Annotated in this window: 96 protein-coding genes (1 of these 96 running past the window's edge); 43 read left to right on the plus strand and 53 right to left on the minus strand. The window is 34.2% G+C overall.

Annotation, left to right across the window (positions count from 1 at the left end; translation table 11 throughout):
• Positions 1-113: 113 nt before the first annotated feature.
• Entirely contained in the window at positions 114-1,127 is a 1,014-nt protein-coding gene (locus HNP25_RS04680) for a dipeptide epimerase (protein ID WP_184131056.1), read from the minus strand.
• A gap of 384 nt (positions 1,128-1,511) precedes the next feature.
• Here HNP25_RS04680 and HNP25_RS04685 point away from each other — a divergent pair, with 384 nt between their 5' ends.
• Positions 1,512-2,180 (plus strand): peptidoglycan DD-metalloendopeptidase family protein, encoded by a 669-nt coding sequence (locus HNP25_RS04685; RefSeq protein ID WP_184131059.1) that lies wholly within the window; start codon positions 1,512-1,514, stop codon positions 2,178-2,180.
• 58 nt (positions 2,181-2,238) lie between these two features.
• A complete protein-coding gene (cdaA, locus tag HNP25_RS04690) occupies positions 2,239-3,024 on the plus strand; it encodes a diadenylate cyclase CdaA (RefSeq protein WP_221432403.1) in 786 nt (261 codons plus the stop codon).
• Between the two features lie 261 nt (positions 3,025-3,285).
• On the opposite strand, the gene HNP25_RS04695 is transcribed toward cdaA, so the two are convergent.
• Positions 3,286-4,593 (minus strand): cryptochrome/photolyase family protein, encoded by a 1,308-nt coding sequence (locus HNP25_RS04695; protein WP_184131062.1) that lies wholly within the window; start codon positions 4,591-4,593, stop codon positions 3,286-3,288.
• A gap of 506 nt (positions 4,594-5,099) precedes the next feature.
• Between HNP25_RS04695 and queA the strand changes: the two genes are divergently transcribed.
• The 6 genes from queA to HNP25_RS04725 all read left to right on the plus strand — a co-directional run bounded on the left by queA (position 5,100) and on the right by HNP25_RS04725 (position 13,574).
• Positions 5,100-6,152 carry a tRNA preQ1(34) S-adenosylmethionine ribosyltransferase-isomerase QueA gene (gene queA / locus HNP25_RS04700; RefSeq protein WP_184131542.1) on the plus strand — a complete coding sequence of 351 codons (1,053 nt, stop codon included), beginning with the start codon at positions 5,100-5,102 and terminating at the stop codon, positions 6,150-6,152.
• A 105-nt stretch (positions 6,153-6,257) separates the two neighbouring features.
• Positions 6,258-6,917, plus strand: a complete 660-nt coding sequence (locus HNP25_RS04705; protein WP_184131065.1) for a 2-C-methyl-D-erythritol 4-phosphate cytidylyltransferase — start codon at positions 6,258-6,260, stop codon at positions 6,915-6,917.
• Positions 6,910-7,896, plus strand: a complete 987-nt coding sequence (gene meaB / locus HNP25_RS04710) for a methylmalonyl Co-A mutase-associated GTPase MeaB (protein WP_184131068.1) — start codon at positions 6,910-6,912, stop codon at positions 7,894-7,896. The genes HNP25_RS04705 and meaB overlap by 8 nt, the downstream gene beginning before the upstream one ends.
• 3 nt (positions 7,897-7,899) lie before the next feature.
• Complete coding sequence (locus HNP25_RS04715; protein ID WP_184131071.1) at positions 7,900-10,263, plus strand: efflux RND transporter permease subunit; 2,364 nt, start codon at positions 7,900-7,902, stop codon at positions 10,261-10,263.
• Positions 10,264-10,349: 86 nt separating this feature from the next.
• Positions 10,350-11,534 carry an MFS transporter gene (locus HNP25_RS04720; RefSeq protein WP_184131074.1) on the plus strand — a complete coding sequence of 395 codons (1,185 nt, stop codon included), beginning with the start codon at positions 10,350-10,352 and terminating at the stop codon, positions 11,532-11,534.
• A gap of 414 nt (positions 11,535-11,948) precedes the next feature.
• A complete protein-coding gene (locus HNP25_RS04725; RefSeq protein WP_184131076.1) occupies positions 11,949-13,574 on the plus strand; it encodes an NADP-dependent glyceraldehyde-3-phosphate dehydrogenase in 1,626 nt (541 codons plus the stop codon).
• 214 nt (positions 13,575-13,788) lie between these two features.
• On the opposite strand, the gene HNP25_RS04730 is transcribed toward HNP25_RS04725, so the two are convergent.
• From HNP25_RS04730 to HNP25_RS04740, 3 genes are all read right to left on the minus strand, one after another.
• The gene (locus HNP25_RS04730; protein WP_184131079.1) at positions 13,789-14,115 is read right to left on the minus strand and encodes a HesB/IscA family protein; all 327 of its coding nucleotides are present in this window, start codon (positions 14,113-14,115) and stop codon (positions 13,789-13,791) included.
• A gap of 95 nt (positions 14,116-14,210) precedes the next feature.
• Positions 14,211-15,140 (minus strand): citrulline utilization hydrolase CtlX, encoded by a 930-nt coding sequence (gene ctlX, locus HNP25_RS04735; RefSeq protein ID WP_184131082.1) that lies wholly within the window; start codon positions 15,138-15,140, stop codon positions 14,211-14,213.
• A gap of 34 nt (positions 15,141-15,174) precedes the next feature.
• Complete coding sequence (locus HNP25_RS04740; RefSeq protein ID WP_184131084.1) at positions 15,175-16,614, minus strand: arginine deiminase family protein; 1,440 nt, start codon at positions 16,612-16,614, stop codon at positions 15,175-15,177.
• A 395-nt stretch (positions 16,615-17,009) separates the two neighbouring features.
• Between HNP25_RS04740 and sufC the strand changes: the two genes are divergently transcribed.
• The 6 genes from sufC (at position 17,010) to HNP25_RS04770 (ending at position 21,807) form a co-directional block, all read left to right on the plus strand.
• The gene (sufC, locus tag HNP25_RS04745; protein ID WP_184131087.1) at positions 17,010-17,786 is read left to right on the plus strand and encodes a Fe-S cluster assembly ATPase SufC; all 777 of its coding nucleotides are present in this window, start codon (positions 17,010-17,012) and stop codon (positions 17,784-17,786) included.
• Between the two features lie 62 nt (positions 17,787-17,848).
• A complete protein-coding gene (gene sufD, locus HNP25_RS04750; RefSeq protein ID WP_184131090.1) occupies positions 17,849-19,165 on the plus strand; it encodes a Fe-S cluster assembly protein SufD in 1,317 nt (438 codons plus the stop codon).
• Positions 19,166-19,195: 30 nt separating this feature from the next.
• Entirely contained in the window at positions 19,196-20,428 is a 1,233-nt protein-coding gene (locus HNP25_RS04755) for a cysteine desulfurase (RefSeq protein WP_184131093.1), read from the plus strand.
• Positions 20,429-20,474: 46 nt separating this feature from the next.
• Positions 20,475-20,894 (plus strand): SufE family protein, encoded by a 420-nt coding sequence (locus tag HNP25_RS04760; protein ID WP_184131096.1) that lies wholly within the window; start codon positions 20,475-20,477, stop codon positions 20,892-20,894.
• 48 nt (positions 20,895-20,942) lie between these two features.
• Complete coding sequence (locus tag HNP25_RS04765; RefSeq protein WP_184131099.1) at positions 20,943-21,254, plus strand: SUF system Fe-S cluster assembly protein; 312 nt, start codon at positions 20,943-20,945, stop codon at positions 21,252-21,254.
• Positions 21,255-21,390: 136 nt separating this feature from the next.
• A complete protein-coding gene (locus tag HNP25_RS04770; protein WP_184131102.1) occupies positions 21,391-21,807 on the plus strand; it encodes a BrxA/BrxB family bacilliredoxin in 417 nt (138 codons plus the stop codon).
• A gap of 54 nt (positions 21,808-21,861) precedes the next feature.
• Here HNP25_RS04770 and HNP25_RS04775 read toward each other — a convergent pair whose 3' ends face one another.
• The 22 genes from HNP25_RS04775 to ygiD all read right to left on the minus strand — a co-directional run bounded on the left by HNP25_RS04775 (position 21,862) and on the right by ygiD (position 43,301).
• On the minus strand, positions 21,862-22,524 hold the full coding sequence (locus HNP25_RS04775; RefSeq protein WP_221432404.1) for a CPBP family glutamic-type intramembrane protease: 663 nt from the start codon (positions 22,522-22,524) through the stop codon (positions 21,862-21,864).
• Positions 22,525-22,955: 431 nt separating this feature from the next.
• Entirely contained in the window at positions 22,956-24,479 is a 1,524-nt protein-coding gene (locus HNP25_RS04780; protein ID WP_184131108.1) for an alpha/beta hydrolase, read from the minus strand.
• A 162-nt stretch (positions 24,480-24,641) separates the two neighbouring features.
• Positions 24,642-24,860, minus strand: a complete 219-nt coding sequence (locus HNP25_RS04785) for a tyrosine-type recombinase/integrase (RefSeq protein ID WP_310587159.1) — start codon at positions 24,858-24,860, stop codon at positions 24,642-24,644.
• A gap of 235 nt (positions 24,861-25,095) precedes the next feature.
• A complete protein-coding gene (locus HNP25_RS04790) occupies positions 25,096-26,154 on the minus strand; it encodes a ligand-binding sensor domain-containing protein (protein ID WP_184131111.1) in 1,059 nt (352 codons plus the stop codon).
• A 245-nt stretch (positions 26,155-26,399) separates the two neighbouring features.
• A complete protein-coding gene (locus HNP25_RS04795) occupies positions 26,400-26,894 on the minus strand; it encodes a phosphoribosylaminoimidazolesuccinocarboxamide synthase (protein WP_184131114.1) in 495 nt (164 codons plus the stop codon).
• Between the two features lie 193 nt (positions 26,895-27,087).
• Positions 27,088-27,432: a hypothetical protein gene (locus HNP25_RS04800; RefSeq protein ID WP_184131116.1), complete on the minus strand. Its 345-nt coding sequence runs from the start codon at positions 27,430-27,432 to the stop codon at positions 27,088-27,090.
• Between the two features lie 124 nt (positions 27,433-27,556).
• Positions 27,557-28,576, minus strand: coding sequence for a PDDEXK nuclease domain-containing protein (locus HNP25_RS04805; protein WP_184131119.1), 1,020 nt, complete (start codon positions 28,574-28,576; stop codon positions 27,557-27,559).
• Between the two features lie 312 nt (positions 28,577-28,888).
• Positions 28,889-29,836: a hypothetical protein gene (locus HNP25_RS04810; RefSeq protein ID WP_184131122.1), complete on the minus strand. Its 948-nt coding sequence runs from the start codon at positions 29,834-29,836 to the stop codon at positions 28,889-28,891.
• A 179-nt stretch (positions 29,837-30,015) separates the two neighbouring features.
• The gene (locus HNP25_RS04815; protein ID WP_184131125.1) at positions 30,016-30,843 is read right to left on the minus strand and encodes a hypothetical protein; all 828 of its coding nucleotides are present in this window, start codon (positions 30,841-30,843) and stop codon (positions 30,016-30,018) included.
• Between the two features lie 859 nt (positions 30,844-31,702).
• On the minus strand, positions 31,703-31,897 hold the full coding sequence (locus tag HNP25_RS04820; RefSeq protein WP_184131128.1) for a hypothetical protein: 195 nt from the start codon (positions 31,895-31,897) through the stop codon (positions 31,703-31,705).
• Between the two features lie 199 nt (positions 31,898-32,096).
• Complete coding sequence (locus tag HNP25_RS04825) at positions 32,097-33,542, minus strand: hypothetical protein (RefSeq protein WP_184131131.1); 1,446 nt, start codon at positions 33,540-33,542, stop codon at positions 32,097-32,099.
• A 113-nt stretch (positions 33,543-33,655) separates the two neighbouring features.
• The gene (locus tag HNP25_RS04830; protein ID WP_184131132.1) at positions 33,656-34,036 is read right to left on the minus strand and encodes a hypothetical protein; all 381 of its coding nucleotides are present in this window, start codon (positions 34,034-34,036) and stop codon (positions 33,656-33,658) included.
• Between the two features lie 70 nt (positions 34,037-34,106).
• Positions 34,107-34,466, minus strand: coding sequence for a helix-turn-helix domain-containing protein (locus HNP25_RS04835; RefSeq protein WP_184131134.1), 360 nt, complete (start codon positions 34,464-34,466; stop codon positions 34,107-34,109).
• A gap of 116 nt (positions 34,467-34,582) precedes the next feature.
• Positions 34,583-35,164 (minus strand): hypothetical protein, encoded by a 582-nt coding sequence (locus HNP25_RS04840; RefSeq protein WP_184131135.1) that lies wholly within the window; start codon positions 35,162-35,164, stop codon positions 34,583-34,585.
• A gap of 76 nt (positions 35,165-35,240) precedes the next feature.
• Positions 35,241-36,458 (minus strand): tyrosine-type recombinase/integrase, encoded by a 1,218-nt coding sequence (locus HNP25_RS04845; protein ID WP_184131137.1) that lies wholly within the window; start codon positions 36,456-36,458, stop codon positions 35,241-35,243.
• A 41-nt stretch (positions 36,459-36,499) separates the two neighbouring features.
• Positions 36,500-37,765, minus strand: a complete 1,266-nt coding sequence (locus tag HNP25_RS04850) for a site-specific integrase (protein ID WP_184131139.1) — start codon at positions 37,763-37,765, stop codon at positions 36,500-36,502.
• 21 nt (positions 37,766-37,786) lie between these two features.
• Complete coding sequence (locus HNP25_RS04855; RefSeq protein WP_184131141.1) at positions 37,787-38,137, minus strand: helix-turn-helix domain-containing protein; 351 nt, start codon at positions 38,135-38,137, stop codon at positions 37,787-37,789.
• 259 nt (positions 38,138-38,396) lie between these two features.
• Complete coding sequence (gene mnmE / locus HNP25_RS04860) at positions 38,397-39,755, minus strand: tRNA uridine-5-carboxymethylaminomethyl(34) synthesis GTPase MnmE (RefSeq protein ID WP_184131143.1); 1,359 nt, start codon at positions 39,753-39,755, stop codon at positions 38,397-38,399.
• A 104-nt stretch (positions 39,756-39,859) separates the two neighbouring features.
• Entirely contained in the window at positions 39,860-40,144 is a 285-nt protein-coding gene (locus HNP25_RS04865) for an SCP2 sterol-binding domain-containing protein (RefSeq protein WP_184131145.1), read from the minus strand.
• Positions 40,145-40,421: 277 nt separating this feature from the next.
• Positions 40,422-41,282, minus strand: a complete 861-nt coding sequence (locus tag HNP25_RS04870) for a dienelactone hydrolase family protein (protein ID WP_184131148.1) — start codon at positions 41,280-41,282, stop codon at positions 40,422-40,424.
• 156 nt (positions 41,283-41,438) lie between these two features.
• Positions 41,439-42,365: a tRNA epoxyqueuosine(34) reductase QueG gene (gene queG / locus HNP25_RS04875; protein ID WP_184131151.1), complete on the minus strand. Its 927-nt coding sequence runs from the start codon at positions 42,363-42,365 to the stop codon at positions 41,439-41,441.
• Between the two features lie 105 nt (positions 42,366-42,470).
• Positions 42,471-43,301, minus strand: a complete 831-nt coding sequence (gene ygiD, locus HNP25_RS04880; protein ID WP_221432408.1) for a 4,5-DOPA-extradiol-dioxygenase — start codon at positions 43,299-43,301, stop codon at positions 42,471-42,473.
• A 256-nt stretch (positions 43,302-43,557) separates the two neighbouring features.
• On the opposite strand from ygiD, the gene HNP25_RS04885 reads away from it, so the two are divergent.
• The 3 genes from HNP25_RS04885 (at position 43,558) to HNP25_RS04895 (ending at position 47,787) form a co-directional block, all read left to right on the plus strand.
• Complete coding sequence (locus tag HNP25_RS04885) at positions 43,558-44,988, plus strand: circularly permuted type 2 ATP-grasp protein (protein WP_184131156.1); 1,431 nt, start codon at positions 43,558-43,560, stop codon at positions 44,986-44,988.
• A gap of 232 nt (positions 44,989-45,220) precedes the next feature.
• Entirely contained in the window at positions 45,221-46,225 is a 1,005-nt protein-coding gene (locus HNP25_RS04890; RefSeq protein WP_184131159.1) for a beta-ketoacyl-ACP synthase III, read from the plus strand.
• A 233-nt stretch (positions 46,226-46,458) separates the two neighbouring features.
• Positions 46,459-47,787 (plus strand): rhamnogalacturonidase, encoded by a 1,329-nt coding sequence (locus HNP25_RS04895; RefSeq protein WP_184131162.1) that lies wholly within the window; start codon positions 46,459-46,461, stop codon positions 47,785-47,787.
• Between the two features lie 90 nt (positions 47,788-47,877).
• Here the strand turns inward: HNP25_RS04895 and HNP25_RS04900 are convergent, their stop codons facing one another.
• Positions 47,878-48,309: a VOC family protein gene (locus HNP25_RS04900; protein WP_184131165.1), complete on the minus strand. Its 432-nt coding sequence runs from the start codon at positions 48,307-48,309 to the stop codon at positions 47,878-47,880.
• Between the two features lie 342 nt (positions 48,310-48,651).
• Between HNP25_RS04900 and HNP25_RS04905 the strand changes: the two genes are divergently transcribed.
• Complete coding sequence (locus tag HNP25_RS04905) at positions 48,652-49,905, plus strand: MFS transporter (protein WP_184131168.1); 1,254 nt, start codon at positions 48,652-48,654, stop codon at positions 49,903-49,905.
• Between the two features lie 54 nt (positions 49,906-49,959).
• Here HNP25_RS04905 and HNP25_RS04910 read toward each other — a convergent pair whose 3' ends face one another.
• Entirely contained in the window at positions 49,960-50,733 is a 774-nt protein-coding gene (locus HNP25_RS04910) for an AMP nucleosidase (RefSeq protein ID WP_184131171.1), read from the minus strand.
• A gap of 101 nt (positions 50,734-50,834) precedes the next feature.
• On the opposite strand from HNP25_RS04910, the gene HNP25_RS04915 reads away from it, so the two are divergent.
• From HNP25_RS04915 to HNP25_RS04930, 4 genes are all read left to right on the plus strand, one after another.
• Positions 50,835-51,278: a type I restriction enzyme HsdR N-terminal domain-containing protein gene (locus HNP25_RS04915; protein ID WP_184131174.1), complete on the plus strand. Its 444-nt coding sequence runs from the start codon at positions 50,835-50,837 to the stop codon at positions 51,276-51,278.
• Between the two features lie 65 nt (positions 51,279-51,343).
• Entirely contained in the window at positions 51,344-52,996 is a 1,653-nt protein-coding gene (gene pafA, locus HNP25_RS04920; protein WP_184131177.1) for an alkaline phosphatase PafA, read from the plus strand.
• Between the two features lie 115 nt (positions 52,997-53,111).
• Entirely contained in the window at positions 53,112-54,425 is a 1,314-nt protein-coding gene (locus tag HNP25_RS04925; protein ID WP_184131180.1) for a UDP-glucose dehydrogenase family protein, read from the plus strand.
• A 100-nt stretch (positions 54,426-54,525) separates the two neighbouring features.
• Positions 54,526-55,506 carry a UDP-glucuronic acid decarboxylase family protein gene (locus HNP25_RS04930; protein WP_184131183.1) on the plus strand — a complete coding sequence of 327 codons (981 nt, stop codon included), beginning with the start codon at positions 54,526-54,528 and terminating at the stop codon, positions 55,504-55,506.
• Positions 55,507-55,596: 90 nt separating this feature from the next.
• On the opposite strand, the gene HNP25_RS04935 is transcribed toward HNP25_RS04930, so the two are convergent.
• Both HNP25_RS04935 and HNP25_RS04940 read right to left on the minus strand, forming a co-directional pair.
• Positions 55,597-57,000, minus strand: coding sequence for a tetratricopeptide repeat protein (locus HNP25_RS04935; RefSeq protein ID WP_229202793.1), 1,404 nt, complete (start codon positions 56,998-57,000; stop codon positions 55,597-55,599).
• 178 nt (positions 57,001-57,178) lie between these two features.
• Positions 57,179-58,204: an SDR family NAD(P)-dependent oxidoreductase gene (locus HNP25_RS04940; protein ID WP_310587156.1), complete on the minus strand. Its 1,026-nt coding sequence runs from the start codon at positions 58,202-58,204 to the stop codon at positions 57,179-57,181.
• A 77-nt stretch (positions 58,205-58,281) separates the two neighbouring features.
• Between HNP25_RS04940 and HNP25_RS04945 the strand changes: the two genes are divergently transcribed.
• From HNP25_RS04945 to HNP25_RS04965, 5 genes are all read left to right on the plus strand, one after another.
• Complete coding sequence (locus HNP25_RS04945) at positions 58,282-59,217, plus strand: Ppx/GppA phosphatase family protein (RefSeq protein ID WP_310587157.1); 936 nt, start codon at positions 58,282-58,284, stop codon at positions 59,215-59,217.
• Positions 59,218-59,478: 261 nt separating this feature from the next.
• Positions 59,479-60,174 carry a MotA/TolQ/ExbB proton channel family protein gene (locus HNP25_RS04950; protein ID WP_184131185.1) on the plus strand — a complete coding sequence of 232 codons (696 nt, stop codon included), beginning with the start codon at positions 59,479-59,481 and terminating at the stop codon, positions 60,172-60,174.
• 54 nt (positions 60,175-60,228) lie between these two features.
• Positions 60,229-60,627 carry an ExbD/TolR family protein gene (locus HNP25_RS04955; protein WP_184131188.1) on the plus strand — a complete coding sequence of 133 codons (399 nt, stop codon included), beginning with the start codon at positions 60,229-60,231 and terminating at the stop codon, positions 60,625-60,627.
• 39 nt (positions 60,628-60,666) lie between these two features.
• Positions 60,667-61,170: a DUF421 domain-containing protein gene (locus HNP25_RS04960; RefSeq protein ID WP_184131191.1), complete on the plus strand. Its 504-nt coding sequence runs from the start codon at positions 60,667-60,669 to the stop codon at positions 61,168-61,170.
• Positions 61,167-61,829, plus strand: coding sequence for an MgtC/SapB family protein (locus tag HNP25_RS04965; protein WP_184131194.1), 663 nt, complete (start codon positions 61,167-61,169; stop codon positions 61,827-61,829). The genes HNP25_RS04960 and HNP25_RS04965 overlap by 4 nt, the downstream gene beginning before the upstream one ends.
• 78 nt (positions 61,830-61,907) lie before the next feature.
• On the opposite strand, the gene HNP25_RS04970 is transcribed toward HNP25_RS04965, so the two are convergent.
• Positions 61,908-63,221, minus strand: a complete 1,314-nt coding sequence (locus HNP25_RS04970; RefSeq protein ID WP_184131197.1) for a gluconate:H+ symporter — start codon at positions 63,219-63,221, stop codon at positions 61,908-61,910.
• Positions 63,222-63,585: 364 nt separating this feature from the next.
• Here HNP25_RS04970 and rpsU point away from each other — a divergent pair, with 364 nt between their 5' ends.
• The gene (gene rpsU, locus HNP25_RS04975) at positions 63,586-63,780 is read left to right on the plus strand and encodes a 30S ribosomal protein S21 (protein ID WP_184131554.1); all 195 of its coding nucleotides are present in this window, start codon (positions 63,586-63,588) and stop codon (positions 63,778-63,780) included.
• Between the two features lie 190 nt (positions 63,781-63,970).
• Complete coding sequence (locus HNP25_RS04980) at positions 63,971-64,855, plus strand: tyrosine-type recombinase/integrase (protein WP_184131200.1); 885 nt, start codon at positions 63,971-63,973, stop codon at positions 64,853-64,855.
• Between the two features lie 49 nt (positions 64,856-64,904).
• Here HNP25_RS04980 and HNP25_RS04985 read toward each other — a convergent pair whose 3' ends face one another.
• The 4 genes from HNP25_RS04985 to HNP25_RS05000 all read right to left on the minus strand — a co-directional run bounded on the left by HNP25_RS04985 (position 64,905) and on the right by HNP25_RS05000 (position 69,747).
• Positions 64,905-66,440 (minus strand): P-loop NTPase family protein, encoded by a 1,536-nt coding sequence (locus HNP25_RS04985; RefSeq protein WP_184131203.1) that lies wholly within the window; start codon positions 66,438-66,440, stop codon positions 64,905-64,907.
• A gap of 30 nt (positions 66,441-66,470) precedes the next feature.
• A complete protein-coding gene (locus tag HNP25_RS04990) occupies positions 66,471-66,776 on the minus strand; it encodes a hypothetical protein (RefSeq protein WP_184131206.1) in 306 nt (101 codons plus the stop codon).
• Positions 66,777-66,937: 161 nt separating this feature from the next.
• Positions 66,938-68,056: a vWA domain-containing protein gene (locus HNP25_RS04995; protein WP_184131209.1), complete on the minus strand. Its 1,119-nt coding sequence runs from the start codon at positions 68,054-68,056 to the stop codon at positions 66,938-66,940.
• A 185-nt stretch (positions 68,057-68,241) separates the two neighbouring features.
• Positions 68,242-69,747: a choice-of-anchor I family protein gene (locus HNP25_RS05000; protein WP_184131212.1), complete on the minus strand. Its 1,506-nt coding sequence runs from the start codon at positions 69,745-69,747 to the stop codon at positions 68,242-68,244.
• A gap of 418 nt (positions 69,748-70,165) precedes the next feature.
• Here HNP25_RS05000 and HNP25_RS05005 point away from each other — a divergent pair, with 418 nt between their 5' ends.
• From HNP25_RS05005 to HNP25_RS05030, 6 genes are all read left to right on the plus strand, one after another.
• Positions 70,166-72,505 (plus strand): TonB-dependent receptor, encoded by a 2,340-nt coding sequence (locus HNP25_RS05005; protein ID WP_221432406.1) that lies wholly within the window; start codon positions 70,166-70,168, stop codon positions 72,503-72,505.
• 155 nt (positions 72,506-72,660) lie between these two features.
• Positions 72,661-73,227 carry a DUF4348 domain-containing protein gene (locus HNP25_RS05010; RefSeq protein WP_221432407.1) on the plus strand — a complete coding sequence of 189 codons (567 nt, stop codon included), beginning with the start codon at positions 72,661-72,663 and terminating at the stop codon, positions 73,225-73,227.
• A gap of 111 nt (positions 73,228-73,338) precedes the next feature.
• Positions 73,339-75,795, plus strand: coding sequence for a bifunctional aspartate kinase/homoserine dehydrogenase I (thrA, locus tag HNP25_RS05015; RefSeq protein WP_184131220.1), 2,457 nt, complete (start codon positions 73,339-73,341; stop codon positions 75,793-75,795).
• Between the two features lie 21 nt (positions 75,796-75,816).
• Positions 75,817-77,721: an AlbA family DNA-binding domain-containing protein gene (locus HNP25_RS05020; RefSeq protein WP_184131223.1), complete on the plus strand. Its 1,905-nt coding sequence runs from the start codon at positions 75,817-75,819 to the stop codon at positions 77,719-77,721.
• A gap of 27 nt (positions 77,722-77,748) precedes the next feature.
• Positions 77,749-78,684, plus strand: a complete 936-nt coding sequence (locus tag HNP25_RS05025) for a homoserine kinase (RefSeq protein ID WP_184131226.1) — start codon at positions 77,749-77,751, stop codon at positions 78,682-78,684.
• 123 nt (positions 78,685-78,807) lie between these two features.
• Entirely contained in the window at positions 78,808-79,392 is a 585-nt protein-coding gene (locus HNP25_RS05030; RefSeq protein ID WP_184131229.1) for a Uma2 family endonuclease, read from the plus strand.
• A 68-nt stretch (positions 79,393-79,460) separates the two neighbouring features.
• Here HNP25_RS05030 and HNP25_RS05035 read toward each other — a convergent pair whose 3' ends face one another.
• The 9 genes from HNP25_RS05035 to HNP25_RS05075 form a co-directional block, all read right to left on the minus strand.
• A complete protein-coding gene (locus HNP25_RS05035; RefSeq protein WP_184131232.1) occupies positions 79,461-81,206 on the minus strand; it encodes an OmpL47-type beta-barrel domain-containing protein in 1,746 nt (581 codons plus the stop codon).
• Positions 81,196-82,968 (minus strand): tetratricopeptide repeat-containing sensor histidine kinase, encoded by a 1,773-nt coding sequence (locus tag HNP25_RS05040; RefSeq protein WP_184131235.1) that lies wholly within the window; start codon positions 82,966-82,968, stop codon positions 81,196-81,198. The genes HNP25_RS05035 and HNP25_RS05040 overlap by 11 nt, the downstream gene beginning before the upstream one ends.
• A gap of 396 nt (positions 82,969-83,364) precedes the next feature.
• Complete coding sequence (locus HNP25_RS05045) at positions 83,365-85,227, minus strand: glycoside hydrolase family 13 protein (RefSeq protein ID WP_184131239.1); 1,863 nt, start codon at positions 85,225-85,227, stop codon at positions 83,365-83,367.
• A gap of 78 nt (positions 85,228-85,305) precedes the next feature.
• On the minus strand, positions 85,306-86,625 hold the full coding sequence (locus tag HNP25_RS05050; protein WP_184131242.1) for a SusE domain-containing protein: 1,320 nt from the start codon (positions 86,623-86,625) through the stop codon (positions 85,306-85,308).
• Between the two features lie 154 nt (positions 86,626-86,779).
• The gene (locus HNP25_RS05055; RefSeq protein WP_184131245.1) at positions 86,780-88,324 is read right to left on the minus strand and encodes a RagB/SusD family nutrient uptake outer membrane protein; all 1,545 of its coding nucleotides are present in this window, start codon (positions 88,322-88,324) and stop codon (positions 86,780-86,782) included.
• 13 nt (positions 88,325-88,337) lie between these two features.
• Positions 88,338-91,682 carry a SusC/RagA family TonB-linked outer membrane protein gene (locus HNP25_RS05060; protein WP_229202794.1) on the minus strand — a complete coding sequence of 1,115 codons (3,345 nt, stop codon included), beginning with the start codon at positions 91,680-91,682 and terminating at the stop codon, positions 88,338-88,340.
• Positions 91,683-92,020: 338 nt separating this feature from the next.
• Complete coding sequence (locus tag HNP25_RS05065) at positions 92,021-93,040, minus strand: FecR family protein (protein WP_184131249.1); 1,020 nt, start codon at positions 93,038-93,040, stop codon at positions 92,021-92,023.
• 36 nt (positions 93,041-93,076) lie between these two features.
• On the minus strand, positions 93,077-93,733 hold the full coding sequence (locus HNP25_RS05070; protein ID WP_184131252.1) for an RNA polymerase sigma-70 factor: 657 nt from the start codon (positions 93,731-93,733) through the stop codon (positions 93,077-93,079).
• Between the two features lie 150 nt (positions 93,734-93,883).
• Positions 93,884-94,246, minus strand: a complete 363-nt coding sequence (locus HNP25_RS05075) for a VanZ family protein (RefSeq protein WP_184131255.1) — start codon at positions 94,244-94,246, stop codon at positions 93,884-93,886.
• A 213-nt stretch (positions 94,247-94,459) separates the two neighbouring features.
• On the opposite strand from HNP25_RS05075, the gene HNP25_RS05080 reads away from it, so the two are divergent.
• Positions 94,460-96,070, plus strand: coding sequence for a beta-N-acetylhexosaminidase (locus tag HNP25_RS05080; RefSeq protein WP_184131258.1), 1,611 nt, complete (start codon positions 94,460-94,462; stop codon positions 96,068-96,070).
• A 327-nt stretch (positions 96,071-96,397) separates the two neighbouring features.
• Positions 96,398-98,431 (plus strand): methionine--tRNA ligase, encoded by a 2,034-nt coding sequence (gene metG, locus HNP25_RS05085; RefSeq protein ID WP_184131274.1) that lies wholly within the window; start codon positions 96,398-96,400, stop codon positions 98,429-98,431.
• A 388-nt stretch (positions 98,432-98,819) separates the two neighbouring features.
• Here the strand turns inward: metG and HNP25_RS05090 are convergent, their stop codons facing one another.
• The 3 genes from HNP25_RS05090 to HNP25_RS05100 all read right to left on the minus strand — a co-directional run bounded on the left by HNP25_RS05090 (position 98,820) and on the right by HNP25_RS05100 (position 102,497).
• The gene (locus HNP25_RS05090; protein ID WP_184131277.1) at positions 98,820-99,575 is read right to left on the minus strand and encodes an SDR family NAD(P)-dependent oxidoreductase; all 756 of its coding nucleotides are present in this window, start codon (positions 99,573-99,575) and stop codon (positions 98,820-98,822) included.
• Positions 99,576-99,607: 32 nt separating this feature from the next.
• The gene (locus HNP25_RS05095) at positions 99,608-100,366 is read right to left on the minus strand and encodes an NIPSNAP family protein (RefSeq protein ID WP_184131280.1); all 759 of its coding nucleotides are present in this window, start codon (positions 100,364-100,366) and stop codon (positions 99,608-99,610) included.
• Between the two features lie 61 nt (positions 100,367-100,427).
• A complete protein-coding gene (locus HNP25_RS05100) occupies positions 100,428-102,497 on the minus strand; it encodes an OmpA family protein (protein WP_184131283.1) in 2,070 nt (689 codons plus the stop codon).
• A gap of 91 nt (positions 102,498-102,588) precedes the next feature.
• Here HNP25_RS05100 and pth point away from each other — a divergent pair, with 91 nt between their 5' ends.
• Positions 102,589-103,149: an aminoacyl-tRNA hydrolase gene (pth, locus tag HNP25_RS05105; protein WP_184131287.1), complete on the plus strand. Its 561-nt coding sequence runs from the start codon at positions 102,589-102,591 to the stop codon at positions 103,147-103,149.
• A gap of 868 nt (positions 103,150-104,017) precedes the next feature.
• Here the strand turns inward: pth and rlmB are convergent.
• Entirely contained in the window at positions 104,018-104,803 is a 786-nt protein-coding gene (rlmB, locus tag HNP25_RS05110) for a 23S rRNA (guanosine(2251)-2'-O)-methyltransferase RlmB (protein ID WP_184131289.1), read from the minus strand.
• A gap of 536 nt (positions 104,804-105,339) precedes the next feature.
• On the opposite strand from rlmB, the gene HNP25_RS05115 reads away from it, so the two are divergent.
• Positions 105,340-105,927 carry a lipocalin family protein gene (locus HNP25_RS05115; RefSeq protein ID WP_184131292.1) on the plus strand — a complete coding sequence of 196 codons (588 nt, stop codon included), beginning with the start codon at positions 105,340-105,342 and terminating at the stop codon, positions 105,925-105,927.
• A gap of 141 nt (positions 105,928-106,068) precedes the next feature.
• Here the strand turns inward: HNP25_RS05115 and HNP25_RS05120 are convergent, their stop codons facing one another.
• Positions 106,069-106,389 carry an MGMT family protein gene (locus tag HNP25_RS05120; RefSeq protein ID WP_184131295.1) on the minus strand — a complete coding sequence of 107 codons (321 nt, stop codon included), beginning with the start codon at positions 106,387-106,389 and terminating at the stop codon, positions 106,069-106,071.
• 1 nt (position 106,390) lies between these two features.
• The gene (locus tag HNP25_RS05125; RefSeq protein ID WP_184131298.1) at positions 106,391-106,963 is read right to left on the minus strand and encodes a DUF3109 family protein; all 573 of its coding nucleotides are present in this window, start codon (positions 106,961-106,963) and stop codon (positions 106,391-106,393) included.
• Positions 106,964-107,233: 270 nt separating this feature from the next.
• Here HNP25_RS05125 and HNP25_RS05130 point away from each other — a divergent pair, with 270 nt between their 5' ends.
• Entirely contained in the window at positions 107,234-109,630 is a 2,397-nt protein-coding gene (locus HNP25_RS05130) for a LysM peptidoglycan-binding domain-containing protein (RefSeq protein ID WP_184131301.1), read from the plus strand.
• 183 nt (positions 109,631-109,813) lie between these two features.
• On the opposite strand, the gene HNP25_RS05135 is transcribed toward HNP25_RS05130, so the two are convergent.
• Together HNP25_RS05135 and HNP25_RS05140 are read right to left on the minus strand one after the other, a co-directional pair.
• A complete protein-coding gene (locus HNP25_RS05135) occupies positions 109,814-110,461 on the minus strand; it encodes an O-methyltransferase (protein ID WP_184131304.1) in 648 nt (215 codons plus the stop codon).
• Between the two features lie 25 nt (positions 110,462-110,486).
• Complete coding sequence (locus tag HNP25_RS05140) at positions 110,487-111,614, minus strand: glycosyltransferase family 4 protein (RefSeq protein ID WP_184131307.1); 1,128 nt, start codon at positions 111,612-111,614, stop codon at positions 110,487-110,489.
• Positions 111,615-111,905: 291 nt separating this feature from the next.
• Here HNP25_RS05140 and HNP25_RS05145 point away from each other — a divergent pair, with 291 nt between their 5' ends.
• From HNP25_RS05145 to mtgA, 3 genes are all read left to right on the plus strand, one after another.
• A complete protein-coding gene (locus tag HNP25_RS05145; RefSeq protein WP_184131311.1) occupies positions 111,906-113,138 on the plus strand; it encodes a M16 family metallopeptidase in 1,233 nt (410 codons plus the stop codon).
• Positions 113,139-113,246: 108 nt separating this feature from the next.
• On the plus strand, positions 113,247-114,368 hold the full coding sequence (gene hemW / locus HNP25_RS05150; RefSeq protein WP_184131314.1) for a radical SAM family heme chaperone HemW: 1,122 nt from the start codon (positions 113,247-113,249) through the stop codon (positions 114,366-114,368).
• Positions 114,369-114,563: 195 nt separating this feature from the next.
• Positions 114,564-115,343, plus strand: partial view of a monofunctional biosynthetic peptidoglycan transglycosylase gene (gene mtgA / locus HNP25_RS05155; protein WP_184131318.1) — the 5' portion only. Its footprint extends 27 nt past the window's final position; only the first 780 of its 807 coding nucleotides appear in the window; the start codon lies at positions 114,564-114,566; its stop codon lies off the right edge, out of view.

Consider the following 115,343-nt stretch of genomic DNA (forward strand, 5'->3'; position numbering starts at 1 on the left):
GGATGAAGTTGCAAAGCAACCTCTCCTTCAAGAATAGCAAATATAAAAATAATTATAATCAAATAATAGGATTTTAAGACAGTACCTCAAAGCTCAATGCTGAGAGCTGAAGACTAAATCAACTTCGCTCCAGTTCCGTTTTCGTTGGCGTATATTACTTTTCCGTAGTCGATAGTTACACCTGTTGAGATGTTATCATCTACTAATAAAATTCCATCCATGTCCACATAATCCAAGAGTGGTAAAAGCTGTGCGATGGCTGAACAACCAACGTTTGATTCTGTCATACAACCTACCATTACTTTCAACCCAAGTGAATGAGCTTGAGCAATCATTCTTCGTGCAGGCGTAAGCCCTCCGCATTTCATCAGTTTTACATTTACTCCATGAAAAAAGCCAAAACAACGTGCTACATCTTCTTCCACAATACAACTTTCATCGGCAATAATGGGCAAAGCTGATTCAGCAAATACTTTTTTCATGCCTTCCCAATTATCAGCTTTCATTGGTTGTTCGATAAACTCAACGCCCAGTTCTTTTAAAGCAAAAGAGTTTTTAATTGTTTCTTCTACATCCCAAGCCGTATTGGCATCTACTCTGAAAACGGCATCCGTATGTTTTCTAAGTTCTTGTACAATTTTAATGTCATCTTTCGTTCCTAATTTGATTTTATACAAAGGAAAAGGTACTTCTTGCATTTTTTCGACCATTTTTTCAATGGTATCAATGCCAATCGTATAATCAGTAATAGGATTTTTAGCAGTATCCAAACCCCAAAGTTTGTACAAGGGCTGTCCTTTTTTCTTTGCCCAAAGGTCGTTTGCGGCAATGTCTAAAGCACATAAAGCGAAAGGATGTTCGTCTTTGAGATAAGGATATAAATCATTCCAGAATTGTTCTGGACTTTGTAAATCGTAGTTTTCAATCAGCGAGCGAACTCCTTCTAACTGTGCAGTCATTTTCGCCATTGTTACACCATAATAAGGCGTTTCGGTGGCTTCGCCAAAACCGCTGAACTCGACATCTCGAAGTTCAACAATCAAAGTGGGTTGTACATCACGTGATTCATGCGTAATCGTAAAAGTGTGACGTAATTGTAATTCAAAGGAGTGAAGGATTAGTTGCATTAATGATTGATTGGTTTTTTGAAATATCAAGTTACTAAAAAAGGGGCAAATTTTCTAAGCCAATTTTTGAATGGAAATGAACAATGATGGATTTCTAAAATACCTATTGATTCATTTTTGTTTTACTTTGCTAGAAAAGCAAATTCTCAAAAACACTTCATAAAACTGATTTTTTTGATGTAATTAATTAAAAATAGGTCATTTTATGCTCAAAAAACTGTAATTTTGGGAAAATAGCAATTTTTTTGAAAAAATTAATTTTCATCTCGAACACACTTTTACAAGAGATTTAGGTTGAAAAATGCCGACAATTTTTGTAAAAGTGTTTTTGTTTTGAAACGATGGAATAACTTTAAAACAGTGTAGTAAATCAACAGATTTGAGATGTTAGAAACCTTAAAAAAATATAAATTTCAACCAGTTGTTCCTTTTGATTTTCAACATGAAACCGTTTACGAAATTGATTTAACTGAAAATAATTCTGAATTGGCGGAATTAAATTTGTCGGATACTGCTTTATTTAATGAGTACGTTACTCAAAAAATTAAGCAAGCTAATGCCGTTTGTGCGATTGGAGGTTACCTCGAAAATCGTTATATTTATCGTAGAAGTGAACATTTTCAACAAAATGATGAAGCTCGTTCCATTCATTTGGGTATCGATATTTGGGCTGCGGCGGGAACACCAGTATTTGCTCCTCTTACTGGAAAAGTACATAGTTTTCAAAATAACAAAGGTTTTGGTGACTATGGACCAACCATAATTCTTGAACATCAATTAGAAGAAAAGACTTTTTATACCTTGTACGGGCATTTGAATGAAGAATGTCTTGTAAATCTTTTTGAAGGAAAAGTATTTGAAGCAGGAGAGCAAATTGCGGAGTTTGGTGATTTTCCGATTAATGGTGACTGGCCACCACATTTACATTTTCAAGTAATTACTGATATGTTGGGACGTAAGGGCGATTTTGCAGGTGTTTGCGAACCATCAAAAGCAGAGGAGTATGCAACGATATGTTTGGACGGAGCAACAATATTGGGTATTGCAAGATAGTTAATGAAATGTGCTGTTGATAAAATTTAAAACCTCTTTTTAAAATAAAATATACACTATGCGAATAGGCTTTTTAACAATTGATTGGATTGATATTTTAGATATTTTATTGGTAGCATATATGTTGTATCAGATTTATAAACTGATACAAGGAAGTATTGCCAATAAGATTTTCTTTGGGTATATACTTATCTATGGCGTTTACTTGGTGTCAAAAGCATTAGGAATGGAATTTATGTCCACTATCTTAGGACAATTCATGAACATGGGTGTTTTGGCTTTATTGATTATTTTTCAACAAGAAATTCGCCGTTTTTTAATGGTACTTGGTCGTTCTACTTCTTTTCGTGAAAGTGCTTTGCTCAAAAGATTTTATTCACCTAAAGTATCTAATGAAAATCTTTCTACTTTACAATCCATTGTAGAAGCCGTAAAAGTAATGTCAACCACTTACACTGGTGCTTTGATTGTGATTGAAAAAGAAGATGATTTAAAGAAATTTATTGAGTCGGGCGATGTGTTGGATGCGGAAGTATCAAAAAGATTATTGCTGACAATCTTTCATAAAAATAGTCCTTTGCATGATGGTGCTGTTATTATCAAAGGCGGAAGACTCGCTGCGGCTCGTTGTATGCTTCCCGTTTCAGAAAGTGGTACAATTTCACCAGCTTTAGGATTTAGACACCGTGCGGCCTTTGGTATGAGCGAACAAACTGACGCTGCCATCATCGTAGTGTCAGAAGAGAAAGCTGAAATCTCATTCGTAAACCACGGAGGAATTTTCAGAAATATGTCTGTTCAAGATTTAGAAGTAAAATTGAAGGATTATATTTTGAAGGATTAAAATAAAGACTTTAGGATTTTGGACTCAAGGACTTGAAGATGATTTATTGCTAAATCAAATTTCCTGTTGTCTTAAAGTCCAGATAAGGACTTTAGGATTTTGGACTTAAGGACTTGAAGATGATTTATTGCTAAATCAAATTTCCTGTTGTCTTAAAGTCCAGATAAGGACTTTCGGATTTTGGACTCAAGGACTTGAAGATGATTTGTTGCTAAATCAAATTTCCTGTAGTCTTAAAGTCCTAAATCCTAAAGTCTCAAACTACAAACCTTTCAACGCTTCCTGATAAACTGGTAAAACCCTTTTTCTAGCCATATCATGATTAACGATAGGTTGAGGATAATCAAAACTATTCAATTCTGGAACCCATTTTTTAATGTATTCAAGGTTTTTATCAAACTTCTGAGTTTGTAATGTTGGATTGAATACCCTAAAGTACGGAGCCGCATCGCAACCACTTCCTGATGCCCATTGCCAGCCACCATTGTTAGCTGCAAAATCAAAATCTAATAATTTTTGCGCAAAATAAGCTTCACCCCAACGCCAGTCAATCAGTAAATGTTTTGTCAGAAAACTCGCAACAATCATTCTAACACGATTGTGCATAAAACCTGTAGCATTCAATTCTCGCATTCCTGCATCTACAATCGGGTAACCTGTTTTTCCTTTGCACCAAGCTTTGAATTCTGTTTCATTATTTCTCCAAACGATTTTGTCATAGTCTTTTCTAAAAGCATGACCTTGAGAAATGTGTGGAAAATTGTATAAAATATTGAAGTAAAAATCTCGCCAGATTAATTCATTGAGCCAAGTTTCAGAAAGTAAATTTGCCTTTCGGGCTAATTCACGAATACTTAGTGTACCAAAACGAAGGTGAACGGATAGCCTTGAAGTGCCGACAATCGCAGGGAAATCTCGTTTTTCAGCATAATTTTTTACGATAGCGTCTCGCACTACTTTACTCGGAAAATTCGTTCCAACTGCCTCAAAACCCATTGAAGCTAAAGTCGGAATTTCAAAAGGCTTTGTCTGTAAAAAATGATTAAAATACTTTTCTGTAGGATATGATTTTAAATAAAAGTCATTGAGTTTTTCTTTCCACTTTTTGCTGTAAGGCGTAAAAACTGTGTATGGAGTACCAGTGCCTGAGAGTATCTCTTTCTTTTCAAAAATTACTTGGTCTTTAAAAGTATTGAATTCAATATTTTCGCTGTTTACGAATTCTCGAACGCTTTCATCTCTTTCATTGGCATACAATTCGTAATCATGATTGGTAAAAATACTTTCTACTTCAAATTGATTCAGTAATTCAGGAAATACTTCTTCGGGTGTACCATATTTTACCAATAAAGATGAGCCTAATTCTTTCAAAGATGCTTGAATTTCAGTTAAAGCTTGGTGAATAAATTCAACTCTACGGTCACGTTTATCTGCTAATTTATCTAAAATATTTTTGTCGAAAATAAAGATTGGTAATACTGGCATACCTTTTTTGAGTGCATGATATAAACCAGCATTATCATGCAAACGGAGGTCACGACGAAACCAGAAAATTGAAATTTTAGACATTCTACGATTGTTAAAAATAATAATATACTCAGATACTTTCAAATAACGATTTACGACTCTTTTTGTTCGATTTAAGGTTTTGCTTCCTAAAAATATTTTAGTGAAAATGATTTACGAAACTTAAAACCATCTGAAAATCAGGAATTTTAAAGTTATCCGATAAAATATTTTTTTTATTTTAAATTTTTGAGATAAATATAATTGCCTAGTAATGAGCTTGTTCGCTTTTTGGTTGTGAGTATAATCGCTAAATAATTTCGAATAATCAACTAAAAGACTAATTTATTATCATTTTGTATTGACAAGCCCTATCTCGAAATTGTATATTTGCAAGAATCGTATTGAAGTCATTTAGCTATAGGGCGTGAGACTTTGGTATAAAATCAGGATGTAAGTTTTGGTTTTATACGATAAAAACCCATAGAATAATCATTTTATCAAACAAAATCCAAGTTAAAAAACCATAAGAAATGACTCCAGGCGAAAAAACCGCAAACATTATTAGAATGAAATTATCTGAGTTCAGATTCGACCTCCCTAATAACCTCATTGCCTTGTACCCACCAGAGAACAGAGGAGAATCTCGATTAATGGTCGTAAATAGAAAAACCAAAACAATTGAACACCGTATGTTCTCGGACATATTAGAATATTTTGACGATGGCGATGTAATGGTTACCAATGATACTAAAGTTTTTCCTGCCCGTTTGTTCGGACAAAAAGAAAAAACTGGTGCAAAAATTGAAGTATTTTTATTGCGTGAATTAAACAGAGAACACCGCCTTTGGGATGTGTTAGTAGATCCTGCTCGTAAAATTAGAGTAGGTAATAAATTATATTTTGGTGATAGTGATTTAGTAGCAGAAGTAATTGATAATACCACTTCACGTGGACGTACCATTCGTTTCTTGTACGATGGCGACCACAAAGCGTTGATGAAAGCTATTCACCAATTAGGAGAAACGCCACTACCAGACGAAATCCGTTTCAAACGTAAAGTTGAGCCTGCTGATGAGGAACGTTATCAAACAATTTATGCCGAACACGTAGGTGCTGTGGCTGCTCCAACGGCTGGTTTACACTTCTCGAAAATCATCATGAAGCGTTTAGAGTTGAAAGGTATCAACTTTACTCCATTAACATTACACGTAGGTTTAGGAACTTTCCGTCAGGTAGATGTTGAAGATTTGACAAAACATAAAACGGATTCTGAAAATTTCAATATCACAGAAAGAACTTGCGATGTTGTAAACGAAGGAATTGATAGCAAAAAGAAAATCTGTGCCATCGGAACTACTGTTTTGAAAGCTTTGGAATCTTCAGTTTCAGCAGATGGACACTTAAAACCAATTGAAGGTTGGACGGATAAATTTATTTTCCCTCCTTACGATTTCAGAATTCCAAACGCATTATTAACTAATATGCACTTGCCAGAATCTATTTTATTGATGATGACTTCTGCTTTTGGTGGTTATGATTTGATTAAGGAAGCATATCAAATCGCTATCAAAGAAAAATATAAATTCTTTAGTTATGGCGATGCCATGTTGATTATTTAAGATGAATAATCTCTAAGAATCAGGCGAAAGACATTAAGCATAAACATGGCTTAGGTCTTTCGCCTAATTGTTTTATAGGATTTTACAGATTCTTTCTAAGTATTCATGAAAAAATATGCCATCATCGTAGCGGGCGGAAGTGGAAGCCGAATGAGAAGTAATTTGCCCAAGCAATTTATTGAAATTGGCGGATTACCCGTTTTAATGCACACTTTAATTCGTTTTAAAGAAGCTTTTGCCGACATTAATTTAATTTTAGTATTGCCCGATAATCAATTTGATTTTTGGGAAGAATTATGCCAAAAGCATCATTTTACTGTAGCACATCAATTAGTAAAAGGTGGAAATTCAAGATTTCAATCTGGTAAAAATGGATTGTCTGTGATAGAAACTGATGGAATTGTAGCTGTTCACGATGGCGTCCGCCCATTTGTAAGTACAGATATTATTCGTGAAAGTTTTGAAGTAGCACAAGAGAAAGGTACAGCAGTAGTAAGTGTGGCATCTAAAGATTCTGTACGAGTAAACGGACAAGCAATTGACCGCCAAACAGTTCGTTTGATACAAACCCCACAAACTTTTCAGGTTTCAATCATAAAAAAGGCATTTGAAACGGAAGAATTAAGTACTTTTACCGACGATGCTAGTGTGGTAGAATTTGCAGGTTTTGAGATTAATCTGATTGAAGGTTCTTATGAAAATATCAAAATTACCACACCAGAAGATTTAGAATGGGCAGAAATTATCTTAAAGCGAAATGCTTAAACGCTTAACAACCAAAGAATATATCGACGGCATTTTGGCAGCGAACAGAATGATTCTCAGCAGAGCAATCACGCTGATAGAAAGCAATTTGCCAGCTGATAAAATATTGGCCCGTGAAGTGCTGAATGCTGTTTTGCCCAAAACTGGAAATTCAATCAGAATCGGTATTACTGGTGTACCTGGTGTTGGCAAAAGTACTTTTATCGAAGCTTTTGGTCAATTTTTAACCAAACAAGGGAAAAAAGTGGCCGTTTTAGCCATCGACCCAAGTTCACAAATTAGTAAAGGAAGTATTCTTGGTGATAAAACCAGAATGGAGAAATTGGTCAACGAGCCACTGGCATATATTCGCCCTTCGCCAACGAGTGGAGGTTTGGGCGGAGTAGCCAATAAAACTCGAGAAACCATGTTACTTTGTGAAGCCGCAGGTTTTGAAGTAATTATCGTAGAAACCGTTGGTGTTGGTCAGTCAGAAACGCTAGTTCATGGCATGGTAGATTTCTTTTTATTATTAATGTTGGCTGGTGCGGGAGATGAATTACAAGGTATCAAAAAAGGAATTATGGAAATGGCTGATTTAATAGCCATCACCAAAACAGATTCAGGGAATGAATTACAAGCTGATTTAGCTAAAGTAGCCTATCAAAATGCTTTACATTTATTTCCGCCCAATCAAACAGGTTGGTATCCAGAAGTACTTACTTGCTCTGCCATTACGGAAAAAGGCATTCGTGAAATTTGGCAGTCAATAGAAAAACATAGTTTACTTTTTACTGAAAATGGATTTTTTCAACAGAAACGTAGCGAGCAAAACCTTGCTTGGATGGATGATTTTATCAAACAATCCTTAGAAGAAAAATTTTATCAACACCCCAGTGTTAGCCATCATCTCAAAAATATTCAACAAGAAGTAAGTGAAGGGAAAAAGTTGCCCATCAATGCGGCTATTGAAATGTTGAATCTATTTTATCAATCATAAAAAATGAAAAACTTTTGGCATAATTTAGCCCTCTCCATTCTAAAATACCGACTTTCTTATTTATCTGCGGTGATTGCTCTTGCGATTTTCATGACGATAATGGCGTCAAAAACACAAGTATCTAGCGAATTACCAAAGATTCTTCCTCAATCAGACGAACGTTTTCAACTGTATGAATCATTCAAAAAGAGATTCGGTGAAGATGGTTCTGTGATGGTGATTGGTGTTGAAACGAATAAAATGTTTCAATTAGGTTTTTTCCAACAATGGCAAGATTTAGCAACGGAAATCAAAACAGTAAAAGGAATCAAAACGGTAGTGTATGCTGGCAATATTCCCAGAGTAGAAAAAGATGATTCTTTAAAACGTTTTATCACGAAAAATCTTATTGGCCAAAGAGCGACCTCGCAGATTGAAGTAGATTCTGTGAAAGCAAAATTGGACAAACTACCATTTTACAAAGGATTTATCATCAACGAAGAAGGAAATGTGCATTTGATGATGATTACTTTTGACCAAAGTGCCATCAATGATAAAAGTAGAGTAGAAGCTGTAAAAAAGATAAAAGTAATCGCTCAAAACTTTGAAGAAAAAGCGAAAACAGAGCTTCACCTTTCAGGAATGCCTTTTATTCGTACGGAAATGACGGCTCAGATTACAAATGAATTAGGTATTTTTCTGGTTTTAGCCATTGTTGTTACTTCGTTGATTTTGTTGGTGTTTTTCAAAAATATCAAAGTGATGTTGGTGGCTTTGGTAGTTGTGTTGATTGGTATTGTATCGGCTTTAGGAATTATCGTGTTATTTGGCTTTAAAATTTCTATTATTTCAGGACTAATTCCGCCTTTGGTAGTAGTAATTGGAGTACCCAATGCCATTTTTATTGTCAATAAATACCACGAAGAATATGCAAACCACGGCGACCAATGGTTGGCTTTGAAAGTAAGTATCGAAAAAATTGGACAAACATTAGTACTTTCTAATCTTACAACAGCGATTGGTTTTGGGGTTTTTGCTTTTACAGGAAGTATTTTTTTAATGGAATTTGGGATAGTTGCCGCCATTAATGTGATGTTGACTTATGCTATTTCATTGATTTTGATTCCGATTATGTTTAGTTATTTAGCACCACCTTCTACTAAACATACTTCACGTTTAGAATCTGGTAGAATTGCTAAAATCTTGTTAGGCATAGACCGTTGGGTTAATCACCGTCGAACAGTTATTTACTTGATTATTCTTACAATCATTGGAGTTTCGCTATATGGAACAACCAAAATAAAATCAATTGGTTACATTGTAGATGACTTGACGAAAGACAATCCGATTTATACAGATTTAAAATTTATTGAGAAAAATTTCAAAGGAATTATGCCTTTTGAAGTAGCTATTGATACTTATGAAGCTGGAAGAGTAATGAATTCCCCAGAACTTTTTACGAAAATAAAAAGAATGGAAAAAGAATTTGCTAAGTATCCAGAATTTACAAAACCTGTTTCATTGGTTACTGCCGCTAAATTTATTTATCAGGCTTATCGTGGTGGTGACCCGAAATACTTTATTTTGCCGGGTATCGACGAACTCGCAAAACTAAAAGAGTATAACTCAAGTCTTTCTGGGAAGCAAAATTTAGCGAAAGGATTTATTGATTCAACCAAGCGTTATACTCGTGTTAGTTTTCAAATTGCTGACTGTGGAACGGTTCGTACCAATGAACTTATTAGAGAATTGCAGCCGAAAATTGATACAATTTTCAATTATAATGCTGAAACGAATGAGTTTTATAAGAAAGGCGATAAACGTGGTTATGATGCAGAAATCACGGGAAACAGTGTAATTTATGCTTGGCAAAATGATTATTTACAAGGCAATTTAGTAGAAAGTACACTACAAGCCATTTTCTTGATTTGTATCATTATGGCATTGCTTTTCCGTTCTTGGAAAATGGTTTTTATCTCTACTTTACCAAGTTTAATTCCACTTTTGATTACAGCGGGTTTGATGGGTTTCTTTGATATTCATTTAAAATACTCTACTATTTTGATTTTTTCAATCGCTTTCGGGATTTCGTCAGACGGTACTATTTATTTCTTGACTCGTTATAAAGATGAATTATTGAATAAAAACAGAACAGTAAAAGAAGCCATCTCAGAAACTATTTTGAATACAGGTGTTTCGATGTTTTATACAGCAATTGTCTTGTTTACAGGCTTTTTCATTTTTACAGCCTCAACTTTCAAAGGAACTCAATCCTTAGGAATACTAATTTCTATCACATTACTGATGGCGATGATTTGCAATTTGGTATTACTTCCAGCTTTCTTGATGACACTCAATAAACGTGAAAGTAAAAAGCTTTTGAAATAATGAAGAGTTATTAAATATGAATTAAGAGATTTTAATTTGGTTAGTGGCTGAAGCTTAGAGTTTACAGCTACTAACTTTCTTTGCGAATGGAAAAACAACCATCAATATATACTACTCAGTTTTGGTTACTTTGTCTCAGTAATTTTCTTTTTTCTGCTAGTTTTCAAATGATGATTCCAGAATTGCCCGATTATTTGGGTTCGATGGGAGGAAAAGAATACATTGGTTATATCATTGCTTTATTTACGCTTACCGCAGGTTTTGCTCGTCCTTTTTCTGGTAAATTGACGGACACCATCGGTAGAGTACCTGTGATGGCTTTTGGTTCAATCGTTTGTTTTGTTTGCGGAGGTTTGTATCCTTTTGTTCATACAATTGCAGGTTTTTTATTACTTCGATTTTTACATGGATTTTCCACAGGGACCAAACCAACAGCAACTTCGGCCTACGTTGCAGATATTATTCCAGAGGATAGAAGAGGAGAAGCACAAGGAATGCTAGGTATTTTTACAGCAACTGGTATGTCAATCGGACCAAGTATTGGAAGTTATTTAACCGATTGGACGTCTATCAATGTGATGTTTTTTACTTCATCGGCTTTCGCACTATTATCTATTTTGATATTGCTCAATATGCGAGAAACCCTTCCTGTAACTCAGAAAGAGGCTTTTTCGCTTAAATTATTTAAAATTGGTTGGAAAGATGTTTTTGAACCTAGAGTAATTCCTGCTTTTACGGTAATGCTTTTGGTGTCTTTTTCTTCTGGAGTATTATTGACACTTGTGCCAGACCAGACCAAACTGTTAGGTATTACCAACAAAGGACTTTTCTTTACCATTTATACGATTTCTTCGCTGACGGTCAGATTGTTTTTTTCAAAATCATCAGATAAGTATGGACGAATTCCAATCCTAATGATTTCATCAGCCATTTTAGTTTTTTCAATGATACTTTGTGCTTTGACGAGTTCTTTTTGGGTATTCATATTAGCGTCTATTTTGTTTGGTTTCTCGTGGGGATTCAATACGCCCACTTTAATGGCTTGGACGGTTGACTTATCTGATGAACATTATCGAGGAAGAGCAGTAGCTACAACGTATATAGCTTTAGAAGCTGGAATCGGTTTAGGAGCATTATTTGCAGGACAAATTTATCAAGGCAAAGTAGAAAACATCATTATCCCATATTTTCTTGCTGCTTTTTTTGCATTCGCTTCTTTGGTATATTTATTTTTCAAACAAAAAAGAGGCGTTTTTTTACTTGAATCTTAGTCTTCGATGAATCAATTTTTACATAAATATTCAATTAAATATCATGGTTTTTGAACAGTATCTCGAACAAAAAAATATAGATTCCGAAAAATTTCTTTGGGGTAATCCAGAAGAATTTCAAGACCTAAAAGTGATTTTTAACCAAGTAAATCCAGAGAGTTTTACGGCTCAAAAGAAGTTTTTGATCAATAAACTTCGTCGAAAATATCAGTTGAAAACCTTTTGAGTAAACAGTTTCTTTATCTTAAAGAAGTAACAAGCACTTTTAACTGCAAAACAATAATTGTAATTATTTATAGTATATTTATAATTATTAAAATAAAACGGTATTATTCTACTTGTTGAAATTCCTTTCTTTTAAACTTTGCCAAGACGAATATCTAAATCATTGTACTTTTTTAAGAATAAAAATTCATGTCATCTGTAAAAAACTTAGAAGCACTATTTCCGACCGAAGCTCAGATTCCTGCGGAATATAACCTCACTGAGCCGATTGAGCAAAGGGAGTATTTAGTAAACGGTGAGATGCGCCAATGGGCTGGTAAAACCCAAGACGTTTGGTCTCCGATTTATGTTCAAACGGCAAATGGTTTAGAACAAAAAAGAATCGGTTCGTACCCAATCACGAATCCAGAAGATGCAATGGAGATTTTGGATGCTGCTGTTAAAGCTTTTGACCACGGTCGTGGCGAGTGGCCTTCAATGTCTGTAGCCCATCGTATTGAATGCGTTGAGAAATTCACGCAGCAAATGATTACGAAACGTGATGAAGTAGTGAAATTATTGATGTGGGAAATCGGTAAATCTTTAGGAGATTCACAAAAAGAATTCGACCGTACCGTTCAATATATTTATGATACAATTGGTGCTTTGAAAGACATCGACCGTAATTCTTCAAGATTTATGATTGAAGAAGGAATTATCGGACAGGTTCGTCGTTCGCCACTTGGTATTGTTTTGTGTATGGGACCATTCAATTATCCATTGAATGAAACATTTACGACTTTAATCCCAGCGTTGATTATGGGAAATATCGTGATGTTCAAGCCACCAAAACATGGGACTTTATTGCATTATCCATTGCTAGAAGCTTTCCGTACTTCATTCCCTGCTGGTGTAATCAACACTATTTATGGTCGTGGAAATTCGGTAGTTCCGCAATTGATGGAATCTGGTAGAATTGATGCTTTGACTTTGATTGGTTCGTCGAAAGTAGCGGATAAATTGAAAAAAATGCACCCCAAAGTAAACCGTTTGAGAGCAATTTTAGGACTAGATGCTAAAAATGCTGCCATTGTTACTGAAAGTGCAGATTTAGAATTAGCCGTGAAAGAATGTATGTTAGGTTCATTGTCGTTCAACGGTCAGCGTTGTACAGCTTTGAAAATGATGTGGGTTCACGAATCGTTGGTTGATGCTTTCAACAAACGTATGTCAGAAGAAATTGGCAAGTTGAAATTGGGTATGATGTGGGAAAAAGGAGTAAACATTACGCCACTTCCTGAACCAAACAAACCAGCATATTTAAAAGAATTGATTGAAGATGCCATAGCACATGGTGCAAAAGTAATCAACGAAGGTGGTGGAGAATCGTTCAAATCAATTGTTTACCCAGCATTGGTATATCCTGTGACTAGAGAAATGAAAGTATGGCATGAAGAGCAATTTGGCCCATTAGTTCCAGTTGTAGCATTCAGCGATATTCAAGAGCCAATCAATTATTTAATTGAATCATCTCATGGACAACAAGTATCTATTTTCAGTAAAGATGTACACCAAATTTCTGAATTAATGGATGTTGCCGTTCACCAAGTTTCTCGTGTAAATATTAACTCACAATGTCAGCGTGGACCAGATGGTTTCCCATTCACTGGTCGTAAAGATTCAGCAGAAGGAACACTCTCAGTAACAGCGGCTTTACGTTCGTTCTCAATTAGAACGGTAGTAGCAACAAAAGAAACAACAGAGAACAAAGCAATCATTAACCAAATTGTAGAAAACCAAGAATCAACATTCCTTTCTACTCGTTTTATTTGGTAGTTGACAGCTTTAAGTCTTGAGCGATGAGCTTTGAGATTTTATAAAGAAAAACCTGCAAAGAAATAAATCTTTGCAGGTTTTTTATTTTTGAATAAGATTTTGATACTTTGTTTTCTTGAATTAAATGGAATTTTAGTAGCTTGAAATTGGAGCAAAAAAAAATTGTCATCTAAGCTTTACTTGAATGACAATTTTTACAAATATTAATGATTTTTTAAACAGAGAAACTTTCGCCACATCCGCAAGTACGAGTTGCATTTGGATTTTTGAATTGAAAGCCTTTACCATTTAAACCGTCTGAAAAATCAAGTTCCGTACCTGCTAAATAAAGAATTGATTTTTTGTCAACCATAATTTTTACGCCTTTATCTTCAAAAACCATATCGGTTGTTTGTGGTTGAGATGCAAAATCAAGATTATACATCAAGCCCGAACATCCTCCTCCTTCCACGGCAACTCTAACATTAAAGTCGCTAGTAAGTCCTTCTTTTTGACGTAGTTCTATGATTTTATTGGCTGCTATTTCTGTGATCGTTACCATATCGTTATTAAAATTTATATCATGTTGTTGTTTTTCAAACGACAAAGTTAATCTGAAAGTTCATTGAAAACATTGTTGTGGAATTCAATTTAAAATTATTTCAGTGGTAAATGTACTTCTGCCATCATACAACGAGCAGAACCGCCACCATTTCCTTCTATCATCGAAAGGTCGAAATGATGAATGGTACAGTAATCTTCGAGAATTTTTATTTGTGAAGAAGTTAATGAATAATACGCTGCATTAGACATCACTAACATTTTATCTCCTTTTTCGCTTCTTACTTCAAGCATGTTGCCAGCGAATTGATTCATTTGTTCCAGCGTAATTTCAACTATTCTTTTACCATTTGATTCTAGTGAATTTCTCAATTGCAAACGCTCATCTAAGTCTGGAACAGCTTCCAAACAAACTACTGAAAACATATCGCCAACACACATCAAAACATTGGTGTGGTAAATTTGCTTGCCATTTCCATCTACTGCTTCAAAAGCTACAATTTGATAATTCGTTTTCAAAGCAAATTCAGCCAATACTTCTTGATGGGTTCTTGGTGAAATACAGGCGTAAGCAATTTTATTTTTACGGTCAAAAACCATTGAACCTGTTCCTTCCAAGAATTTCTCTTCTTGTTCAAAAGACGACAAATCAATGATTTTATTGACATAAAATTTCTCTTGAAGGCTATTTACAATTTCTTCTCTACGCTCTAATCGTCTATTTTCTGCCTGCATCGGGTAAAGCATTACTGTACCGTCGTTATGAAACGAAATCCAATTGTTCGGAAAAATAGAATCAGGAGTATGCGGATCTGGTGTATCTTCAATAACGATAATATCAACGCCCGCTTTACGGAGTTGAGCCACCATTTCATCGAATTCTTTTAAAGCAATTTCTTGTGAACTAGCTTGCGTTTCTTTACCAAAAGCTTGATTTTGAAAAGCATTCGAAGTAGCAGTTTGTTCATTGAAACCAAAACGAACTGGACGAATCATTAAAATATGAGCAGTAGTTTGATTTTGCATGGCTTTTGAAATTGTTAATTAGTGCTTGTTTTGATTATAGTTCACTTCTTAAAATGGGCATCGACATACAGTGCGAGCCACCTCTTGCTCTTGAAAGCTCTGCTGAAGGAAGCATAATGAAAGTGTTTTGAATGGTTTCAGGAGAACGTTTTCCTGATTCAAAATCATTTAATAAATCCTCCATTTTAATGGTTTCAAATCCCATTTCTTTGAAAGCCTCAAGTGTTTTATCGTTTCTATCATAACCGATAACCACACCTTCTTTCACGGCTAACAAATTACAGGAATCCGTCCATTGTTCTCTGGCTCCATAAGGAAATTCATTATTTCCTGAATAAATAAACTTCACATCCAATGGTTGACAACCAAGGTCGTAAATAGAAATTTCGGTTAATAATTCTTCCAAACTTGCAATTTCACGAGGTTCATCAGCTTGTCCACGACGAAACTGAACAATATGTACTTGTTCTGCTTTTTTAGAAGGAAGCAAACCTGCCTTAATTAATACTTCATCTTCTGCTTTCAATTGTGGTTTTGCCAAAGAACCTAGCAAGACCCAAACATTGCGTTTTACTTGCGTGAAAACCGTATCAATGTGCATATAATCACGTTTGTTAGGAATTTTCACCAAAGTGATTTTATCCACAATTTTCTTTTCAAACAAGATTTTAATTACTTGTTTTGCTGCATTTACCGTTGTTCTTTCCGAAATACCAATCAGTAAATGGTTTTTAGCGACCATCATTACATCGCCACCTTCTAGCGTAGTTTGGGCTTCGTTGGCTTCGTATTCTGGTAGCAAGAAAAGCGTTTCATTATCTGGAATTTCAATCAAATTTTTACGAACCGCATCAAAAATCGGGTGATTAAAGAAAATATATTGTACCAATAACGCTTCACGAGTACGAGCCTGCTTTTTCGGACGATTCAACAAAATATGATTGTTGATAGTAATCCCAATATCACGTGTAAAAATAAAATTTGGAATAGGAGGGAAAAGCATTTCGCCAGAAGGAGTACTTCCAGAAATTAATGTTTTAGCTAATTCGATAGGAGGAAGATTGAACAATTCATCATGTGTAGTGTACCACTCTTTTTCAATGGCACAAGCAGCAGCAACGAGTTTCATCCTTACTAAATCATTCTCCAAAATATCAGAAAGTAATTTCTGAAGTTCAATTACTTTATCAGAATTGAAATATTCAGGGTTATCTGGCTTGAAAAAATTACGATCATTATCGGCATTAATAGTAGCCAATTTACCTTTTATCTTATCAGGGTCAAGAAAATAGAGTAATGTTTTTACATAAAAATCATATTCTTGACGGCGCATGGTATCTAAATGAACGATGTCTTCAAAAAGCCAATCTTGAGCTTTTGAAGGAACAACTTTACCTAAACCACTATCGGGACTATGAATGAGCAATCGCCTAAGCGTGCCAACTTCTGAAGATACTTGGATGAGATTTTCCATAAAAATGATTGATGAAATCTGATTTCTCGCAAGTACTCATAATTTTTTAGCATTGTCAAGCCTGTTTTGAAAGGTAATTTTAAAAACATAGCCTATTGAATTTAAACTAAGTTTTCGAGCAATAATTTTTTGAGAAAATAATTTTGCCCAATAAATTTTTAGTTGTTTTAGCTTTAATATAGCTATTTTATCCTTAACAAAGCGTTAAAAATATAGTAATGACCAAACTTTTTTCATTTACTTAGAGTTGTTCTAAATAAAGTATAGTATTTAAAAAATACAATATTTAATTTTGTATCATGATTGGGAAGTTTACAATTGAGTAATCATTTTGAAATACATCAATAGGTAAATGTTAATCTCCATCAATCAAGGTTTAGAAATTAATAGATAAAATGCTCAAAATAGACAATTTACAGGCGAAAATTGGGGAAAAACAAATCCTCAGAGGAATTAATCTTGAAGTTAAGGCGGGTGAAGTACACGCAATCATGGGACCAAACGGTTCTGGGAAAAGTACTTTAGCTTCTGTGTTAGCAGGACGTGAAGACTATGAAGTAACTGGTGGAAGCGTAGATTTTAACGGAACAGATTTATTAGAATTAGCTGCTGAAGAACGTGCTGCAGAAGGTATTTTCTTAGCGTTTCAATATCCAGTTGAAATTCCAGGAGTTTCAACAACCAACTTTTTGAAAACTGCTGTAAACGAAATCCGTAAATATCGTGGCGAAGAGCCAATGGATGCTGTTCAGTTCTTGAAAATGTTCAAACAGAAAATGGCTTATGTAAACATCGACCAATCTCTTTTGAACCGTGCTTTGAACGAAGGTTTTTCGGGTGGTGAGAAAAAGAAAAACGAGATTTTCCAAATGGCTGTACTTGAACCAAAATTAGCCATTTTGGATGAAACAGATTCAGGACTTGATATTGATGCACTTCGTATCGTAGCTGAAGGAGTAAATAAATTAAAATCTCCTGATAACGCTGTGATTGTGGTTACTCACTATCAACGTTTATTGGATTATATCGTACCTGATTTTGTTCACGTTTTATACAAAGGACGTATCGTAAAATCTGGCACGAAAGAATTAGCCTTAGAATTAGAAGAAAGAGGTTACGACTGGATTAAAGCAGAAGTAGATGCTGAAGAATTGGGCGAAACTATCGCTTAATTCAATTTAGAGTTTTATTGTGTATTGGTCATTCTGATAACACAGCAATATCAATTATTAACATGGATAATAAAAATTCATTAAAGGCTCAATTAATTTCAGATTTTCAAACGATTGAAGGACGTATGAATGGTGCAGCAAAATCTGCTGTTCATCAAGTTCGTCAAGAAGCGTTGAAAACGTTTGAAACCTTGGGCTTTCCGACGATAAAACACGAAGAGTGGAAGTATTCTAATGTCAAAAACTTGGTTAATCAAGCTTTTGAATTTAATGCAGCTTCTGATTTTTCAGCACAAGATGTAGCAGATTCGTCAATTCCAAATCTTGAAGGAAATATCCTTTATTTTGTGAATGGCGTTTACAATGCAGCACTTTCTTCTATTGTAAGTCCAGCTTCAGAACTTCAAATTCTAACTTTTTCTGATGCTATCAAGCAAGAACCAGCTTTAGTTGAGAAATATTTCAATCAATATACTGATTCACAAAATAATGCTTTCACAGCATTAAATACTGCATTTGCTCATAACGGAATTTTCGTTCATGTACCTGCTAATACAGTAGTTACTCAACCAGTTATTTTAAGGTTTATTGCAGATGCTCGTAAAGTAAATGTAGCATCTCAGCCAAGAAATTTAATTGTAGTTGGGAAACGTTCAGAAGTACAGATTGCAGAAGCTTATCGTTCTTTGGGCGAAAATGCTTCATTTACCAATGCAGTAACTGAATTCTTTGTTGAAGAAGAAGCAAACGTACATTATTACAAAGTTCAGAACGAATCAGACAAGGCTTATCATATTGGTACAACATCGGTGCTACAAGCTGGTAAATCAGTTTTTACTGCCAATACTGTAACAGCAAATGGCGGTTTTGTACGTAATAACCTCAATATTAAAATTGATGGGGAGTACGCAGAAGCGAATATGTTTGGCTTATACATTCCAAACAAGAAACAGCATATTGATAACCATACTGCTGTTGATCACGCCAAACCAAATTCAGAATCTAACGAATTATATAAAGGTATTTTGAAAGATAATGCTGTTGGAGTATTCAATGGTAAAATCTTTGTTCGTGAAGATGCCCAGAAAACAAACGCTTTTCAATCTTGTAAAAACGTATTGATGTCTGAAAATGCTTCTATGAATACCAAACCACAATTGGAAATTTGGGCAGATGATGTTAAGTGTTCGCACGGTACAACTACTGGACAATTGAACGAAGATGCTTTGTTTTATATGCAAGCTCGTGGTATTTCAAAAGACTCAGCCAGAGCATTATTAATGTTGGCATTCGCTCAAGAAGTAATTGATAAGATGAAAATTCCTGCGATTAAAGAATATTTACAGGAGTTAATTGTTGATAAGATTTATCAAGGATAATTACTCACAGTAAAAAGCACCATTGAAATCATGATAACGACCGATATTTTAGACATACAAAAAATAAGAGCAGATTTCCCTATTCTTAATCAAGAAATCAACGGAAAAAAATTGGTCTATTTTGATAACGCTGCTACGACCCAAAAGCCGACGGCTGTTATCAATGCCATTGCTCATTATTATAATTTCGATAATGCCAATATTCACAGAGGAATTCATACCTTAGCTGAAAGAGCTACCCGTGATTTTGAAGCTTCGAGAGAAGCTGTTCGTGAATTTTTGGGTGCATCTTCCATTGAAGAAATCATTTTTACTTCTGGTACAACACAAGGGATTAATTTGGTGGCAAGTACTTTTGGTAGAAAATTCATCAAAGAAGGAGATGAAATCATCGTGTCGGGAATGGAACACCATTCTAACATTGTGCCTTGGCAAATGCTTTGTGAAGAAAAAGGAATTACCTTAAAAGTAATTCCTGTCACTGAACAAGGTGAGCTAGACATGGAAGCTTACGAAAATTTGCTTTCTGAGAAAGTGAAGTTAGTAGCTGTAAATCATGTGTCTAATTCATTGGGTACTATTAATCCAGTAAAAGAAATCATCGCTTTAGCCCATGAATATGGTGCAAAAGTTTTGATTGATGGTGCTCAGGCTACTTCACATTTTAATATTGATGTGCAAGATTTGGATGCTGATTTCTATGCTTTTTCGGCTCATAAATTGTATGGACCAACGGGTATGGGTGCTTTGTATGGTAAAAAAGAGCTTTTGAATGCGATGCCTCCGTATATGGGTGGTGGTGAAATGATCAAGGATGTTTCTTTCGAGAAAACTACTTATAATGAATTGCCATATAAGTTTGAAGCAGGCACGCCAAATATTGCTGATGTTGTAGCCTTAAAAACAGCTTTAGAGTATGCTGATGCACTTGGAAGAGAGAATATTGCTGCCCATGAAGATATGCTTTTGAGTTATGCTACAGAACAATTATCAGAAATTGAAGGACTAAGAATTATTGGGCAAGCTAAGAAAAAAGTATCTGTATTGAGTTTCGTCATTGATGGAATTCATCATCAAGATATTGGAGTGTTGCTTGATAATCAAGGAATTGCTGTAAGAACGGGACACCACTGTACACAGCCTTTGATGCAAAGATTTAATTTGCTTGGAACTTCAAGAGCTTCTTTTGCCGTTTATAACACGATTGAAGAAGTAGATAGATTAGTAGCAGGTATTCATCGAGTAAAAAAAATGTTATTATAGTTTGAAAACAGCACAACACTATTTTCAAAACTATACAAAAGAATTTATGACTATCAACGAAACACAAGATGAAATCATTGAGGAATTTGCACTTTTTGACGATTGGGCAGATAAATATGAATACATCATTGATTTAGGAAAAAAACTAAAAGGCTTGCCAGAAGAGCAAAAAACCGAAGATAATATCATAAAAGGTTGCCAAAGTAGAGTTTGGCTAAATGCTCGTTTTGAAAATGGCGAACTTTTTTTTGATGCAGATTCAGAAGCGATTATTGTAAAAGGATTGGTGAATATGTTAATCAGGGTATTATCTGGGCATACTCCTAATGAAATTAATGCTGCTGATTTGTATTTCATTGATAAAATTGGAATGACTTCACATTTGGCTCAAACTCGCTCAAACGGTTTGGCTTCAATGGTAAAGCAAATGAAAAATTATGCTATCGCTTACGGCTTGAAAGCTTAATTATTTACTAAATATAATCCTAGAATTTCATTATTATTGATAGAAATCATGTCGGAAGTTGAATTAAAAGAAGAAGTAATCAGAGCATTGAAAGGAGTATATGACCCAGAAATTCCTGTGGACGTTTATGAACTTGGCTTGATTTACGATATTAAAATTTTTCCTGTAAATAATGTTTACGTATTAATGACTTTAACTTCGCCTTCTTGCCCATCTGCTGAAGCAATTCCTGTTGAAGTTGAACAAAAAATACGTGAAATTGAAGGTGTAAGCGAAGTGAGTGTAGAATTAACTTTTGACCCACCATATTCACAAGACATGATGTCTGAGGCAGCCAAATTGGAACTCGGTTTTATGTAATTGTGTTTTGAATCAGATTGCCCACGAGTGATTATTTATCACAAGTTTTTTTATTATAAGACAAATCATATTTGAAGTGTTTCTTTGAAGGACAATTTTCAAATTGACTATTTTTCAAATTTTCAAACTTTATATTATGTACCCAGAACATTTAGTAGCTCCAATGCGTGCTGACATCGTAGAAGGAGGATTCACAGAATTAAAATCAGCTACAGAAGTTGATCAAGTATTAGCTGAAAAAGGAACAACTTTAGTGTTTATCAACTCAGTTTGTGGTTGTTCAGCTCGTACTGCTCGTCCAGGTGTAAAAGAAGCTGTTTGGAACGCTGCCAAAAAACCAGAACATTTAGTAACGGTTTTTGCGGGTGTTGACCAAGAAGCAACTCAAAAAGTACGTGAATATCATTTACCATATCCTCCATCGTCACCTTCAGTAGCATTGTTTAAAGACGGTGAGTTGGTTCATTTTGTAGAGCGTCATCACATCGAAGGTCGTTCGGCAGAAATGATTGCTGGACACTTAGAAATGGTTTTTGATGAATTCTGTGCTTAGTCACAAAACCTTTCCCATAAAAAAAGAGGCTTTCGATTACGAAAGCCTCTTTTTTTATGGGGTCATTCTTATCAAATTCGTCATAAAGTTAAGCACATTATGAGAAACTAATGGCTGTAAGATACTTTTACTCTTTATGGTTATCCAACTCCAAACATAACCATATACAAATGTGGATAAAAAAGATAAATAATCAAATTTAAAACTAAATTCATCCGTCAGTTTTAGTCCATGTAAAAGCCCAAAAAGTAATCCAATGATTAAAACACTAGGACTACCCAAATTCAATTTCCCAACCTTTATATGCTCATTTAAACAAGTTAATAATAGACCCAATAAAATTGCTCGAAACATTATTTCTTCATCCAATCCAGGCATTGTCAATTGAAACAAAAGTGTTTCTTTATCCATTGTTAGTGAAGTATCAAAGTAAGAAAAAAAGGCGGTGCAACTAATTAAAACAGTCGCTATAATTGTTTTTTGGAAGTATTGCGGTGCTTGTTCTATCTGTATGAAGTTGTAAGGTGATATTTTTTTTCGCAGGACAATGTAAACTAAAACGCCAAAAATAATTCCCAAAAGTTTTCCAGTCCAATTCCATTGTCCGTTCGTGATTTTTAACTGAGTATATTGCATAGGAAGTCGAACAACAATTTCATGAGCAATAAAAGTTATTATAAAAACTCCCAAAGTTTTAAAATGCGATTTATCTTTCATGAAAACAATCATGAATGGTATAGTAATCAACATTGGTAATAACCCTTCAATAAATACTAGACCTTCCATTTTACTGTCTTTTTTAAAATTACCACAAACATTCTATAGCTTAGTGCTTTAGCCCAACTATGACCAAACTTATTTTCAGCCTTTGTTGCAGTTTTCTCCAACGAATTGAGCATCAGCAATAAACAAATGTAGTAGAATGCAAAGTAACGAGTTGCTTACGCTCGTGTTGTTGGTCTTGGCGACCCCGTGAAAACACCAACAACGGCGGAAATATGGCTGCTAACGGTTTGCTGCTTGGCGATGGTAGGGCATTTGGAATACGTTAGCCCAATATTTGCACAAATAACTGATAGAATCACAAATGTTGAGTTTATTACTGTCAGCCCCACTATTGCCAATATGAGGTTAGCAGCCGTATTTCGTCACTCGTATCCATATTTTTTTAAAAATGCTTTCCTTAATTCGGATACTTTTCCGGAAAATCTTCTGTCAAACCAGATAGCATGCGGTGCTCCTTTTAATGTGTGAAACTCAAAATCGTTTCCAAGTTTTTCCATCTCTTCTGCAAAAGCTTTTGCTGATGCATAGTCAACGCTATGGTCATCAGTCCCATGAATGATAAGCATAGGGGGAAGCCCTGTTCTTAAAAGATGAATAGGTGATATTTTCTTTGCCAAAGATTTGTCCGCAAGGTCTCTGGTTATCCAATCCGTACTACTTTCAGAATACAAACTGTAAACCCCAGCATTAACCAATAAAAGATTTGGTGTAGCATTGTAATTCAAATTATCGCTCTCTTCATTCCATTCGTTTGCCAAAGCAGTAGTTAAAACTAAATGCCCGCCTGCTGAATTTCCTGTGGCCACAATTCGGGCTGTGTCGATATTGTAAGTGTCTGCGTTTATTCGCAACCAACGGATAGCACTTCTTGCATCTTTTACCGCTTCAAAAGGGGTGGTTTCGTGACGGTCTGCCAGTCTGTATTCCACTGATACGCCAACCCAACCTTTTTTTGCATAACTATCGCAACTATAAAAAGCCCATTCGGGATTTCCCTTTGTCCAGCTACCACCACTGAAATAAACCATTACGGGGCTTTTCTTAGTTTTATCAATGCTGTCAGGAAGAAAGATGTGGATATCGAGGTTGTACCCGTCAACAGTTTTATAAGTCTTGATAAGATGGTCTTTTCGTGCATTAGCACTTTCTGTATACATCGAGTCAATGGTTTTCTTGTAAGCTTCGTTCTTGCAGGTGATGAGGAATTTAGAAACGATACCATCCAAGTTTTTGGTACCCCAGTCATCTATATGGGCAAAGAGATAATGATACTGCCAATACTCTTTACACTCTTGATTTGTAAAGTATTTAGGAATTAAATTTAGATAAGCATCAAGTCTTTTGTTATCAGATTTTTTATAGATGTCTTTTTTTACTTCATCTGAGGACTTATGTCTTAAAAAGCCTTCGATATAGCCTTTAACATCGCTGATTGAAAGTAATGTTGGATTATTAAAGTCTGGCAGATGTTTGTCAAGCTTTTTTTGAACAGATTTAGAGAGTTTAACTTTATTACCAGTATGGTTCTCATGGAAATAGGGGTAATCTTGAATTATTCTATCGAAGAAATATTCAATTTCTCTTCGTTCGTTAGGGATAAAATTTTTATCTAACTTTTGAAAATGTACCGCATATTTATTTGTCATTTTCATGAAAGGTTGTTTTAGTGAATCAACCTTTTTTAGAAATAAGGATTCATTTAAAGAATAGATTTCGGGTCTGTGAGGATAATAGGCTTCTGATAAAGCGGAACTAAGAATTTTCATATCTGCATCATAAGATTTTCGCAGAGAGTCGGCTTTTTGTTTGTCCTGTCCAAAACAAGTAAATGCCAAGAAAAGAATGAATGTTGTCAAAATTATTCTCATAAATTTAGAATTTGTCATTATGTAAGATTTTTTAATATGGCTGCTAACGAGCGTATAACCGCCATACGCTCTGTTTTTTATAGTTTATGGCGGTTATATCGCATGTATCTGAACCTATTTCTGATTTTTGTTTGATTCAAATCTATTTCTAAAACTAAGTATTTTTTCTAAATGTCTAACTTATCCAAAGGACTTTTTATCTGAGCAAAACCTTTGGTGGTAATGTGGGTGTAAATTTCTGTGGTCTTTGAAGAGGAATTGTCCTAAAAGACTTTGTATATACCGTATATCTGTCTCATTTTCAAGTAAATGCGTCGCAAAGCTATGCCTTAAAGTATGTACACTCATATCTTTGGTGATGCCTGCCTTTTGAACGGAGGCATGGAAAATATGCTGAATACTCCTTGTTGAATATTGCTCTCCAAGTTTTAGACCTTCAAAAAGTAGTACTTATGACATGACTCAAAGTCAGCTGTTAACTCTCTAATATGCAAAAGAGAGACTGCATTTTATGATTGTTCCATTTGTTAAACTTGGAACAGCTAGGGTGATATTTCATTGTCCTGCTCTTCTTATGTAAATTCCCATGTTAGCTGCTGCCATATCTTTCGTTTGGTAGAATTTTGCTTTATATCTATTTATCATACTGAGAAAATGTCGTAAAATTTTTGCCGTCATACAGACTTAAACCAAAAAACTTTGTTCCAAACCATAGGTTGCCTTCTTTGTCTTCCAAAACATTCATAACCGCATTATTTATTAGTCCGTCTTTTTCATTAAAGTTTTTAATGGTCTTTCCATCATAACGCCATATCCCATCCTTTTCGGTCGTGAACCAAAAATCACCTTTTTTATCTTCCAAAATAGCGTAAGCCCCTCCGCTTTCAAAACCCTCATGTCTTCCAATGGTGATAAATGTTTTTCCATTGTAACGGCAAACTCCGTGGTTTCTTGTCGCAAACCAAATATTCCCTAAATGGTCTTCTGTGATTGAAAAAATCATATCATCAGAAATATAATCTTGCGTTTTAATAAAAGACTTGATGTTCTGGATGAAATTTAAAGAATTCTCAGTGTTGCCACTTCTTCTTTTGTCTTGGTTTGTTTTATAATAGTCTAAAGATGGAAGAAAATTCTTAAAACTTTTTCCGTCATATTTCCATACGCCACCGCCATTCCAAGAACTAAACCATAAGTTTCCATTTCTATCTTGTATAATATCACTGATATAATTCTCGTACTTATCACCAAAGAATGGGTGCTCGTGCTTATAAAGAAAATTAGAAACATTCGTTCCGTCATACCGGTAAATACCTTTATTCATCACGCCAAACCAAATGTTACCCGCTCGGTCTTCTAAAAGACTGGTAATACTCAGAGTGTCCGTCATAGGAACATTTGTAAAGTTTTTTCCATCATACTTACATATTCCTCTATTGGTTCCAAATAAAATATTTCCTGCTCTGTCCTGTATAATTGAACCTACATTATTGTTGCACAAACCGTCTTTGGTAGTAAAATTGATAAATGATTTTCCGTCATAACGATAAGCACCTTCTCCACAAATGCTAAACCATAAGTTGCCGTCTTTGTCAAGAAGCTGACAAACTACATTCTCGGACTGTGTTCCTAAAGTCCGAACAATCTTTGTGTGTTGTTCCTTTTTAGTGGTTGAATTTGTATTGTTTGTCATTTTGTTTGTTGAAGTCTGCCCGTTACAAGATGTAAAAGACATAGATACCAATAACAAAGAAAAGATTGGAATTTTAAATTTGTATATTGTCATTTGTCTAAACATTTCTATAAGAGGTTTTATTTTTTTGCTTTGCAGGTTGTCACTAATGGTAACAGCTAAAGGTTTGGGGCTTGGCGAAGAAGCGGATTTTGAAGCACTAAACTGTCTTCCAGCACTGAACCCGCTTTTTTGTCAAACGCCTCTTAGCAGTTAGTTATTAATTTTTCGTCTCTCATTATTTTAATTGCTTTCTCCGTTTCAGTTTGTCCGTTTGTCAGTGAACCTGGAAGCATTATTAATCGTTTTTTTACTTTGCCTTGATCATCTTCAAATAGCACTTCAAATCTTGAACGTGTCAAACCGACAATCGCTTTTTTTAATTTAACTTCTTTAATTTTTTGTCTGTCTATAATTGGTGTCGCAGAGTTATTTATACTATTTACTATTCCGTAAACTAAATAAACTCCCAAAAATCCGAATAATATTGGTTGTGCTATTTGTCCGTTTCTATAATTATCAAATGCGAAATAAAAAAGTCCTATTGATAGTCCACCGTAAATAATTAGTATTCTTGAAATGTTATTTCCAACTGACACGGTCGTAACCTTTCCGATAATTCCGTCACGTGTCAGAACGATTTTGTCAGGCAAAATATGGCAAAAGCCCGTCTTTGTTTTAAATGTTTTTTCGTTGTCCATTGTTTTTGGTGTCGTCCGGTATAATGACCGCTAACTCGCTAATATGCGAAAGTTTTGTAGTACTTTTTGTATTGTTATTGATTTAAAACTCCAATCTACCTATTCCCAAATGCAATCAAAAACATTCAACCTATGAATCACAAAGACTGCATTTTATTATTGTTCCATTTGTTAAACTTGGAATGGCGAGGTTTTAGTCAGCTTGTCCATTTACAAACATTATTACGATTAGAAATATTGACGAAAGTAATGCAATGAAAAGTCCCGTTTTGTTTCTTTTAAAAGTTGTCCAAATGCCAGCAACAAATGCAGAAAGAAAACCAAGTCCAAAAGCAAAACTTACTTTTGCGTAAAGGTCAGCAGTTTCGTAATACCAAGGAACGGAACCTTCCCCCCCAAATGGATAGTTTGTTGTCTGCTTGAGTAAACCAATTGTTACAAATTCTTTCAAGTTCATAAATGTCATAAGTCCAGATAACAGAAATGTCAGTCCTGCTAAAAGCCAAAATTTAATGTCGATATGTTGTTGTGTCGTCATTTACACTTGCCTATAAGGGTGGATAATTTTAGGTACAAGTGACGCTTTGCTTGATACTTGCACCATTTTGTGTAGCAAAGTCAAAACTCTTATTCTTAATAACATTTTCTTTTATAATTGACAATTAACCATTAATCATTTTATTTCGTTCTATTCTTTCTCTGGCTTCAATTAAAATGCTGTGTATTTTTTGTTCCAATTGTTTTTTAGGTGGAAGTTCTGTCCAGTATTCTGCTACCATTATGCCGTCTTTGTGCATTTCTAATAATTCTATTTGCTCACGGCTGCTTTCTGCACATAGTATTAAACCAATGGGGGTGTTTTCGCCTTCGGCTTTTTCGTATTTGTTTAGCCATTTTAGGTAGAGTTCCATTTGCCCTTTGTGTTGGGCTTCAAACTTGCCCAACTTCAATTCTATGGCTACTAATCGCTTTAAATTGCGGTGATAAAAAAGTAAGTCTAAATGGAAATCTTCGCCATCTATTATCATTCGTTTTTGGCGTTCTACAAAGGCAAAGCCTTTGCCTAATTCCAGTATAAAGGCTTCTAATTCTCGTAAAATGGCAGCTTCTAAATCTTTTTCTAAATAGGTGTTTTGCAGTCCTAAAAAATCTAAAAAGTAAGGGTCTTTAAACGTATTGTGTATGGCAGGGTGATTACTGGTGTTTTGTAAATTGGCTATGCTGCTTCGTTCAAATGTTTTGGTACTTATTTGTTTGCGTAAATCCCTTACGCCTAATGTTTGTGCTGCTGATGCTTGGGCATAAAACAGTTTTGCTTCTTGATCTTTTAAAGGCAATAACTCTACAAAATGAGACCAACTTAATTGTCGTGCCAGTGGAACGACAATTGACAAATCTGGAAATTGCTCGGCAAATTTTATCATACGCCTTACATTTTTCTCTGTAAAGTTCCGCCCGAACCTAATTTCCAATTGTGCCGACACTGTCGGCACAATTTGTTTGCCATAATCTGCTCGTTTGTTTTGTAGTATATCTTCATTGATACGCTTGCCTACTTGCCAAAACAATAGCGTAAGGGTACTATTGGCTTGTGCCACTACTTGTTGATGGCTTTGTTCTATAAGCAGCGACAGCTCGGTTACTAAAACCTGTTCTGTTTGATTAGCTATTTTTTTACTCATAGCGTTTCTTTTTTAAGATTATTCACCCTCACTTTTCCCCTTAATAAATCTTGCATTAAACCAGTTTTTAAGGATTGAGCACCTATGGAACTTGCTTTTAATCCTCTTTATAAACTGAGGTAATTTTAGGTACAAGTGACGCTTCGTTTGAAACTTGCACCATAAGGAGAAAAATTTGAGCGTGACGCTCTTTTTGTTTTATGTCTTAGGAAAACCTAAGACCAGTGGCAGACCAGTTGCAGTTTAAGTTCAACATTTGTTTCATGGTTTGGCTTTCAGCCACCACGAAACTTTAGCTATTGGCGGCTGTTTTTATTTCCAAAATTGCCACCATTTTTTTTCTGGGTCAATCTCTTCAAAGCCTTGTTGCGGAGTTGAATTGTTATCCAAAGGGGCAATTTGTCTGTTTTTATAATAAAATTTTAGCGAAGTTTTCGAGTTCGTCAAAGCCTGAATTAAAGTCTGTGCCATTTCGTTTTCGTCAATTTGAGTTACATAACTTTGACATTTGTCTGTCAATATTTTGTCTAATTTCATTTCTCCGCCTAAATGATACGATACTTCACCACCAAATACTTTTCGTTGCATAATCATAGCCATAACTTGCTGAAAAGATGTGTTCACATTTTCTGTAAGCTCCTCTATTGACTTGCTTTTAAGTTCTACTTTGTAATTGTTAGTTTTACCGTTTTCAGTGATAATAAAGTTGTCTTTGCCTCCATCGTCTTCAAGGTTTTCTCCTGCCATAGCAACTATTTCACCATCGTTAACTAAGAATACTTTATCAGAAATTGGGTCTTGTTGAGGGTTGTTGTAATACTTTTGAATAATTGCTGGGAATTTTAATCTGATTTCAGAATTAGAATCTGTCGCAATTAAATGCCCTTTGAATGGAATTCCAACCATTAGACTTTTACTTCCAATTAATTGTCCAACTTGTTTCATAAAATCTGAATCAAGTATTTTTTCACTTGCATATTCGTGCCCAACAACAAAAGCAATTTTAGTTCCTTGTGCGTCTTGAACCTCAATTGATGGTTGAATTTCTTTTAGGTTGTCAAATGCTTGTCGCTTTAAAATTGGAAAACGATTTTTATAATCTTCTTCGTCACTTGCTCCTTCATAAGATATTCGATTGCCTTCGTCAGTTCCAAAGGCAATTACTGGTGAAGAAGAACTTTCAAATAAAAATTCCTTGAAGAATAGTGGTACCTCTTGTCTGTAACCTGTCGGTTTTAAAATTGGTAATAATTGTCTCATTGTAAATTTTATGTTTTTTTAATTTTAGAGTGTCCTTAAAATAGCCACCAACGACTCAAATATGCGTAGTGCGGGATTTCAAGGTACTTCACTATCAAATCGCTATGCTGTTTATTAAATGCTTTAAAGTTCAAATTATCACATCGCCCCGCATTACGTATATTTATTGTTAGGCAAAGTTATTTTTTTATCAATTCTAATATTATTGGTAATCCTATTTCTTTAGCTGTCTTAAATGCACCATCGCCAAAATTCTTCAAATATGTTTTTAGTGAGGATTCGTCTTTTTTTTCAGAAGCTCTAATTGCATTTAGAATTAATTCTAAGTCTTCCTTATTTGAATTGTTATTCTGGGCTTCTAATCCCTTGTATAATTTATTCAGTTCTATTAATGTGTTATGATATTCCTGCTCTGATAATTTTCTGTCGTCTGTCGGGAAATTTATTGTTAATTGAACTTGTTTTGTGAGCTTTAAATCTATTGATGTTTTAAATTCGTCTCTTTTTGCTTTACTTAATTTATCTTGATAATCTTTCTGTGGTATTGCCAACACTTGTACCTTTATCTTTTTATGCGATTCTCGAGCTAGTGATTTGTCGATATATGTTATTAATTCTGTTTTTAGAACTCTCCTATCATTTAAAAGTGTGCCTGGAAAATATTTGATTAATTGAGTATCACCGTATGATTCTTCGACTCCTTGAGGTAAATCAATATCAGCAATTTCATTGTAAAATCTGATTTGACCTTTTCTAACTTGTTTCGGATTAACGCAAAATTGAACTTCTAACTCCTTAATCCTGTCTTTAAGTTCAACGTTATGTGCAAAATGCCTATGGTCAATATGAATATTCATAGTGTGAACATAAACAAAGAAATTTTCAATATTGAAGTTTGTTAAAGCTGTCAAATTAAGAGCCTTGGTCTTTAGATAACTTAATTCTAGAGGGTCTAATATTTGTTTGAATTGTACTTTTATTCCAAAAAATTTCTCAAGATTAGTCATTGGTCATTATGCTTTAATTACTCTATTTATTTAAGTAGGTAATATGTTTTAATTTTGCCTAACGAACAGGGCTTTGTGCAGGTTGGGAAATAGAATTCCGTCTGCCTGTAACCGCTGCTGATTGAAAAACAAATGTACAAATAAAGTACAAAAGATGATTGAAAGACCTTCGCTGTTCCAAGGAAGTCTTCAGACTTGGAACGTTATATAAAAAGCAGTCTTCGACTGCTCAATAAATTAAAACACCAATCTACCAATTCCCAAATACAATCAAAAATATTCAATGCACAAACCACAAAAAACTTATTATACGGTAAGTTTTCTTGGTATAATGCAAATTATGGGAGTAGTAAATTGATAACAGCATTTTGTGCATAAGCACTTACAAAGTGATAATAGCCACTTACATTGAGTGAATAGCCATATTATTTTAGGTATATGCCATTTACATTGAGTGAATAGCCCTATTATTTTTGATAATTGCCACTTACATTGAGTGAATAGCCATATCACTTTTGATAATAGCCATTTACATTGAGTGAATAGCCGTATTATTTTTGATAATAGTCATTTACATTGAGTGAATAGCCCTATTGCTTTTGATAATAGCCACTTGCATTTATATTTTGCCAATGCTTTATTTCCCAATACAGAAAATATAAAATATTGATTTTCAGTAATTTAGATTTGGTAATTGCAAAAAGGTACAAATAGGGTACAAAGGGTTGCCCAAATTCACTAAAATCAAACTTTAGACCCCACCCCCTAAAAAGTTAAATGAATATATTTGCACCCACTCAGGCGATTGTCAAGGCTATTTTGATAAGGATTTCAACGCCCCCCCCTGCTTGTTTTCTTGTTAAGCATTAAAACTAACATCAAAATCAATACTACTTAGTTCTAAATTGTGGAAGTTGGTAAGTAAGTTTTTTATTTTAACTTGAAGTTGTTCCAAGCTTTCAGCACTTTCTATAAGTAAATTATCCTCATAATTCACACGCCCCCAAAGTACGCCTTCCTTTGTACTTTCAATTATTAATTTGATTTTTTCCATGTTGGTATTAGCTACTACATCATAGCTTATTTTAGATTAGTTTACACTTACTCTTTTATGTTTTTGACTTATGGTTTGAGATGATTTAAAATAAAACCCTACTAAGAATTATATCAAAGTAGGGTTTTGCAATTTAATACATTCAGATAGATAACTAAAGTCTTTACAATATTTCAAGTGTATTGATAACTTCAAACTATCAATCCAATTCATTCATATTTTCAGTTGTTAGCACTTCTAACATTTCAATAGCCTTCACGCCCGTCAATAGTTCTGGATGCGTTACATTAGGCTCATTATAAAGCGTTGGGGATTCGTGGAGTATTTCAACGCTTAGAACAGAATCCAAGTACTCACGTGTAACAGCAATTTCCGAACTGTGCAATGTATCGGTATAAGGTTCTAAGTTGTCAGGATTTCTGTAAGTTACTCTCAACCATTTATCTTGTTTTATGGCTCTCATTATTTTAGCTTTAAAAGTTCGTCTCTTGTTACTGTCTTTGTTTCTACATTTTTTTGCTTCTGGATTTGTACTTTTCCTACAAAATATACTGTTTGGATAACTATTGATTATTTCCTTTCCGCAAGACTTACAATACTGTCTAAAAACACTCTTTTCTAATTTTTCTTTCTCACTATATTCTGGCACGTCTTTTTGTAACGTTTGCACCCTATATTCAAGTGATGTAAACGTTACATTTTCTTGTGCTTCAATGGTTGAAAAATCAGGTGTAAACGTTACGGTTTTATATGCTTCTTTTGGGTCATTTAAAAGTATTTTCCATTCATCAAGAACCCTTGTTTTTAAATCTCTCTGAAAATCAAAAGCATTGCATTTTTTCAAGATTCTTGCAAGCGTTAATCTTTTATCGAATCGCTGTTTACGTGTATAACTCTTCCATGTGTACGTTTTACCCATCGAATGAAAATTTATCTTTTGTTTCTGAGTCAGACTTGATAAATCGGTATCAGGAGGGACAAATATTGTATCATTTATAGCATCTATCAATAAATCAACTAATGAACTAACCTTTGTCTTATCTGTCAGGTCAAACAGCGTACTAATTCCATACTCTTGTAAAACTCTCATCTTTGAAACATGATATTCCACCCTAATTAGTTTTTTGGGTAAACCACAAACAAAACCTTTATCATACATCTTGATTTCGTAGCCGTCACGCACGCACACAACCCCAATTTTCCTATTCTTATTAATAGCCTCATAGGGTTTGTTTTTATGCACTACAACCGATTGAATAAGCTTTTGAACCTTGTAAGGCAATTCTAAATTAACCCCAAATTCTAACGAGTGTAAATTAGCTTGTCTTGAATCAATGCCAAAAACGGTAAATAACTCTCCAACGATTTCAATACAATCGCTAAAAGTAAAACGGTCGTAATTGTGTTTACCTTCATTTCGGTAACTATGAATTGAACCACTTAACAACATGGTGTATCCTTCATATTTTAGAGAGGGTAAAAGCTCAAAAGTTAAACCCTGATACTTTGCAATACGTTTCCCTTTTAATATTTCTCCGCTGTTTTCTACCACTTGCAAAGGAAAACCCGAATCCCTCAAAATAGGGTTTTCAAGCCATACTTTAGGCAATATGCTTTTAACCTCGACATTTATAAAATCGAACATAATAAAAGGAAATACAGGAAGATTTAAAATGAATTATTGGGAATGTCCAATTAGTTAGTAACTACGTTTTGAACAGTACATTTGTGTAACTTATAGGAGTTAAAGAGTTTACCTCATACTTCAATTATTAGGTCAATTAAGTGACCTAAAGCAGTTTCTAAATGATTTTCTATCACTATTATCCATTCAGTACTACAAATAGACGCTGAACGTTTACACTCACACAAAAGCCTTTGAGTTTCATTTGTACAGTGTTTTAAGCTTGCAAGCAAAGAAGCATTATTAAACCAATCTAAATCTAATGTTGGGTTAATAATTGGAATGTTATTTAAAGTCTCAGAAATAACCTCTAAGCTATCTATAAACTCTAAAGCAGTACATTCCTTTGCTTCAATCTTTAACGTGGCTGTCATGTCAAAAATAGAGGTCAATACTTCATTTAATCCGTTGAGATATTCAAGGATTAATTTTTTATCACTAATTTTTTGTTTCATTTTGGTACGTTTTAAAAATTGTAAAGAAGATTTGATAAAAGCCAAAGGCAATAAAAACGAATAGGCAATTTTATTTCCTTGCTCTTAATGATTCAAGATGTTTCTCCGCTTCAATTCTTAAAGCTTCCCTTTCTCGTTCTTTAGTCTGTTTACGTCCTGATTTTAAATACTCATCAATATCAGATTTCAAGAAAAGTACTCGTTTGCCTTTCTTAACAAATGGAATTTTTCTGACTGAAACCCAACCGTAAATTGTGGCTAAAGCTGGGCGGTCTGGTAGGTAATTACGTAGTCCCTCAATATCAAACCATTGGTCGTTTTGTTCGGGAATAATTTGATTTTGGGTACAATTTTTAATATCTATTAAGATATTTTCTATTTGACCTAAACGAGATTCGATACTATCGAATGGATTATAATTTTGAGCCATTTTTATTTTTTTTATTGTTTATTAATGGCTCAAAATTATGTAGCACGAATCATTTGAAGTGGTTGGAAGTGGTTGGATATTTTTTAAAATACTGATAATCAAACAAATAATTTTATCTACACTTTTTTAGATTGAATTTCATTTAATGTTTTTTTTGCATTTTCTTTAGCTATTTCATTACCTTCTAACAAAGAGATAATTTTCTCATGGTATCTTTTTGAAAATCTATGTTCTTTAATTCTATTAGGGTAATTTTTGAACTCTTCAACTTTTTCTAACAACTGAATACCACTTCCTTGTTGATAAAAATTTGCTATTCTATCAGAATTATCACGGTTAATTATTTCATTTTTATAATGAAAAAGTAGTGCTATTTCAAAATGAGTAAGCTTAACACCAACTTGTTTAGTTTTTTCGCTCACTTCCATTCTTTTTTCAAAGTGTGGTGGCGGATTATAATTTTTCAAGTGTGCCGAAGGACTATAATGTATTGGATTGTTTTTATCCTGAGAAGGATTTGTCATAGTATTCATTCTTGAAATTAGCGAAAAATCTAAATTACTTAATACATCTGACAGACTTGAGTGTTTTATGATAGAATTTACACTTTCAAATGATTCTAAAGCCTTTTTCATTTCTTCACTTCCAAGAGTCTTTTCTAATAGACTATCTAACTCATTTTTTTTCTTATCTTGCATAACACTTTTTAGTTAATGCCTTAATAGTTGCTTTGGTCGGTGAGCTATTAAGGCTTTTTCCATTCTATTGATTTTATCATTTAAAAAAGCTTACTATTACGTTTTCATCTGACCTCACACCGTATGTTTTTAATTCTTCAATTGAGGTATGTCCTATCATTTTTATAAGGTCATAGGCCGGCACTGGATTAACCTCCCTATTCAAACAATAATTAACAAATGATTTTCGCCCCGAATGAAAAGTAAACTCAAATGCTTCTGGTATTCCAATTTCATACAAAGCTAATTTCAAATATTCATTTGCTCTTTGATTACTAATCTTTGGCATGGCTTCAATAGAACCATATTTTTGAATTATGGAAAATGCAATTTCTGTTAATGGTGCGGTATATCTTGTTTTTGTTTTTTGGCGATAATCTACAATTAATCTTTTTTGAAAATCAATGTTAGAGGTTTTGAGTTTAACTTGGTCGGCATAACATATTCCCGTTACACATGAAAACAGGTACATATCTACTACTTTTTGAATACGTTCACTATAAAACTCATGCTTGTAAAGCTGTAAAATTTGTTCATAGTTCAAATGTCTTAAATCAGTATCATAATGTTTAGGGGTTTTTACTTCAAATATTGGATTTTTATCAATTAAACCAACTTCCACGCCATAGTTAAGAACTACTTTAATTCTCATTATATATTTATTTGCCGATGAATCAGTATTGTTAAAATTTGCAATTAACCACCTTTTAAGGTTGCTAACAAAAGCTCTATTAATCATCCCCACCGACAAAGGAGTATTTGTTTCAGTAGAAAATTGTTTTATTTTTTCAAATTTGTACCTATAATCCCTGAAAGTATTATGAGCTAATTTTTGATAGTTGATTGGCACTCTTTGTTCTTGGTTACTCAAGAAATCTTCAAATAAAGTATCCAGAGTTATCATTTTTTTAGATTGAAGCTTACATTTGTTTTTCAGTGCTTTTTCAAACTCATTCTTCAATAATTGACCTGTCAAACAAATTTCTTCCTTGTTGTAATATCTTACAACCTCATTTATCAAGTCTTTTGATGCTTCAAACCTTTCAATAAGTCCCTCTATATCTTTGTTATTGTCTGGATTTTTAAGAGTCTTAGTATCATTGCACCAATTTTTTTCTAAGTCAATTTTTACTCCAGTTGTACCAAGCTCAACCAGTTCTCCATTCACTCTTGCACGTAAATGAATTGTATGTTTTCCCGAATTATCTCTTGAAGGACGAAGATTATAATATCTTTTAACCGTGTTAATTATCATAACTGTAAATAGTTTATTTAGGATGAATCTTTATTTTTAATTTATAAATCTAACTGAATTGCATTACTGGCTTTTCGTTTAGTTTCATCTACAATCTTAGCATACACTTGTGTAGTCTTTAAATCTCTATGCCCTAACATTTTACTAACAGTATAAATATCAGTGCCATTGACCAATTGTAAAGTTGCAAAAGTGTGTCTAAAGCCATGAAACCCCAAACCCTTATTGATTCCTGCTTTCTCCAACCATTTCGGAAGCAAGTACACAACTTTAGAATATTTCAAGCCTTTAAATACTATCTGTTCATCTTTTGTACGTTCTCCAAGTAAATGATAAGCTTGATTAGAAATTGGATGATTATCCTCAACTAATTTTGTTTTTTGTTGAGTAAACCGAATGTAAGCCCCTTCGTTTTCATCCAAATACACGTTACTCCATTTTAAGTTTTTTATGTCAATGAATCTTAGACCCGTCAATGCAGAAAACAAACAAACCCTTTTTAACAAATCATCTTCAAATTGTGTGTTTGCAAGACGTTTAAGCTCTTCCATACTCAAAAATTCCCTACTTGTTTCAAGTGTCGGAATGATGTCAATTTTATTGTTTAGTGGCTCATTTATTACGCCATCTTTGTAAGCTTGCTTCAAACAAGCCTTTAGTTTATTAAAGTACGATACCGCTGAATTTTGTGATAATGTAAACTTGGTACTTTTACGGCTTGGTGCTTTTAATAGGTACTCTTTGAAGTCATTACAAAACCTTTCGTTTAATTGTCTTACTTGCAAAGTTCCACCCGTAAAAGCTTCCAAATAGTGTAAACAGCTAATCCAATTATCTGAATTACTCCCTTTTCGCTTATGAGCCATACTTTTAAAATATTTGATAAAGTCAATCGACAATCTTCTTTCCTCTTCCTTTTCCAATAATTTTCTTTTTGCTTGTTCTGCCTCTTCTTTTTCAAGCATTTGTTCAAATCTTTCGTGTGACTTTGAAAATTTCTCACTTGGATTCAACTCATTTTCTCTTGTGTTTCTAATCTGTTGAGCGGTATTGAGCGTTTCTAAATTCTTTTCACGCTCTAAGTTTATTTTTAACTGTGCAAGTGCATCTAATTTATTTATTTGTCTATCTGTCAGTTTTTCAGAATTAGCAGAATGATAGAGGTACAAGCCCAAAAACTCCCTTCGAGTACTCTTTCCATCTTCCCCCTTAATAGCTGGATAAAAATCAAGATATAAGCTTTCACGACTTCCTGATATACTTTTTTTTCTTAGCGTCACTTTAATAGCTTTACTTTTAGTACTCATAATCTGCGGTTAGTTATTTAATCAAAAAATCTTATCAATGTCAATTCGTCTTATTCTCGTTATTCTTTGCCCTAAATTAATTGCACTTAATTTTCCTGTATTAATCAGATTATAGACCGTCTTAGTTGATGCGTTCAATAATTTGGCTGTCTGTTTAGCAGTCAAAAATTCTAACTTATTTATTTCTTCAATTGGCTTTTTATTGACCTCCTTTGTTTTTGACACACTGGCACTAATTTTAATATTACGCTGATTTTCCTTGTAGGCTCTGCTATTACACTTGTGCGAGCAGTATTTTGTCTTTGTGGTTTTAGCTAAAAAATCACATCCACAATAAAGGCAAACACGTTGAATATTGATGTTTGATGACATATTTACACCTCGTTCCAAGAGGTATTTAAGGTTATTTAGATAGAAATAAGGGTATTTAAGTGAAGTTATTTCGCCAATTCTTCATTTATAACTACGAAAATATGCAATTTTAGAACACGAGGTACAAATAAGGTACAAAAAATCAATAATAATATAGAAATATCTATAAATACTAATAAATGCAAATAAATAAAAAACCCCCTAAAAACAGCAAATAAAGCCATTTTAAGGAGGTTTTCTATTATTTTGAAATTATATTCTACTTTCCAATACAAAACTTAGAAAATATATTCGCTAATAAATCATCAGTAGTAATTTGTCCTGTGATTTCGCCTAAGTGGTGGAGAGCAAAACGGATGTCTTGGGCAAGGAAATCGCCTGTGACGCTTTGGTCTAAACCTTGCAAAACGTTTTCTAATGCTCCGTTGGTTTGTAATAAATGTTGATAATGGCGGAGGTTGGTCACCACCGTATCGCCTGCTTTTATTTCTTTAGTTTTTACTTTTCTGACCAAAGTATCTTTTAATACCTCAATATTTTTGTTTTCAGAGGCAGAAATCCAAAGGATAGCTGGATAAGTAGCTTCAAAATCGGCTTTTTGTGTAGCGGATAATTTATCTACTTTGTTACCGACCAAAATATACGGTGCATTAAATTCCGTAATTTGTTGGGCTATTTCAGTAAGTTGAATTTCGGAAGCATCAAACAAATAGACAATTAAACTGGCTTTGTCCATTTGTTGTAAAGTACGTTCTACACCAATGGCCTCGATGGTATCGGTAGTTTTGCGTAAACCTGCCGTGTCAATCAATCGGAAACGAATGCCTTCGATAAATAATTCATCTTCAATCACATCACGAGTTGTGCCTGCAATGTCTGAAACAATGGCTTTTTCTTCGTTTAATAAACGATTCAACAAAGTAGATTTTCCTGCATTGGGTTTTCCTGCAATCACAGTCGGCACGCCATTTTTGATAACATTCCCCATTTCAAAACTATCAATCAAAGGAATGAGTACTTGTTGAATTTTAAAGATTAACTGACGTAAATCATCACGGTCGGCAAATTCTACGTCTTCTTCGCCAAAGTCTAATTCCAGTTCTATCAAAGAGGCGAAGTGAATTAAGGCTTCACGAAGTTGGGCAATTTGCTTTGAAAATCCTCCTCTGATTTGATTAATAGCAGTTTGGTGAGACGCTTCTGAGTCGGAAGCAATTAAATCAGCAACGGCTTCTGCTTGGGCAAGGTCTAATTGTCCGTTCAAAAAAGCACGTTGGGTAAATTCTCCCGGATTTGCCAATCTTGCTCCTTCACGGAGGATTAATTTTAAGATTTTCTGAATGATAAAATCCGAACCGTGACAAGAAATTTCGATGGTATCTTCACGAGTATAAGAAGAAGGAGCTTTGAAAAGTGAAACCAGTACTTCATCAATAATGGTTTGGTTATCTCTGATTGTCCCGAAATGAATGGTATGTGAAGCTTGTTTTTCAAGGTTTTTACCTTTGAAAATTCTATTAACAATCGGAAAAGTTTCTGGCCCAGAAACACGAATTACGCCAATTGCTCCAATGCCTTGAGCAGTAGCTAAGGCACAAATTGTATCTTGATTAAACATGAATTTGTAACACGATTTGATTTTGCGACCGCTCGCAATCGTGGTTTGAGTGAACATTTGAGCCGATTGCGAGAAGTCGCTTCGAGCCAAATCGTATTACAAATTTAAAACAAATCCTTCAATTTCATGGCAATACCCATATCACCAGTAATTTTTAGTTTGCCAAACATAAAAGCAGTCATCGGATTCAAATCGCCAGACATCAAGCCTTGTAAATCTTTTAAGCTAACGCCGATAGTACAATCTGCGGCATCGTCGGCATTACTTACACTTCCGTCTGCTCCGATTAAAATACTTCCTGCATCCGTAGCAAATTTAATAGATGAGCCTAAACCACCTTTGGCAGCCGCCAAAGCGGTAATTTTTTGTGTTAATTCTTGAAAATTCATGTTGTTGAGATTATGGTAGTGATTGGTAAATAGTGATTGGTGATTAGTATTTCAATCAACTAATTATCAATTACTTAATGGAAATAAAAGGTTTCTTGAAATGTATTGTTTAATAAATAAATCCAATATATTTATACATAAGGTCAAAGCTTATTGCTTACTGCCTACCAAGAATTTAATTTTAAAAGCTGATGACTGAAAGCTCAAGGCTCGAAGCTCGAAGCTCGCAGCTGACGACTGAAAGCTGACAGCTCAAGGCTCATAGCTCACAGCTAAATTACGAAATCGTCTCCTTAAATACCCTCAAAGTAGCATCCCAAGCTTTTTTCGCTACTTCCGCATTATAACGAGTAGGAGCGGTATCATTGTTGAAAGCGTGTTGAGCACCTTCATATACATAAAGTTCGTATTTTGTACCAGCTGCTTTTAGGGCCGCTTCGTAAGCAGGAATACCAGCATTGATGCGTTCGTCTAAGCCTCCATAATGTAATAAAACTTTTGCTTTGATTTTGGGAACATCCGCCGCTTCGGGCTGGCGACCGTAATATGCTACTGCTGAATTAAGCGTTGGTGAATTGACAGCCAATTGATTTGCCAAAGCACCACCCCAACAAAAACCTACGCAACTGGTTTTGCCATTACTTTTAGGTAAAGATTTTAAGTAATCAAATCCTTTCAAGAAGTTATTGGTATTTTTTTGAGGTTCGATTTTACTAAATAAATTTCTTGCTTCGTCTTCGTTTTCTGGTGTGCCGCCAAAAGGTGAAAGAGCATCCACCGCCAAGGCATAGTAACCTGCTTTCGCCACTCTTCGAGCTACGTCTTTGGTGTGCGGGTTCAAGCCACGGTTTTCGTGAATGATGATTACTGCCCCAATTTTTCCTTTGATTTTTTTAGGTTGAGCCAAATAAGCTTTCATCGTACTGCCATCACCTTCATAAGTAACGTCTGATACTTCTATGTCTTCGTCATTTTCTTGAATCGTTGCGGCATTGGCGTAATTTACTTCTAACAAAGGTAAAACAGTAAGAGCGGCTACTGTACTTCCTGTTAGTTTAACAAGACGTTTAATGAAATCTTCACGGCTCAAAGGCTTATGAGTATATTCATCGAAAAGGTTAATAATTTCCTGATTCATAGTAAGTTGTTTTATTGGATTTCAGCTTTCGGTCGTCGGATTTCGGGCTTTAGCTTTTGTGTTAACAGCAAATCTAAAAGTCAAATCCGATGACTGAAGTCCGAAAGCAAAAGGCTGACAGCCGATGTCCGAAAGCCAATACCAAAGCTAATATAATTACTTTAAAAACTCTATATTCCTTTTTAGACCAACGTACTTTGTACGCTTTAAAGGTGATTTTCTAAAGATGGTTTGGAACACTTCTTCAGTGATTTCTTCCCAATCATTTTTAGTAAAATTCGCTAAATCGGGGTGGAGATTAAACTGTGGTTCTTGATGGGGTTTTGAAAAACGATTCCAAGGACAAACATCTTGGCAGATGTCACAACCGAAAAACCAATTTTCAAACTTATTCTGTACTTCTACGGGAATGGCTTCTTTCAATTCAATGGTATAATAACTAATACATTTAGAGCCATCAACCACATAAGGTTCAATGATGGCATCCGTTGGACAAGCTTCAACACAACGAGTACAAGTACCACAATAATCTTTTACGGGGCCGTCGGGTTCTAGTGGCAAATCCAAAATTAATTCTGCAATAAAAAAGAAACTCCCTTGTTTTTTATTGATGAGATTACTGTTTTTACCAATCCAACCTAAACCTCCTTTTTTCGCCCAAGCTTTATCCATTACTGGTGCAGAATCTACAAAAACTCTTCCTCCAACTTCTCCAATCTCTTCTTGAATGTACTCTAAAAATGCTTTTAGTTTCTCTTTTACCACAAAATGATAATCTGTACCATAAGCGTATTTTGAAAGTTTTAAATCATTTACACCTTCGGGTAATCTTTGAGAAGGATAATAATTAAAAAGCAAAGAAACCACCGACTTGGCATCGTCCACCAATAATCGTGGGTCGAGGCGTTTGTCGAAATGGTTTTCCATGTACTGCATTTTGCCCTGATGATTTGCTTTTAGCCAATTTTCTAGTCTTGGTGCTTCTTCTTCCAAAAATCCAGCTTCAGAAATGCCACAAAAATCAAAGCCTAATTCTTTGGCTTTTTGTTTAATTAAGAAAGAATATTGGGCTTTGTTAATCATTTATGAAGTAATCAATACAATTTAAGCAACGTTTTCATTTATCTTAAACAATTGGTAAAAGCAATTTGAAATACTAATTACCAATCACTATTTACTAATCACTACCTAAGCAATTTTTACAGAAGTCATCGTCAGAGAACCACCCACTGGCACATCGTTGAAAAAGCTAGCTTCTTCGTTTTTCTCTTGCATTCCTAAAATATATAATAAAGGATAGTAGTGGTCGGGTGTAGGAATTGCCAATTTAGCGGCTTGTCCCATACTTTCGTAATTTATTAAGTCTTTATGATTTCTTTCTGTGATATTCTTTTTGAATTTTTCATTCATTTCAATCGCCCAATCATAGCCATAAGTACTATTTATTTTCTGAAAATCTACCATTCTTAGATTATGCACCATATTTCCACTTCCAATAATTAGTACTCCTTTTCTACGCAATGTGGCTAATTCTTGTGCTAATTCATAATGATATTGTGGCGACTGATGATAATCGATACTCAATTGTAAAATCGGAATATTGGCTTTTGGATAGATATGACGAATGATTGTCCAAGTTCCATGGTCTAAACCCCAATCATGGTCTAAATGAACTCCTGTTTTTGTAATGAGTTTCTGAGTTTCTTCTGCTATGGCTGGGCTACCAATGGCTGGATATTGTACATCAAATAACGCTTTAGGAAAACCACCAAAATCATGAATTGTTCTAGGTTTTTCCATAGCAGTTACAAAAGTACCTCTTGTAAGCCAATGTGCCGAAATACATATTACCGCAGTTGGTTCAGGAAAATCTTTCGCTAAAGTTGCCCATTGCTGACTGAACTGATTATTTTCGATACCATTCATCGGAGAACCATGCCCTATAAATAATAATGGAGTCTTTTGTTCTTGTTGTGATAATTGCTCAGAAAATACTTTTAACGTTCCTAATGCTGACATGGCTAATACCCCAGTGGTGGCTTTTATAAATGTTTTACGATTCATTTTTAAAAAATACTATATTTTATCCAACGAATTGAATCAATACTAAGTTCAAAGCGTAAATTAGCATGAAAATCGATAAGTAATTTTACTCATTTTTTAAGAAATTTTGTCAATATTGCCATTTTCAGAATTTTCTTTGGGAAAACAATTTTGAAGCACAGCATTATTTTTTTAAATTAGGGTAATAACAACTAATAAATATCCAAAGCCTATGAATTTTAGTTTTGACAACTACCAAACCGAAGGCTTCTTCGATGAAATGTTTGATGCACAAGGTAATGTGCGTATGGGTTACGAAGCATTTAAGGAACGGGTAGAACAGTTAAAGATTGAAGAGTTTACTCGTCGCCACCAAGCAGCCGAACGTTCGCTGATGGCAATGGGTATTACATTCAATGTTTATTCGGAAAATGAAGGAACAGAACGCATTATGCCTGTTGATATTATTCCCCGAGTAATTGAAGCTGAAGACTGGAAAAAAACCGAAAAAGGGTTAATACAACGTATTACAGCTTTGAATATGTTTTTGGATGATATTTATCACGACCAAAAAATATTGAAAGACGGTATCATTCCTCGTGAATTAATCGAAACTTCAAAAGACTTTTTGCGTCCTTGTGTGGGGATTCGTCCACCAAAAGGCATTTATATTCACATTACTGGTACGGATTTAATCCGTGGTGATGACGGAAAGTTTATGGTTTTGGAAGACAACCTCCGCTGTCCATCAGGTGTTTCTTACATGCTTGAAAACAGAGAACTACTAAAACGTACTTTCCCTGAAGTATTGGGTAAAACCAGAGTGCAATCTATTTCTGATTATCCAAACAAATTGTTGCAGATGTTACAACACATCAGCGACCGTCCAAATCCTACGGTTTGTGTATTGACTCCGGGAATTTATAATTCAGCTTACTTTGAACATTCGTACTTAGCACAACAAATGGGTGTTGAATTGGTAGATGCCAGAGATTTAGTCGTGCATGATGGTTATGTGAAAATGAGAACCACTAAAGGTTTTCAAATTGTAGATGTAATTTATCGTAGAATTGACGATACTTTCTTAGATCCAAAAGCATTCAATCCTGATTCATTAATTGGTATTCCAGGGATTTTTGATGTGTATAAAAAAGGTAGAGTTGCTTTAGCGAATGCACCCGGAACAGGCGTTGCTGATGATAAAGTAATTTATGCTTACGTACCAAGAATCATCAAGTATTATTTAGGCGAAGACCCAATCATTCCAAATGTTGAAACTTTTATTTGTGGTGAGGAAGCTGATTGCAAATATGTGTTAGAAAATATTGAGAAATTGGTAGTAAAAGAAGCCAATGAAGCGGGTGGTTATGGTATGTTGATTGGACCAAAATCAACGAAAGAAGAACAAGAAATCTTTAAAGCACGTATCAAAGCAAATCCAAGAAATTATATTGCTCAACCTACGATTTCACTTTCAAGAGTTCCATGTTTGATTGATGATCACTCAGAAGGCAGACACGTTGACTTACGTCCATACATACTTTATGGAGATGGCGTAAAAGTAATTCCGGGCGGCTTAACCCGTGTAGCATTGCGCAAAGGCTCTTTAGTAGTAAATTCATCACAAGGTGGAGGTTCTAAAGATACTTGGGTATTGTATTAACAAGATTGCTCCTAAAATTTTTGAAAAGGCAAGCTTAACGGCTTGCCTTTTTTATTTTTCTATCATTTTAATTAACATTTTAGCAGTATTCGTCCAATAACTTTATAAATCAAATGGTAGCGAACTGTGAACATTTCCAGTACCTTGAACCACTACTTTCCTTTATTTTATTAATATAATCTAATATTTTCACGAATATTCATAATTTTGGCTTGTATTTAAACATTCAATTATGCTTTACTCAAGAATTACAGGTATCGGACATTACGTGCCTGAAAACATCATCAGCAATCAACATTTAGAAACATTAATGGATACTTCGGACGCTTGGATTACAGAACGAACGGGTATCAAAGAGCGACGATACTTTACTTTAGGAAAAGATACCAACGCTTCAATGGCTACAGAAGCTGCTAAAATTGCCATTGAAAGAGCTGGAATTAGTGCAGAAGACATTGACTTCATTGTTTATGCTACCATCACCCCTGATTATTATTTCCCTGGGCCCGGTTTTGTGATGCAAAGAAATTTAGGGATTCAAAATGCTGGAGTACTTGATATCAGAGACCAATGTTCTGGATTTATTTATGCTTTATCTACAGCAGACCAATTTATTCGTTCTGGAATGTATAAAAACATTTTAGTAATAGGAGCTGAAATTCAATCTACTTTCCTAAATCCAAGTAATGAAGGCAGAGGCGTGGCTGTAATTTTTGGAGATGGAGCAGGTGCTGTTGTTTTACAAGCCACTGAAGATGAAAACCACAGAATACTTTCAACGCATTTACATGCAGATGGTAGATACGCAGAAGACCTTTACGTAAAAGAGCCAAGCAGTAGCAGCAGTGCTGGTAGATTTTATGATAATTTAATTAATGACAAAACAAGTGGAGATGTAATTATGAATGGAAATGCTGTTTTTAAACATGCCGTAGTGCGTTTTCCAGAAGTAATTCGTGAAGCTTTGGATAAAAATAGCTTAAAAGCAGCAGATATTGATTTGTTGGTTCCTCATCAAGCTAATTTGAGAATCTCAGAATATGTACGCCAACAAATGGGATTGCCAGAAGAAAAAGTCATGAATAATATTCAAAAGTATGGTAACACAACAGCAGCTTCGATTCCAATAGCCCTTTGTGAAGCATGGGAAACGGGTAGAATAAAAGATGGAGATTTAGTATGTTTAGCCGCTTTTGGTAGTGGATTTACTTGGGGCTCAGCGTTGATTCGTTGGTAAATAATACGCTGGTTTAAATAGCTTTTGAGAGGAATTAGTATATTTTAACTTAATTTTTTCTGTAAGAATTCAGTCATTAAATAAGCTATCTGATTGAAGTGTTTAAAACGAACAATTTGATTGGATTAATTTACTGCCAAATATACCCTAAGGAACAGGAAGGAAGAATCAGTAAATCATATCAAGTTGCAGCTTCATTCTCAAGCAGGTGGTTAAATCCATGAATATTTAATATGAAAAAACTGATTCTTACACTGGCGTGTTTAATATTGGGATACACGCAGACGGTAGCACAAAAGACGGCTAAAGCCACTTTTCCTGATGGTAGCCCAATAACTAGTTGGTTTACAACCAATAAAAAAGTAAGCCTTGCCCAGCTTGGTAAAGCGTATATCATTACAGACTTTGGCGTTAAACAAGATAGTACTCTTGTACAAACGGTACTTATTCAAAAAACCATTGATGCGGCAGCTGAAAAAGGCGGAGGCGTAATCGTAATTCCGAAAGGGACTTTTATGAGTGGTGCTTTGTTTTTCAAACCCAAAACGCATTTGTATGTATCTGAAGGTGCTGTATTGAAAGGTTCAGATAATATTGCGGATTATCCTAAAATGCCTTCACGCATGGAAGGACAAAGTTTAGATTATTTCACAGCTTTGGTAAATGCTTATAGAGTAGATGGCTTTACGATTTCTGGGAAAGGAACGATTGATGGGAACGGATTACACTATTGGGAAGCTTTTTGGGCTAGGCGTAAAGAAAACCCCAATTGTACTAACTTAGAAGTTTCTCGTCCTCGATTGGTATTTATTTGGCAGTGTAATAACGTACAAGTACAAGATGTAAAGTTGCATAATTCGGGTTTTTGGACTAGTCATTATTATCAATGTAAAAATGTGAAAGTATTGGATGTTCATATTTACTCACCATACAAGCCCGTAAAAGCACCAAGTACCGATGCTATTGATATTGATGTTTGTAACAATGTACTTATTAAAGGCTGTTATATGTCGGTCAATGATGATGCGATTGCTTTGAAAGGCGGCAAAGGTCCTTGGGCAGACCGTGTACCAAATAACGGAGCTAATACAAATATCATCATCGAAGATTGTGAGTTTGGCTTTTGTCATTCGGCACTTACTTGTGGTAGTGAGGCTATTCATAACCGTAATATTATCATGCGTAATTGTCATGTTAATGAAGCAACTAGAATTCTATGGTTAAAAATGCGACCAGATACGCCACAACTTTACGAGTATATTAGTTTGGAGAATATCAAAGGGCAAGCCCATAGTTTATTGTATGTAAAACCTTGGAAACAATTCTTTGATTTGCAAGGACGCTCAGATGTGCCAATTTCATATTCAGACCACGTGAGCCTGAAAAACATTGAAGTAAAATGTGATATTTTCTATGATGTAGCCATTTCAGAATATGATAAGTTATCAAACTTTAGTTTTGAAAACTTTACTGTTGAAAGTAAAAATGCTTCAATTGATAAAAGCGTAGTAAAGGGCTTTACTTTAAAGAATGTGAAAGTGAATAATAAAATGGTAGATTAAGTATTAGAGATGTGTTATAATCAAAAGAGCCTTTGCATTCAGCAAAAGCTCTTTTGATTTTATATCATTTTTAACAGAAAAATATCAGAATTATACAGCTTGTTCAGCAGTATCGTAATTTACCATCCATTGAATGCCGAATTTATCAACAAACATTCCGAAGTAAGCACCCCAAAAAGTATCTTGTAATGGCATTGTTATTTGTCCACCAGCCGAAAGTCCATCAAATAAAGCGGTAGCTTCTTCTTTAGATTCGGCATTGATTGAAATTGAAAAATTACTCCCAAAAGTAACTAAACCATGTGTTTCTGAAGTATCACTGCCCATTAAAACATGGTTGTCACCAATAGGTAAAGTAACGTGCATGATTTTTTCACCTTCACTTTCAGACAGAGGTTCTTCTGAGGGAGCATCTTTAAAGCGTCCAATGTATGAAAACTCAACGCCAAATACAGATTTGTAAAAATTAAAAGCTTCTTCGCAGTTGCCATTGAAGACTAAATAAGGAGTAATTGTTGCCATGATTATTTGTTATAAAAGGTTATTTGAAAGAATTGATTTTGGCTTTGCCAAGCCTTTTTCTACATTGAAAAACAACATCATTAAATAGATTGCTGAGGAGTATCTTCTTTAAACTCCTTCTTGAAGATTTTATCTAAACCGAGTTTTAGGATTCAATTAAAAAAACAAAAATAAGATAAAGCTTTGATTATCAAAGGATAGATTATGGCAATTTCAGGGTAAATCCCGACAAAATATTACTGTTTATAAATTTGGGAGAGATTTGCTGAATAGAAACCGTATTTAGTCCTTTAGAAGATTAGATTTTGTATTTTTGTAAAATACAATCCATATTAATTGAAGATGACACAACCAACAGAAAAAGTTTTTTCACCTTATCAGGTTTTTATGATTGCCATTTTGGCATTTATTCAGTTTACGGTGATTTTAGATTTTATGGTATTGTCGCCATTAGGAGCGATTTTGATGCCGACTTTAAAAATAACTACTTCACAATTTGGTTTTGTTGTTTCTGCTTATGCTTTTAGTGCTGGTGCATCTGGATTATTGGCAGCAGGTTTTGCAGATAAATTTGATAGAAAAAAATTCTTATTGTTTTTCTATGTAGGTTTTATCGTTGGAACAGCACTTTGTGCAATGGCAACAGATTACCACTTTTTATTATTTGCAAGAATTTTTACAGGGATTTTTGGCGGAGTAATTGGCTCGGTAGGTTTTGCCATTATTTCAGATATTTTTAAATTAGAAGTACGTGGACGAGTAATGGGTTTTGTACAAATGGCTTTTGCTGCAAGCCAAGTATTGGGTTTGCCGATTGGACTTTTGTTAGCCAATAGCTTTGATTGGCATGCACCATTCTGGATGATTGTTGGCGTAAGTATTATTGTTGGGATTGTCATTTTCTTTAAAATGAAACCTGTAACCGAACACTTAGCCATCAAAAGTGACCGTAATGCTTTTCAACATCTTGCTAAAACGATTTCAGAACCTCATTATCTCAGGGCTTTTATCGGCACAATTTTACTTTCAACAGGTGGATTTATGTTAATGCCTTTCGGAAGTGCTTATGGAACAAATAACCTAGGTTTGAAATTAGAAGAATTGCCCATTATGTATGGAGTAACAGGAGTGTTTTCAATTATTTTTGGACCAATGATTGGTAAAATGAGTGATAGATTGGGCAAATTCAATACTTTTTTCATCGGGTCAATTATCAGTATGATTTTAGTGGGAATCTATACACAATTAGGCATTACGCCACTTTGGGTAATTATCATTCTGAATGTAATACTTTTTACAGGAATTTCTGCTCGAATGATTTCATCTTCTGCTTTAATGACCGCCATTCCTTCGATGAAGGACAGAGGTGCTTTTATGAGTATCAACTCTTCGATTCAACAGATTTCGGGTGGAGTAGCTTCTTTTGTAGCGGGTTTGATTGTCGTACAAAGACCAGATGGCATTTTAGAACACTACGATATGTTGGGATACACTGTAATAGGTTCGATGTTGGTAGCCATTGGTTTAATTTATTGGGTAGATTTATATATCAAAAAACGTGAGGCTAGTAAAAGTTTGGAAGATTTAAAAGTGTAAATTTCCGTTAAAGAAATCAATAAAAAGGATTCACTGTTGGGTGAATCCTTTTTATTATTCAAATCTTAAATGTTTCACAGATTCGCCAGAATTAGCAAGTTCTACCAATGAATCTATGCCAATTTGTAAATGCTTTTCTACAAAATTGGTCGTTACTTTTTTATCACTTTCTTCCGTTTTTACGCCTTCGGGTGTCATTGGATTGTCTGAAACCAAGAGTAAAGCTCCATGAGGAATTTTATTGGCAAAACCTGCCGTAAAAATCGTAGCAGTTTCCATGTCAATCGCCATTGCTCTAATATCAGTTAAATATTGTTTGAAAGCCTCATCGTGTTCCCAAACTCTTCTGTTGGTTGTATAAACTAAGCCTGTCCAGTAATCTAATTCATGTTTTTTAATCATGGATGAAACCGAACGTTGCAAACGGAAAGAAGGAAGTGCTGGTACTTCTTTAGGCATGTATTCGTCAGAAGTTCCTTCGCCACGTACAGCGGCAATCGGTAAAATCAAATCTCCCAAACCAAGGTTTTTTTTCAAACCTCCAAATTTTCCTAAAAATAAAACTGCTTTAGGTTCAATAGCCGAAAGTAAATCCATCACAGTTGCCGCCATTGGCGAACCCATTCCGAAGTTAATGATTGAAATATTATTAGCTGTAGCACTTTGCATTGGGCGATCTTTCCCTCTGATTTCTACGTTAAATTGTTGGGCAAACATCACGACGTAATTGCTGAAATTTGTCAATAAAATGTATTGTCCGAATTCATTCAGTTGCATTCCCGTGTATCTTGGAAGCCAGTTCTCTACAATGTCTTGTTTTGTTTTCATAATTTTGATTTTAATTTGTGATTGGAAAATGGGCGATTTATATTTTATTTGCAACCTGATTCATCTCTAAAATTCATCCTTTCAAAAATTCATCAAGTATCTTGGAAAATCTAAATCTCCCACCTTATGACTACAAATTAAGGAAAGTTGATGAAAAAATCTATATTTATGACATCCTTAGGCGTAAATATATTGTACTTACTCCCGAAGAATGGGTCAGGCAGCATTTTGTACATTTCTTGATAAACCATCATCAGTATCCAAAAAGTTTAATCAAATTAGAAAGTTCATTGAAGTATAATACGCTGTTAAAACGAACTGATATTCAAGTTTATGGAAGAGATGGCAATTTGATGATGATTGTGGAATGTAAAGCACCTTATATCAAACTAACACAAAATGTTTTTAGTCAAGCTGCGGAATATAACCAAGTACTAAAAGCAGAGTATTTGACCATTACAAACGGAATGATTTATCATTGCTGTAAAACTAATTGGGAAAATAAGCACCTAGAATTTCTGAAAGATTTACCTTTATTTGTCTAAAATTTCATGTTTCAATAATTTCATACAATCTTTGCATCATTACCTTTGTGAAAAAAACCTTCAACATGTTTCCAAAAATTTCCTTATCCTTTTTGTTTTTCTTCGTTCTAACGACAGCCTTTGCTCAGAAACCTAAAACTTCAACAGCACAGACAACTTTAGCAAAACCCAAATTAGTAGTTGGTATTGTCGTTGACCAAATGCGTTATGATTATTTGTATCGATACTATGATAAATATTCAGTTGGTGGTTTTAAAAGATTAATGAGTGAAGGATTCAATTGTAGAAATAACCATTACGATTATGCGCCAACAGTAACGGCGGCTGGTCATGCAGCGATTTTTACGGGTTCTGTGCCAGCGGTTGATGGTATTATTGGTAACGAATGGTTCGACCAAAAATATAATCGCCCTGTATATTGTGTAGAAGATTCTACTGTGAAAACAGTAGGAGCAACTTCTAAAGCAGGTTTAATGTCACCTAAAAACCTATTAGTTTCAACAATTACAGACCAATTGAAAATTGCGAATGCTCATCAATCAAAAACAATTGGTATTGCGTTGAAAGATAGAGGTGCAATTTTACCAGCAGGACATACCGCAAATGGTGCTTATTGGTTTGATTCTAAAGATGGTTCTTGGATTACTTCATCTTTTTACATGAATGATTTACCGCAATGGGTAAAAGATTTTAATGCTAAAAAGATGCCTCAAAAATACATGACAGAAGGTTGGAAAACACTTTTGCCCATAGAACAATACACTGAAAGCTCAATAGATAATCAGCCTTATGAAAATAAATTGGCTGGTGAAACAAATCCAGTTTTTCCGCACGAATTAGTGGCTAGAGCGGGCGTAAATTTATTAGAAGTAATCAGAACAACGCCTTTCGGAAATACTTTAACAAAAGATTTTGCTTTAGCGGCTTTGGAAAATGAAAACTTAGGAAAAGGAAGTAAAACTGATTTTTTAACAGTAAGCTTTTCTTCAACTGACTATGTTGGTCATTCGTTTGGTCCCAATTCTATTGAAGTAGAAGACACTTATTTGCGATTAGATAAAGACATCGCTGAAATGTTAACAACTTTGGATAAAACACTTGGTAAAAATAACTATGTAGTATTTTTAAGTGCTGATCATGGTGTTGCTGACATTCCAGGTTTTTGGCAAAGTAATAAACTACCAGCAGGTATTTTTGATAGAAATAAAGCTTTAACTGAAATTAAAACAGCGTTAAAATCAGCTTTTGGAGAAGGTGAATTTATCAGAGCCGAAGAAAATTCTCAAATATATTTGAATCATGCTTTGTTAAGTGAAAAGAAATTGTCATTTTCACAAGTATATGAAGTAGTTAGAGAAACTTTGCTGAAACACGATGAAATTGCTGATGTGGTAGATTTACATAATTTAGGAAATACTACTTTACCAAACTATCAATTGAATTTTATCAAAAATGGTTATAACCCAAAAAGAAGCGGGGATATTTCTGTAGTATTAAATCCAAGTTGGTTTAGTGGTTATAAAACTGGCACAACACATGGCTCGCTTTACAGATATGATACACACGTTCCATTGTTGTTTTATGGTTGGGGAGTAAAAGCAGGAGAAACAACTGAAAGAACAAATATCTCAGATATTGCTCCAACGCTAGCAGATTTATTAAATATACTTGAACCAAATGGCAGTGTTGGAGGGATAATTTCGGGGATGAAACGATAAAAAAAATACAGTTCAAAAAGAATGGCACACTTTTAGTTACTTTATTTGGTATAATGTTGATAAAAATAAATTTAATTAGCTTAAATTACCATTCTAAATACAAAATACAAATTTTATGAAAATAGCAGTAGTCGGCACAGGATATGTAGGATTAGTAACAGGTACTTGTTTTGCAGAGACTGGTAATCAAGTAGTTTGCGTTGATATAGATGCAAACAAGGTTGAGAAGATGAAAAATGGTATCATTCCAATTTATGAGCCAGGTCTTGATGTATTATTCAACAGAAATACGGCAGAGGGTCGTTTGAAATTCACTACAGATTTAGCAGAAGGAATCAAGGATGCAAAAGTGATTTTCTTAGCTTTACCTACTCCTCCAGGTGAAGATGGTTCAGCCGATTTGAAATATATTTTGAAGGTTGCTAATGATTTAGGGCCAATTTTAGATCAATATGTAGTAGTAATCGATAAGAGTACAGTACCAGTTGGTACAGCAGAGAAAGTCCATGCTGCCATCGCCAAGAATGCTTCTACTGAATTATTTGATGTAGTATCGAATCCAGAATTTTTAAGAGAAGGTGTTGCTGTAGAAGATTTCATGAAACCCGACCGAGTAGTAATCGGTACAAGTTCAGAGAAAGCTAAAGGAGTAATGACGAAATTATATGCACCATTGGTTCGCCAAGGGAATCCTGTTATTTTCATGGACGAACGTTCAGCAGAAATGACGAAATATGCTGCGAATGCTTTCTTGGCAACTAAGATTACTTTCATGAATGAAATTGCTAATCTTTGTGAAATGGTTGGAGCGAATGTAGATGATATTCGTAGAGGAATAGGGACAGATTCAAGAATCGGTAAGCGTTTCTTGTTTGCAGGGATTGGTTACGGTGGAAGTTGTTTTCCCAAAGATGTTCAAGCATTAGAGAAGACTTCAAAAGATTCTGGCTATGAGTTTCAGATATTGAAAGCTGTAATGACTGTTAACGAAGATCAAAAGACTAAATTAATTCCACATATCAAAGCACATTTTGGTGGAGATTTGAAAGGAAAAGTATTTGGAATGTGGGGCTTGGCTTTCAAGCCATACACAGATGATATTCGTGAAGCACCAGCTTTGTATAATATCAAAGAATTGTTAGCGGAAGGAGCTATCATCAAAGCCTTCGACCCAGAGGCGATGGAGAATGTGAAAGGAGTAATTGGAGATACAATTACTTATACCAAAGGTCCTTACGAAGCTATCAAAGATGCAGATGCAGTATTAATCATGACTGAATGGCCACAATTCCGTACACCAGAGTTTGAGGTGATGGAAGTGTTATTGAAAGATAAAGTAATCTTCGATGGTCGTAATTTGTATGAATTAGAACAAATGAAGGAATTGGGATATACTTATTATTCAATTGGTAGAGAGACAGTTAAATAATTGTGATTTAGTGAATTGTGATTGAGTGATTTTTTGAAATTAATACTTCATATTAGAAATCACTCAATCACAACTCACTAAATTACTAACTATATAAAATATGAAACGAGTATTAATAACAGGTGGAGCGGGTTTCTTGGGTTCTCACCTTTGTGACAGATTTATCAAAGAAGGCTATCATGTGATAGCGATGGATAATTTGATTACTGGTGATTTGAAGAATATCGAACACCTTTTCAAATTACCGAATTTTGAATTTTACCACCATGATGTATCTAAGTTTATCCATGTACCAGGTGAATTAGATTATATCCTTCATTTTGCATCTCCAGCTTCACCGATTGACTATTTGAAGATTCCAATCCAGACATTAAAAGTTGGTTCATTGGGGATTCACAATTGCCTTGGCTTAGCAAGAGTAAAAGGAGCAAGAGTATTGATTGCTTCAACCTCAGAAGTTTATGGCGACCCAACGGTTCATCCACAACCAGAAGAGTATTGGGGAAATGTAAACCCAGTAGGGCCAAGAGGAGTTTATGATGAAGCGAAACGTTTCCAAGAAGCGATGACGATGGCTTATCATACTTTCCACGGTTTAGAGACAAGAATTGTTAGAATCTTTAATACTTATGGCCCAAGAATGCGACTGAATGATGGTAGAGTATTACCTGCATTCATCGGTCAAGCTTTAAGAGGTGAAGACCTAACGATGTTTGGCGATGGTTCACAGACAAGAGCCTTCTGTTATGTAGATGACTTGGTAGAAGGAATCTATCGTTTATTACTAAGTGATTATGCACAACCAGTAAATATTGGTAATCCTGATGAGATAACGATCAAGGAATTTGGCGAAGAGATTATCAAACTGACAGGAACAGAGCAAAAGTTAATTTCATTACCATTACCAACAGATGACCCTAAGCAACGTAAACCAGATATTACGAAGGCAAAGGCGATATTAGGTTGGGAACCTAAAGTGAGTCGTTCAGAAGGCTTGAAGATTACTTATGAATACTTCAAATCTTTATCAAAGGATGAGTTATTCAAAATGGCTAATCATAGAGATTTTGAGAAAAAATAAAACCATTTAACGATAATGGTATCAACAAAAGAACCCCGAAAAATCATCAATTTTTCGGGGTTCTTTTGTTGATAAATAGTACTTAAACCATTACTTTTTATATTGCTCAATAATTCTAAAAATTGTTTTTTGCGTTTCTAAGCTTTTAAAGTATTCAAACATCAATTCGTGACCTTCATAACTTAATACTAATGCTGTTTCTAAGTAAGTAAATGCTTCTTGAAATTTACCAGCTTTTATCAAATAAATTGAAGCACGATAATATAACTCAGCTTCTTCAGGCATAATGTCAATTGCTGAAACCATTAGTTCCGCAGCTAGATCAAAATCACCTTGTTCATGAATTATGGCAGACCACTTAATCCATGCCTCAGGATTGATAGGTTCTAATTCTGCTGATTTTTGATAAGCCTCTATACCAGTAGCAATATTCCCTAAGTTTGTTTCAGCATCAGCCATTGCTAACCAGTAATAAGCATTCTTGTCATCAAGGCTCAAGGCTTTTTTAATGAAATGAATTGCCTCCATCCATCTTTTCATTTCGCAAAGACAAATGCCTACTCCAAAATAACCATCATCCCATTCTGGGTCAAGTTGAATAGCATATTTATAGTAATGAATTGCTTCTGAAAAGCGTTCTTGGCGTTCGATACTTGCCCCTAAACAGCAATATACTTCTGGACTTATATCTTCATGTTCAAGGCAATAGCGGTAGTTTTCTTCTGCTTTAGCCCAATTACTCAAATTCATATATGAATTTCCTAAATTGAAATAAGCCGACGAGAATTTATCATTAATCGCAATAGCATATTCATAAGCATCTGCGGCTTCTTCAAACTTGGCTAGTTTTGAATAGGCAATTCCGATATTATACCAAGCATTTTCTGAAAAAGGATCAGTATCTATAAATTGTTGATAAAAGGGAAGAGATTCTTCTAGCTTACCAATTTCATCCAAACTGTTGGCTAATTCATAAAGAGCATTTTCATTTTTTATATTAGCTTCAATCGCTTGTTTAAAAGCAGCAACCGCATTATGATGTTTACCCCAACTTTGGTATGCCAAACCGATATGGAAATAAACTTCATCTCTTTCTTCGGCAATGTCCAAAATCTCAGTTAAGAGTTCAATTGCAGTTTGATAATCACCTTTCAGATTATGAATAGTACTCTTGAGGTAAATGGTATCGCTATCAGAAGGGTTAAAAATCTCTGCTTGTGTTACTATTTCTAAGGCTTCATCATGTTTACCTTGATTGGCTAGTAACTCTGCTTTACAGAGCATCAACTCTAAAGCATAGGGGTATTGTTCAAGGGCAATGTCGCAGGCTTGCATGGCATCTTCTATCTTGCCTTCTTCCATATAATGCTCTACGATTTGTTCGTAGGTATCGAGGTCGAAGAAAGAATTCTCCCTACGTTTGAGCATAGACTCAAAACGCCTCACTGAATGCAGTGTCTCTTCTTGGCGGTCTTCAAAATCTTGTTCCATCATTTTGATTGCAGGGGGTGAGGTGATGTTTATCAGTGGCTGGAAAAATATTTATCATTAGGAAATGATATAACATTTTATACTTTGCCAGATTGTCTTATTGCTAAGATAATAAAAAAACTTTTAATTTACCAAAATCAGTAAGTAACATTAGATGCTATATTGCATTTTTCTAAGAGGATTACTGCTTATTTGTGTACTTTACGTTTAAATGGTTACAAATTCGATTCAATGTTTCATCCAAGTCCTTAAATTTCATACCCAAAGATTTTTTTATTTTTTCATTAGGATAATAAAAATGATGACTTGATGATAGCACAGTTTCTTTGGTAATTAAAGGGGCATTGCCAGTTAAAAAACTTTTAAGTGCTTCTAGTCGCCAAATAATGGCTGTTAAAAATTTACTTATTAACTTTCTTGGTGGTTTTTTATTGAGCAATTGGGCTACTTTCTCAAAAAAATCTTTGAAAGAAATATGTCCACTGTTTACGATAAACCTTTCACCAGAAATGTCTGAGGTCGTCAATTGAAAAATACTCTCAGCTACATCGTGGACATCTACGTAATTTAAAGTGCCTTGCGGATAGAAAAGATGTTCTTCATTGGCATATTTGAATAATTGTGTACTGCTTTTTGTCCAATCGGCTTCGCCCAGTATCAATGATGGATTGACTATTACCGAGGCTAATCCTTCAGAAACACCTCGCCAAATTTCCATTTCAGCTAAGTATTTAGATTTAGCGTAATTTGAATTAAGCGGACTTTCTTCCCAAGTTGATTTTTCATCAATTGATATGATTGATTCTGCTTTTGCATCTACAGGAATTTTGCGTCCTAAAGCTGCAACAGAACTCACAAAGCAAATTTTCTTTACTCCATGTGTTAAGCAACTATTCACAATATTTGCTGTGCCTTCAATATTGGTTTTAAACATAAGATTACGGTCTTTTGGTGCAAAAGAAACAATTGCCGCCGCATGAACCACTAAATCAATGTCTTTCATCAATTCATCCAAAAACATTACGTCTAAAATATCACCTTCTTTCCAAGTGATTTTACTGGTAATGTCTTTGACCAATGATAAGTCGCTCGTATTTCTTTTTAAGCCAATTACTTGATAGCCAGCTTCTAAGAAGCGTTTAGCTACAAAACTTCCCACCAAGCCAGTAATGCCAGTGATTAGGATATTTTTAGGTTCTTGAATCACAATAATTTTAACATAGAAACATTCACGTACATTTGCATTGACAAAGGTAAATCCAAAACATCAGAATCAATTATAAAGTGATAAAGAAAGCGTTTATAGATTTAGGTACAAATACTTTTCAGCTACTTATTGTAGCCCAAGAAGGTAACACTTACCAAAAAATACATGAAGATAGTTATGCAGCTAAAATTGGTTTAGGAGGTATTTCTTCAGGAATTATTACTCAAGAAGGAATTGAAAGAGCCGTTTTGGCTCTAAAATACTTTCAAGAAAAGTTAAGTCAAGAAAAAGTAAGTACTGAGAATATTTTTGCCACAGCAACAAGTGCGGTAAGAAATGCCAAAAACGGAAATGCTTTCTGTGAGGAAATTTTTAAACAAACAGGCATTTTAATTAAAGTGATTTCTGGAGAAGAAGAAGCTACATTGATTTATGAAGGAGTAAAACTAGGAATGCCAATTGGAAATGATACTTCTTTAATCATTGATATTGGTGGAGGTTCTGTTGAATTTATCATTTGTAATCAGGAAAGGGTTTTTTGGAAACAAAGTTTTGAAATTGGCGGACAACGTTTGATGGATAAATTCATGAATTCAGACCCTATTTCTCCTCGCTCGGTTCAATCATTGAAAGATTATTTAGAAGAACAATTATTGCCTTTAACAAATGCTGTGCATCAATATGCACCAATTTGTGTCATTGGTTCTGCTGGCTCTTTTGAAACCTTGATTGATCTTTACTTTATGAAAACCTATGGGCAATTACCACCTATAGAACAGGTTTCATTTGAATTACCCATTGCCGAATTTTATGATTCATTCTTAAAAATTGTTTCTAGGAATCATGAAGAACGAATGGCTTTGGCTGGAATGATAGCACTTCGTGTAGATATGATTGTAGTTGGTGTTTGTTTGATTGATTTTGTGCTGAAGCGATATGATATTCATCAAATAAAAGTATCAAACTTTGCGTTAAAGGAGGGTGTCTTGAGCAAGCAACTCTCGTTGAATTGATTTTAATGGTAAATTTTCTGGTTAAAATTTATCCCAAAATACAATCACATAATGTTTTAATACTCAGATTTTTAAGTTTTTGTGAGCAATTACACAACCAAGAATTTTCAGATAAGGCATATCACATAAGTCATTTTTTTTCGTTAAACTTGTTAAAAATTAATTAATCTCCAACATTTTTTTTAAACGACTCAAGCCCAAATTTTAAACTTGACTCTTCGTAATCCGTAAAAAGCTATGCAGATTTTTCAAAGTATCCTATTGCAAACTAACGTTATTTCTCCTGATTCTGTGGCTACTTCTGTAGCTAATGGAGTAACTAAAGCTGATCAAGAAATGAATATTTTGAACCTCTTAGAAAAAGGAGGTTGGGTAATGATTCCAATTTTTGTATTGTTTTTTATTGCCTTGTTTTTATTTTTAGAAAGATATTTTTATATCCGCAAAACAGCCAGACTTGATAATAATTTTCTTTTTTCCATCCGAGAAATGCTCTATGCTGGAAATGTTCAAGGTGCAGTGGCATATTGCAAGAACGCACAATTCCCGATTGCTAGATTATTAGAAAAAGGATTAAACCGTTTGGGTTCGCCGATTCGTGATATTGAAACTGCGATTGAAAATACAGCGAGAGTAGAGATTTATAACATGGAAAAAAACCTTAGTTTTCTTTCTGCCATTGCTAAAATCGCACCGATGTTTGGTTTCTTAGGGACTGTTTCTGGGATGATTCGTACTTTTCATAATATTTCTGTAGCCAACAAAATTGACATTAGTACGATTGCAAGTGGTATTTATGAAAAAATGGTTACTTCGGCTACTGGTTTAATGGTTGGTATTATTGCTTACTTTTTCTATACTATTCTAACTACGATGATTGACCGTGCCGTGAATAAAATGGAAGTAACAGCAATTGACTTCTTGGATATTTTGCATAAACCAGCATCATCTAAATAATTTTTAATGGCTGATTGCTGATATAAAGCATTCATTCTTCATTGTTGAAAAAATATGAATATAAGAAAACGTACTCGTGAACAATCGGAAGTTGAGACTGGTGCATTAGCGGATATACTCTTTTTCTTGATGATGTTCTTCTTGATGATTTCAACCTTGGCTAGTCCAGATGCTATAAAGTTGTTATTACCAGAATCATCAACTGCCCAACAAACGGCAACTAAAGAGAATATTAGATTAACCGTTGATGAAAACAATAATTACTTCGTTGATGATAATCCTGTTCCTTTTGAAGAACTAGAAGTATATCTTGGTGAAGAAGCTAAAAAGAAAGGTTCGGAAACTGTAATTTTAAGAATTGCAAAAGATAGAACCGTACAAGATTTGACCAAAATCCATGACATCGTTGCTCGTTTGAATTTAGGAATGGTTATGGCAACCGATAAATTGTAGAGAATAAATTGAAAGCTTGTCGTTATGAATAATTAACTAATGGATTACTTTATTATATCTCTTAAATCAATAGCCGTTTACGTGTTTATCGTAGCGGCTATTCGTTTGTTTGGCAAAAAGGAATTATCTCAATTATCAGTGATTGATTTAGTTTTTATTCTCTTGATTTCAAATGCTGTGCAGAACGCAATGGTTGGCGATAATACTTCTCTTATCGGAGGTTTTGCTGCAGCTGGAGGTTTATTTGCGATGAATTTTGTCTTGAAAAAAATCATGTTTAGTAACCAAACCATCAGTAAAATTATTCAAGGCGAGCCTTTGATGTTGGTGTATCAAGGGAAAATTAAGGAGCAAGCTTTACAAAAATCTGGACTTTCTTTAGAAGAATTGAATGCTGCTATTCGTGAACATGGTGTAGAAAGTATCGAAAAGGTTGATTTAGCAGTGTTGGAAGTGGACGGAAATATTAGTGTTTTGTCCAATAATTATGTACATAAAACATCTCAAAAAAGAAAAATTCATAAAGCACTAACCCAAAAATGAGTGATTTAGAAATACTGTTTAATCACATTTTTTATAATGATGATTTCTTGAAAATCTTAGCATCTACGGTTGTAGGAGCTTTGATTGGTTTAGAACGTGAGTACAGAAGCAAATCTGCGGGTTTGCGAACTTTTACGTTGATTTCAGTGGGCTGTACTATTTTTACAATTTTATCTGAAAAGATGGGAATTGCTGTTTCTCCCGACCGTATTTCGGCTAATGTGGTTACTGGAATTGGATTTTTGGGTGCTGGAGTAATCTTTAGAACGGATGATAAAGTAAAAGGGCTTACCACTGCAACAATTATTTGGGTTACTGCTTCTTTAGGAATGGCAATTGGCGATGGACATATTTTGCTTTCTTTTCTTGGAACTAGCGTTGTATATATAGTTTTAGGGCTTTTTGTAAAACTTGAAGTAATCATGGGAAAGTATGGTCGTACCCATAATTACCGAATTGTCTGTGAATATAGTCCTGATTGCTTCAAGAGATTAGAAATGATTTTTGAGCAATGTAACTTGACTGCCAAAAGAGAAAAACAAATTATTAATAATAATGTATTGACAAGTAATTGGTCTGTTAGAGGGCGTTCCTCCAAGCATGATAAATTGGTGAAGAAATTAATGGCTGATAATTCGATAAAAGAATTAGAGTTTTAATAATGAGGATACTTTTCTGCTGAAATATAAAAAACACTGGTGTTGATAAAGTTCTCACTAACACCAGTATTGATATGATTAAATCACGGCATCCAGAATCAGCACACCGACTAATCCTACCACAGCTACGATACTTTCCATCATCGACCAAGACTTAATGGTATTTTTGATACTTAGGTTGAAATACTCTTTAAATAACCAAAAACCAGGGTCGTTTACATGCGAGAACATCAAGCTTCCTACACCAATTGATAAAACCATTAAGTTTGGATTTACTCCTGATTGAGCAACCAATGGAGCCATGATTCCAGCAGTCGTTAGTCCAGCTACAGTTGCAGAACCTAAACAAACTCTGATAATCGCTGCTACCAACCAACCTAAAATCAAAGGATCTAATGGTAAAGTTTTTAGGATAACTGCAATTTCATTACTTACTCCGCCATCCATCAGGATTTGTTTTAAAGCACCTGCTCCGCCTATGATTAATACAATCATTGCTACATCTTTAACGGCTTCGGTATAAATTGACATGATGGTTTTCATAGATGTTCCCATCTTAATTCCTAAAGTAAACGTTGCTACAAGTACAGAAATCAACATGACAATCGAAGGGTCAGCTACAAATACCCCAAATGACTTTAGTGATTCATTGTCTTTCCAAAATGTTGCTAAAAGTGTTGTGGATGCTAATAAAATAACTGGTAAAAGTGAAGTTAAAAAGCTATTTAAAGTACTTGGTAATTGTTCTTTAGGAAGTGTTTTACTTTGAAATGTCTCTAAAGGTTTTGAAGGAATATTTTTGAGTGTCAAAGAAAAAATTGGACCTGCAATAACGATAGTTGGAATGGCGATAATAATACCATAAACCAAGGTAAGTCCCATATCAGCATTGAACTGAGCAACTAAAGCCGCAGGAGAGGGGTGAGGAGGCAAAAATCCGTGAGCAACGGATAAAGAAGCCAACATTGGTAAGCCGATGTAAACCGCAGGTAATTTATATTGATTCACTACGGAAAATATCAGAGGAATCATTAACACAAAACCTACATTATAAAAAAGTGGAATACCGATGATAAATCCCGTACAAACTAAGCCCCATTGGATGTATTTTTCACCGAAAATTTTCATCATCACCGAAGCGATTTTCTGAGCAGCACCGCTTTCCGCAACAATTTTACCAAGCATAGCACCCAAGGCAATAACAATTACTAATGAACCCAACATATCGCCTACACCTTTTTGTAGGGATTTTCCAATACTGCTTAAAGGAATACCTGTTGTAATACCAGCAACGATAGAAACGATAAGAAAAGCTATAAAGGGATTGAGTTTTCCCCAAGTAATAAGTAGGACTAAAAGCCCAATACACAAGAATATAATAAATAAGGTCATAGTTTGTATTACTTGGATAAGATAAATAATAAGTTAAACCTAAATATTTGGACTGTATGATTTATCCTTTTTTGGAATAAATTTTTGAAAAATGTCTTATGCTTAATCAATAAAATCTAATTCAAAGGCATAAGAAGGTTTTGTGAAATCTCTACTTGCTATAAATTGTATTTATTTGATGAAAAATAAAAATAAAGAAAGGTGTTGCCCAGATATGTATATTTAAAAGACTAAAAAAGTGTTGAATAAACCTACAACCATTAATCAATCAGGCAATTATTGCTTAAATTACTTGACATTTAAAGAAGTAAGTTTTATCTTTGCACCTCTATTACAAAAAAAGATTTTAAACAAACAAAATAATATGCTGATTATCAATATTAAAGAAAACGAGTCAATCGACAAAGCGTTAAAAAGATTCAAGAAAAAATTTGAAAAAACTGGCGTTGTAAAGCAACTTCGTAAACGTGCGGCATTTGAAAAACCATCAATTGGCCGTCGTACTGAAATCATTCGTGCGTCATACAAACAAAGAATGTACGGTAACGAAGAAGCATAGTTCATAGATTGATTTTTTTTAAATAACAGAAGTATTTTGTTATCAATTTAATCGTGAATTAAGCCGATAACCGTCAGCATCATAAAAAACGTCTGAATAAACATCGTTTGTTCAGACGTTTTTGTTTTTAGTAGCTTTGTTGTAAATTATGAGTATTAAGCCTCTCAATTTGTAAAATCTCAAGAATTCAATGCCAGAAATTATCGATTTCTTTATCAAATATATTCAATTTGAAAAGCGAAGTAGTGAACATACTGTTACGGCTTATCGTTCTGATATGAAGCAGTTTACAGAGTATTTGGTGAAATCGTATGAATTTGAACATCCACAATTAGCAGATTTTCAGATGATTCGTTCGTGGATTGTATCCCTAGTTGAAATGGAAGTAGAAAATCGTTCTATTAACCGTAAAATTGCTACGCTCAGAACTTTTTATAAGTTTTTACTCAGAAAAAAAATCATAGAAAAAGACCCAATGTTTAAGGTTTCTGCGATGAAAACTCAGAAAACCATTCCTTCTTTTGTGCGTGAAACGGAATTAGATACGTTGCTGGATGATGTGGAATTTACACAAGATTTTATGGGGGTACGTGATAAATTGGTTTTAGAATTGCTTTATGGCACAGGAATGCGTCTTTCTGAAATGATTGAATTGAAAGAAAGTGATATTGATTTTTATAGTAGGACGCTTACTGTTTTAGGAAAACGCAATAAACAGAGAATTATTCCAATCAATCAGCAGTTGGTTAATTTGATTCAAGCTTATCAAGCTTATAAAAATACTGAAAATTTAGGGAATGAATACTTGATTATTACAGATAAAGGAGAGAAAAGTTATCCAGTTTTGATCCAAAGAATTACCAAAAAATACTTATCCTTGGTAACCACATTGACTAAAAAATCACCTCATATTTTACGACATTCTTATGCTACGCATTTGTTAAATAATGGAGCAGATTTGAATGCCATTAAGGATTTATTAGGTCATGCGTCGCTTTCAGCAACTCAAGTTTATACGCATAATTCTATGGAAAAGATTAAGAAAATTTACGAACAGGCACATCCGAAGGCATAAATTAAAAAGAGCTTGACAATTTTATTTTGTCAAGCTCTTTTTTTAATACTTACTTATAATCTTCTTCGTCATCATCAAATTTGAATTTATCCAAATCGAAGAGTGAGTCTGTTAAATCTTTAAATTGAAGTCCTTTTTCAAGGTTCTTTTTAGAAATGATAGAGAATTCTGAAAGCCCGTGCAAGACAAATTCCATCATAAATAATTTTTCTCTTCCTTGAATGGCTGGATATACTTTTTCAATTAAATCGTCCAAACCTTCAATGGTTCTTAAACGTGCAGAGTACTCGCTGTCGGAACAATCATTTAAAATGTCCATCACATTGCCATCCATAAACCAGTCGATAATTGGTTTATAAGGATTTTTACCTGCTTTGTCTTTAGCTACTTTCTTGATTTTTTCTGGGTCTGGGAAAAAATTCAAGAACTGAGCTCTGATGGCTTTTCCAACCAAATTCTGAGCAACAATTACTGGCCCTTCTACTTCGCCTTCATAAACCAATTCAACTTTGCCGCATACAGCAGGAATTACGCCAATTAAATCGGCAACACGCACATAAGTTTTGTCTTCACCGTTAATTAATGCACGTCTTTCGGCAGAAGAAATTAGATTTTCATAAGCAGAAATCGTCATACGAGCAGAAACCCCAGATTTTGCATCAACAAATTCAGACGAACGAGCTTCAATCGCAATTTGCTCAATCAAATCATCCATGATATGATTAGTCGTTACCATTTCTTCTTGCTCGCCTTTGAGTTTTGCTTCTTGTAAAGTAATTTTTTTACCGATTTCTAAAGTTTTCGGATAGTGCGTTACAATTTGTGAATCAATACGGTCTTTCAAAGGCGTTACGATTGAACCACGATTGGTATAATCTTCTGGATTGGCAGTAAAAACAAATTGCAAATCTAAAGGCAAACGAATCTTGAAACCACGAATTTGTATGTCTCCTTCTTGCAAAATATTAAACAATGAAACCTGAATACGTGCTTGTAAGTCGGGCAATTCGTTAATCACAAAAATACAACGATGCGAGCGTGGAATCAATCCAAAATGTACTACTCTTTCATCTGAATAAGGCAAGCGAAGCGTTGCTGCTTTAATTGGGTCGGCATCGCCAATCAAATCGGCTACTGAAACGTCTGGCGTTGCTAATTTTTCAGTATAACGGTCGCTGCGGTGCATCCAAGTAACGGGCGTTAAATCGCCATGTTCTTCGATTAAATCTTTCGCAAAACGAGAGAGTGGTTGCATCGGGTCATCATTCAACTCAGAACCTTTTACTACAGGAATATACTCATCTAATAAATTCACCATCAAACGGGCAATACGAGTTTTCGCTTGTCCTCGTAAACCCAATAAATTGATATGATGTTGAGAAAGTATTGCTCTTTCAATATCTGGAATTACGGTGTCTTCGTAGCCCCAAATACCTTCAAAAACGTTCTCTTTATTTTTAATTTTTACAATTAAATTATCTCTTAATTCATCTTTAATGGATTTTGGTTGATAACCTGAGGCTTTTAATTGACCGAGTGTGTGGATGTTTAAAAGAGCTGTTGAATCGATTTTTTTGTATGACATTATGCTATTATATCTTATGAAAAATGAGATTTATTTTAAATGTGAAAGATTCTTCTTGTTCAAACTGGCAGAACCATAACTTCGGTTGGCAATAAAACCCATAACATCTCTATTTTGTATATTTTGCCCTTTCATTTTTAATTTGAGTACTTCTGAATATGCTTCTGATGTTTCAGCATAATTTTCGTCATCATAAGATTTGGCTACAAACAAATCTCTTGAAAAAGCCTCGCCTTGTGCTCTGTATGGTGAAATTTTTGCAATTGCTTCGTGGTCGATACACTGTAAGTAGGCTTCATGCTTGTCAGCAGCTATATAAATCGGTCTTAAATTCATGATTTCTGAAATTTTTGGGGTTTAAAGATGGTTTGGTAATTTGAAAATTTGAAAATGCTTAATTTTATCAATTATCAAATTTTTGTCTGATTTGCTTTTTACTTGATAGACATATGTCAAGAAAAAATCTCAAATCTCACAGCTGTCAGCTCACAGCTAAATTACCTCACACCTTTCTTTCTGTTTTTTTCATAATCCTCAAAAATGAACTCACCGAGTCCTTTTAATGAAGAATAATACGCTCGTCCGTTATTTATCTTGGTGAATTCTTGTACAAATTCTTTCAGATATTGGTCACGAGCAATCATAAAAGTTGTTACTGGAATTTTTAAACGACGACATTGTGCCGCCAAGGTTAATGTTTTGTTGAGAATTTTTTTATCTAAACCAAATGAGTTTTTATAATAACGAATACCTTCTTTCAAGCAAGTTGGTTTGCCGTCGGTGATCATAAAAATCTGTTTGTTTTTGTTTTTTCGTCTTCTTAATAAATCCATTGCCAATTCTAAACCAGCAACAGTGTTGGTATGATATGGTCCAACTTCTAAGTAGGGCAAATCTCGTACTTGTATTTGCCAAGCATCGTTTCCGAAAACAATTACGTCTAAAGTATCTTTCGGATACTTTGTCATGATTAATTCAGCCATTGCCATCGCTACTTTTTTGGCAGGTGTAATTCTATCTTCACCATAAAGAATCATCGAATGTGAAATATCAATCATCAAAACAGTTGAAGTTTGTGCTTTGTACTCTTTGTCAACGATTTCTAAATCGTTTTCAGTCAGCATAAAGTTTTCAACGCCATTATTGATTTGTGCATTTCTGATGGATTCTGTCATCGCAATTTGATCCATCGCATCACCAAATTGAAACTCTCTTCTATCGGTATTGTTTTCGTCGCCAGTTCCTTGGTAAGGCGTTCTATGATTTCCGTTTGAACCTGTTTTCTTTAATTTACCGAAAATCTCATCCAAAGATTGTTTTCTAATACTTTGCTCGCCTTTAGAAGTAAGTATTTGTTCTTGTTCGCCTTCTTCGTTTTTTTCTTCTTTGATATAGCCTTTGGCTTTTAAGTCTTCGATGAAGTCAGCGATTCCATAAGATTCGTCTGTAAGATTATATTGTTTGTCTAAAGAAGTCAACCATGTTAATGCTTCGGAAACATTACCTGCCGTCATGGTTACTAATTGATTAAAAATATCTAAAAGCTGGTCGAATTTGGCTTTTTTGCCGTCTTCGGTTTCCTGTGGGATATATTCTGAAAAACGATAGCCAAGCATATTTGATTTTGGATTGATGAGTATTATTTCTGCAATTTTTTTCGCATAATATAAACATAAAACAAAAAGTTTGTTGAATGGGTTTAAAACTGAACGATAAATAATTAAAACAAAGCAAAAAATCCATACAATTAGTCTTCACTAAAAGTATGGATTTCAAGAAAATATTTAGAGACTCAGTGAATTTATAGGGTATTTGGCTTGTAAACCTTGATTACACCATCATTTTCGCTGCTTACAACCAACAAACTTTTTTGTGTTGGACTATTTTTCGCAGGAATAAATAAAACGCCTTCTGGTGCATCACCACATTTTAAAATTTGTAAGAAAACAGGATTTGTTGGGATTGTTACATCATAAACAGCTACTGCATCTACTCTTTCCATTCCTACAAAAGCTACTTTTTTATTGCCTACAGTACCAATTGTGATTCCTTCTGGTTCTATAGATTTATCATCACTTCTTGTATCGTCATACAGACTTGCTGCAATTACTTTTGTATCCAATTCATTTTTACTATCAAATACCAAAGCTCCGTCGTTTCCATTCCAAACACTGAAAGAACGTGCGCCCAATGAATAAAGGAAATCATAATCTCCATCTCCATCAGTATCTCCCAATGTTGTTGTAACATTTAATCTTCCAGCTTTTTCAGCTTTAATAAAATCTGTAGCATTTGGGAAAGCTGTGGCATCTAATTTCAAAGCACTTACTCTTTTAATTTCTGCAAAAGCATCATATTCTCTAGCATCACCTTCGTTGGCAGTAAATAAGTAAGGAATTCCTGCGTGTTGTATAAAAGCAATGGCATCAGGTTGATACATTCCTTTTACTCTCCATTTGCCTAACGCAACTGCGTTATCTCTGTCGCTAATATCAACAGTATTACCATCAACATCATAATCTTTAAAACCAAGTGGTAGGATAGAAGTAATCGTTTTGGTTTCTAGATTTAATTTTGCAATGGCATTATTTTCTTGCAACGTAACCCAAGCAGTTTTTGAATCGTCAGAAACTGCAATGTACTCTGGTTCAATATCTTTGGCAAAAGTAGCGTTTAATCCAAAAATTCTTAATCCTTTTGCCATTAAAGCCGTTTGTTGAGTCGCAAAACCAGCGAAATCAATTGTTGTAACAGCATAATTATTATTAACTGCAATGATAGAAATTGAACCTACAGGGTCATTTGTGTAAGTTGCATTGGGTTCACCTTCGTTGGCTGTAAGAATTAAATTACCATCTGGCGAATAAGTAATCATATCTGGCAATGCACCCACTGTAATTACTTTTACTTCTTTATAATCTGAAGTATTGAAAACGGCAACTTTGCCATTTGCTTGTTTATCTGAAGCTTCGATAGCTGCGGCAACTTTACCGTTTGAAACGGCAACGCTATTTACAGCTCCACCATAAGGTGTCATGCTAATAGAACCAATCACTTTCATGTTGCTTGGGTCAGCGAAATCGATAACATCAATTTTATTCACTGTACTATTGTTTACTACAAATAAACGTTTTGTTTGTGGGTCGTATGCTGAAATCTCAGCAGCACCAACATCTCCAATATCGATACTTCCGATTTCTGCAAATGTTGCAGCATCTTCATTCACGAAAAACTCTTCTTCGTTTTTATCGCAGCTCAACAATAGGGATGATAGTAAGAGGGAAAGGGCTAGTAATGTTTTTTTCATTTCTTTTTTTACTGCAAAACTATGTTAGAGAAAAAAGAAGCTTGTTAACAGATGGTTAATTATGGGTTAATTTATCTCATTATTACTCCGTATTTCACATGATTTTAATCAGTTTTGTGCATTCATGTTGGTTTTAAATGATTGATTTTATGAGAATTATTAAAGGTTGTTTAAATTCAGTCTAAATAAAATTGTCTATTTGTTTGTAATTAGTCTAAATAGTCAATAATTTTGTCACGTTAATAAATCATTTTAAGGATGTACCAAAGCATTAAAGTAAGACTATTTAATCAATGTTTAATATCCTCAAGGTAATTCAAGAATAATCCATTTATCAATATATTTTTAATTAAGTACTTAGAATTAGTCCAAATAAAATAATAAAATGAAAAAATCTATTCAAAGTTTCTGCTTAATAATGCTATTTTTAATTACTGGAAGTGCCTTTACTTTTGCCCAAACTGGGAGTATCAAAGGTAAAGTGACTGATAAAAGTGGTGAACCTATCCAATTTGTAAATATTATTATCAAGGATGCAAAGCAAGGAACAATCTCAAATGAAGACGGTGAGTTTTTGCTTAAAAATGTTAAAACTGGCGAAGCAACGCTTATTATGCAATTTGTAGGGTTAAAAACCTTAGAAAGTAAAGTAAATGTGAAAGCTGGTGCAGTAAGTGAAGTTAATTTTGCTTTAGAACAAGGTTCAAACGAATTATCTGAAGTAACTGTAATGGGAGTACAGTCTGCTAATGAGAAAACGGTAACAATCGGTAAAATTGCCATTAAACCAATGGATTTGCCACAAGCTGTTGCCACAATTGATAGAACAGTGTTGGAACGCCAACAAGTTTTGCGTTTAAGTGATGCCTTGATGAATGCAAACGGAGTATATATCATGGGTAGCACAGGAGGTTATCAAGAAGAAATTGCGGGTCGTGGTTTTGCTTTTGGTAGTTCAAATACTTTCAAGAATGGTGCTAGATATTTTAATGGTACTTTACCAGAAATGTCTTCTATCGAAAAAGTAGAAATCATGAAAGGAAGTACTGCCATTTTATTTGGTAACGTAGCCGCTGGTGGTATTTTGAATTTGGTCACTAAAAAGCCAAAATTTGAATCAGGTGGTTCGGTTTCTATGCGTTTAGGTTCTTATGATTTTTATAAGCCAACAGTTGATTTATACGGTTCGGTACTTGGTAGTAAAAAAGTTGCGTATCGTATTAATGGTACTTATGAAAAAGGAAATAGCTTCCGTGAAAATGTAAATTCAGAAAGAGTATATGTCAATCCTTCTTTGTTGTTCAAATTGAGTGATAAAACGGAAATTATTTTGGAAGGTGATTATATGAAAGACCGCAGAACGGCTGATTTTGGAATTGGAGCTATCAATTATGTAATTACAAATTTACCTCGTGAGAAATTTATTGGAGTAAAATGGTCTTATTTCGATATTAAACAACAATCAGCTAATCTAACTATCAATCACCAATTAAGTAATAACTGGAAAATTTCTGGAACAGGTGCTTACAGAGCTTATCAAAGTGAATTATTTGCTTCAACTCGTCCAACAACGATTGCGGCCGATGGAAGATTAGTGAGAAGTATCCAACGTTCGGAAGTGAATGAAAAATATTTCATGGGTCAGGTTGATTTAACAGGTCAGTTTAAAACAGGAAAAATCGGACATAATGTATTGATTGGTTCAGATGTGGATAGCTACAACACTAAAACTACTTCATTTACTTCTGCTGTTTATGATACAATCAATGTTTTCAGCTCAGAAATTATCGACAAACGTAGCGATAGACCAACTTTGGCGGTGAATACAATTACTACAGCCCCAGTAAATCGTGTAGGAGTTTATGCACAAGACTTGGTAAGTATTTCAGATAAATTCAAATTTTTGGCAGGAGTACGTTACAGTTATCAAGAAACAAAAAGTTCTGTATTAACGGTTAGAACAAATGCAACGACTGAGTCGTCAACGTATGATGATGCTTTCTCACCACGTTTAGGTTTGGTGTATCAGCCGAATAAGAAAATGGCATTCTTCAGTAGTTACTCAAATTCGTTTACTTTGAATACTGGTGTTGATATTTACGGAACAGCCTTGAAACCATCATTGATTGACCAAGTTGAATTAGGAATGAAAAATGAATTGTTCAATGGTTTACTTTCTGCAAATGTTACCGTTTACCAAATCAAAAACAGTAATTTGGCTCAAACAGCTTTGGTTGACAAAGATGGAAAAGCCAACAGTAATGCAAATATCAGAGAGTTAGCAGGTGAAGTAACAAGCCAAGGAGTAGAAGTGGATTTGAAAAGTAAACCTTTCCTAGGGTTTTCATTATTAGCAGGTTATAGCTATAACGAAACAAAATATACTGCAAGTAATATTTATATTGTTGGAAGTTTGTTGAGATATAATCCAAATCATACAGCAAATGCAAGTATCTATTATACTTTCTCAGATACAAAATTAAAAGGCTTGAATCTTGGTTTAACAGCGATGTATTTCGGCGAAAGAGTAGCGGGACGTTCAACTAGATTAACCGTTGCCAACGATGCTTTCAAATTGATTCCAGTAAATGCTTACACACAAATTGACGCAAGTATTGGCTACAATTTCAGAAAGTATTCTCTAAGAGGAAAAGTATCCAACATTTTAAACGAAATGAGCTATAATGTTCATGACGATAACTCAGTAAATCCTATCGCACCAAGAATGGTTTCTTTGACTGTAGCGTATAAATGGTAGTCCGTAAAAGTAAAGGTTTATTAGAAAAGCTTCGCATTTGATGTGAAGCTTTTTCTTTTATGTAGCATAGAAAACGAGTAAAGTGACTTAGAAAACTTGCTTTGTAGGTTAGAATGTGGGGAGTGTTTCAATAAAATTATAATTGTTGAGGAGGATTGTTTGTAGTATTTTGGGTTGAGGGGATGAAATTGGTATCTTTGCTTTTGGGAAATTTAATAATTCGAAATAGTTTAATTATGTGGAGATTTCCAAGTGATAGATATTTGAAAGAGAATGGTTTGGATACTCCTTTGGAGATATTCGTTCAAACACCTCTAAAATGGGTTGTTATTATTTTGGGGCTGATAATGTTTAGTGTATTCTATTTCTACAGTAAAACCCTAAGCACGAATGATGATTTTAATACATTTTTCAATAAGTTTTATGTTGATTCAACGCTGCAAATGAATAATGTAAAGTTTCCTTTGAAAAATATTTCAACTAATGGTACTATCAATTATATTTCTAAACAAGCTTGGAAAGAGTTAGGAGATTACAACCTGATTGTAGATTCCCAAAATAACGTTAAAGAGTTTTTGAAAGTAGATTATGTAAAACAAGATAGCGTGAATGTTATTTTTGAACTCAATCTAAAAAACATCGATGCAAGAGTTTTATATAAATTTAAGAAGATAGATAATAAGTGGTTTTTAATAGAAGTAGAAGATAAATCAAAAAAATAATTTCTCCAGAGGTATATTTAGCGAATAATACAATAAAACATAATAAATAAAACCTGCTGTTGTAAAGCAGATAATCTAAGCGAGAATAGGGGAAACCTATTCAGAAACAAAATGAAAGTATTAAAATTTGGAGGAACTTCTTGTGGTACTATTGAAAGTATCAAAGCGGTGTTAGGTATCATCAAAGGCAAACAAGCTAAAGGTGAACAAGTTGCAGCAGTTTTTTCAGCAATGGGTGGTGTTACCAACCAATTATTGAAAGCGGGAGATTTAGCGTCGGTAGGAGATACCACTTACTTTGACTTAATTAAAGAGATTGAAGACCGTCATTTCACAGTTGTACGTGCATTAATTGACGTAAAAGCACAGTCGAAAGTATTTGCCAACATTCGTACCATCATTAATGAATTAGAAGATTTACTGAAAGGTGTTTCTTTGATTCGTGAAATCTCAGCTCGAACATCCGACTTAATTGTGAGTTTCGGGGAAAGACTTTCAACGACATTGATTTACGAAATCCTTCATGCACAAGGTGTAGATTGTCAGTTTTTAGATGCCAGAAAAGTAATCAGAACTGATGCTCATTTTGGCATGGCAGCCGTGAATTTTGAAGTAACCAATCGTCAGATTCAAGAGCATTTTGCTAAAACAAAATCGCTTCAATTGATTACAGGCTTTATTGGTTCAACAGAAAAAGGAGAAACAACAACATTAGGTCGTGGAGGTTCTGATTATACAGGTTCGATTTTCGGTGCAGCATTAGATGCCCAAGAAATTGAAATCTGGACAGACGTAGATGGCATGATGACAGCCGACCCACGTAAAGTGAAAAATGCTTTTACCATTCCGACGATTACTTATGCGGAGGCGATGGAATTGACGCACTTTGGGGCAAAAGTGATTTATCCACCATCATTACAACCAGCTTTTACCAAAAATATCCCGATTAGGGTTCTCAATACATTCAATACAGATTTTGTAGGAACAGTCGTAAACCGAAGTGCCGAAACATCTGAATACATTATCACAGGTATCAGTTCAATTGATAATTTGGCTTTAGTCAACTTACAAGGTTCGGGGATGATTGGTGTGGCTGGGGTTTCAGCAAAACTATTTACCGTTTTAGCAAAACATAAAATTTCGGTGATTTTGATTTCTCAAGCATCATCCGAACACTCTATTTGTTTTGCGATTGAACCATCAGCTTCTGCCTCTGTAAAAGCAATTTTAGAAGAAGAATTCAAAGCAGAAATTGCCGATGGCGATGTAGAAGGCATTGATATTCAAGAAAATCTTTCAGTAATTGCCGTAGTAGGAGAGGGAATGCGTCGTCATACAGGCGTAAGTGGTAAATTGTTCTCAGTTTTAGGGAAAAATGGTATCAATATCGTTGCCACAGCACAAGGTTCGTCAGAGCTAAATATTTCTGTGGTAATTGAAAAGAAAGATATTTCAAAAGCACTGAATGTAATTCACGATTCTTTCTTCTTCTCGCAAGCCAAAACCTTGAACCTTTTCTTAGTAGGAACAGGTTTGATTGGAAAAGCATTATTAGAACAATTACAAGGACAAGAAAATTATCTTTCAAAGTATAAAGCCTTGAAAATTAATTTAGTAGGCGTGATGAATTCTAAGAAAATGCTGATTGATGCACAAGGAATTCCGATGGAAAACTGGGAGGAAGAACGTGATGCAAAAGGAAAACCAGCAGAAATTTGGGCATTTGTAGAAGAAGCAAAACGTTTGAATTTGCCAAATTCTGTTTTTGCAGATTGTACAGCGAATAAAGAAATTCATAATTATTACTTAGGACTTTTTGAGGCGAATATTTCGGTAGTAACACCAAACAAAGTAGCCAATTCTGGTCGTTACGAAGACTACGCTTTACTTCACCGCACAGCTTTGAAAAAAGGAGTGAAGTTCTTGTACGAAACCAACGTGGGAGCAGGTTTGCCAGTTATCAATACTTTACAAGGCTTGATTGCTTCCGGCGATAGATTTGAGAAAATAGAAGGTGTCCTTTCAGGAACTTTATCTTATATTTTTAATAACTTTAAAGCAGGCGTAAAATTTGCCGACATCGTTCGTGAAGCCAAAGTAAAAGGTTATACAGAACCAGACCCACGAGAAGATTTAAGTGGGATGGACGTAGCCAGAAAGATTTTGATTTTAGGACGTGAAATCGGTTTACGTCTTGAACCAGAAGATGTAGAAATCTTAAAATTATTGCCAGAAAATTGCGAAAAAGCCCCAACCGTTGAAGATTTCTTCAACGAATTAGAAGTATCAAATAGCTATTTTGAAGCGATGGTCAACGAAGCCGAAGCCAAAGGCGAAGTATTAAGATTTATTGCTACTTTAGAAAATAATAAAATTACGATTGGCGTAAGAAGTATCGGAAAAACTCATCCATTCTATATGATGGATGGTGCCGACAACGTGATTTCATTCACGACAAAACGTTATCATGACCGACCGTTGGTCATCAAAGGCCCAGGAGCAGGAGCAGAAGTAACCGCTTCGGGTGTATTTGCTGATATTGTGGCGATGGGGAGTTATTTGGCGTAAATAATTATAATCAGATGTCCCATGAGTTCAATAGAGAAAACATTACGAATATTAGAAGACTGTGTTATAAATCAATCGTATGTTGATGTAGAAACGGATAGGTTTGAATTGAAAAACTTATCTACTAGTCACAATTGGACAGAATTGTATAAGACCGTTTGTGCTTTTTTGAATACGAATGGAGGTATAATTGTTTTAGGGATAAAAGATAAAGTTAATACAAAAGATAAGTCGAAAAAGCATTATGAATTTAATGGCTTTAATTATGATAATGAGGCTAAGTTAAAAGAGATTTATAAAAAATTTACTAATGCCAAAGGTGAATCGTTGAATTTAGGGTCATATTTTCCATCACCTGAAATTAGAAGTTTTCATACGGGTAATATTGCCTTAGTTTTTGTGGAAAAATTATCAGAGGAGGATAAGTACGTGTATTTTGAAGGAAGTGCTTATAAACGTGTACTTACTGGGGATCATGTTGTTAGTCAAGATGACATTATTTTGCGTGACGAACTAAAGCAAGAATTGATAAATGCCCAAGAGCTTGCAGTCGTTGAGAATGCTTCATTAAAGTTACTTAATATTGATAAGCTTAATCAGTATATATTAAAGTTGAATCGAGGAAAGCAAGTTGAAACTTTAAAGCCAGATTTAGAAAAAGCATTACCTTTTTTAAATAGAAAGTCATTTGTACGAGAAGAAAAACCTACATTATTAGGAATGCTTGTATGTGGTGATTACGTTGAGGATTATATTCAAGGTAAATGCGAAATGGATTGTTATGTTGATTCTCCAATAGCGGTTGCTCAAAATAAACAAGTTCTTCGTGACAATATTATAGCATTAATGGAAGAAAGTATAGGGTTTGTCTATAAAAATATTCAAGTTGGTGTTAGTCGAAAAAATGGGGGTACTGCATTGCCAGAATATCCAGAATCATTGATAGAGGAAACCATTAATAATGCACTTGCACATCGAGATTACAAAAGTAGCCGTTTTGGGATTATTGAGATTAAACCGAATGAAAGTATCATGATTCAAAATCCTGGAACTTTCCGCCAGAAGCAACTTATTAATATAGATACAGAACATGGGAAAATACGACGAATTATTCCTATTCAAGTTGCCCGAAATCCTAAACTGACAGACTTACTGAAAAGCTTTGATCGGTGGGAGGGAAAAGGAAAAGGGCTTGCTTCTTTAACAGATGCCTGCTTGGAGAACACGATTGATTTACCATATTACACCTTGATGATTGACGAAATAAAACTATTCATTCCAAAAGGTAAAATATATGATGATACAATGGAACTTTGGTTGAATAGTTTTTCTGGTTTTATTTATAAACAGTATAGAAGAAATCTTAGTGATGAGGAGAAAGTGATAATGAGCTATTTCTATAAATCAGAAAAACAAAATAGACTTGGACATTACACAGTTTTACTAACAACTGATAATAATCATAAAAATATAATTGCAGACTTAGAGGATAGAGGGCTATTATTTAAGAATGCTGAAAGTCCTCCACTATATCCTGTTTATCTAGTGCATAGAACCTTAATGAAAAGTGATTTTGAAGAGGATCTCCAAACAGTTTTAGGAAGTTCTTTTTCTGTACTAGCAGCTGATTATCGAAAAGTTCTTGTTGCAATTTACCGTCATAATATGTATGCACAATTAGAAGAGGTCGTTAGTGCTAATAGTATCGGTAATTTCATCTATTTACAAGACTTTAAGATTATTCAAGATGTTGGGCATTTTGAATCCTATAAACGAAAGGTGAGAAATATTTTTAATCAATTGGAAAATAAAGGGTTTATAATAAGGAAAGACGGGAAAAGAAAAGAAGAAGGAGGGAAGCCTGATTTCAAAATTAATTTTGACTATCAGAATAATCAATCGGATAATCCAACATTATTCTTCTAGTTTGCTTTAAGAATGTAAGACAAACAAATGACAAATTCAATAAAAGTATTTGCCCCAGCTACGGTAGCAAATGTGGCTTGTGGTTTTGATATTTTCGGTTTTGCGGTTGATAATCCGGGTGACGAAATTATATTAAGAAAATCAGACACAAAAGGTGTCAAAATTTTAAAAATTGAGGGTGACGAAGGTCGTTTGCCTTTGGCAGCTGAGAAGAATACGGCTGGTATTGCCATCATTAAGTTTTTGGAAGCTATTGGCGAAACTGGTCAAGGTTTTGAGATGGAGCTTAAAAAGTTGATGCCTCTTGGCTCTGGTTTGGGTTCATCGGCGGCTTCGGCGGTGGCTGGTGTTTTCGCAGCTAATGAATTATTGGGAAAACCTTTGGCTCAAAAAGATTTATTACCCTTCGCCATGGAAGGTGAATTTATCGCTTGTGGTTCGGCTCATGCGGATAATGTTGGACCAAGTTTGATGGGTGGTTTTGTGGTAATTCGTTCTTATGACCCGCTGGATGTTATTCAATTGCGTACTCCAAAAGAACTTTATGCGACCATTGTCCATCCACACATAGAAGTAAATACCAAAGACGCTCGTAATATTTTGAAAAGAGAAATTTCTTTGAAAAATACCATTACTCAGATGGGAAATGTTGCAGGTTTGGTCGCTGGATTTATGTTGCCCGACTATGATTTAATTTCAAGAAGTTTAGTCGATGTTATTATTGAACCAATTCGCTCGATTTTAATTCCGCAGTTTGATGATGTAAAAAATGCTGCATTAGAAAACGGAGCTTTGGGCTGCTCTATTTCTGGTTCAGGACCTTCGATGTTTGCTTTGTCGAAAGATTTATTTACTGCCAATAGAGTGGGTAAAGCCATGCAAGATGGTTTTGCAAAAGTTGGTATTGGTTCAGAATGTTATGTTTCTGGTATTAATCAAGCGGGGCCTGTTGTATTAGGTTAGACTTGCTATTTTCAGTACAAATCATTAATTTAGTTTATGAGTTTAAAGTTTAGAGAATTTTCTCCCATTAACTTTATACTCATAAACTTTTTTGTTTTCAAATCATTTTATCTTAAATCTACCATGAGCGATTTAGTAGAAGTTTCAGCACGAATATATAGCGTTGAAGAGTATTTCGAAATCGAAAATCACTCAGAAATCCGTCACGAATTTGAAGATGGAATATTAATTCCTATGCCTGGAGAAACTTTAGATGCCAATGAAATTGCTGGCAATATTTCAGCAACCTTACGCAAAGAATTACGGAAAAAAGGTTTTCGTATCTTTACTCATGATGTACGGACAATTGTTCATGAAAGAAGGATTTACCGTTATCCCGATTTAGTTATTACTGCATCTAATACAGTGAAAGATATTCGTCATGTAACCGAACCTGTACTGATAGTTGAAGTACTTTCTGAAAGTACAGAGGAGGTTGATAGAAATAAGAAGTTCAGACAATATACTGCTTTGTCATCGCTTCAATATTATTTAATGGTTCATCAGGACACTGCTTTGGTAGAATTTTATCGTCGTAAAGATGATTCTTCAACCTTTGAATTTAATTTCATAGACCAACAAAATGATAAAATTGAATTCCCATTATTTGATACTTCTATTACTTTAGAAGATATTTATGAAGGTATTCAGTTTAGTTCAGCAGAGTAATAAAAGATAAACATAAAAAAGCCCTTCTCAATCATTGAAAAGGGCTTTTATGTTTATAAAACTAACAATTATTTACCAGTCATAAAGGTAACTTCTTTGAATGATTGATTTCCTAAATAATCTGTTCCTGTAATTTTAACTTGATATTTTGTATTGGCTTTGAATCCATTAATGGTGTTCAGATAGATTTTTGGAGCTTGTCCATTAATACTATAAGTAATTGATTTTAAGCCCGCCATTGTATCTGTTCCAGCCAAAGTGAAACCAACACTTGATGGATAGATTTCAACGCCTTGTTTAGTGGTATTGATACTACCAACAGTAAAGAAGTTGAAAAGTTCTGGTCCTTCAATATCACTTACGAATACAAACGAAGCGACATTTCGGTTATTTACATTATCATAACCAAAGTATTCAAATTTATGAACACCTTTTTCCGTCATCTTGATTGGTTTTGTATATTCATTTTCAATTAGCTTTCCATCAAAACTATAAGTGATTTTTTGTAAACCAGATTCTGGGTCGGTCGCTTTCAATTGAATAAAGTTATTTGGGCCAAGTAACATGGTGTCTCTTCTTGTTACGATATCGCCAATGATTTCATGTTGAAGATTTGGCCCTGTCAAATCGACATATACTTTACTTACATTGTGTTTGAATTCTTCATAACCAACGCCAGCTAAACTGGTAGTTTGGTTGTTTAAATTATCTATCGAATAGTATCTGATGTTATGAATTCCTGAAATACTTGGTAAGTAAAACGGATTAGCATAACTCACAAATGGTTGATTGTCTATCGAATATTTTACTTCTTTTACACCAACTTTATTGTCGATAGCTGTTAATTTAAGTTTGGTTTTTCCAGAGAAATAAATCGTATTATTAGCGATATATCTGTCGCCAAGAATATCTGTCGCCATCAAAGGTGAACTCTTATCTAAGAAGAAATCAAATCTTTTTTCCTTTTCCTGATTATTTACATTATCTGTCGAATAGTAAAACAAAGTATGTTTTCCTTCTGGAAGAAATACAAAAGGAATGCTTTTACCATCATAAGGTTGCAAAGCTCCATCATCAAATTTGTAGAAAGTACCTTTTAATCCTGAAATACTATCTTCGGTGTTGAAGTATAATTTACTGGTAAAAGAGATAGCTTTATCGTCGGTAATTCCATTTACATTCAAATTGGTGAAAGGTGGAGTATTATCAACAGTAAAGCTTTCTTGTTGCATCTGACTAGCGTTTCCTACATTATCTGTAGCATAATACTTCAATACATAGTCACCCTGAGTTGATAATTTCTTTTCAGATTTATATACTTCAAAAGGACTGTTGTTAATTGTGTAAAATACAGTTTCTACGCCACTAGTTTTATCGCTCGCCAATAAATTGAAATTTACAAAAGGTCCAAAAAATACTTTTCCAGAAGGATTTACATATTTTTTTGAACCATTGAATAAAGTAATACCAGTTTCGGGAGCTATGCCATCGGCATAAATTTCTAGTTTTACTTCTTGTGGAGGCTCAACAGTTGCTTTAGTTTCTGGGTCAACGGCATTTTTTGAGCGAATATAATTTACTCCTTCAGTATCTAAGTAAAACGGAACAGAATACTTTTGATTGGGAGATTTATTCAATAATTCCTCGGCATGGTCGGGCGTGGTTGAAACCCAAATATATACAGGCAATTTTTTGTTCCAATACAATTTACCAGAAGTAGTGTCGGTATAATGTTTAGGTTTACTAGTTTGTGCTATGCTGGCAAAAGTCAAAATAGCCAAAGTCATCGTTGTGAAAATGTTTTTAAGCATCATGTTTTTTATTCAAGGTTACGGTAATAGTGGTTCCTATATTTAATTCACTGGCTACTTTAAGTTTTCCTCCGCAAATTTTAATGAAATCATTGCAAAGTACTAAGCCTAATCCAGTCCCTTTTTCGTTGTTAGTGCCATAAGTTGATTTATTACTTTTTAAGTTAAATAAAGTATTTACTTTTTCTTCGCTCATGCCTACGCCACTGTCTATTACAACTACTTCTACTTTTTCTGTATCAGTATTTGGATTTATTTGAACTTTAATAATTCCCTTTTTCTTGGTGAATTTAATGGCATTTTGTATTAAGTTTCTGAAAACAATTTTGGTCATTTCGAGGTCAGATGATGCCTTTAAATCTGTCGGAATTTCATTGATGATTGAAATTTCTTTTCCTTCTGCCAAACGCTGTAATAATTTAATGTTTTCATCAACTAAATCAAAGACATTTACTTCCTGAATCTTAGGTTTTAGCTCAGACATTTGGGTTTTTGCCCAGTTTAGTAAATTATCTAGAATTGTTGAAATTTGGGCATTTCCACTTTTAAGTTGGCTTAAAATATCTTTTAAATCTTCAGGTATTTCATCATAGTAATCTTCTTCAATAATTTCAAAAAAGCTTTGGAGCGAAGCAATTGGTCCACGCAAATCATGAGCAATAATCGAAAATATTTTATTTTTTACATCATTAGAAATCGTAAGTTGTTCTTTTTGTGCAGCAATTGCAAGGTTTTGTTGGTGTAATTGTTGGTTCTGGACTTTAATTTTTCTGCTATTCAAATACACGATAGTGGCAACAATCAATACAAAAAATGTAATAATTCCAGCAATGATATAAACGTAGCTTTTTTCTTTCTCTAATACTAAATTTTTGGCTTCTGCTACTTCAGCATTAACTTTTTCAAGTAGTAAATCACGTTTTTGCAATCCAACTATCATTTCAGCATTGGTTAAATCCTGATAAAGATTGATGTTTTTTTGTTTTTCACTTAGAAGTGCTTTGCCGTTTTCTTTAAGTTTTATTTCGTTTTTTTCAAGCTCCAATTCTTTCGTTTTGGCGATTGATTCTGCCAACTGTTTTTTCAAACTCTCAGATTCTAAATCACTCGCTATTTTTTTTACTTCTTTTTTCTTTAGCTCGTCATAAAATGTTTTGTACAAGGTAAAGTACTTCAGCGATTCATCAACGTTTCCTAATTTTTCGTAGGTTTCACTGAGCATCGCATAGGTACTTGCCATTTGTTTAATATCGTTCAGTTCCCGAGCTAGATTTAACGCTTCTTGTAAATCATTGATAGAAAGATTGTATTTTTTGATATTATTATAAGCAACCGAGCGGTTAATTAAAGAAGAAATAATACTGTAAGGTTCTTTTTGTGACCTACGTGCAGCTAAAGTTTGTGTAAAGTGATAAAGTGCTTTTTCATAATCTTCAGTATCAGCGTAGAGCATTCCTAAATTGTTATGAATCATGGCCGTGCCATTTCTATTTTCGATGTTTATATTCAGTTTTAAACTTTTTTCGTAGAAAGAAATGGCTCTTTTATATTGATTGTAATTCCAATAAATAAAACCAATTTCGTTCATCATTCTGGATGCTTCCTTGTAATTATTAGCACTCAAAAAGTTATCATATTGTGATTGATATTGTAATACTCTTCCTGAATCTGTTCGGGTCAAAGGCAATACTTGTGCTTTCAACTGAAAGTTTATCAAAAGTGTGATGAGTAATAAAAGGTAATTTTTTTTTTGGATTATGTACATTTGGATAATGTCGAATATAAAAAGGGTAATAAAAAGTAAAAGTTATCTTGAAATGTATTGACAAATCTATCAAATACTCTACCATTTATTAATTGATTATATATTTTTTTAAAAATAAATTGCCGAGGTGCTGTAAATCATTTAAAAAGTATTGTGGCTTTACTGCTGAAAGCCAATTCAGTACTTAGTCTTAAACAAAAGAAAGATTACAAAGATAAATGAAAAAATGGCAAAAGTGCAGAAGTATGTCAATGTGTTTGCCTTGATTTTCAGGGAGAAAAATTTTAGACAATGAATGCGGAATAAGTTGATTGAAGCTCTGAAGATGCTGTTTGGATAAACTACACTGTTGTTTTTGTCATTGGCTAAACAAGAGTGTAGTTTAATAATTATCGTTTACTTTTCAGTAATTTCTAAAATAAGTGGATTGTTGGGAGGAACATTCAAACTACCTTTTACTTCAAATGTTTGGTTACTTAGAATATCTTTGGCGATGAAATTATCTTTCAAAATTTCCTTGAATTTACCCATTTCTAAGGTTTTAGATTCTTTGTTTTTATTCAAAATAACCATGATTTTTTGCTTGTCGTTATACCTAAACTGAACATAAAATCCATTCGCAGGAGCAAAATGTTTTAATTTTCCTGAATGAATTACAGGTGTATTTTTTCGCCATTTCAATAAAGTACTCACAAAATTTTTGGCTTCGATTTCTGCCTTACTCATACCCATTTCTGTAAAAACGTTTTTACTATCATCAGCCCAACCGCCAGGCATATCACCTCTAATTTCTCCGTGTTCATCACTTTTTGGATTAGTCATTAAAATTTCTGTTCCATAATAAATTTGCGGAATACCTCTTGTAGTGAGTAAAAATGCCATTCCATTTTTAAACTTGCTGTAGTCTTCATGAAGTTGAGTAAAGAAACGACTCATGTCATGATTATCAGGAAATATCATTAAATCATTCGGATTTGCATACACAAAGTCATTTGCCACGGTTTGATACAATTTGGTAAAACCTTGATTCCACACTTTTTCGTCTGTATTCAGCGCTTCAATCAAAGCGGCATTTACGGGGAAATCCATTAATGTTCTTAGATAAGAAACATAACCATTTTTGTTTACTTTTCCTTTTTGCCAAGCCGCAACAATACTTGGATTTAACGACCATTCTTCGCCAACTATATTGAAATTTGGATACTCTTGTTCCATTCTTTTACTCCAAACACTCATGAAATTTTTGTCTGGATATGGCCAAGTATCCATTCTAATGCCACCTAAATCGGCATATTCAACCCACCAAATAGAGTTCTGAATCAGGTAATTTGCCATAAATGGATTTCGTTGATTCAAATCGGGCATAGTAGAATCAAACCAGCCGTCGCTGTGCGAAGTAATATCATATTCCGCAGCGTAAGGGTCATGAAGGCTTTCTCGACGGTGAGTAGAGTAAATCGTTTTTGGGCTGACTTGAAAATTTATCCAATCTTTAGTAGGAAAATCTTTCATCCACCAATGTTCTGAACCACAATGGTTCAGCACCATGTCCATTACCAGTTTTATTCCATGTTTTTTTGCCTCTTTCGACAATCTTACATAGTCATCATTTGTTCCAAAACGAGCATCAATTTTACTGAAATTTGTAATGGCATAACCGTGATAGGATGTTTTGGGTTGATTGTTTTCTACTAAAGGATTTATCCAAAGTGCTGTCATCCCCAGATTTTGGATATAATCTAAATGTTGGATTATTCCTTCAATATCACCTCCATGTCTGCCCGTCAAACCTTTTCGGTTAAGAGAGTCTTTGAAATTGGCAACATTGTCATTTTGAGGATTTCCATTAGCGAAACGGTCGGGAGTAATCATATACAACACATCGCTGCTGTTAAAACCGATTCTGTCAGCAGATTTATTTTGTCTTTTTAGTAAAGAATAATGATGAGTAAAAGTTTCTTTTTTATTGTTTTCAAAGATGATTTTCACTTCACCAGCTTGTGTTTCTGGAGCAATCAGAAGGTCGATAAATAAGTAATTTGGATTTTCTACTTTATTTACTTTTTTGATAGAAACACCTTTATAATTGATTTTAGGAGAAAAGTCTGCAATATTTTTCCTATGAACTAATAATTGTAGATTAGGATTTTTCATACCTACCCACCAATTTAAAGGTTCAATATGTTGAATTTTTTCTTGTGCAAAAACCGAAATTTGCATAAAAAAAAGACAGCTTAAAAGTTGAAATATCTTTTTCATAGAATTTGTCTATTGAATAGTTAAAAAAAATCTGCATGAGCAAAGCTATGCAGATTTAAGAAATAAATTTATTATGAATTATTTTACTTTGGTTGCTTTGTAAGTTGGGTTGGCAGCATCTTTTAAATTAATTTCGAAATCATAAGTACCAGCTGTTGCAATAAAGTTTTCGCCTCCTAATTTCAAAGCACCACTTGTTCCAATTGCTTGTGCCGAAGCGGCTGTAGTGCCATAATTTGTTCCCCAATCATCATTCAAACGGAATTTGAATTGATCTGCTTTAAGTACCACACCTTTTAAAACCCAAGTTTCAGTACTTAAATCATAAGTAAACTTTTGGTCTGGCTTGTCGCCCCAACCAGTAGCCGTAGCAGCACCTACTATTCCTAAAGGAACATATTTTGTGATGGTATAAGTCAGTTTTTTGAAATCTACCGTGACAAGGTATTTACCTTTTTTCACAACAATGTTATCTCCACCATCTTTCAAAACACCGCCAGTTCCACCAAAATTTGTACCCCAATCATTGTCTTTACGGATTTTAATTTCTCCGTCAATTAAATCGACAACGCCTGTCCAAAGGTCAACTGTTGGGTCGTAACTTAAAGGTAAATCTGGCGTTGCTCCCCAATTATTAGCTGCACTTCCTACGATTCCCCAAGCATATTTTTCGATTTTATAAGTCAACGCAACAGGATTTAACGTGATTTTGTAAGTACCCGCTTTTACCGCAATATTGTTACCACCAGTGCTTAAAATACCATCAGTTCCACCAAGATTTACAGTCCAATCGTTATTTTGGCGGAATTTGATTTCTCCGTCAATCAAAGTAACATAAGCCACCAAAGTATTAACTACATCGGTTTTGTAGAAAGGCAAATCTGGTGTTGCACCCCAGTTGTTGGCTGCACTTCCTACTACGCCCCAAGTCGTACTTAGGTCTAATTTTGCAGAATATGGCGTTGCTTTTAAAGTACTCATTGTAGAACTCAACATCGTTGACGCTCCTAATGATGATTGTACTCTAATATCTACATCATTTGCAGTTCCGGGCAGAAAGCCAAAGCCCAATAAAATAGCATTAAGCTCTGAGGCTTTGAATACTTTTTTGAGTTCAGTTCCAGTAACAACGTTTACCGCTTTTGTAAAGTCTCCACCTTTTTTATCAATTAAAATGGTATAAGAAGGAGCAGCAGCAAAGCCATAATTTGGTTTTTCCCAAGATACAGTAAGTACTTCTGTATCAGCTTTTTCTTTATCTAAAACAAGGTTGCTTGAAGATAAATTTACAACAGGAACAGCACTAGCATCTAGCATTGCCATTTCCTCGTCTTTTTTACATCCCAAAGCCAGTACGAAAACAAGGCTTAACAGGAATATTTTTTGTATTGTTTTCATCGTTTGATTAATGTTATTTATCTGATTTTTTTGCTTTAGGCTGTAAGCTGTAGGCGATAGGCAATTATTCTAAAACCTTCAGCTTTTATCTTACTTATAAGAAATAGACTATTTATTTTATAGCCTAAAGCTTACAGCCTATTGCCTACAGCTTTTAGTATCCAGTATTTTGCTTCAAAGTTGGGTTAGCGATGATGTCGCCAGATGCCAATGGGAATAAATTACGGAATGATTCTACGTCTTTTCCTTCTTTTATGCCACCTTTCCAAGCCCAATTATAACCAGAAGTAAATTTGCCAAAACGAATTAAGTCTGTACGGCGATGTCCTTCCCAGAATAATTCACGACCTCTTTCATTCAGTAAATCATTCAAGGTAAGATTTGATAAATTGCCAGCACCAGCACGAGTACGAAGCTGATTAACTAAGTTTAAAGCCAAAGTATTATCGCCAGAACCACCACGAGTAACGGCTTCTGAATAAGTTAAATATGCTTCGGCTAAACGAAATAATGGAAAATCTGTATCTGCAAATTGTGCATTTTTACCTTTTACGCCAGCACTTGTTAAGTTAGAAAACTTCGTTACAGCATATCCGTTTTCGAAGGTACTGAACTCATCAATTTCTAATTGCTGACCATTTGTATAGAAAAGTGCTCTTTTATCGGCTTTATCGTCGAAGAGATTGACCAATTGTTTAGTTGTACGGAAACCAGCCCATTTTTGTTCAGTACCATAATCCGCAGGATTCATCGCACCACCAATTGAGCCATTAATTGCCAAGGTAGTCACTCCATAAGTTTGCGTTTCATTTCCATCGAAATTGATGCTGAAAATGATTTCTTTAGAAGTATTATTATCCGCCAAGAAATTAGTTTTATAATTGCTTGCCAAAGTATAACCTGCATCAATTACTTTTTTAGCTGTTGCTGCTGCTTCTGTGTATTTCTTTTGTCCGATATATACTTCTGCATTCAAATAAAGTTTCGCTAAAGTCATCCAAGCGGCAGCTTTGTCTGCTCTGCCATACTCGTTAGTTTTTGGGGCAGGCAATTCGCTATCTAAAGCCAATAATTCAGATTCTACGTAGGCAAATAATTCTGCACGAGTAGCCTGTTTTGGCAAAGTAGCACCTACTTGTTCGTTTTCTGTAATCAGTGGTACATTTCCGTATAAATCAATCGCATGAGCATAAGCCAATGCACGCAAAAAACGAGCTTCTGCACGATAATTTTTAATGTCCTGAGAATTTGCTACTCCACGACTACTCAATTTCGCTTCTGTAGTCTCACGTAAAAATTCATTTGAAACGGCTACTTGAAACAAAATACGAGAATAAAAAGCTGCCGTAAATGAATTAGAAGCCGTCCAGTTCATAGCATGTAAATCTGGTACGCCTGGGTCATTCCATCTACAAACTAATTCGTCGGTTGTGAATTCTTGCAAGTACCAATAAGCACGCATATAACTTTGCGAACCACCGTCGTATCCTTTTAAATCCACATCGTTGTCGCCATTTTTCAAACCAGATGCCGCCAAACCTGCGTACATTTTGGCTAAGATAAGTTTATAATTTGCAGGATCTTTATAGACTAATTCTGATACTTCGCCAACATAAGGCACGGTATCTAAATCTTTGCATGAATTCAATGAAAAACAAAGAATTGCTGCGGTTAATACGTTTTTAAATATATGTTTCATGATGATTTCCTGATTAAAAATTAACATTTAAGCCCAAAGAATAAGTACGTGGACGTGGATACACTTGGTTGCCAATGCCGTCTCTTAATTCTGGATCTAATCCTTTGTAATTGGTGATTACAAATACATTTTGTACGATAAATGATAATTGTGCTCTTACATTTTTGATTTTGATTAAATCGCTTAGATTGTAGCCTAAATTGATATTGTCCATTCTCAAGAATGAAGCATTTTGTACATAATAATCTGACATACGAGTTTCTACCGTTCCTGTTTTGAAACCTGTTTCCAATATATTGGTCGATAAATTACTGTTGAAGCCTGAGTTGAATAAGTTAGAATAAACACCTCTGTTCGAGAAAATGTTGTTGTAAGCATAATTGCCAACATTCGAACGCAATACAAAACCGAAGCTTGCTTTTTTGTAAGTCATTTGTGAAGTAAAACCAAATAAATAATCTGGTGCTGCTCCTTTATAACGGTAACGGTCTAAATCTGTAATTTTTCCGTCGCCATTCAAATCTTCAAAAACGCCTTCTAATGGTTTTCCGTTGGCATCATAAACTTGCTTATAAACAAAAAAAGCATTTGGAACATAGCCTGTTGAATGTACTTGGATACTGTTTCCAGTTCCGCCTTCAATACCACCTACTTGTACACCCACATAAGTCGGATTGTCAACTTTAGTTAAAGCTGTAATTTTTCTTTGATTATAAGTAAAGTTGGCACTTACATCCCAATTGAAGTTTTCTGTTAAAATAGGAGAGTAGTTTACAATTACTTCAACGCCTTTTGTTTCTAATGATCCTACGTTGGTTACTACTTTATTACTAAAGTTTGTTCCAGCAGCCACGTCGATTTCGTTAATTAAATCAGAAGTAAGTTTTCTGTATAAATCAATACTTCCTGAGATACGAGATTTTTTCAAGCCAAAGTCTAAACCAATATTGGTTGAAGCCGTTTGTTCCCATTTGATGTTAGGGTCATAAGCATTCGGACGAAGTAAAGTGTAAAAAGTATTACCAATTTGGTATTTGATTCCTTGGCTTGGCGTATAAGCATTTAAGTACGGATAATCACCTGAAGAAATATCTTGCTGACCAGTAATACCCCAACCTAAACGAAGTTTTAAATCAGAAAAAGTCTGACTGTCTTTGAATTCGTTATTGATTTTCCAAGCTAAAGCCGCAGATGGGAATGTACCCCAACGATTATTTTCTGCAAAACGAGAAGAACCATCACGACGAAGCGTAAATGTTGCTAAATACTTGTCTGCCAATGAGTAATTCACACGACCGAAGTACGATAACAAAGCATAATCTGTTTTGAAGTATGATTTTGTACTTGGCACTGTTGGATTTCCGAAAGTTGTTCCACTTTCTTCGTCTCTAACAAAACCTTGATTCTCAACACCAGCCATTACATTAATGTTTTGGTTTGAAAATTCTTTCACATAATTCAAATAAAACTGATTGGTAAAGTTGTTTCTGCTTTGTGTATAATAACCATTTGAACCATTATTGGTAAATAAATTGGCAGAAATTAAGTTTGAAGCAGATTCTTTTCCATCAGTACTCGAACGGTCGATACCCAAATTCCAGTTTGCTTTTAAGGCAGGCAAGAACGGAAATTTGTAATCAAACTGAACGTTGGCGATGATACGGTTCACTGTTGCTTTATTACTTTTTAAATTCAATAAAGCTAAAGGGTTTGATGGTGCCAGTGACACAATATTGCCATTACTTTCTAACCAATTGAAATAGCCACCATAGGTTTGATTTTCTACGTAAACAGGCTGTGTTGGGTCAAAGCCGATGGCTGTACCAATTGCACCCTCGTCAGCGAAATTACTTTTTGTCGATGATGCCTTTACATTCACATCAATTTTCAAACTGTTATTGAACAACATCGGACTGATTCCGAATGAACCAGAAGTTCTTTCTAAACCTGAAGTTAATAAAATACCATTTTGATTAGTATGCCCAACAGAAACACGATAAGGAATGTCTTTCAACACACCAGTGATGCTTAAATTGTTATCATTACTATAGGCTGTACGGAAAATTTGGTCTTGCCAATTGGTATTAGCTGTTCCCAGTAACGCTTTTTGCGATTCTGTTCCTCTTGCATTTACGATTTCTCTGAATTGATCGCCAGTTAATACTTCAACATTTTTAGTTTTTACACCAGCCGAGAACATTGAACTGAAATTCACATTGAATTTATCTTTCTTCGTTCCTTTTTTGGTCGTAATAATAATTACACCGTTTGAAGCACGAGAACCATAAATTGCAGTAGCTGACGCATCTTTCAATACGTTAAACGATTCAATATCATTTGGGTTAATAAAACTCAACGGATTGGCCGAACCTTTTACTTCTGCATTGTCTAAAGGTACTCCATCAATCACGATAAGTGGGTCGTTACTTGCACTTAATGACGAACCTCCACGAATACGAATCTGACTAGCAGAACCTGGTGCTCCACCGTTTGAAGTAATTTGTACACCAGCCAGTTTACCCGTAATTAATTGTTCAGGCGTAGCAATATTTCCTTTCACAAAGTCTGCTGAAGTGATACTTGTTATTGAGCCCGTTAAATCTTTCTTCTTCTGACTACCATAACCAACAACTACTACTTCTGTCAAGGTTTTTAAATCTTCTGCCAAAGTAATATTGATAGAAGTTTTATTGCCAACTGTAATTTCTTGGGGAAGAAAACCAATGAAAGTAACTACCAAAACAGCTTTGTCATCTGCGACATTGATAGAGAATTCTCCGTTTGTGTTGGTTGTAACACCTCTTGTAGTACCTTTAATGGACACAGAAGCACCTGGAAGTGGACTTCCTTTGTCATCAACTACTTTTCCCGTAACGGTTTGTTCGGCGGTAGCAGTTGTGTTTACTTCTGAAATCGTATTGTTTTCCTTGAAATCATTTCCTTCTAAACCAGACGGAGTATTTTTTTCATTTGAAGTAACTTTTGGCTGCGTACTGCCTTCTAACTTTTTTCCAATAATTAAGTAAGTATTCTTACGAACTTTCTTGAACGATAAGCCATTGGGTGCTAATAATGCCTCCAGTGATTTTTCTAAATCTTTACTTGTACGAACACTTTCTTGTAAAACAGAAATACCTGTTAATGTTTTTTCTTCAAAAAGAATATCAACATTGAATTGATTTTTTAATGAAAGAATGGCATCTCGTAACTTCATGGTTGAAGAAGTTTCGGCACTTCTTTCAACTTTTGGCTTGTTTTGGGCATAAGCCAAAGCTTGCGCAGATAATGGATGGGGTAGGTAACAAAATGCAGTGACCATTCCTCCGATTACCGTTAATCGAAATAATCGTTTTTTCATGTGTTTTTAAAAATGTTGGTTAATGGAAATTATATTTGAAAGATTGTTTTTTGTTTAGTTGTGAATTAGTGATTGTTCTGTTTAATTGTGATTTAGTGATTTTAAATTTTCCCAAAATCCTTTAGTCTTGTTTCTTTAATCTTGTTTCTTTTGTCTAAAACTCTTCTAGTCTTAAAGTCTTCCAGTTCTCAAATTTAAAATCCTCTAGTCTTATGTTTCCCATCTTGTTTCTTTTGTCCTAAAGTCCTAAAGTCATCCAGTCTAAAATCCTCTAGTCTTGTGTCTTCCATCTTGCCTCTTTTGTCTTCCAGTCTTAAAGTCCTCAAGTCTCAAAAAAACTACTCATAAACTTCAGAAAGAACCACTGTTCCATCTTCATTTTTTTGATATTGTAAACCGAGTAATTCCTGTAAAATAGCAATCAAATCATCCGCTTTATCGGCACTGAAAGTGCCAGTTACAGTTCTATTGGCTAATTCTTCCGAATTGATTTTAATTTGAACGCCAAAAGTTTCAGCAATTTGATAAGATATTTCTTCGAGTGAAGTATCATCAAAAACAAAGCGATGTGCCTTCCAAGCAGTATAAGAATTTACATTTTTTACGGTTTTAATTGCTGTTTTACCAGTTTTATCTAATGAAACCAAATCACCAGGTTTCATCATAACCGAACGTTTTGTAATACCATTCAGGAAATTCACTTTCACTTTTCCTTTACTCAAAACTACTTTTGAACCTCGATTTCTGGCAAACACGCTGAACTCTGTTCCTAAAACTTCTACTTCTAGTTTTTGTGAAGTTCTTACGATAAATCGTTGATTATTAGTTTTATGCTTTACCGAAAAAGCTGCTTCGCCGTCCAAAAAAACTTCTCTAACGGCTTCGTTTCCAAAATTGAAACGTTTGTACTTGAGTGAAGAGTTGGCATTTAGTGTTACTTTACTTCCATCAGGTAAGTCAATAGATTGTGTTTCGCCATAGGCTGTATGATAATTTTGATAAATCAATTGGTCTTTTTGAAAGTACAAGGTAAAGCCAGAAACTAACAAAATCACTGCAGCACTTGTCCACTTAAACCAAGATAATTGCCAAATATTTTTTTCAATAATTATTTTTTCGTCAATACTTGTTTCAAGGTCGTTGATGGTTTCCGAAGCTATTTTTTGAAAAAAAAACGCTTTAGCACTTTCTTTATCAGCCATTATTTGTGGAAAATCATTTTCATAATCTTCTAGCCATCGGTAATATATTTCTTGGTTCTCAGGATTTAGTAGCCAATCTGCAATCATTTTCTTTTGCAAGGGGCTTGTTCTTCCTGCGAAGTGTTCAAATAAGATATTTTTACTCAGTGTTGTCATGTGGATAATAGTTTATAAAATAGCGTTTAGAGGTTGTTAAAGAAATAAGGTTAATATCAAACTGAATAATGAAGGATTATTCAGCACAACGTCTCTTAGATGTACTAGTGCTTTGTTGATGTGTGCTTCAATGGTTTTTGTGGCTAATTGTAATTCGTCGGCAATTTCCTTGTACTTTTTCCCTTCAAAACGATTCATCAGGAAAACCTTTTGGCATTGCGGAGGCAATTGAGCAATGGCTTGTTCTATCTGTTTTTGTAAATCATCATAGAACAACATTTGGTCGGGTGAAACATTTGATTCAGGAAATTGTAAATCAGTATTTTCGAAAGACTGATTATGATTGCCTTGCTCTTGTTGTAAATACAAAAAGCAACGATTGCGAACAGAAGTAAATAAATACGCTCTGAAAGAAGTAGTGATATTTAAATAAACTTGGTTTTTCCAGATGTTATAGAAAATCTCTCCGATAATGTCTTCGGCCACATCTTTGGCATAAACAAACCTTACAGCATGGCTGCAAAGCGGTTTATAATAGCGATTGTAGAGTAATTCAAAACCTTTTTTGGGGTCTTCAATGAAGGCCTGCTTGATAAAGAATTCATCATCCATAACTTTTCCAGACTCAGGCGTATGAAAGGCCTGAGTTTTTGGGAAGTTATTTGTTGACTCAGATGATATATTTTCTAACATAATTTTAAATGATAAATTCTTGAGATTGTTGATGAAGTGTATTTTAATTGTATAATTATCTATCAAAATAATTCAATTAAGAGCATAGACAAAAAAAAGGGTTCACACCCTTAGTTAAGTTCAATAAAAAGTAAATATTTTGCAAAAATTTTATTTTTTTGGAATTAATTTGCTGAAAATCAACCAAATAAAATATCCGATAATTCCGCCAATTCCGTCTGCTACTGCATCGTACCAATCAAAACTTCTATGGAAATCTTCTGGCAAAATACCTTGCCAAAACTCTATCGCAATACCATAGAGTATTCCGATTAAAATAATTTTCCAAGCTTTTGAACCGTGGAATAGCCAGAAAAAAGTAAAACCAGCGAAAGCGATAAAATGGTTCGCTTTGTCGTTCATTTTTTCGCCTTGGGGAATATGTTCGCTGGGAATCGTGCAAAGCACGAAAATCAGGATAGTCCAGAAAATCGCTGGAAATTTGAAGTTAAGGAGTGTTGTGATAGTTTTCATATACAAATTTATAAAAAACTATCATTTGCTTCGTTGTTAAGATAATTACAAAATATTTTCAAAAAACGGCTTTATTTTTACTAAATCGGAAATATGTTACATTTTTCAAAAAATAATTTACATTTTACCCTACAGAAAATTTTAAGATTGACTTTTTTTACTTTACTTTTGACCCATCTGTAACACTTTACTATTATTTTTAATAAATAAACCATGAAAAAACTATTTATCTGTTTGTCGTTATTGATTGGGTCATTGGCAACTTTTGCTCAAAATCAATACAACATTATTCCAATTCCTCAAAAACTTATCCCACAATCGGGTGAATTTGTGATTGGAAAAAGTACTTCAGTCGTTTCTGCCACTGAATTTAAAGATGTCGCTAACTTTTTGAATGAGCAATTGAATGTTGTAAGTGGCTCAAGTAAAAAAGTAAGTATCAAAGAAAAAGGTTTAGCGAGTTCTTCTATTCAGTTTGTAAAAAATGAGTCATTGGGCGACGAGGCTTATACTTTAAAAGCAAGCTCAAAACAAGTAGTTATCTCTGCTAAAACGGCTAAAGGTGCGTTTTATGGCGTACAAACTTTGTTACAATTATTACCAACACAGGTATTCAGTGAATCTAAAGTAGAAGGCTTGAAATTATCTGTGCCAAATTGTACGATTGAAGACGCTCCACGTTATGTATATCGTGGTTTACATCTAGACGTTGGTCGTCATTTCTTTCCTGTTTCTTTCGTGAAAAAGTTTATTGATTTAATTGCTTTGCACAAATTCAATACTTTTCACTGGCACTTAACTGAAGACCAAGGTTGGAGAATTGAAATTAAAAAATATCCAAAATTGACAGAAATTGGTTCGATAAGAAAGGAAACCTTAGTTGGACATTATGGTACTGGTAAATACGATGGAAAGCCTTATGGTGGTTTTTATACACAAGACGAAGTAAAAGACGTAGTAGCGTATGCTAAAAAGAAATTTGTGACGATTGTTCCAGAGATTGAAATGCCTGGTCACGCACAAGCGGCTTTGGCGGCTTATCCAGAATTAGGTTGCAATCCAGATAAAATTTATGAAGTTTATACTACTTGGGGAGTTTCTGAAGATGTTTTTGCTCCGAGAGAAGAAACTTTTACTTTCTTAGAAAATGTATTGACAGAAGTAATGGAGTTATTTCCGGGTCAATACATTCATATTGGTGGTGACGAATGTCCTAAAACACAATGGAAATCAAGCCGCTTTTGTCAGAATTTAATGAAGCGTGAAGGCTTGAAAGACGAGCATGAATTGCAAAGTTATTTCATCCGTAGAATTGATAAATTCATTACTTCAAAAGGTAGAAAAATGATTGGTTGGGATGAAATCTTGGAAGGTGGTTTATCGCCAAATGCTACGGTAATGTCGTGGAGAGGTGAAGAAGGTGGAATTGCTGCTGCCAAAGAAGGACATGATGTAATTATGACGCCGGGTTCGCATTTGTATTTAGATCATTATCAAGCTGACCCAAAAACTGAGCCTTTGGCGATTGGTGGATTTTTAACTTTAGAAAAAGTTTATAGCTACGAGCCTGCTCCAAAAGAATTAACAACTGACCAAAAGAAATTCATTCTTGGACTTCAAGGAAACGTTTGGACAGAGTATATGGAAACAACTGATAAAGTTGAATATATGACTTTTCCAAGAGCTTGTGCTGTAGCAGAAGTAGCTTGGTCGCCAGTTTCAACAAGAAATTATACTGATTTTACAAAACGTTTGAAAGTACATATTGAACGTTTAGGAAACTTGAAAGTAAATTATGCGAAGAGCTTTTTGAGTGCGAAATAGCTTTTGGATTTCGGATTTCAGCTTTCGGACATCGGATTTCGGAAGTCAGGTTTTAGACTTTAAGCTTTGATTTTTATTAAAAAACCGACTGCAAATGGCTATGAGCTTTTGGCAGTCGGTTTTTTTGTGTATGGATTTATCAAAAATAAATCGGGGAAACTATAAATATATTTCCTGAAATCCGAAACCCGATAGCCGAAGACTGAAATCCAATAGCCAAAATCCGACCTATTTTTATAACTTTGCGGACTTGTTGGTATTTAATATAAGTTTCAGCAGAGACAATGAAACATCAATGAACGTTTTCGTTCAATCGATACAAATTTTATGAGCAAACCATTCAAAAGAACCACCGTTACGGCAGCGTTGATTTATGCCAACGGCCCCATTCATATCGGACATATTGCAGGCTGTTATCTGCCAGCAGATATTTATGTGCGTTATTTGCGTGCTACTGGACAAGACGTAAAGTTTATTTCTGGAACAGACGAACATGGCGTACCGATTACTATTAAAGCCAAAAAGGAAGGAGTAACGCCTCAGGAAGTAGTGGATAAGTATTATACGATTATCAAAGATTCTTTTGAAGAATTTGGGATTTCCTTTGATATTTATTCAAGAACCTCCAACAAAGTTCACCACGATATGTCGCAAGATATTTTCAAAAATATCTACGATAAAGGTCAATTCATTGAAGAAACTACCGAACAGTATTATGACGAAAAGGCTCAGACTTTCTTAGCAGACCGTTATATCATTGGTACTTGTCCGAAATGTGGCAATGAAGCAGCGTATGGCGACCAATGCGAGCGTTGTGGCTCAACCCTTTCACCAACGGAATTAATCAACCCACGTTCGGCTTTGAGTGGCGAAAAACCTGTGATGAAAGAAACCAAAAACTGGTACTTGCCTTTGGATAAAATGCAACCAGCTTTGGAAAAATACGTTGAAAGTCACCCAGAATGGAAAACTAACGTGATGGGACAAGTAAAGTCTTGGCTAAACGACGGGCTAAAACCACGTGCGATGACTCGTGATTTGGATTGGGGAATCAAAGTTCCTTTGCCAGATACCGAAGGAAAAGTAATGTATGTTTGGTTCGACGCTCCAATTGGTTATATTTCCATGACTAAAGAATTGACCGAAGACTGGGAGAAATATTGGAAAGACGAAGACACACGTTTGGTGCATTTTATCGGGAAAGACAATATCGTTTTTCACTGCTTGATTTTCCCTGCGATGTGTATGGCTGACGGTAGATTCATTTTAGCGGACAATGTGCCTGCGAATGAATTTATGAATTTAGAAGGCGATAAAATCTCTACTTCAAGAAACTGGGCGGTTTGGCTGCACGAGTACTTGCGAGAATTTGAAGGCAAACAAGATATTTTACGTTATGTTTTGGCGGCTTCTGCTCCAGAAACCAAAGATTCAGATTTTACTTGGAGTGATTTTCAAATACGTAACAATTCTGAATTGGTAGGGATTTTCGGGAATTTCGTCAATCGTGCGGTAATTCTTACAGAAAAGAATTTTGAAAGTAAAGTGCCAAAATTAGGCGAATTGAACGATTACGATAAACAAGTATTAGCTACTTTGGCTGAAATGCCAGCTAAAATTGGCGATTCAATTGCAAATTATCGTTTCCGTGAAGCATTGGCTTTGATGATGGATGTAGCTCGTTTGGGGAACAAGTATTTGGCAGAAACAGAGCCTTGGAAAGTAATCAAAACCGACAGAGAACGTACTTCAACGATTTTGAATATTGGTTTACAGATTGCAGCGAATCTTTCTATTTTGGCTGAACCATTCTTGCCATTTACGGCTGAAAAAATTCGTCAAATATTAAATGTAGAAGCTTTTCCTTGGAGTGAAGCTGGTCGTGCAGATTTATTGGTAGAAGGACAAACCGTAACCAATATCGGGCTTCTTTTTGAAAAAGTAGAAGATGCTACCGTGGCGGCTCAAGTACAAAAATTAGAAGATGCCAAACAGCAAAATCTTTTAGCAGGAAAAGAAGTACCAGCTTTAAAAGAAGAAATTCAATATGATGATTTTGCGAAAATGGATATTCGTATCGGTACAATTATCGAAGCAGAGAAAGTAGCCAAAAGTAAAAAGCTATTGAAACTGAAAATTGAAGACGGTATCAAACAAAGAACAATATTGAGCGGTATCGGTGAACATTTCCAACCAGAAAATATTATTGGACAACAAGTAAGTTTCTTAGCGAATCTTGCTCCAAGAAAAATGATGGGGATGGAATCAGAAGGAATGATTTTGATGGCAGAAGACAAAGACGGTTCATTAGCTTTTGTTCAACCCAGTAAAAATGTTTGGAACGGCGGAACGGTTGCATAACAAAAAAATCCAAAATGATAAAAATAAAGCCTCGGTTCTTGAATCGGGGCTATTTTTTTGAGAAGCCATTTTCTGTAGAAAACTGTAGAGAAATATACTCAAAAATTTCACTGAAAATTAAAATCAATTTAAGAAATACTTATAAATGAAATAAGGACAGGAGAAACCCCCGCCCTTATCTGTTTAACCTCTAAACCTATTTAACTATGAAAATTAATACAAATATAAGCTAAATTCTGGTTATTTAAACATTAAATGTCCCATGAATTTTTACTAATTTTTGACGAAATGGCATTTTAAGTGATAAAACTTGAAAATTGATGTATATACAGACATTTTATACATTTAGTAAGCAATTTATTAATGTATCAAAATGATAATTTTGTTTTCAAGCCTTACGATTGATAACAGTTGCGGAAGCTTGTGCCACTGGAAACAAGGTAATATCTGCCATCACAACATGTGCAGGACGACTGACTGCAAAAGCGATAACTTCTGCAATATCTTCTGCTTTCAAGGGTTCAAATCCTTTATAAATAGCATCTGCTTTTTCTTCATCTCCTTTGAAACGAACGATTGAAAATTCAGTTTCAACAGCTCCTGGTGCTACGTTAGTTACTTTAATTCCGAAAGGATTTAAGTCCAAACGCATTCCTTCAGAAATTGCTTCAACTGCTGCTTTTGAAGCGCAATAGACATTTCCATTCGGATAAGTACTTTTACCAGCAATTGAGCTTAGATTAACAATGTGTCCTTGCTGTCTTGCTTTCATCCAAGGCATTATTACTCTTGAAACATACAGTAAGCCTTTTACATTTCCATCAATCATAGCATCCCAATCGTCGGTTGAGCCATCTTGAATGGGCCCCATTCCATGTGCATTTCCTGCATTATTGACTAAAATATCTATATTCTTTTCTGAATCAGAAAGTGAATTCAAGGCATTTTCTACTTGTACCTTATTTCTAACATCAAAAGTCAGTATTTGTACTGTTACTTTTGATGAAAGGCTTGATTTTAGTGATTCAAGTTTTTCGATTCGTCTTCCACACAAAATCAAATTGATTCCTAAATTTGCAAAGGCTTCTGCGGTAGCTTTTCCGATTCCAGAGCTTGCACCAGTAATAAGAGCTAATTTGGGCATTTTTTTCTATTTTAATGAAGTAAGGCGTTGAATTATTTCAACGGTGAAAATTCAACAGGAGCCATATATTCTGAAGTAACTTTTACTGTCAATGAACCTCCAGCTTTTTCTTCTGAAGCTTTTCTTACAGCTTGCCACGCTGGGTCAGCACCAAATGTTTTGAAAGAAGCCAAACCTGCTTCTTTGGTTTTATGTGCTAAGAAATAGATTAAAGTATTCTCAGAGCCTTGTTCTTTATCAGTTGGTGTCCAATAAATAATATTACTCATGCCATGTGTTTCAAATAATTTCAAAGTATGATTTCTGAAACGGTCTAACAATCCTGAAAGATTATTTGGCGTAGCAAGATAAGTTCTTAATTCAAAAACTCTGTCACCAACACTTTTTAAATTATTCGGTGAAAAATCAGTTGTTTTCAAGAAAGTACTTTCTACTTTAGCAACAATTTCACCATTTGCTGTAGTTTCTTTTACTACTTTAATCCAACCTTTATCTTCCGAAAATGCTTTCCATGATTTTTCACGGGCTTCACGAGAAGGATATGATAACACATAAACCATTTTATTGTCTTTGTTATCTAAAGGCAACCAAAATCCTTCTAATCGCATTTTATGTTTTTTGAAGAAATGTAGCGTATGTTCTTTGAAGCGGTTCATCAATACATCAAATTTACCATCACTAGCATAATAAACTCTTAATTCGTACACACGATTGTTGGCATCGTCTGCTTTAGCCTGCATTGAAAAGCTTGTCAATAAACATAAAAGGAAGGTAATAATTTGGTTTTTCATAGTTTTGTTGAAAAATAATCGATTTTAAATCAGTGAAAATAATTGTTTAATGATACAATACTTATAAAACAGTAAGTTCTACTCTTCTGTTTTTCTTTTTGTTTTCTTCTGAATTATTTGGCAAAAGTGGTTTGTTGCTTCCGTAGCCTTTATACTTTAATCTATTTTCGTGGATTCCTTTGCTCACGAAATAATTAAAAACAACTCTTGCTCTATTTTCCGAAAGGGCAAAGTTTAATCTTGTGTCTCCAATATTATCAGTATGCCCACTGATTTCAATTTTGACCTGTGGGGCATTTTTCAGAAGCTCCACCATTTTATCTAGTTCTTGATATGAAACCGATTGTAAAATAAAGCTACTTTGTTCAAAATAAACATTATCAAGTGTAATAGATTGTCCACTTTCAATCTGAATAAAATCTTTCACTTTAGAACTCTCGATAGTGGCTTTTGTTTTAGGAACACCTAGTGAAGCTACGCTTTTATTAATGTTTACTGAGGGTTTTCTTTTCAATACAACCGTGTAAAAAACAGTTTTTTTAGAAGACAAATATTGTACTTGTTCTACTTTAAGTTCGTAATCTTTAGCAATGGATTCTATTTGATAATTATCTTTTTCAGTCAAAGCCAAATGATATTCAGTCACATCATTTGAAGTATATACAGTAAAATTTTTCTTTGTTTTACTTCCAGTGATGTTAAATGTAGCAGGGATAATTTTACCACTTGTTGAATCAATAGCAGACAATACCAACCCTTTTATCTTTTGCTTTGGAGTTAAAAAACAATCTAATTCAACTTGTTTTAGTTTTATAAATTCCTGTTGATACTTTTCAAAACCATTGGTATTGATTTCAAGATGATATTTGTCTTCAGGAATTAAACTTATCAATACATCACCGTTTTTTAACTTTTCAGTTTTAGGTTGATTGGCTTTATTACTGAGATTGACTAGCTCGATTTTATCCGCAATGATGTTTTCACCATTAAGTTTATTTTTTGTTTTTATCGTTAAATGATGGAGATTTCTTTCAAGACGGATAGTGTAAACGTACTTTTTGGTAGGATTAAAATCTGCCATATTAAAAGTACTTTGCTTGGTAATATAATGTTCTGCTGCTGTTTCAACCGTAAAAATCTCTTGACTGCTTACTCTTACACTAGCTTTTGCTTCATTTTTAAAGATAATGTTTCTTTTCAGATGCTCTAGTTTAATATTGATGAAAGCTTTTACAGGTTTTTCTGTTTCAGCATCAATTACTTCAAAATGAACAGGGAGACTATTTTTATAGAGCATAAAATTAACTGAATTGCCTTGAGGTGCTTTCAGTACTTTTTCTTTGAGCTCTATATAATCTTCGGCATTGATGATGAATTCATATTTACTTGAGAGTTTCAAATTCGCACTGTATTCATCAGAATTCGATTTTTTTGACGCATTTTTAATTTCGGAAGCATTCAAATCAACCACTTTTACTTGTGCATTTTTGATGGATTCTTTGGTGTCGGCATCTAATACTTTAATTGATAATGGATAGCGTTCAAAAACCAATGGAATTGCAAAATCATGATGATTCGTACTGACGAAATCTTTGATGGAAATCATTGAATTTCCATCTGCAAAACCATCGGCTTTGACCAATACTTTCAGATTATCTTGTTGTGATAATTGAATGGGAAAAAAAGTATTTTTTGAAGAAGTATTTCCTTTGAAAATCTCTCCAGTCCTTTCTGACGTAATGATGAAGTCGGCTAAAACACTTTCATTATTGGCTTTATTTATTGCAGTGAAATTGACAGTTACTGTCTTGTTTTGAACACCAGTTTTTGTCGCTGAAGCAATTGTATTACTTGTTTTTGTTGAAGTGTTTTTTAATGAATCAAGAATATTTTTTTCTGAAAAAGGTACTGATGCAAAAGACTCGGCACGATTTTTATAGTTTATTTTAGTAAGTAAATCATTTTTTGAATTGAAATTATTGAACTCTACAGTGCTGAGGTCAGTAAGATTACCCCAATTAAATTGGGCTTCTGTTGTGCTTTGATTTTTCGAAAAGGCTGATTCCTTCATCAAGCACAACGTTAATGCGAGTAGGGCTGGGCTGATTTTAATAGTAGCTTTGTTTTTCATGGGTGGATAAATACTATACAAAATTACTTAATTTTGACGACTCATTCATGAAAAAGAAAATACAAAGTTAATTTCAAATATTTATTACAAAATGAAATACCTAATTGTTGGTCTTGGAAATATAGGTCCCGAATACTTGCTTACTAGGCATAATGTTGGTTTTATGGTGTTGGATCGTCTGGCGAGTAATTTCGAAGTGAAGTTTTCGATAGGGCGTTTAGCATATCATGTAGAAATTAAACATAAAGGAAAACAAATTCATTTAATTAAACCAACCACTTACATGAACTTGAGTGGCAAAGCGGTGAATTATTGGATGAAAGAATTAAAAATCGAAAAAGAGAATACTTTAGTCATTACTGATGATATTGCATTGCCTTTTGGTAAGCTTAGGACAAAGGTAAAAGGTTCACATGGAGGCCATAATGGTTTACGTAATATTGAAGAAGTATTGGGTTCTCCAGCTTATCCCCGTTTGAGGTTTGGAGTTGGTGATGATTTTGGTAAAGGAAGACAAATAGAATACGTTTTAGGAAATTTTGAAGGTGTACAATTAGATGAATTACCAGAACATCTTGACCGTGCTATAGACATTATTTTGAGTTTTTGTTTACAAGGTGTAGATAAGACAATGAATGCTTTTAATCAATAATTGGATTATTCAAAGAATTTCAAAGAAATCGAAAATAATTTATAACAAAACTTTTGCAATGTTTTTGTTATGCAAGCAGAATAATATTTCGATTGTAATAGTTTTTGTTTCGGAATTAAGTGTTTTTCTGTTGATTTTTAGGTAGTTACTACTATAAAATTGGAAAGTCTTAACTCAAATCATTTGCATATTTATATAATATTGCAGAACTTTGCATCGTTAATCAAGTAAATGAATCTTTGTACAAAACCACGAATTATTTTTTTATTAATTTTAAAAAATAACTAAAAAAATAAACTTTTTTCAAATAAAAATTGTAGTATTGTTACAGAGAAACGATAAAGCAATTAATTGATAGTCGTTTAGTAAAATAGAAAATTATACATCGTTTATGAAGTTTGAATAGATTCATCCACCAGCGACGATTTGTTGATATAATTTAAGAATTTTCATAGTTAAATAGGTTTAGAGGTAAGATGGAAAGGGCGTTTCTTTTGGAGACGCCACTTTTTGAAAATTAAAAGCTAAGTTTTGTGAATTTGGAATTGTGTTGAAAAAACTTAGTTTCTTAAATTGAATAGTTATTTTTCATAGTTAAATAGGTTTAGAGGTAAGACGGGAAAGGGCGTTTCTTTTAGAGACGCCTCTTTTTGAAAAACAGTTAGAAGAATCAGGAAATGTGTTAAAGAAAAGAGTTTGTTCTTCTAATTTCTAAAAAATAAAGGTGCAGTTATTTTTCATAGTTAAATAGGTTTAGAGGTAAGATAATAAAGGACGTAGCCATTGGTTATGTCCTTTTTTTGTGCTGTAAAAACAGAAAGCCCTTCGTAACAGATACGAAGGGCTTTCTGACAATAATCTCTTCATTTTAAACTAATCGTTTACGAACTACTTCATAAAGAATTACGCCAGTTGCTACAGATACGTTTAATGAACCAACACGACCAACTAAAGGAATTGTCGCTAATTCATCCACTGAACGCATTAAATCATCTGAAATTCCATCTTCTTCCGAACCCATGATGATGGCAGTTGGAATTGAAAAATCTACATCATAAATATTTTTAGAAACTTTTTCAGAACAAGCTACAACTTGAATCCCTGAATTTTGTAAAAATCTTACTGTGTGAAACAAGTTTTCTTCTCTACAAACTGGTAAAAAGTTTAAAGCTCCAGAAGAAGTTTTCATGGCATCTGCATTAATTTGAGCTGCCCCTTTGGTAGGAATTACGATGGCATGAACACCAGTACATTCGGCAGTACGAGCGATTGCTCCAAAATTACGTACATCAGTAATTCTATCCAATACCAAAATTAAAGGTACTTCACCTTTTTCATATACATCAGCCACAATATTCTCAAGTTTGGCATAATTGATTGCCGAAACGAAAGCAATAACACCTTGGTGATTTTTACGAGTAATTCTATCTAATTTTTCAACAGGTACTTTTTGAACAGGTACTCCTTTCAAACGAGCAAATTCTAAAATTTCTAAACTACCTAGTTCTCTTTGAACAAGTATTTTATCAATTTCTTTGCCAGAGCGTAGTGTTTCTAACACTGATTGAATACCAAATACTATATCTTTATTTTCTGGTTTTGCTTGGTTAAAATATTTGAAAGGCTTCTTTGGTCCTTCGGAATGGTTTTCCATTGTTATTGTATTTAATTGATTATATTATTCATCTTCAAGATATTGACAAAGCAATATTTCTGTAAAGTTCGCAAACTTTTTACTCTATTTTTAATTTTTGATGAAGAAAGGCAATAAGAACGTCTTTTTTACGTAAATAAGAAGGTTTTTATGCTATTTTTTTCAAGCTTTACTATGAAAAAATGGCAGTTTGTAAGTTGTTTCAGTCGTGAAGTAGCATTGCTTATTTATTAAACGGTTGCATTTTACTAAAAAAATGTTTTATCTTTGTATCGTACTCTGTGGAAATGTACAAATCGTTCTTTGAATTCACATTAATATAATCCTTTCTTTAAATACTGTTTTTCAGTAGCTTACTTTTTATTATTTCATACTCCTGAACAATCTCAGGAAACAAATTCCACAGAATAATCCTAATTACTAAAATTTTCAAACTTTGTTTTTTTTTGTTAAGGTTTCGTTTTGCTTATCAAGCGATGCTTTATTTATTGTTCACGTAAACCAAAAGAGGTTTACCTAAATCCCAAATCAAGGATATGAAAAAATTGATTAAATTGACAGCAACCATGCTTATACTTGGTTCTGTAGTTTATGCTTGTAAGGTTAAGCAACAGCAACCTAGCCTTTCTTATGAGATTAAACAAGCTATACTACCCAACAAAAGAGATGCTTTGATTACTGAAATGTTAGCCAAAAATTGGGTGATTAATGTAGTGAATTATCAAGCCGATACTCGTAAAAATGTTTTGTACGAACGTGGCGTAGCCGCCAATTTGCATGATTATTCAAAGGAGTCTTTTAAACTGACAACTGAGGAGCGTGTTGATTATACTGATGGAGCTGGAAAGATTCATCATGGCACTTGGACTTTAAGAGATGATAATACGAAATTATTAATGACTTTTGAGGATGGAGAAGAAATTACTTGGAGTATTGTCAATACTGATAAAAACCACTTGGATTTACATCTAGCTATTGATGCAAATAAAGTAAAATGGGATATTCATGATTTGAATCAAATTGATATTTCAACGGCTGTAGTGTTGGCTGGCTTTTATGCAGGAATTGTAGATGAAGATACGGAAAAGGTAAATGTGACGTATCGAATGATGCCAAGAAGCTAAACAGAAGTTTTGAGCGATGAATGATGAGTTGTGAATCGAAATATTGATACAGTTCTTTAATTCATTCAATACCGTTGTTTATTTTGCATAGTGTATAAAATCAAAAAGCCATTTGTCGTTGAGGCAAATGGCTTTTTGATTTTATAATAATTCTTTTGTTGGTGACCAAAAAAGCTCTTTAAAGTTCTGAACCTTATCGTTTTTAACAATAATACCTTCGTTTTCAAGTAATTCCTGCATTCTGTTTCCACCAAAAAATGCTTTGCCAGTTAGTAGTCCATTACGATTCACCACTCTGTGGGCTGGAATCGTATCATCGTTGTGAGAGGCATTCATTGCCCAACCGACCATTCTAGCACCTCCTTTTCCACCTAAATATTCAGCAATTGCACCATAAGAACTCACTCTTCCATGGGGAATCAATCGAACTACTTCATAAATATCATCAAAGGCATTTTTCATTTTATAATTGTTCTCTGTCTCTGGCTTCGTTCAATAATTCTTGATACCAAGCTTCTCCGTATTTTCTAATCAAAGGTTCTTTTAAGAATTTATAGAGTTCAACACCCAATTGTTCTCCATGTGTACAGGCATCTGAACAAATATGCCAACGGTCGTAATTAAGGGCTTCATAATGTTCGTACTTGGTAATTCGGATAGGATAGAGGTGACAAGAAATCGGTTTTCTCCAAGATATTTTACCATCAAAATAAGCTTGTTCAATACCACATTTCAGAATATTTCTATCATCATAAATAGCATAAGCACATTCTCTGCCTTTGATAACTGGCGTTGAAAAATCGCCTTCCCAATCTTTTACGTAAATTCCTTCTTCTTCGATTGCTTTGATGCCTTCTTGCGAAAGATATGGTTTTACATCTTGATAGATTTGTTCCATAATAGGAAGCTCATCATCGTTTAATGGAGCACCCAAATCGCCTTCTACACAGCAAGCACCTTTACATTTGATGAGGTCACAAACGAAGAATTTCTCAATAATATCGTCGCTGATGACGGTGTCTTCTATCAAAATCATATTTAATTTTTATGTTTAATGTACATCTTGGCATGCTTTTTTAGCAAGAAGATGGAACAAAATTACTTAAAATTTTATCTAATCCCTGAAATCATGATAATTTGAATTAGGGCTTTTTAAAATTTAAGGCAAGGTTTTTGTAATTACGCACACAAGTTGATTAACTATTGATACATTAATAGTACTTTAGGTATTTATTTATGTGTGCTATCAAGTATTTTTTGATGAAGAGATTATCTTTTCATGTTAATTCTTAAGAATTTCTAAATTATGGGCAAGTACATTTTGTTATTGATTATTGTATTTTTCTCTTTTATTTCATTACAAGCTCAGTCTTTACCTCGTAGTATCAAGGTTGGTTCTGTCAATGTAAAATATGATAGCTATGCTCGAAACATCATAGAAAAAGAAATACAAAGCTTAAATAATAATCGTAAATATTTAGATGTACTTGTTGACAAAATGGTCATTCACTTTCCTGTGATTGAACGAATTTTAGCTGATGCTGGTGTTCCAGATGAAATAAAGTATTTGTGTGTACAAGAAAGTGTATTTGACCCAGATGCTATTTCTATCTCAGGAGCGGTTGGTTATTGGCAATTTAAAACTGAAACAGCCAGAGAAGTAGGTTTGAGAGTGGATGGTTTGGTTGATGAAAGAAAACATTTAGCGGCATCTACCAAAGCGGCAGCCATCTATCTAAACAGAAATAATCAGCTTCTAAATAATTGGATGACAACCCTTCTTTCCTATCGTATTGGGCAAGGTGCTATCAAAAATCATCCAGCAACCGATTGGATTGGAAAAAAAGAAATCACCGTTACCAATACTACAGATTGGTATTTACTTCGTTTTTTGGCACATCGTTTTTTATTAGAAAGTGAATATAACAAAGTCAAGAATAATCCTGACAATAATTTTTTGTACGAATACACAAACGGTAAAGGGAAAAGTGTTACTGAAATTGCCAATGAATTAGCGGTTACACCTGCCTTAGTTGTACAAAATAATGCTTGGTTGAAAGGAACAACTGTTCCTAAAGATAGAGATTATGTGGTTTATGTACCGATGAGTAATCAAAAGTACAGAAGTCTTAGTCAAAGTGATTTAAGTCAAAAAGCAACAGTTACTCCAACTAATCCTATTCAAGATATAGGATTTCCAGTACTTGTAAGGCTAACTCAGGGAAATAGCAAAACAGAACCAATCTATTATGAAATAAACGGAAAAAAAGGAATACTCTCAATTGATGGCGACACTCCTGCAAGCATTGCCAATCGTGGTGATATTAGTTTGAGTAAATTCTTGAAATTTAATGATTTAGATGTTGATAGCAGGATTATTCCTAATGAAGTCTATTATTTGAAGAAAAAAGAACATCGTGCAATGGTGGCTTATCATACGGTGGAAGCTAATGAAACGCTTTGGTCAATTTCACAAATGTATGGAATCCATTTAGAGGATTTGATGGCTAAAAATAGAATTCCTCAAATGCAACGCTTACAAAAAGGAAGACTTTTATGGTTGATCGAAACAAGACCTGATACGCCTATTCAGTATGTAGATGGAAAGAAAGAAGTACCAAAAATGAATACCGAAAAGACGGTTATCATTACAAATGTTCCAAAAGAACCAGAACCCAAACCAAGTATTATTACTGAAAAACCAGCAGAAGTAATTGCTAAGGAACAGAAGCCAGTAAGTCCTGTTGTGGTAGATACTAAAGAAAAAGTAATCGCTAAAGAAACTATTCCTACAATAGATAAAGTAAAAACAGTAGCTGTTTCTCCAGAACCTTCTAATGTTCCTAAAGTAGAAGATAAAGTATTAATCAGAGAAACAAAAGCTCATATAGTTTCTGCTAAAGATACTTATTTTGGAATTGCCCAACTTTATGATATGAAAGTAGGAGAAGTATTGAGTTTGAATAATATTAAGCTTGATGAGAAACTACAAATTGGACAAGTAATTAAAGTTTATAAACCAACAACTTCACTAGTTACTGGAGCGAGAGAAAGCGAAAAGACACCAGAAGTAAAGATTGTTGAAAGTAAAACAAAAGATAAAAGTATCATCACTAAACCAGAGCAGGCAGTAAAAGTTGTTCCAGAAGTAAAACCGAATACTAAAACCAATGTTTCGACAAAAGAAATTGTTGAAAAACCATCTGAAGTAAATCCTAACACGAGTAAAATATTAACGAAAGAGGAAAAAGATATTCCGAAAGTAGCAACTTCTAAAGTAATTGCGAGAGAGGAAACTGCGAAAGCTAGTGTCAAAAAAATACACACTGTTAAAGCCAAAGAAACACTTTTCAGTATTTCAAGAATGTACGGAATTACGGTAGCTGAAATCAAAAAATGGAATAAACTGAATAGCAATGTTGTAGAAATTGATCAAGAATTACTCGTATCGAACACTACAATTATGCCATCCACACCTTCAATAAAACTAATAGAAGAATCAGATTCAGAAAAAGTTGCTCCAAGATTGATTCAAGAAGTTGCTCCCAAAAATGATAATAATGTATATCATACTATGAAGGCTGGTGAAACTGTTTTTAGAGTATCTAAAATTCATGGCGTTACTGTTGACCAAATTGTGAAGTGGAATAATCTCAAAAACTTTTCAGTAAGTGTGGGTCAAAAATTGTTGATTAAGAAGTGAGAGGCAAGATAAAAGATACAAGAAGCAAGATACAAGACTTGAGATTTAAGAGGCAAGATTTGAGACTCAAGATACAAGACACAAGACTCAAGACTCAAGATTTTAGACTCAAGTTTTAAAAATACTTCTTACATCTTGTGTCTTACGTCTTGCATCTTGCATCTTTTCTCTTGTTTCTTGCCACTAAAGTTTCCTACTAATCATTAAGCCATCTCTTAAAGGCATCAAAATATTTTCTGTTCTTGGGTCATTGTGACACATCTTGTTGAAATCCAGTAAGTTTTGAGTGTCTTTGTCTATTTTTTTCCCTTGCTCAATATTGGCTACTTTTCCACTCCAAAGTACGTTGTCAGAAATAATGTAACCACCTTTTCTTACTTTATCAAAAACTAAATCATAGTATTTTGTATAACTCATTTTATCTGCATCAATAAAAACGATGTCGAATACTTCCTCCAAAGTCGGAATTATTTCGGCAGCATCGCCAATTCTGTAGTCAATCTTATCGGCATATTCAGAATCATCAAAGAATTGTTTAGTAAAACTTTCTAACTCTTCGTTGACATCAATTGTGATAATTTTTCCTCCTTCAACCAATCCTTCAGCCAAACATAAAGCCGAGTAACCTGTATAAGTACCAATTTCCAAAACACTTTTGGCTTGCATCATGTGCGAGAACATCGCCAATACTCTTCCCTGTAAATGCCCTGAAAGCATTCTTGATTGTAAAATCTTAGCATGAGTTTCTCTGTTGAGTTTTGCTAATAATTCACTTTCTGGAGAAGTATGGTTTTCTGAATAATCGTTGATATTTTGAGGTAAAAATTCCATTTTTAAGATTGAGATTTTGATAAAATTATGCTAAAGTATTTTGATAAATAATGACTAATTGTTTGGCAATATTTTCGGCTGAGAATTGTGCGATATGTTGTTTTCCATCTAAAACCATTTGTTTTCGCAAAGATTTATTCGACAAAACTTGTAAGATTTTACTTGATAAATCATTCAAGTCGTAAGGATTGGCATATAATGCGCCTTTTCCTCCAGCTTCTTCTAAACATGAACCAGTAGCTGCAATAACAGGAATTCCTGAATGCAAAGCTTCTAAAATAGGAATACCAAAACCTTCAAAAAATGAAGGATAAACAAATAAAGAAGAACCTTGATACAAAGCAGGCAAATCCGTAAAAGGTACTTTATTAAATATTTTTATATTGGTAAGGGAGTGTTCTCGAATATAACTTTCTATTTGATTTTGGTAGTCGGATTTCCTGCCAACTAATACTAATTCATAATCTGTTAAATGTAATTTATGAAAGGCTTTTATCAACATTAATTGGTTTTTTCGTTTGGCAATGGTGGCTACACAAAGCAAGTATTTTTTTTGAATATCGTATTTTGTTTTTACAGCTTCTATTTGCTCTTCCTCAAGTTTTGTTTTGAAAATATCATCTGAATCTTGATAAATAACTTCAATTTTTTCGGGATTTACTTGATAGAAATTTACAATATCTCTTTTAGTTTGTTCGCTAATAGCTACAATTACATCGGCGTGTTGACAAGCTTTTTTAAATTTAAGGTGATAAATAAAGCGGTCGAAAGCTGGATACAAATTAGGATAACGCTCAAAAATCAAATCATGAATGGTGACGATTGATTTGATTTTTTTTCTTTTCAATCCAATGGGCAATTCATTACTTAATCCATGAAAAATTTGAATTTCATCTTTTCTTAAATCTTTACTGATTAAAAAACTTCTCCAAAAAGATTTTAATTTTTTCGATTTAGGCAGTTTAATCTGGAAGTTGGATAAGGCTTCGTTTGTGTATTTTTCAGTGAAAGCTGCTTTGCTGATTTTTGGCGTGTAAGCAAAATAATTGTTTTCGGGAGTGTACTTTAAAAGTGCGTCAATGATAAACCGACTATAATTTCCCAAGCCTGTATTGTTATTAAAAGCTCTTTTGGCATCAAAACCGATTTTCATTTTTATTGATTAATGAGTGAAAATAATGGGTAATCTGAGGTATGATAAAATTAATTTCTAATAATACTGCACAAAATTACCCTGAATTGGGTTAAATAAAAACGAGTGAGCCTTCTTTCCTGATGATAAATGTTAATTCAGCGAATGATTTACAGTTTTTGCAGGCGATTCAATATGATTACTCCTTTGTTTTATGGCATACTAGGCTTTAATTAATAACTTTGTATTTAGATTAAATTTTTATAAAGTATTCAATTCATAAATGATCGCATTGAATACGAATTAATACGCATGTTAGATATACAAGAATATAGATTGCCGAATGGAATCAGAGTAGTGCATCGTCAAGTAACACATACTGCCATTTCTCATATCGGAATCATGTTGGATATGGGTAGTCGTGATGAAAAAGTACACCAACAAGGTTTAGCACACTTTTGGGAACACATGGCTTTTAAAGGTACAAAAAAACGTACTTCATTACAGATTATCAATCGTTTAGAAATTGTTGGAGGAGAATTAAACGCCTATACTACCAAAGAAAAAATCTGTTTTCATGCTTCTGTTCTTACGCCACATTACGAACGTGCTTTGGAACTGCTGGCTGATATTACTTTCAATTCTAATTTTCCAGATAAGCAAGTGGAACGTGAAAGAGGAGTAATTCTGGAAGAAATGGCGATGTATTATGATTCTCCTGAAGATGCTATTCAAGATGATTTTGATGAAATCGTTTTTGCGAATCATCAATTAGGAAAAAATACATTGGGTAATCAAGAAAGTGTCTCTCGATTTAGCAGACAAGATTTATTAGATTTCATTGCTGAAAATTTAGATACTGGAAGAGTGATTTTTTCATCCATTGGTAATATTCCTTTCAAAAAAGTAATTCATTATGTAGAGAAATTTTTGAAAGATATTCCTGCTAAATCTTCTAATTTGGTGCGTGTTGCACCTGTAGATTACAAGCCACAAAATATCAGCATTACCAGAAGTATTACTCAAGCACACGTTGCCATCGGAAGAAATGCTTATGCTTTGGCTGATGACAAGCGTTTGCCTTTTTTTATGTTGGTTAATTTATTAGGTGGTTTTGGGATGAATTCAAGATTAAATCTTGCAGTGCGTGAACGCAATGGCTTGGTTTATGCCATAGATGCGGGTTATACTCCTTTTATTGATACGGGTTATTGGGGAATTTATTTTGCTACAGAAGTAAAGCGACTGGATAAAGTAAATATGTTGATTTTAAAAGAACTGAAAAAATTAAGAGATATTTCGCTGACAAAAACGCAATTGATTAACACAAAAGAGCAATTGATGGGACAAATGGCGATGTCGGAGGAAGGCAACATGAGCTTTATGTTGATGATGGCGAAAAGTCTTTTAGATATTGATAGAATTGATACTTTGGATGAATTATTCGAGCAAATCAAAAATGTTTCAGCGACTCAATTACAAGATTTAGCCAACGAAATGTTTCAAGAAGAAGATTTAAGTTATTTGACTTTCCTACCAGAGTAATTTTAATTTGAAAATTTAAACCGATTTGAAAATTTGAAAATGAAAGCTTGAGAATAATGAATATCATTTTCAAATTTGCTTATTTTCAAATTTTCAAATTATTTTCACTTGCATTTATACATCCACATTCCCTTTTGCCGTCAGGCTTGTCATTATTGCGATTTTCATTTTAGTACTTCTTTGAAGGTAAAAGATGAAATGGTAAATGCTATTTGTCAAGAAATTAAACTGCAAACGGTTTATCTTCAAGATAGAAATCTAAGTACCATTTACTTTGGTGGAGGAACACCATCTCTATTGGAAGATAAGGATTTAGCACTGATTTTTGAAACAATTCATCAAAATTATCAAGTGCTTGATGGAGCAGAAATTACTTTAGAAGCTAATCCAGATGATTTGAATGTAGAAAAGTTGCGTTCTTTTAAACGCTTTGGCATCAATCGTTTGAGTATCGGGATTCAGTCTTTTAACGAGAATCATTTAAAAAAAATCAATAGAATTCATACTGCACAAGAAGCTGAAACTTGTGTAAAACTGTCACAAGATGAAGGAATTCATAATTTGACGATTGATTTGATTTATGCTATTCCATCAGAAAGTCATGCGATTTTTGAAAATGATTTGGCAAAAGCAACCGATTTAAACTTGAATCATATTTCTGCCTATTGTTTGACAATTGAGCCCAAAACTGTTTTTGGCAAATGGCTAAAACAAGGTAAAATAGAAGTAATTAATGATGAATTTGCTAGTCAGCAATTTGAAATGTTAATTACTCATTTAGCTTCAAATGGTTTTGAACAATATGAAATTTCTAATTTTGCTAGAAATAACCAATATGCTAGGCATAATACCAGTTATTGGAAACAAGAAGAGTATTTGGGCGTTGGGCCTTCAGCACATAGTTTCAATTATTTAAGTCGTCAGTATAATATTGCCAATAATGCCCAGTATTTAAAAGCTTTGTCTTCTAATCAAATTCCAGCAACGATAGAAATTCTGACCAAAGAAGATAGTATTAATGAGTATTTATTAACAGGATTAAGAACTAAATGGGGCTGTGATCTAAAAAAACTCAATCATTTATCAGAAAATGATTTCCTTGAATTCAACCAAGATATTTTAAAAAATCAGTTCTCAGAAGGTTTTTTACGAATCGAAAATGATACTCTATTGATTACCGAAAAAGGAAAATTATTTGTAGATAGAATAGCTTCAGATTTGTTTTCTTAGTCCTAAAACAGGTTCGTGAATTTCAAAAAAGCTTTTCTTTTCTGTGAATTCTTTGTTTTTTTGCATTTTAGTAATGAATATAATTCAAAAGACTTTTATTTTTTTACAAATGATGGATAATTAGAAGTTTATAGTTCTATTCACCAATTACTATTTACTAATCACTACTTATGTTAACCAATAACCATCTTATACATGGCTAAAAATACATTCAGAACTTCTCCGCCAGAAGAGAAAACTAACAAGAAGCGTACAGTTCAATCTTCATTGAATGATGATATTGACGTATCCACCAACAATCGTCATCCGATTGTTCAACTTGTTATTTCTTATTGTATTAAGTTTTTGATTTACTTTTTTTCAATTTCATTGGTTTGGGTACTCGTGTTGAAGTTTGTTCCGATTTGGGTTACTCCAACCATGATTGACCGTAAAGTTACAGCCATCTTTGAAGGTAGAGATTCAGAAATTCATTCTGATTGGGAACCTTACGAAAATATTTCAAAAGAAGCGGCTTTGGCAGTTGTAGCTTCAGAAGACCAACTTTTTCCTCAGCACCTAGGCTTTGATTTTAATGCCATGTGGGGAGCTTTTCGTCACAATTTAAAAGGGAAAAAAATAAAAGGGGCAAGTACAATTTCTCAACAAGTAGCCAAAAATGTATTTCTTTGGCAAGGGCGAAGTTATGTTAGGAAAGTATTAGAAGTATATTTTACTTTTTTGATTGAAGTAATTTGGGGTAAAGAAAGAATCCTAGAAGTATATCTGAATGTGGCTGAAACAGGAAAAATGACCTTTGGAGTAGAAGCTGCCGCTTTGCGTTATTATGGGCATAGTGCCAAATTAATCAACAGGGCAGAAGCCGCTAGGATTGCAGCTGTTTTACCAAGTCCCAATAGATTTTCAATCGCTAATCCTTCTAAATATGTTCAAAAAAGAACAAATTTCATCATGCGACAAATGAGAGGATTAGGT

Origin of the sequence: Arcicella rosea (assembly GCF_014204325.1) — a bacterium.
Taxonomy (GTDB): domain Bacteria; phylum Bacteroidota; class Bacteroidia; order Cytophagales; family Spirosomataceae; genus Arcicella; species Arcicella rosea_A.

Bases quoted from the DNA above. Each gene is read 5' to 3' on its own strand.
- HNP25_RS04855 (WP_184131141.1), bottom strand. From the start codon at position 38,137: ATGTCATCAAACATCAATATTCAACGTGTTTGCCTTTATTGTGGATGT.
- HNP25_RS04990 (WP_184131206.1), bottom strand. From the start codon at position 66,776: ATGAATTTAAGACCGATTTATATAGCTGCTGACAAGCATGAAGCCTAC.
- HNP25_RS04830 (WP_184131132.1), bottom strand. From the start codon at position 34,036: ATGAAACAAAAAATTAGTGATAAAAAATTAATCCTTGAATATCTCAAC.
- HNP25_RS04985 (WP_184131203.1), bottom strand. From the start codon at position 66,440: ATGTCATACAAAAAAATCGATTCAACAGCTCTTTTAAACATCCACACA.
- HNP25_RS04705 (WP_184131065.1), top strand. From the start codon at position 6,258: ATGAAAAAATATGCCATCATCGTAGCGGGCGGAAGTGGAAGCCGAATG.
- HNP25_RS04765 (WP_184131099.1), top strand. From the start codon at position 20,943: ATGTCGGAAGTTGAATTAAAAGAAGAAGTAATCAGAGCATTGAAAGGA.
- HNP25_RS04740 (WP_184131084.1), bottom strand. From the start codon at position 16,614: ATGGAAAATCTCATCCAAGTATCTTCAGAAGTTGGCACGCTTAGGCGA.
- HNP25_RS04995 (WP_184131209.1), bottom strand. From the start codon at position 68,056: ATGCTTGGCTATCGTTTTTCAGAATATATCCCACAGGAAACCGAAGAC.
- ctlX (WP_184131082.1), bottom strand. From the start codon at position 15,140: ATGCAAAATCAAACTACTGCTCATATTTTAATGATTCGTCCAGTTCGT.
- HNP25_RS04850 (WP_184131139.1), bottom strand. From the start codon at position 37,765: ATGAGTACTAAAAGTAAAGCTATTAAAGTGACGCTAAGAAAAAAAAGT.
- HNP25_RS04795 (WP_184131114.1), bottom strand. From the start codon at position 26,894: ATGGACAACGAAAAAACATTTAAAACAAAGACGGGCTTTTGCCATATT.
- HNP25_RS05040 (WP_184131235.1), bottom strand. From the start codon at position 82,968: ATGTACATAATCCAAAAAAAAAATTACCTTTTATTACTCATCACACTT.
- HNP25_RS05030 (WP_184131229.1), top strand. From the start codon at position 78,808: ATGAGCGATTTAGTAGAAGTTTCAGCACGAATATATAGCGTTGAAGAG.
- HNP25_RS05130 (WP_184131301.1), top strand. From the start codon at position 107,234: ATGGGCAAGTACATTTTGTTATTGATTATTGTATTTTTCTCTTTTATT.
- HNP25_RS04715 (WP_184131071.1), top strand. From the start codon at position 7,900: ATGAAAAACTTTTGGCATAATTTAGCCCTCTCCATTCTAAAATACCGA.
- HNP25_RS04755 (WP_184131093.1), top strand. From the start codon at position 19,196: ATGATAACGACCGATATTTTAGACATACAAAAAATAAGAGCAGATTTC.
- HNP25_RS05075 (WP_184131255.1), bottom strand. From the start codon at position 94,246: ATGAAAACTATCACAACACTCCTTAACTTCAAATTTCCAGCGATTTTC.
- HNP25_RS04885 (WP_184131156.1), top strand. From the start codon at position 43,558: ATGAATTTTAGTTTTGACAACTACCAAACCGAAGGCTTCTTCGATGAA.
- HNP25_RS05095 (WP_184131280.1), bottom strand. From the start codon at position 100,366: ATGAAAAACCAAATTATTACCTTCCTTTTATGTTTATTGACAAGCTTT.
- HNP25_RS05115 (WP_184131292.1), top strand. From the start codon at position 105,340: ATGAAAAAATTGATTAAATTGACAGCAACCATGCTTATACTTGGTTCT.
- HNP25_RS04870 (WP_184131148.1), bottom strand. From the start codon at position 41,282: ATGAATCAGGAAATTATTAACCTTTTCGATGAATATACTCATAAGCCT.
- HNP25_RS04930 (WP_184131183.1), top strand. From the start codon at position 54,526: ATGAAACGAGTATTAATAACAGGTGGAGCGGGTTTCTTGGGTTCTCAC.
- HNP25_RS04815 (WP_184131125.1), bottom strand. From the start codon at position 30,843: ATGACTAATCTTGAGAAATTTTTTGGAATAAAAGTACAATTCAAACAA.
- HNP25_RS04770 (WP_184131102.1), top strand. From the start codon at position 21,391: ATGTACCCAGAACATTTAGTAGCTCCAATGCGTGCTGACATCGTAGAA.
- HNP25_RS04730 (WP_184131079.1), bottom strand. From the start codon at position 14,115: ATGGTAACGATCACAGAAATAGCAGCCAATAAAATCATAGAACTACGT.
- HNP25_RS04925 (WP_184131180.1), top strand. From the start codon at position 53,112: ATGAAAATAGCAGTAGTCGGCACAGGATATGTAGGATTAGTAACAGGT.
- HNP25_RS04780 (WP_184131108.1), bottom strand. From the start codon at position 24,479: ATGACAAATTCTAAATTTATGAGAATAATTTTGACAACATTCATTCTT.
- HNP25_RS05100 (WP_184131283.1), bottom strand. From the start codon at position 102,497: ATGAAAAACAAAGCTACTATTAAAATCAGCCCAGCCCTACTCGCATTA.
- HNP25_RS05120 (WP_184131295.1), bottom strand. From the start codon at position 106,389: ATGAAAAATGCCTTTGATGATATTTATGAAGTAGTTCGATTGATTCCC.
- HNP25_RS05145 (WP_184131311.1), top strand. From the start codon at position 111,906: ATGTTAGATATACAAGAATATAGATTGCCGAATGGAATCAGAGTAGTG.
- HNP25_RS04720 (WP_184131074.1), top strand. From the start codon at position 10,350: ATGGAAAAACAACCATCAATATATACTACTCAGTTTTGGTTACTTTGT.
- metG (WP_184131274.1), top strand. From the start codon at position 96,398: ATGAGCAAACCATTCAAAAGAACCACCGTTACGGCAGCGTTGATTTAT.
- sufD (WP_184131090.1), top strand. From the start codon at position 17,849: ATGGATAATAAAAATTCATTAAAGGCTCAATTAATTTCAGATTTTCAA.
- HNP25_RS04695 (WP_184131062.1), bottom strand. From the start codon at position 4,593: ATGTCTAAAATTTCAATTTTCTGGTTTCGTCGTGACCTCCGTTTGCAT.
- HNP25_RS05090 (WP_184131277.1), bottom strand. From the start codon at position 99,575: ATGCCCAAATTAGCTCTTATTACTGGTGCAAGCTCTGGAATCGGAAAA.
- rlmB (WP_184131289.1), bottom strand. From the start codon at position 104,803: ATGGAAAACCATTCCGAAGGACCAAAGAAGCCTTTCAAATATTTTAAC.
- pafA (WP_184131177.1), top strand. From the start codon at position 51,344: ATGTTTCCAAAAATTTCCTTATCCTTTTTGTTTTTCTTCGTTCTAACG.
- ygiD (WP_221432408.1), bottom strand. From the start codon at position 43,301: ATGTCAGCATTAGGAACGTTAAAAGTATTTTCTGAGCAATTATCACAA.
- HNP25_RS04790 (WP_184131111.1), bottom strand. From the start codon at position 26,154: ATGACAAACAATACAAATTCAACCACTAAAAAGGAACAACACACAAAG.
- HNP25_RS04725 (WP_184131076.1), top strand. From the start codon at position 11,949: ATGTCATCTGTAAAAAACTTAGAAGCACTATTTCCGACCGAAGCTCAG.
- HNP25_RS05005 (WP_221432406.1), top strand. From the start codon at position 70,166: ATGCTATTTTTAATTACTGGAAGTGCCTTTACTTTTGCCCAAACTGGG.
- HNP25_RS05045 (WP_184131239.1), bottom strand. From the start codon at position 85,227: ATGAAAAAGATATTTCAACTTTTAAGCTGTCTTTTTTTTATGCAAATT.
- HNP25_RS04890 (WP_184131159.1), top strand. From the start codon at position 45,221: ATGCTTTACTCAAGAATTACAGGTATCGGACATTACGTGCCTGAAAAC.
- HNP25_RS05060 (WP_229202794.1), bottom strand. From the start codon at position 91,682: ATGAAAAAACGATTATTTCGATTAACGGTAATCGGAGGAATGGTCACT.
- HNP25_RS05035 (WP_184131232.1), bottom strand. From the start codon at position 81,206: ATGATGCTTAAAAACATTTTCACAACGATGACTTTGGCTATTTTGACT.
- queA (WP_184131542.1), top strand. From the start codon at position 5,100: ATGAAATTATCTGAGTTCAGATTCGACCTCCCTAATAACCTCATTGCC.
- HNP25_RS04685 (WP_184131059.1), top strand. From the start codon at position 1,512: ATGTTAGAAACCTTAAAAAAATATAAATTTCAACCAGTTGTTCCTTTT.
- HNP25_RS04840 (WP_184131135.1), bottom strand. From the start codon at position 35,164: ATGCAAGATAAGAAAAAAAATGAGTTAGATAGTCTATTAGAAAAGACT.
- HNP25_RS05050 (WP_184131242.1), bottom strand. From the start codon at position 86,625: ATGAAAACAATACAAAAAATATTCCTGTTAAGCCTTGTTTTCGTACTG.
- HNP25_RS05025 (WP_184131226.1), top strand. From the start codon at position 77,749: ATGACAAATTCAATAAAAGTATTTGCCCCAGCTACGGTAGCAAATGTG.
- mnmE (WP_184131143.1), bottom strand. From the start codon at position 39,755: ATGTTTAATCAAGATACAATTTGTGCCTTAGCTACTGCTCAAGGCATT.
- meaB (WP_184131068.1), top strand. From the start codon at position 6,910: ATGCTTAAACGCTTAACAACCAAAGAATATATCGACGGCATTTTGGCA.
- HNP25_RS04965 (WP_184131194.1), top strand. From the start codon at position 61,167: ATGAGTGATTTAGAAATACTGTTTAATCACATTTTTTATAATGATGAT.
- HNP25_RS04805 (WP_184131119.1), bottom strand. From the start codon at position 28,576: ATGAGTAAAAAAATAGCTAATCAAACAGAACAGGTTTTAGTAACCGAG.
- HNP25_RS05020 (WP_184131223.1), top strand. From the start codon at position 75,817: ATGAGTTCAATAGAGAAAACATTACGAATATTAGAAGACTGTGTTATA.
- thrA (WP_184131220.1), top strand. From the start codon at position 73,339: ATGAAAGTATTAAAATTTGGAGGAACTTCTTGTGGTACTATTGAAAGT.
- HNP25_RS04935 (WP_229202793.1), bottom strand. From the start codon at position 57,000: ATGATGGAACAAGATTTTGAAGACCGCCAAGAAGAGACACTGCATTCA.
- HNP25_RS04680 (WP_184131056.1), bottom strand. From the start codon at position 1,127: ATGCAACTAATCCTTCACTCCTTTGAATTACAATTACGTCACACTTTT.
- HNP25_RS04800 (WP_184131116.1), bottom strand. From the start codon at position 27,432: ATGACGACACAACAACATATCGACATTAAATTTTGGCTTTTAGCAGGA.
- HNP25_RS04760 (WP_184131096.1), top strand. From the start codon at position 20,475: ATGACTATCAACGAAACACAAGATGAAATCATTGAGGAATTTGCACTT.
- HNP25_RS05055 (WP_184131245.1), bottom strand. From the start codon at position 88,324: ATGAAACATATATTTAAAAACGTATTAACCGCAGCAATTCTTTGTTTT.
- HNP25_RS04895 (WP_184131162.1), top strand. From the start codon at position 46,459: ATGAAAAAACTGATTCTTACACTGGCGTGTTTAATATTGGGATACACG.
- HNP25_RS04810 (WP_184131122.1), bottom strand. From the start codon at position 29,836: ATGAGACAATTATTACCAATTTTAAAACCGACAGGTTACAGACAAGAG.
- HNP25_RS05080 (WP_184131258.1), top strand. From the start codon at position 94,460: ATGAAAAAACTATTTATCTGTTTGTCGTTATTGATTGGGTCATTGGCA.
- cdaA (WP_221432403.1), top strand. From the start codon at position 2,239: ATGCGAATAGGCTTTTTAACAATTGATTGGATTGATATTTTAGATATT.
- HNP25_RS05000 (WP_184131212.1), bottom strand. From the start codon at position 69,747: ATGAAAAAAACATTACTAGCCCTTTCCCTCTTACTATCATCCCTATTG.
- HNP25_RS05135 (WP_184131304.1), bottom strand. From the start codon at position 110,461: ATGGAATTTTTACCTCAAAATATCAACGATTATTCAGAAAACCATACT.
- queG (WP_184131151.1), bottom strand. From the start codon at position 42,365: ATGATTAACAAAGCCCAATATTCTTTCTTAATTAAACAAAAAGCCAAA.
- HNP25_RS04960 (WP_184131191.1), top strand. From the start codon at position 60,667: ATGGATTACTTTATTATATCTCTTAAATCAATAGCCGTTTACGTGTTT.
- HNP25_RS05140 (WP_184131307.1), bottom strand. From the start codon at position 111,614: ATGAAAATCGGTTTTGATGCCAAAAGAGCTTTTAATAACAATACAGGC.
- HNP25_RS04905 (WP_184131168.1), top strand. From the start codon at position 48,652: ATGACACAACCAACAGAAAAAGTTTTTTCACCTTATCAGGTTTTTATG.
- HNP25_RS04845 (WP_184131137.1), bottom strand. From the start codon at position 36,458: ATGATAATTAACACGGTTAAAAGATATTATAATCTTCGTCCTTCAAGA.
- HNP25_RS05125 (WP_184131298.1), bottom strand. From the start codon at position 106,963: ATGATTTTGATAGAAGACACCGTCATCAGCGACGATATTATTGAGAAA.
- HNP25_RS04825 (WP_184131131.1), bottom strand. From the start codon at position 33,542: ATGTTCGATTTTATAAATGTCGAGGTTAAAAGCATATTGCCTAAAGTA.
- HNP25_RS04955 (WP_184131188.1), top strand. From the start codon at position 60,229: ATGAATATAAGAAAACGTACTCGTGAACAATCGGAAGTTGAGACTGGT.
- HNP25_RS04775 (WP_221432404.1), bottom strand. From the start codon at position 22,524: ATGAAAGATAAATCGCATTTTAAAACTTTGGGAGTTTTTATAATAACT.
- HNP25_RS04835 (WP_184131134.1), bottom strand. From the start codon at position 34,466: ATGGCTCAAAATTATAATCCATTCGATAGTATCGAATCTCGTTTAGGT.
- rpsU (WP_184131554.1), top strand. From the start codon at position 63,586: ATGCTGATTATCAATATTAAAGAAAACGAGTCAATCGACAAAGCGTTA.
- HNP25_RS04910 (WP_184131171.1), bottom strand. From the start codon at position 50,733: ATGAAAACAAAACAAGACATTGTAGAGAACTGGCTTCCAAGATACACG.
- HNP25_RS05065 (WP_184131249.1), bottom strand. From the start codon at position 93,040: ATGACAACACTGAGTAAAAATATCTTATTTGAACACTTCGCAGGAAGA.
- HNP25_RS04820 (WP_184131128.1), bottom strand. From the start codon at position 31,897: ATGGAAAAAATCAAATTAATAATTGAAAGTACAAAGGAAGGCGTACTT.
- HNP25_RS04980 (WP_184131200.1), top strand. From the start codon at position 63,971: ATGCCAGAAATTATCGATTTCTTTATCAAATATATTCAATTTGAAAAG.
- HNP25_RS04970 (WP_184131197.1), bottom strand. From the start codon at position 63,221: ATGACCTTATTTATTATATTCTTGTGTATTGGGCTTTTAGTCCTACTT.
- HNP25_RS04900 (WP_184131165.1), bottom strand. From the start codon at position 48,309: ATGGCAACAATTACTCCTTATTTAGTCTTCAATGGCAACTGCGAAGAA.
- HNP25_RS04865 (WP_184131145.1), bottom strand. From the start codon at position 40,144: ATGAATTTTCAAGAATTAACACAAAAAATTACCGCTTTGGCGGCTGCC.
- HNP25_RS05070 (WP_184131252.1), bottom strand. From the start codon at position 93,733: ATGTTAGAAAATATATCATCTGAGTCAACAAATAACTTCCCAAAAACT.
- pth (WP_184131287.1), top strand. From the start codon at position 102,589: ATGAAATACCTAATTGTTGGTCTTGGAAATATAGGTCCCGAATACTTG.
- sufC (WP_184131087.1), top strand. From the start codon at position 17,010: ATGCTCAAAATAGACAATTTACAGGCGAAAATTGGGGAAAAACAAATC.